This is a genomic window from Pseudophaeobacter sp. EL27 (assembly GCF_900313025.1).
GTDB lineage: Bacteria > Pseudomonadota > Alphaproteobacteria > Rhodobacterales > Rhodobacteraceae > Pseudophaeobacter.
In genome coordinates, this window is record NZ_OMPQ01000013.1 from 113,889 (window position 1) to 229,231 (window position 115,343).

Consider the following 115,343-nt stretch of genomic DNA (forward strand, 5'->3'; position numbering starts at 1 on the left):
AACAGGGCGATGCGATCGCCGGGCTCAACCCCCTGGGCCTGCAACCAACCGGCCAGTGCCGCCGCCTTTTGATGAAACCCCAGATAATCCGCGATCAACTCCTGCCCCAGATAGAGCGCCGGACGCGCGCCATCAGATTGCGCCTGCCGATGCAGCCATTGCGCGATATTCATCGCCTGATCTCCTCCTGAATTGCGGGCTCTTTTACTCCCTCCCCGGAGTGTTGCGACAAAGAGCCTGTCAAAAACACCCTTCCATGGTGCAGCTTTCCCTTCAATTCCGCAAAAATACCCGGTTAATAGGAGCCATGAGCGATTTAGCCTTTGACCATGCCCCCGTGGGCCTCGCCGTTTTGGAAAACCGTGTGATCAAGCGGTGCAATCTGCAGTTTGCAGCCACTTTCGGCGGCACACCTGCGGATCACGCCGATGTGCTGATTGCCGAGCTCTACCCCAGCCAGGAAGATTACCATCGTATCGGCGAAGTGCTGCAACAGGACGAAGGCGCCAAATCCGGCCTTTACAATGATGAACGCATTATGCGTCGCCAATCAGGCGAATTGTTCTGGTGCCGGGTACGGGGGCGCTCCATCAGCCCCGAGGACCCATTTCGCACTGGCGTCTGGTCCTTTGCCGATATTTCAGAGGACCGCCCCGTCGTTGGTCTCACCCCGCGTGAGCGCGAGGTGGCGATCCTGACTTGCAAGGGGCTCTCAGCCAAGGAAATCGGGCTGAAGCTGGATTTGTCCTATCGCACGATTGAAACGCATCGCGCCCATCTTTTGCAAAAATTCAACGCCCGCAAACTGCCCGAACTGGTGGCCAAGCTGAGCGGCATGCCGCTTTAACCGTTAGATATTGGCGAAAACTTTGGTGCAGAGATTGCGAATCCCGCCAAGCCCGCCCATTTTATGCCCCAGATCGACAGCGCTTTCCTTGTGGTAAAGCTTCCCCTATAAGCGCTTCTAATTTCATGGCTGCCTATCTGGCAGACCAGTTGCAGACCTGTCGGAACCGGCTGAGGACACAATGACAAATAAAACGCACGAAGCAGATGTGGCATTCATCAAGGCCTTGGCCGAATTGCTGCGGGACAACGACCTGACCGAACTGGAGGTCAAGCGCGACTATAGCGAAGACGACAGCCTGAATGTGCGCGTCTCGCGTCAGGCCGTCGTGGCCGCGGCCGCCCCCGTTCAAGTGGCTGCCCCCGTGGCCGCCGCCGCACCTGCGGCAGCTCCTGCCCCTGCCGCCGCAGCGGCCCCTGCAGAAGATCCTGCCAGCCACCCCGGCGCTGTAACCTCGCCCATGGTCGGCACCGTCTACCTGCAGGCAGAGCCCGGCACCCCCGCCTTTATCAAGATCGGTGATCAGGTCAATGAGGGCGACACCCTGCTGATCGTCGAAGCGATGAAGACCATGAACCACATCCCGGCGCCAAAATCCGGTACCGTCAAGCGCATCCTGGTTGAAGATGGCGCCGCCGTCGAATTCGGATCTCCGCTGGCCATCATCGAGTAAGGGCAGCCCATGTTTGACAAGATCCTGATTGCCAACCGCGGAGAGATCGCGCTGCGCGTGATCCGGGCCTGCCGCGAGATGGGCATCAAATCGGTTGCGGTGCATTCCACCGCAGATGCCGATGCAATGCATGTGCGTATGGCCGATGAATCCGTTTGCATTGGCCCCCCTTCGGGCGCGCAAAGCTACCTGTCGATCCCGGCCATTATCTCGGCCTGTGAAATCACCGGTGCCCAAGCGGTGCATCCCGGCTATGGCTTTTTGTCCGAGAACGCCAACTTTGTGCAGATCATCGAAGACCACGGGCTGACCTTTATCGGCCCCTCGGCGCAAGATATCCGCACCATGGGCGACAAGATCACCGCCAAGGACACCGCGCAGAAACTGGGTATCCCGGTTGTGCCCGGCTCTGAGGGCGGCGTTCCCGATGTGGAAAGCGCCCGCAAAGCTGCTGCCGACATGGGATACCCTGTGATCATCAAAGCCACCGCCGGTGGTGGTGGGCGCGGTATGAAGGTGGCCACCTCGGCTGCTGATATTGACGTGGCTTTCTCCACCGCCCGCTCGGAAGCAAAAGCCGCCTTTGGCAATGACGAAGTCTATATGGAGAAATACCTCCAGAAGCCGCGTCACATCGAAGTGCAGGTCTTTGGCGATGGCAAGGGCAATGGCGTGCATCTGGCGGAACGCGACTGCTCGCTGCAGCGCCGCCACCAGAAGGTGTTTGAAGAGGCCCCCGGCCCCTGCATCACCCCCGAAGAGCGCGCCCGGATCGGCAAGATCTGTGCCGATGCCGTTGGCGCCATGTCCTATTCCGGCGCCGGTACCGTTGAATTCCTCTATGAGGATGGCGAGTTCTATTTCATCGAGATGAACACCCGCCTTCAGGTGGAACATCCGGTGACCGAAGCGATTTTTGGTGTCGATCTGGTCCGTGAACAAATCCGCGTCGCCGCTGGCCTGCCGCTGTCCTTCACTCAGGACGATCTGCAGATCAACGGACACTCGATCGAGGTGCGGATCAACGCTGAAAAGCTGCCGAACTTTGCCCCCTGCCCCGGCAAGATCACCGCCTACCACGCCCCTGGTGGGCTGGGCGTGCGGATGGATTCTGCACTGTATGATGGCTATTCGATCCCGCCCTATTACGACAGCCTCATTGGCAAGCTGATCGTACATGGCCGCGATCGCCCCGAGGCACTGGCGCGTCTCAGCCGCGCCCTGGGCGAGCTGATCGTCGACGGCATCGATACCACTGTACCGCTGTTCCATGCCCTGTTGGCCGAGCCTGACGTACAGTCCGGCGACTATGGGATACACTGGCTGGAGCGCTGGCTGGAAGAAAACCTCGGGGGCTGATCCCCGATAGAACTGGGGCGCTCTGCAACAGAGCGCCCCTTTTTACATTGATCACACGCCTTTCATGCCGCCTTTCCCTCCCTCGTTGTTCAGGCAAATTGATGACCCTCACTCCGGATCTTTTGCTGCATGCCTATTCCATCGGTGTTTTTCCGATGGCCGAGCACCGCGAAGATGATGAGATCTTTTGGGTCGACCCCAAACAGCGCGGCATCTTTCCGATTGATCAGTTCCATATCTCCCGCTCCCTGGCCAAAACCATTCGCCGAAGCGCCTATGTGATTTCGGTAAACCGCGCCTTTGCCGAAGTGGTTCAAGCCTGCGCCGACCGCGAAGAGACCTGGATCAATGGTGAGATTTTTGACCGTTACCTCGATCTGCACGCTATGGGACATGCCCATTCGCTAGAGGTCTGGGATCAGGATCGGCTGGTGGGGGGCGTTTATGGCGTCTCTCTGGGGGGCGGCTTTTTTGGCGAGAGCATGTTTTCGCGCCAGCGCGATACGTCCAAAATTGCTCTGGCCTATCTGATGGATCGGCTGCGCCAAGCCGGGTTTCACCTCTGCGATACTCAGTTCCTGACCCCACATCTTGCCTCCCTAGGGGCGGTAGAGATCAGCCGCGCGGCCTATAAGGCGCGGTTGCACGCAGCGCTGGAGGTTGAGGCGGATTTTGACGCGCCTCAGTTGCCTTCGCCTGCACTGCTGTTGCAGCGAATGACCCAGACATCGTAACGGGCGTGATCCAGCGCCGAAAGCGCCGGGCTAGAGGCAATCATCCAGCCGTCAAAAAACACTTCGCCGTTCAGCGGATCCCGAATGGTGAGATAGGCATAGGCATCGCCGGTCGGGTTGGCTGCCGGATAGCGGCATTCGGTCAAGGTGACGATCAGACCATAAATCTCGGCGCTGCCACCGATCTGGACTTCGACATCGGTATTGTGGCCGTTGACCTTATCCAAGCCCCGCAAAACAGCCGAAACACCGCGCTCCGCCGGTTCCTGCGCTGCAACCGGCGCCCCCAGGGTAAGCGCGGTCGCCAAACCAAGGGAGAGCCCGCGAAACAGGCCAGACATGCCAGCGACAGAAATCACGAGTCGCCCCCGCTGCCCGAGACAAATTTCACCAGCAGCGAAATCAGGCTGACCGCGCCCTGCGTGTCTAGCACTTCATCGCCGGGTTCAAAGTTGAAGGGGGAACCACCTGGCATCACCTCGACAAAATTGCCGCCCAGCAACCCTTCCGAGGAAATGATCACCGAGCTGTCATCCGGCACCTCGATCCCCTCCAGAACCGAGAAACTGGTATCCGCCCGGAAGGTCTCTGCGTTCAGCTCGACCCCGGTGACAGTGCCGATCTTCACCCCAGCCAGGCGGACATCCGTGCCCACACCAACCCCTTCGAGCGAGCGGAAAGAGGCCGTGAGCTCATAACCGCTGCTGCCTGTGGACAGCCCCGCGACCTGGCCTGCATAGACCGCGAACCCAATGGCCGCAGCCAAAACCAGCCCGCCTGTCAGAACTTCTGTTGTGTTTTGCGACATCGCGTCTCTGCCTAGATCAATGGGTCTAAAAAGGGAAAGGACCAAAGAGCCATCTCGCTCTTGGGTCCATTAATATATATACGATCGGCCCTGGGGAGAGGCCTATTCCGGCACCCAGGCCTCATAGTCGCTCCGCGGCGCCGGGCTGCCCCCGCTGCGGATCGAGCCTGCAGGCGCATAGGCCTTCAGCGTGCCCGTCAGGTTTTCCTGATGCGGCTTTTCCCACTCCTTGTGGACCAGCGGCTTTTTGCTGGGCAGCTCATCAAAGGTGCGGTGCAGCCAGCCATGCCAATCCGCACTAATGCGCGAGGCTTCGACTTCGCCGTTAAAGATCACCCAACGACGGCTGTCATCGGCGTTGTGGTAAAACACATTGCCCTGATCATCCTCTCCCACCTTGATCCCTTTGCGGGCGGTGAAGATCTGAGTATTCAGCGTCTGACCATTCCACCAGGTCACAGCGCGCAAAAGAGTGTTCAGGATTCCCATGAATGCCTCCGAAGATTTCCCTATCCGTATGACGTAAATTCCTGCCAAGGTCCAGTGGCTTGCAGCGGCATCCACTGGCCTTGGCAGGTTTTGGCAAGACTAACCGGAGAGCCTTAAGTTTCAGTAGCCTCGGTCAGCTGTTCACAAAAGGTCAACCGGTTGCCAAAGGGATCGGTCAGCGTGATCTGCAGCCCCCAGGGCACGGTTTCAATACCCGGGTTCAGACTGGGGTAATCCTTGGCCTGCAGCTCGGCATGGAAAGCTTTCACTTGTTGCATCGGAATGAAACACCGCCCACCGGGGGTGGCATCTCCGTGATGCTCGCTCACATGCAGCAAGCAGCTGGAGCGTGAGATCTGCTGATAAAGTGGTAGATGAGCCGCATGCCGGTGCTCCCAATCAACGCGAAAGCCCAGGTAGTCGATGTAAAAGGCCTGCGCCTTGTCGCTATCAAAGCTACGGATGATCGGGATCGCCGGGCTGATCGGAATGGCCGGATCCGGTGAAGACCCAGAGGATCTTGCCGTGATCTGAGCCGCCAGCACATTCCAGTCCGGCAGATCAAATTGTCGCGCCACCAGTTCCAGCACCTGTGAATGAGAAAGCTTCAGCCCCTGCTCTGCCAAAGAGCTCCGCAGAGTTTTTGCCATGGCCTTGGCATCGGTAAAATTGCGCATTGCGCCTGTCCTTTTGCAACGGGAGAACCAGCTGTCAGCGCGCGCGTTACCTCAAGATCTCCCTGCATGGAAAGACGAAGTGCTTGGAAAGATTGATATGTTCACCCTGTCAGAAACGACTGCGCGCGGCAGGCCATATCAGCCTGCCGCCTTTCTAGCCCCAAAACATCAAAAGGACAATCTGGTAGTCGACTAAATCAGGTGGTTTTAGGCGCCAAAGCGGTCACTTCAATCTCGATACGATACTTGGGATCGATCAACCCGGTCTCAATCATGGTCGCCGCAGGTGGGTTGGCACCAAAGACCTCTGCCAGCATCGGCCAGCAGGCCTCAAACTCATGGCGATCCGGCAGGTAATAGGTCACCCGCACCACTTCTGCAAAACCACTCCCACCCTCTTGCAGCGCCTTACCAATGATCTCCAGAGCCGAGCGGCACTGGCTGACCACATCCTCGCCCTGCCCCACGGTACCGGCCACATGCACAAAACCGCCCGCGACCACGGCACGGCAATAGCCAACTTTCTTTTCAAACTCGCCGCCCGACGAAATACGCGTGATCCTGGCCATTAGTGATCCTTTTCATTTGGCCCCAAATATCCTGGGGGTGAGGGCCCAGCGGGCCCGAGGGGGCAAAGCCCCCCTCCTCTTCTGATAAACAAAAAATGGCCGATGTCGCAAGACATCGGCCACTCCCAAAAGGTACTTTTAAACCTTTAACTCAGAGACTTAACTCGCCGAAGCAGGCTCTTTTTCCGCATCTGTGTGGATCATCAGGGGCTGTGCATCAGAGGTCACCGCCTCCTCATTGACCACCACTTTGGTTACGCTTTCCATTCCCGGCAGCTCAAACATGGTTTCCAAGAGCAGATCCTCAAGGATGGAACGCAGACCACGGGCACCGGTTTTCCGCTCAATCGCCCGCTTGGCAATCGCGCTCAGCGCCTCATCGGTAAAGTCCAACTCGGTCTCTTCCAGCTCAAACAGGCGCTGATACTGTTTCACCAGCGCGTTCTTGGGCTTGGTGAGAATGGTCACCAGGGCATCTTCGTCCAGATCTTCCAGCGTTGCCAGAACCGGCAGACGGCCAACAAATTCCGGGATCAGACCAAATTTCAGCAGATCTTCAGGCTCCAGCTCCTGGAAGATCTCCCCAACACCGCGGTCATCATTGTTGCGCACATCAGCCCCAAAGCCCATAGCAGAGCCCTTGCCGCGCTGTGCGATGATGCGATCCAGACCGGCAAAGGCGCCACCACAGATGAACAGGATGTTGGTGGTATCCACCTGCAGGAATTCCTGCTGCGGATGCTTGCGACCGCCCTGAGGCGGGACCGAAGCAACCGTGCCTTCCATCAGTTTCAGCAGCGCCTGCTGCACGCCCTCGCCCGAAACGTCACGGGTAATCGAGGGGTTTTCCGATTTACGGGTGATCTTGTCGACTTCGTCAATATAGACGATGCCACGCTGCGCGCGCTCGACATTGTATTCCGAGGCCTGAAGCAGTTTCAGGATGATGTTCTCGACATCCTCGCCCACATAACCAGCCTCGGTCAATGTGGTGGCATCGGCCATGGTAAAGGGCACGTCCAGGATCCGCGCCAGGGTCTGGGCCAGCAGGGTCTTACCACAGCCAGTGGGACCAATCAGCAGGATATTGGATTTTGCCAGTTCGATGTCATTACCGGCCTTCTGCGCATGGTTCAGACGCTTGTAGTGGTTGTGCACCGCCACAGACAGAACCTTCTTCGCCATGGCCTGACCAATCACATAGTCATCCAGAACTTCGCAGATATCTTTGGGGCTGGGCACACCATCGGTTGCCTTCAGGCCGCTGGCCTTGGTTTCTTCACGGATAATATCCATGCAAAGCTCAACGCATTCGTCACAGATGAACACGGTGGGGCCCGCAATCAGTTTACGTACCTCATGTTGGCTTTTGCCACAAAAGCTGCAGTAAAGCGTGTTCTTGCTGTCGCCACTCGAATTCGTCGCCATGGTCTACCTTTCAGTCCGCTCGCAGGGCCGGTTTCTCCGGGCGCCGCGCCTATCAGTCAGCTTATGACAGCCCATCGGCGGCCACAATGTCAAAATATGTGCCCCGCTAATACCGGGGCACATGTTGTCTCTAAAAGGCGAGCCTTAGCTCTCCTCGTCGTCACCCTTGGCGCGGTTCTCAACGATCTCATCAATCAGACCAAAGGCTTTGGCCTCTTCAGGATCCATAAAGTTGTCGCGCTCCAGCGCCGCTTCTACCTTTTCCAGCTCCTGGCCGGTGTGCTTGACGTAGATTTCGTTCAAGCGACGCTTGAGTTTCAGCGTCTCTTCGGCGTGGATCATGATGTCGGTGGCCTGGCCCTGGAAGCCACCAGAAGGCTGGTGCACCATGACGCGGGAATTGGGCAGCGAGAAGCGCATGCCTTTTTCACCAGCGGTCAGCAGCAAAGAGCCCATCGAGGCCGCCTGGCCGATAACCAGGGTTGATACCTTGGGTTTGATGTACTGCATGGTGTCGTAAATCGACAGACCAGAGGTCACAACGCCACCGGGGGAGTTGATATACATCGAGATTTCTTTTGAAGGATTCTCGGCCTCAAGGTGCAGAAGCTGTGCCACGATCAGCGAGGACATGCCGTCATGCACCGGACCGTTGAGGAAGATAATCCGCTCCTTCAGCAGGCGGGAAAAGATATCATAGGCCCGCTCACCCCGGCTGGTCTGTTCGACCACCATGGGCACGAGGGTATTCATATAAGTTTCTCTGGGATCAATCATGCGAACCTGCCTGCGTTGTGTTATGTCCGGTACCATACCAGACAGAGTATTACCTGAGTCTTAGTATCGCCCTCTTGGGCCTGCAAGAGGTGGCATTTGTTTTTACCGCTCTGTTCCCCCTCCGCCCCCAAGGAATTGCCATCTGTGACACAGGTGTCGCAAAACATCCGAACGCTGTCGTTATTTCAGGGCTATTTGCCGCGCAGGCACAGTAAACGCACTATAGAAAAGGTCAAAGACGCGGCCGTGCCATGATGTCGCAAATCGCATCCTGTCGATAGTTTACCACTACAGCCAGCTTCTTGCCTCAGCGGATTCTCCCCGCGCTTTGCAACAGGACACAGCCATGACAGATGATAATTTTGTTCAAAAAGGTGCATCTGCCACCCTGGCGGTTCCGCATTCAGGTGCGCCACAGGATTTTTACTTCCACTTGCTGCCCAAAGCCACGATGCTGCCAGTGGCCGCAGCAATCGAACCCCTGCGCATTGCCAATCAGGTCACCAACTCAAAACTCTATCGCTGGTTCATTCTGACAGAGGACGGCGAACCGATCCGTTGCTCCAACGGAATGATGATCACCCCGGACATGGCGCTGCAGCCGATGCCTGCGGATGCCCTGGGGTTTGTCTGCGCCGGGGTTGAACCGCAATCCACTGCGGGGGATGCCACCTTGAACTGGCTGCGCCGCGAAAGCCGCTTTGGTCGCTCGATAGGTGGGATCTGTACCGGCGCCTTTGCCCTGGCCCAGGCCGGATTGATCCGCGATCAGGCCTTTACGCTGCACTGGGAAAACCAACCTGGTTTTCAGGAGAGCTATCCTGACCTTGCGCCCTCGGCCAATAGTTTTGAGATCAGCGGAACCTTGATGACCTGTGGCGGTGGCAATGCCGCGACCGATCTGATGCTCAACCTGATCGAAGCACGTCATGGCAAACAACTGGCAATCATCGTGGCCGATATGTGCCTGCATGTGCGCTCCGGTGGACAGGCCACACCGCAGAAATCCAACTATGCGGTGGCCATCGGCAGCCGCAACCAGCGGCTGTTGAATGCCTTGCAACTGATGCAATCCGCCATCGAGGACCCGCTCTCGATAGGAGAGTTGTGTGAGCAGCTCGATATCTCGCGGCGCCAGTTGGAGCGCCTGTTCTCGCGCTATCTGGATCAAAGCCCGATGCATGTCTATTTTGACATGCGTCTTGCCCATGCCTTTGCCCTGATGAATGAAACCGCGATGAGCGTTACCGAAATCGCCCTCGCCTCCGGTTTCAACAGCTCGACGCATTTCTCACGCCAGTTCAAACGAAAATTTGGGGCTTCGCCGCATTTTTTCCGCAAAGGTTGGAACTAGAGACAGCGCTTAGCAGGAATGGAAAAGGCCGCAGTAGCGCCCACTGCGGCCTTTTCCTATTCAAATCAGGTCAATTGCCATCGCGGATGGAGGCAGACACCTCGCTTATGCGGCAGCCTCATGGTTCGCCTGTGACGCTGCTGGTACCGGGAGAGCCTCTTCCGACATCTCGGTCTCTGCCACCTCTGACATAGCAGCGTCACCGGTCCCAGCCGGGATCAGCCCCAGCATCTTGCACAGGGGGAAACGTCGCGCTGCAAAGGCTGTTGCGCGGGCCTGCAAAACCGCAAGGTTTTCTTCATCTAGTTCCAGCACGCGCCCTTCATGGTTCAGACGCTGCCCCTGCGCTGACAGGATGCTCCAGACCAGAGAAGCCCATTCCATGGGGTCCTCCTTGCCTTCGCTATAGGCCAAAAGGAACAACTGCTCAAAGCGATCCAGCTCCACCCCGCCGCCAGTGACTGGCGAGGCCAGGAAGCGCAGCGTCTCGCTGTCTTCAGCCCGTTTGCAAACCGCCAGATTAAAGGCCTGACAGCCCGCCAGGCGACCCTCTGCGCCTTCCAATGGCAGACAGGGTGACAGAGTGCCCGAGCCGACAAGGATCGTCAGCAAGCGGGAGATCTCCGCCCAGGTCATCTGGCCAAAGGCGCCCTGATCCAAAAGGCTGCGCACAGTGGCTGGCCCCGACCTAAGAGCCTGAAGAATTGGGCCGTATTGCGCCTGATCCAGTGCAATCTCCCCCTGTCGCCAGGACAGCTTTATAGGTCCACCGCCAAAGCGTTTCACCAGTGCAAGTGGGGTTTCGAACCAGGCCCCAATGGCCCCGCGTTCGGTATGGCGGCGACCGCCCTTTACAAACAGATCCGAGCGAAACTGCTCATTTACCAGAACATCCCGCAGGCTTTCACGCCGCACCGGATCGCTTTCACCGTCAAGCACTGCAATTTGCTCAGCGGTCAGGCAAATGTCATCGACATGGTCCATCACGCAGGTCGGCCCCAGAAAGTTCAACTTGGCCTCTGACAGCCCCCCTGCGAGATCAGCAAAATGAAACGGTGTCCAGTCAGCGTTGAACATTTCATGCGCAAGATAGTTTGCTGACATCTTCCCGGTGTTCTTCAGCCCTGCACTGGCCATGGGGTTTGATTTGAAATACTGCGCCCCCGCCCCTTCCAGGGTCTTGGCGAAATTCAAGGCTTCACCGATCCGCTCTTCCAGAGGCCCGGCGCCCTGTGCGGCGCGGTCCAGCAGAATGCGCCGCAATGGCATCATCGAGGCCCAGGCAGACAGGGAGTTATAGCTGACATAGACCATGCCGCCAGATTTCAATCGTCGGCTGATAAAATCAATGATCAGCTGCTGGTTTTCCTCTGAAACCCAGCTCATCACCCCGTGCAATGCAATCACGTCGAACTGCTTGGGGAGGCTGTCTTCTTCCTCAAAATCTGCAAAGGAACGTTCATAGAAGTGGACGTTGTTCAGATCTGCCTCTGCGGCCAGATCGCGGGCACCGGCAATATGTGCCGGGTTAAAATCCATTGCATGAAAATCAATATGCGGATTGGCTGCCGCCAGTACGTTCGCCGTGAATCCCTGCCCGCAGCCCAGCTCGCAATAGGTCAAACCTGGCTGTGCCAGCCCATGCTTTTGCCCCTTTGAAGTTGCAGCCAGAGCCATAGCTGTGGGCGTCATGTCATGGAAAAAGTCATGAGTATAATCAATTTCGGCCACGTAGCCGGAAGTCCAGTCACTCATAGTTTACCTCTTGGTCTGTCTAGAAATATGACGCGTTGGGACAAACTGTCTAAAATTGGTGATGAAGTGGTTAAGGTCACGCTATTTCGATTCAATTTTGTTGGCCGCCACAGGCCCCGCGGCTGGGAGGCATCCCCTCGGGGTGCGCTGGACTAGCCCAGGCATCAGCCAGAGCCACAGTTTTTTGACCGGTAACCAGAGCCTGTGTCAGCACCCTCCTAGGTCTTGCGCCGATCAATATAAACCACCTATGATTGCGATTCTTTCTAACCACACTACAAAGATGCGGTGTCGGTCACAGGGATACTCATCAATTTTTGGCCACTAATTCGGGGATGTAAATGTTTAGCTATTTCACAAACTCGCCACGCAAAAACTCCAACCTGCAGATGCTCTACCAGTTTCGCGACACCCTGCAGGCCAATCTCTTATCCGTGCCCGCAGATGATGCCGTAATCTCTCCCACCATGGCAGCCCTGCGCAACAAGACGCAGCAGATTCTCGATGCAGCGACCTTTACCTGGGCTGCGGCCTATCAAGCCGAAAAGATGTTGGCCCATATTCGGCCCAAAGAATCTTTGACCATAGAAATCACCAAACAGATTTCTGCCCTGGCAAAACTCGACCTCAAAGCCGCAGATCTGTTTAGCGAGGAACTAAAGGCGCTTACAGGCCAGGCGCGCCCCAAAAAGGGCGCGCAATCTGACCCCGCAGTGCCCCCCGCAAAAGCTTCTACTCCAGAGACACAGCCTGAGCAGCCAGCCCCAAAACCCAACGAGAAAGAAGCGCCCCCTAAAAACAAACAAACCATCCCAGCAAAATCCAAGCCCCTACAGGCAGACGCCGCCACGGCTGGTGCCGCAGTTGAGACACCTAGTCAGAACGACTCTGAGGAAAGCCCTGACATCTTGGCCCTGCGTCACCTGCTGGAACGGGTGCTCAACGATGTGCACTGGAAGTATTCGCAACGCTATTACATCCGGCTCATTGTTGATCGCTATTCTATGTTTGTGTTCTTTACAGGCGCCTTCCTGGCACTCCTGTTCTTTGGCACCCTGCTACTCATTGGCTACATGGACAAAGGCACGCCCGATGTCCTGAACTGGTCTTTTTCAGGCTTTTTCCTCGTCGTTGTGGCAGGGCTGCTGGGCGCGAGTTTCAGCGTGTTGAATCGTGATCGGTCGGTGATCGAGGGGAAGTCGATTGAGGAAACAATGCTGCAAACCGGATTTGCCAATGTCTTTTTGCGCATTGGCATCGGTGGGATCAGCGCCGCGATTTTATACTTCTTCTTTAATGCCGGATTGCTCACCGGAACACTCTTGCCCAATCTGGAGACCATCGGCTTTACCCCCCTTTCCAACACCGACACCAATACCAAACCACTCGGCATTTTGGTGCCCAATGCGGATCTCAGCAAACTTCTGGTCTGGAGTTTTATTGCCGGCTTCTTTCAGCAGTTTGTTCCCAATGCACTCGACCGGGTCAAACAGGGTCAGGAAAAGCCGGAACCAGGCAAAGGGTCTGAAATAGAGAAGAACTAAACCACCATCAGGGCGTTCAGAACAAAAAGGGGCGGATCAATTCCGCCCCCTTTGCCATCTCTCAAACCAGGTGAAGCTCAGTCAAAGCTTCTGAGATAGGCGATAACGGCTTCGATATCGCGTTCCTTGCGCAGGCCGGCAAAGGACATCTTGGTGCCCTTCATGAACTTGCGAGGCTTGGCCAGGAATGCCGCCAGGGCCTCTTCATTCCAGACCAGACCGTCTTCGCCAGCGGCCAGCATCGGTTTGGAGTATTTAAACCCCTCGACCTCGCCTGCACTTGCGCCAAAGATGCCATTCAGGATCGGGCCTGTGCTGTTCTTGGCGCCCTCACCAACCTTGTGGCAGGCCTTGCACTTCTTGAACACCTTCGCACCCTTAGCGACCAATTCCGGATCCAGCGCCACTTCTTCGACCACGGGTTCTGCTGCCGCTTCAACCACGGCCTCTTCTGCGGTGGGCGCTTCGACTGCGGCCTCTTGAACCACGGCTTCGCTGGTCTCTTCTTCTGGCGTCACATCGAGCACCCGCGCCCGCATGGTGATTTCCACGCTGTCCTTACAATCGGACATGCAGGGCGCGGCCTTCCAGAAATGCGCCTCGCTTTGCAGTCGGTCATCCACAAAGAACCCTTCGGCATTGGGCAGCTCGACATCGGCAAATGTCTCGTTTGAGAGCACAAAATCATCATCCACCAGATCGTTGGAGTAGAGGATATAGGCCACGATGGCATAGACCTCATCCGCTTCCAGCGTCTGCGCCGCGCCAAAGGGCATCGAACGGTTCACATAGTCCCAGGTGGTGGACAGATAGGGCCAGTAGGAACCCACCGTTTTCAACGGATCCTCATGATCCAGCGTGCCCTGCCCGCCGGCCAGTTTTGGCCAATTGTCGACGCCCTCGGCAAAGTCCCCGTGGCAAACGGCACATTTCTCGGCAAAGACTTCTTCGCCGGTCAGCGCATCACCAGATCCAACCGGCAGACCGGTGCCATCAGGGGAGACATCAATATCCCAGGCGGCAATCTCTTCCGGCAGAGCGGGACGGCCAAGGCCGTATTCCCCTGCAGTTGCGGCAGAGGCTGCAACGATGAAAGAGGCCGCCCAAGCCATACCCCGTCCGGCCGCAAGGCCGGGCAGCGCCCGTCCGCCCCCCTGGGCGGGCGCTTCGCTTTCCGCCCGCGGCCGGGAGCCGCCCTCATTGTTGCCCATCAAGACTTCAAGAAACTTCGACATTTTCTGCCTCCCCATCTGCCTTGACCCACCAGGTCTGGATGGCGTTGTTGTGATAGATCGAATTGAGACCGCGCACCGCGCGCAGCTCTGTCTTGGTCGGCTGCACATAGCCGGAGCTGTCGCGCGCCCGGCTTTGCAGCAGCATTTCCGAGCCGTCCCAATTGGTATCGAGGTAAAAGCGCGTCAGCGCCTTGTCAGTGCCTGGCGCACCCAGACGCGCCTGGGTCCAGGTCTTGCCACCATCAATCGACACATCGACGCCAGTGATCGCACCGCGACCGGACCAGGCGAGCCCGGTGATTACCAAGGGGCCCTTGCCATGGGTGATCGGCGCCTGCGGGCTGGGGCTAGTGACAACGGATTTGGCATCCATCTCCCAGGTCCATTTCCGGGCCGAGCCATCTTCCATGGTGTCGGTATATTTTGAGGTCTCCTCGCGGCTTTCCACCGGGCCATCCATGACCTCGATGCGGCGCAGCCACTTGATCCACATATTGCCTTCCCAGCCGGGCACAACCAGTCGCACCGGATATCCGTGCTCCTTGCGCAGGGCCTCGCCATTGGCCTTAAAGGCCACCAGCACATCGTCCAGCGCCTTTTCCAGCGGGATGGAACGCCCGTTCGAGGAAGCATCTGCGCCCTCGACATAGACCCATTTGTCCTTGAAATCACCCGCTGCCGCCAAGCCCGCTTCTTCCAGCAGGGTGCGCAGCGACACACCGGAATATTCCATATTGTGGATCATGCCATGGGTAAACTGCGCGCCATTGAGCTGTGCGCCCGCCCATTCCATGCCGGAGTTGGCAGCACATTCGCAGAAATACACCCTATTCTCGCGCGGGAAACGCTCCAGATCGGCATAGGAGAACACCAAAGGTGTATCGACCAGGCCATTGATCATCAGGCGGTAGTCCTGCTTGGTCAGCTCGATGGCGCCGGAGTGGTGACGCTCAAAGGCGCAGCCCTGCGGGGTGATGGTGCCGTCGAGCGCGTGAATGGGCGTGAAGTTGATCGAGGAAATCGTATCCGCCGTCAGCCATTCCACATTGCGGCGCACCACGTCCTGTTCAAACTGGATTGGCATACCGTAAGGCGCGGCATCAACGCCGTCACCCAATCCGCTGGCCCAGTCCTGCACCTCGGTGATCAGGGGGTCCGGTGTTGCGGCCTGTGCTGCCTGGCTCGTGCCAACGGCGGCGGCCCCTACTCCGGTTGCCGCCGCACCGGCCAGAAACTGGCGGCGTGAGGGGGCAAAATCATCTGCTTTATCGCTCATCTCTTGTCTCCTTACATCGACAAATTCATCATTGTGAATTCATCAGCGCAAAAAATTTTGATCATCAAACGCCTTGCCAAAAGGATCTATGGCAAGGCGTCGGGGCGGGCCTTAGGCGCCGACCACGTTGACCGATGTGTTGGGGGTGACGGAAACCGTTCCCTGTTTGCGAATGTGGTCCTCGACCACATCCCAGATCATTGGGCCTTCGGTGCCCTCGTTGACGCTGGCCCAGCCAGAAACCACATAAGATTTGCTGGCGTCGATTTTCTCACCGGTTTTCAGCAGGGTCATTTCACTGATGCGTTCGCCCTGTGGCTTGGTGATATCAATCCGGTAGCCCATGCCACCAATGCGGACCATATCGCCGCCCTGCTGGTAATAGGGATCGGGGTTAAAGATGTTATCGGCCACATCCTCCAGAATCACCTTGATGAATTCACCCGTCATTTCTGAACGATAAGCAGCGCCGTAGCTCATCGAAGTGACGTTCCAGATGTCTTCGCGGGTGATGTCATCGCCTGGGTTCAGTGAGGGCCCCCAGCGCACGCCCGGCGACATGGCAATATCGGCCTCGCGCTCGCTCAGCAGCGCGTCACAGATCAGATCATCCCAGGTGCCGTTGAAGTTGCCACGACGATAGAGCAGCGAGTCGGTCTTGCCGATCACCTCGGACAGTTGATCCGCATAGGGCGCGCGCTGCTCGTCGATCAGTTTCGAGATCACCGGGTCGGGCGCAATCACATCCGAGAAGATCGGGATCAGCTTGTGGCGAATGCCCATCATCTGGCCGTCGCGCACATCCAGGTCAACGCGGCTGACAAATTTACCGTTGGATCCCGAGGCGATGATATGGGTTTTGCCCACCAAAACCGGCTCGGGCAGCGCGTCATGGGTATGGCCGGACAGGATCACATCAATGCCGGTGACCACACCGGCCATTTTCTTGTCGACGTCAAAGCCATTGTGACTCAGCACCACAACCACATCGGCACCGGCGGCGCGGACCTCATCGACCATTTCCTGCATGTGCTCGTCTCGAATACCAAAGGAGTACTCCGGGAACATCCAGCCAGGATTGGCGATGGGCATATAGGGGAAGGCCTGACCGATCACCGCCACCTTGGCACCACCTCGGTCAAAGAATTTGTAGGGTTTGAACAGTTCGGCGGGCTCATCCCACTCGCTGTCAAAGATGTTCTGGCCAAGGGCAGCAAAGGGCAGGCCCTCGACAATCTCGTTGACGCGATCAGAACCCAGGGTGAACTCCCAGTGGAAGGTCATCGCATCGGGTTTCAGCGCGTTCATTACATTGACCATGTCCTGACCAGCGGTCTGGTGGCAGGTGTAGGAGCCATGCCAGGTGTCGCCGCCATCCAGCAGCAGCGCATCGGGGCGATCCGCACGGATGGCATTGATCACGGTGGCAACGCGGTCCATGCCCCCGACCCGGCCATAGCCCTGCGCTAATGAGGAGAAATCATCATGGGTCAATGCATAGGCAGAGGGGCTGCCATCGGCGATGCCATAGGCCTTGCGGAAGTCCGCGCCAGTGACATGCGGCACATGCCCCTTGTTGCCACCAACGCCCAGGTTGACCGAAGGTTCGCGGAAATAGATCGGTTTCAGCTGCGCGTGAATATCAGTGATATGGATCAGGCTGATATTGCCAAAGGTGTCAAACTGCAGCAGCTGGTCCTGAGTCAGGCTCTGCTGCGCGGCCAGACGACCCCAGTTGCCAAAGCCAGAAGCGCCAACCAGAGCGGAGGCGGCCATCGATACCTGCAAAAAATCACGGCGCGAGATCATATCTATCTGTCATCCTGTGCGATCATAGCCAGCAAACATGATTCACATTCGCATCTATGAATTCGTTTAAAGCGAAACACCCCGCGCCAGCAAGGACGCGGGGTGTTGGTGTGTTTAGTTACGGACCGAGGGGCCTTCGACGGCCAGGCCGTTGCCGCGCGAGGCGACATAAAGCTCAAGTGCGACAAAATCGGACGAGCCGGGCTTGTAGGTCTCGGCGCGGGTGTCCCGCACGCAGCCTTTAAAGCGGGCATGCACGTTGTTGAGCTTGGCGTTTTTCAGACGGTAGGTTGGGAAACCGTTGATCTGGCCCTGGCTCAGGTGATCCGCGCGGATCATCAGCCCATAGCTGTCCTCGTGGCAATTGGCGCAGGAGAGTTCCAGCTGACCGGTGCGGGCATAGTACATTTCCTTGCCCTGCTCCCAGACCGACTGAACGGGACCGTCGATAGCCACATTGACCGGCATGCCACGCGATTGCACCGAGATCAGCGCTTCCATCGCAGTCATGTCACCGCCAGTGTATTTCCAGGCCTTGGCGCCCATCTGGTTTTCGCGGCAGTCATTGACCTGCATCGCCAATGTGCGAACTTCGCCAGCTGTCTCGTTCCACTTTGGATAGACCGCGCGAACGCCCGCCATGCTCTCCTCCACGTCATCATGGCAGGAAGCACAGGATTTGCCCTCGGAGCCGTCAGCGGTTTCCCAGGCGTCCATCGCCTTGTCGACAAAAACCATGGCGGGGTTTTCAAAATCATCCATCTGCAGAGCCTGGGTCTCATCCGAGCGGAAGTGCCAGCCCGACATCACCTCATCCATGACATCGGATAGATGCGCAGGAGCGGCGGTCTTGGTCACCAGGGTTTCTTCTTCGTTGAGTACCAGCGTGTCATCATCCGCATCCGCATAGGCGGAGAGCGGCAGGCTCAGTGCGACAGCAATGGCGGTAAGCGCCTTATAGTTCATTCCTTGTCCTCCCTTGGGTATCCACCCGGGCCACAGATGTGGCCAGGGTGCCGTGCCTTTGAGATCCGGAAGGGATCAGGCCATAGCGACCGATTTGGTCGCGTCGTAGACCGACCCATCATCGTCGTACCAGGTGAATTTGAAATCACCGGCTTCGGGCACGATGGCCTCGAACTGGAAATAGGGGTTGGTCGAAACCGCGGGTTCGATGGTGATGTCTGTCACCAGCTGACCGTTGAATTCGCAGGTAAAGCGATTGATGATCGAGCGCGGGATGATATTGCCCTCTTTATCCTTGCGCTGGCCGCTTTCCATCTGGTGGCTGATCAGGGTCTTGATGGTGATCGCCTCACCAGGGGTTGCCTTCTTGGGGACTTTGACGCGGGGTTTTACACCGGATGCCATGTCTTAAACTCCTTCGTATTCAGGCCGTATTGCAGGCCGTAATCGGGTATCAGCGGGGCTGAATGGATCAGCCGCCGCAACCGCCGATGGTCACTTTCACAGCTGCGCTTGCCTTGGCAAAGCTGCCGTCGGCCAGCTTGGCGATGGCTACCACATCCTGGGTGCCTGCAAGGCGGATCCGGGTGGAGGCAGACTGACTGCCAGCCAGCGGGCCAAAGTTGAAGGTTGCAACACCGGGGGTTGGGTTGCCGGTGGCCAGAACCATGATCGCGGTGGCGCCAGGCGCATCGACCGAGATTGGCACGGTATTGCCGTTTTCAGCAATCTCGGGCGCAGTCAGTTCAATTCCGGTGTCGGCCATGTCGGCACCACCAGTAAACTCGGCAATCCGATCATCAACGATGCTGGCACTGACGCGCAGTGGCAGGACCGTCATCACAGCAGCACCCAGGGCCAAGCCCAGGGTCTCACGGCGTGAGAACTCCATCATATGTCTCCTTTGACGTTTCATAAAGCGGCAGGGCGAGCGCCCTCGCTTTACTCTTCTTTTAGGGTCGCAATAAATGCGATCACATCTTCAATTTCCTGGGCCGACAGGATTGGTGTCAGCGCCTCGGTGGGGGCTTTACCAGTATAGGCGGCACCTGGACGAATAAAGCCTTCAACCTTGTAGAATGCAGGCATCATGGTGCCCTCAAAGGTCATCTTGGCATTGGTCATCAACCCGCGCAGCTCTGCCTCGGTCCAGCGATCCCCGGCGCCATCCAGCGAAGGGCCGATTTCACCGTGAAACGGCACATCTGCCAGGGCTGTCACCTGGTGACAGGCAACACAGTTGCCCAGCGATTTGGTGCCCGCGATAACGGCACCGCTTGCCGCATCGCCCGGCTGTCCGGTCAAGGAGGCTGCTACGGCGCCATCCTCGTTATACTGCACATCCTTAGGCGCGACCTCCGCCGCCAGGGTTACACTCCCGGTCAGGCACAGGGCCAGTGTCAGAGATAGTCTCTTCATGATTCCTCCCGTTGGCTGCCACTCGCCTCCTAGCGAGCTTAGCTGTTGTATACCGTAGGGCACCCGGCCTCGGAAACGCAACAACAAATTCAATAGTGTGAATTATTATATTTGTTCGTTTGCGCTCAATCCGCCGACCCATTGTTGCGCTCCGATATACGGCGCGCGTGGTAGCGTTGAAAATCTTCCCCGTTGTCAAGAAGATACCGCTTCTCTGTCACCCAGGTGAACATGTCAATCGTGGTTCCACCACCAAAGGCGCCGGGCATGATGGCGACTGATGCCTGCGCCGCCGTCTGCCCCTCGGCCACCTCTTCCGGCAGAAACAGAATCGTCGGGGTGAACATCACGCCCCATTTGCGCGCCATGTCTTTTTCCGACAGGGTCGCACCGTCAAAATCGGTGACTTCGACATCACCATAGAGGTTCATCTGCACCACAAAGTAGTGCTCTTCAATATATCCGCCAATTTCCGGACGCGGGAAAATCTCGGTGTGCATCTTGGTGCAATAGATGCAGCCGCGCTGTTCAAAAAACAGCACCAGACGTTTGCCCTCGGCATTGGCCTCTTCCAGATCTTCCCGCAGATCCTTGAAAGTCTCGCGCATCCAGGGTGTTTTATGCAGCCCGTCATCGCCCAGCTCAACGGCGGCAACATCCGAGGCTATCAGCGGCAGTGCCATGGTCAGGGCTGCCAGTTTCATCATCCAATGCTTCATCTATTCCCCTCCGGTTTTACATTAGTAACCACTCGCTACAATTCGGCCCCAAGCGGCAAAGCAGGATCACCCCAATGTCGCAAAGCCGGGCATCCAGCGGATCATCAGATCCGCAATCCAGCGCACCCCGCCGGTGACAATCAGCAGGGCAAACAGGATCAGCATGGCCCCCATAATCTTTTCCACCCAGTGAAACACCGCCCGGTGCCGCGCCACCCAGGCCAGAAACGGCTTTGCAAACAGCGCTGCCACCACAAAGGGCGCCGTCATCGCCGCGCCATAGACAAAGAGCAGCGCTCCGCCACGCCAGACCTCTCCCAGCCCCGAGGCCACCATCAGGATGGAGGCCAGAGCCGGGCCAACACAGGGGGTCCAGCCAAAGCCAAAGGCCAGCCCCATCAGATAGGCGCCCGCCAGACTTGATGGGTCCGCAGAACTCTCCACCCGTGCCTCACGGTACAGCAAAGGGATGCGGATCACGCCGAGAAAATGCAGGCCAAAGACCACCAGGATCAAAGCCGCGACATATGCGAGGATATCCATATACTGACCGAAGAGCTGCCCCAGCGCCGTCGCCCCCATGCCCATCAGCATGAAGACCGAGGTCACCCCAGCGGCAAAACACAGGGCTGCCAGAACCATACGACGCTGCGCTCCGGGCGCGATCTCACCGTCACTGCGCAGTTCCGCCATCGACAGACCACCCAGGTAGGACAGGTAAAAAGGTACCATTGGCAGGATGCAGGGGGTGAAAAAGCTCAGCAATCCGGCAAAAGCCGCCCCAAGGTATGAAATTTCCAGCATCACGGTTTTATGATCCTCCGAGCCACGGGCTCTGTTGGCGTAACACTTGTGTTATTCACATATTCAAATTATGTTGTATCAAGCCGCAATTTGCGGAAGCCGTCAACGGTTGAGGTCATGAATAGTCAAGGTTCACCTTTTGTAACGCGCCGCCTCTTTACAGCTGCGGCCCTGTCGATGGCTGCCGCGCTGTCTTTTGCCGCTGCCCTGCCCGCGCAAGCCGGTGAAGCCCTGGCTGCGGCCCCTGTGGGGCCTGAGCTGATCATGGTAGAGCAGGCAGGCTGTGAATGGTGCAAACGCTGGAACGACGAAATCGGACCAATCTACCCAAAGACGCGCGAGGGAGAATTTGCCCCCCTGCGCCGGGTAGATCTGCGGGCCATTCCCGATGACATAACGGTCCAACGTCGGGTGAGTTTCACCCCAACCTTCTTGATTGTACAAGACGGTCATGAGATGGCCCGTCTCGAAGGATACCCGGGGGAGGATTTTTTCTGGCCCCTGATCGCCAAACTGATGAGCAAGCATCTGGGGTTCCTGCCCGAAGGGGCTTAACAGCTTCAGAGCGCGCCGATACGATACTGTAAAACCGGGGGCCCGGCGCCAGCGCGCGCCGCCACCACAGGAGACAAGACAATGGCACTACCGCAATTCTCGGCCGATATGGCCCCGGAAGAGCTGGACAACATGGTGGACAATGCCACCACCGCCTCAAATTTTCTCAAGGCGATCAGCCATGAGGGGCGGTTGATGATCCTGTGCCATCTGGTCACCGGTGAGAAATCGGTAACCGAGCTCGAAGATCTGCTGTCGGCGCGCCAGGCGGCGGTGTCGCAGCAGCTGTCGCGGTTGCGGCTCGAGGGGCTGGTGGTGCCGCGCCGGGATGGCAAGGCGATCTATTACCGTCTGGCCGATGACCGTCCGCGCCGTATCCTCGAAGTGGTTTATGATCTCTTCTGCGCCGACAAGGCCGACTAGCCGCCAAAGACCTGATCCCCCCCAACCACCTGAAGCAGACGCCCAGCGCGCTGTTCAGGATGCAAAAACTCATTGCATTCAGGCATCCATTGACGCTTCACTGAGGAGATTGAGGCATCACCTGCCCCCCTGCTGCAGAGGCCAGAGACGGGTCACTGCAGCTGCATCGCTGGAGGCAAGGCTCAATAGCTTGACCCAGGAGGAGAGTTAGCCCATGTTTGATCTGTTCAGCGATCACCAACTGGTCACAGCTATTGGTCTTTTGGGTGGCATCCTGCTGGGGCTGGCGGCCCGATTGGGGCGGTTCTGCACCCTGGGCGCCATCGAAGACCTGCTCTATGGCGGCTCCTCCCATCGGATGCGTATGTGGGGTCTGGCCATTGGGACCGCAGTCATCGGTAGTTTCTCCCTCATCGGGTTGGGGCTGTTTGATGCCTCCCAGTCCTTCTACCTCTCGGTGCGCTGGATGCCCCTGGCCTCGATTGTGGGCGGGGTGATGTTTGGCTATGGCATGGCGCTGAGTGGCAATTGCGGATTTGGCGCCATTGCGCGGCTGGGCGGCGGTGATCTGCGCAGTTTCGTGATCGTTCTGGTGATGGGGATCTCCACCTATGTGGTGCTCACAGGCCCTCTGGCTCCGCTGCGTAACTTATTGTTCGAACAGCAGGATGTCACCAGAGAGGTGCCCCCGGGACTGGCGCATCACCTGGCTGCGCTGACCCATCTGCCGCTGGCCGGCATTGGTATTTTCACCGGGATCATTCTGGTGAGTGTCAGCCTATGGGATGTGGAGTTCCGCCGCGATCACAAGAGCCTATTCTGGTCTGTTGTCGTCGGCCTGGCAGTGGTCTCCGGCTGGGCGGGCACTGCCTATATCAACGCCCAGGGATTTGAGGCGCTGCCGGTTGTCTCGCATTCCTTTTCCGCCCCCTTGGGCGAAACCATCCTCTGGACCATGACCGGCAGCCTGCGCCCTCTTTCCTTTGCGGTGGGCTCCATCACCGGTGTCTGGCTGGGGGCCTTTATCGGATCACTGATCAAGGGGCATTTTCGCTGGGAAGCCTGCGACGATCCGCGCGAGCTGCGGCGTCAAATCTTTGGTGCTTCCATCATGGGCGCAGGCGCCGTCATCGCCATGGGCTGCACCGTGGGGCAAGGGCTCAGCGCCTTCTCCCTGCTCTCGCTCTCGGCCCCCGTCACCTTCTTGGCGATTTTTGCCGGGGCCGCCCTGGGGCTACGCCAGCTGATCGAAGGGTTTCGCAGCGCTGCCTAGACCTCAGCCCCCTGTTCGACACCTGGCCTATCGGTCTGTGACATTTCAAGGAATGCGTCATCTCCCCTAACCTGGCTGTTACAAATCCCCTTCATATCACCAGACACCTAACCGCACCCTCCTGCGCAGACCGTTTTGACAAAAGAGCCCGCCATGGACCACAAGCACATCACCGATGATCCTGAAATTGGCAACAAGGCCGAAGCCTATGAGGCCTTTGACGATATCCCAACCAACCCCAACCTGGAGGCCACCATCGGCGATGTGATCAATGCCCGCTATGGCCGCCGCGACCTGCTGCGCGGCATGTTGGGTGTTTCGGCTGCGGCCTCTCTGTTTGGCAGCTCGGCTCTGATCGCCCCCCAACGCGCCCTGGCCGCAGATGCGCGCAACAGCCGTTACCGCTTTGATGAGCTGACCCAAGGCAATGATCAGACCCATCACATCGCAGCGGGCTATGACGCCGAGGTGCTGCTGCGCTGGGGCGATCCGATCACCGCAGATGCGCCAGAGTTCGACGTGATGAACCAAAGCGCCGCAGCACAGCTGCAGCAGTTTGGCTATAACAACGACTATGTCGGCTTTACCCCCCTCAACGAGCAGGGCACCCGTGGTCTGCTCTGTGTGAACCACGAATACACCAACGAAGAAGTCATGTTCCCCGGCCTTGGGCGTCAGGACAAACAGGGCTTTGCAGGTATGACCAAAGAGCTGATCGATATCGAGATGGCCGCCCATGGTGGCACTGTGGTTGAGATCGCCCGTGATGCCGCGGGTAAATGGTCGCTAGTACGCAACAGCGCCTATAACCGCCGCATTACCCCCTTGCACACGGAGATGATCATTGATGGTCCCGCCGCAGGTCACAAACGCATGCAGACCAAGACGGATGCCACCGGCAAAGCCGTCATTGGTACGCTGAACAACTGCGCCGGTGGCATGACCCCCTGGGGCACCTGGCTGATGGCCGAAGAGAATTTCCACGGCTATTTCTGGACCGATAACCGCGACAGCAACGGCAAAGCGGATCTCTCCGCCCATGCCGATACCGCCAGTAAAAAACGCTATGGTATTCCCAGTGGCTGGTATGCCTGGGGGCAGTACTATGACCGTTTCAACATCGACAAAGACCCAAACGAGTCCAACCGCTTTGGCTGGGTGGTAGAGGTCGACCCCCGCAGCCCAAATTCAAAACCAGTCAAACATACCGCCCTTGGTCGGTTCCGCCATGAGGGCTGTGAGACCACGATTTCAACCACAGGCAAGCTCGTGGTCTATATGGGCGATGATAACCGCTTTGATTATCAGTACAAATATGTCTCCAATGGCACTGTGTCCCGCAGCGGGGGCGCCAATAGCGAGCTGCTGAGTGACGGCACCCTCTATGTTGCCCGCTTTGACGCGGATGGCACAGTGCACTGGCTGCCCTTGGTTCATGGTGAAGGACCTTTGACCGCAGAGAACGGCTTTGCCAGCCAGGCGGATGTGCTGATCGATACCCGGCTAGCCGCAGATGCGCTTGGCGCCACGCCGATGGATCGTCCCGAAGATGCCCAGCCGCGGGGCGATGGCACCGCATATATCATGCTGACCAATAACACCCGGCGCAAAACCGATCAGATCAATGCTGCCAATCCCCGCGCCAAAAACGCCTTTGGCCATATCATTGAAATCAAGGAAGAGGCGGGTGATCATGCGGCCACATCCGGCACTTGGTCTATCCTGGTGAGCTGTGGTGACCCAGATTTGGCCGAGGTCGGCGCCCAATGGAACCCACAAACCAGCGAGAGCGGCTGGTTCAGCTCCCCCGACAACTGCGCCTTTGACGCCCAGGGCCGCCTGTGGATCGCGACCGATCAGGGCAGAAAATGGGGCAAGACCGGGAAATCTGACGGGCTCTATGCGCTGGAAACCGAAGGGGATTTGCGCGGCCACTCCAAATTGTTCTTCCGTTGCCCCGTCGGCGCTGAGCTTTGCGGCCCCTACTTTACCGAGGATAGCGAGACGCTGTTCCTGGCGGTACAGCATCCGGGCACGGATGGCACCAAATCCCTCAAAGGGTTTGCGCGCGCCTCGACCTTTGAAGATCCGGCAACCCGCTGGCCGGATTTTGATCCCAAAATGCCGCCGCGCCCCTCCGTGCTGGTGGTCACCAAGACCGGTGGCGGCAAGATCGCGTTCTGATCGGATGGCCGGTAACCAGATCAGGATTTGGTACAATAAGACACAGGCTCGCCTTCCCCCCCCCGGCCAGAGCCGTCTGCCCTTAGCGCCCCTATCGCTATGTCACCACACTGAGACTTCACAGCAACGTGAACCGGGATCAATCCGATCCTTGCTAAAATTCCATCAGTCCTTGCACAAAGGAGTCCCAATATGCGCGCCCTGTTCCACGCACGCCCAGCCTCTCTTCGGATCCTGAAACAATCGCCGCGCTCTTTGGCGCGGGTCGGTCTTTTATCAATTTCCCAGGCGGTCCTGCTCGCCCTGGTCCTGACCAGCCCCCTCCTGTCTGCTTCCGCCCAGGCGGAAGAGCTGAGCAAACGTGATGGCTGGGTGATTTTTGAAAGCAGCAAACCCTATGAAACATTGCTGCAAGATCTGCGCGCAGCCGTAAAGGCAGAGGGGCTTGTTGTGGTCACCCAGGCGGGCCCGACCAAGGCCGCGGCCGCCCGTGGTATTACCATTCCCGGCAACCGGGTGGTCGGTGTCTTCAACAATGACTACGCGGTGCGCGTCCTGGCCCTCTCAACCGCCGCGATGATCGAGGCCCCTATCCGCTTCTATGTTACCGAAGTAGACGCCGCGCACACTCATCTCGCCTATAAACGCCCCAGTTTTGTTTTCTCCCCCTATATCAATGAAGGCGGCAGCCAGTTGGTGCGGATCTCTGCCGAGCTGGATCGCCGTTTTGCAGCCATTGCAGAGGTTGCCCTGCACTAACCTCTGCACCAGTGGTGCCCTCTCGCACAGCCAGGCTGGTGTCTCTGCTCTCTGTCCCAACAGGTCACCGTGAAGCCACAGTCTCTCACGCCCTGTCACAGAGCCGTGATACGGCTTGCACCCTGTTCCATAACCCGCGAATTCTAGCCTCCAGAAACAGTTGGATATCGAACACATGACACAGACCCTTCGCGCCGCCGACGTCCTGGCCCGCCGCCTCTATGAGGCTGGCTGCCGCCATGCCTTTGGCATGCCCGGCGGCGAGGTGCTGACCCTGGTGGATGCGCTGGTCAAGGCGGGCATTCGTTTTCACCTGGCCAAACATGAAAACGCTGCCGGGTTTATGGGCGAAGGTGCGCACCACAGCGACGGCGCCCCGGTGATCCTGGTGGCCACGCTGGGGCCGGGTGCGCTCAACGGCGTCAATGTGGTCGCCAACGCGCATCAGGACCGGGTGCCGATGCTGGTTCTCACCGGCTGCGTTGATGCCGCCGAGGAGCAAAGCTACACCCATCAGGTGCTGGACCACCGCGCTGTGTTCTCGCCGATCACCAAGGCCACGTTTCGGCTCGACGCCGAGGCCCCAGATCTGATCGCCGACAAGGCCGTGGCCATCGCCACCCAGCCCCGCAATGGCCCGGTGCATATTGACGTGCCGATCTCAGTGGCAGATGCCTCGGCAAGGGATCGTGGATCTCGCCGCGCGCCTGCCGCGCTGACCCAGCCAGACAATGCCACACTGGCGCAGGCGCATTCCTGGCTTTCCGAAGCCCAGCGCCCAATTGCCGTCATCGGCCTCGACGCTCTGCAGGAAGAGGCCGCCCCCGAGATCAAAAGCTTCCTCGAGCAGCACCAGATCCCCTTTGTCACCACCTATAAGGCCAAGGGTATTCTGCCGGAACTCCACCCGCTCTGTCTTGGCGCCGCCGGATTATCCCCGCTGGCAGACAAACATCTGCTGCCCCTGGTGCAACAATCCGATCTGATCCTCGCCCTTGGCTATGACCCTATCGAGATGCGCCCCGGCTGGCGCAATATCTGGGATCCAACCCGGCAGCGGATGATCGACATAACTCCTGAGGCCAATAGCCATTACATGCATCAGGCCAGCCTGGCGCTGATCACCTCGCTGAAGCCAACGCTCGAGGCTCTGGCCCCCTCAGCAGAGACCGCAGAGCTGCCCAAATGGACCTGCGGCGCCTTGAAAAAAGCGCAAAATGCTCTGACCGCCGCCTTTCCCACCACGGATGACTGGGGGCCGGCCGGGGTGATTGCCCAATGCAGTGCCAGCCTGCCCGCCAATACTCTCGCCACGGCCGACAGCGGAGCGCATCGCATTTTGCTCAGCCAGATGTGGACCTGCCAAGAGCCCCGTCAGCTGATCCAGTCCTCCGGTCTGTGCACCATGGGCTGTGCTGTGCCCATGGCCATTGGACGCAAACTGGCCGAACCCGACCGCCCGGTGGTGAGCTTTTCCGGTGATGCCGGCTTTTTGATGGTTGCAGGCGATCTGGCCACCGCCGTCGAACTCGGCGTCGCGCCAATTTTTGTGGTCTTTGTCGACGCCAGCCTAGCCCTGATTGAGCTGAAACAGCGTGGCCGCCAGATGGCCAATGCCGGGGTTGATCTGGGCCGCCATGACTTTGCAGCCATTGGCCGCGCCTTTGGTGGCAATGGCGTAACGGTGCGTAACCGCGCTGAGCTGGACAAAGCCCTGCAAGAGGCCTTGGCCTCTGATCGGTTCACTGTCATTGCTGCCGAGATTGAACCCGGAGGATATGATGGACGCATCTAACGCATTGCCCAAGGGCTGGACCGCCGCTGACAGTCTCGGCCATGGCGCGCTCAAAGGCGTCAAGGTTCTGGATCTTTCCCGCATTCTGGCAGGCCCTACCTGTACCCAGTTGCTGGGCGACCTTGGCGCGACTGTGGTCAAGGTGGAAAACCCCAAGACCGGTGGCGATGATACCCGCCAATGGGGGCCTCCCTATGTCACGGATGCCAATGGCGAACAGTCTGATCTATCCGCCTATTTCATGGCCGCCAACCGCAACAAACGCTCCATCGCACTGGATATTGCCAGTCCCGAAGGTCAGGCCCAGATCCGTAGGCTTGCAGCAGAGGCCGATATTCTGGTGGAGAACTTCAAACCCGGCGGACTGGCCAAATACGGGCTGGACTATGCCAGCCTGCGCGCCGAGTTTCCGCAACTGATTTATTGCTCTATCTCCGGCTACGGTCAGACCGGCCCCAACAGCTCCAAACCCGGCTATGATCTGATGGCCCAGGGCTATGGTGGCATCATGTCCCTGACTGGCGAGCCCGAGGGTCAGCCGGTAAAGGCCGGGGTTGGCATCGCCGATGTGATGTGCGGCATGTATGCCACCATCGGCATTCTCGCCGCACTGCAACACAAGCAGAACACCGGCGAAGGTCAACAGATTGATCTGGCCCTGGTGGATGCCCAGGTGGCCTGGTTGATCAACGAGGGGGTCGCCTATCTCAATACCGGCAAAGTGCCCCAGCGGCGCGGTAATGAGCATCCCAGCATCGTGCCCTATGGTCTTTATGAGACTTCGGATGCTCATGTGATCCTGGCGGTGGGCAATGACAGCCAGTTCCGCCGCTTCATGGAATTCCTTGGCCTGGAGGGGCTGGCAGAGGATCCACGTTTTGCCACCAATCCGGCCCGGCTTGAATTCCGTGCGGCGCTGAATGACATTCTGATCCCGGCGCTCAAACGTTTTACCATGGATGTGGTCATCGCCGGCATGGAGGCCCGCAAAGTACCTGCCGGGCCGGTGCAGAGCCTGGACCGGGTCTTTGCCTCCGATCAAGTTGCAGCCCGCGACATGGCGATTGAAATGCAGTCGGGCGCCGGACCGGTGCAGCTGCTGGGCAACCCCTTGAACTTTTCCCGCACTCCAGTGACCTATCGCCATGCGCCCCCCCAATGTGGCAGCGCAACAGAAGAGATTCTTCAGGCCGAAGATCCTTTTGCCGAGATCTGACACCCTACGAGCGTAGATCCCTCACTTCAGCCTCACCCTGCCGCCCAGGCCGGCCAGGCGAATGTTACAAAACCCAGCAAGCATCCGCTCCCCCGGCGGGTGCTTGCTTGGTTTTACCTCCACAAATCCTTAAAGACGCAAAAATCCGCCTGAAATGGCGGGGAAATTCACTTCTTACCCCCAATCAACACACATCCATTCACCAAAACGCGAGCGACGTCGCGCGGGCCACTTGGCTGGTTTAATCTTTGGAGAACAACAGTGATTTTGAGAACATAGGCAGAGATTGGACCCCCAATGACGCAAGACATATTTGGACAAGACACCAGCCTCAGCTGCGCCGCCGCCCAGACAAGCTGGGATTCGGTGCAGATGGGGGTGCTGGCCCATGCTGCTGCCACCGCAGATCACCTGGGCGCCGTTCTTGCCGCTGCCCCTGACTTTGCCCTGGCCCAGGCCATCAAGGGGCTCTCGGTGCTGATGCTGGGCCGCTCCGAACTTCTGCCCATGGCACAAGACGCGCTCCGGGCCGCAAAGCTGGGTTATGAGGCGGCGCTGCCGCGTGAACGTAAATATGTCGACGCCCTTGAGGCCTGGCTGGCGGGGCGTCCCTCGCGTGCTGTGGTGCTGATGGAGCAGGTGCTGGATGTTGATCCCTGTGATGCCCTGGCGATGAAGCTCAGCCATGGTATCCGTTTCATCCTTGGCGATTGTACCGGTATGCGCGCCTCTGTCGAGCGGGTGATGCCCGCCTATGCCCCGGATCACGCAGCCCGCGGCTATCTTTTGGGCTGTCATTCCTTTGCGCTGGAGGAAACCGGATCCTACGAGAAAGCAGGAATTGCCGGACGTCAGGCCCTGTGGATGGCGCCAGATGATGCCTGGGGATTGCATGCTGTGGCCCATGTGCACGACATGACAGGCGATGCCGCCGCAGGCCTCAGCTGGCTGGAGGGGCGTGAAGCAGCCTGGGCCCATTGCAACAATTTCCGCTATCACGTCTGGTGGCATAAGGCCTTGATGCATCTGGATCTGGGCCAGATCGATCAGGCCTTGATGCTTTATGATACCGAGGTGCGCAAAGACAAAACCGACGACTACCGCGATATTTCCAATGCCACCTCGCTGCTGATGCGGCTGGAGCTGGAAGGCGTCGCCGTCGGCAATCGTTGGGAGGAGCTGTCTGAGCTCTGCGCCAATCGCACCGAAGATGGCAGTCTGATCTTTGCCGATCTGCACTATCTGCTGGCTCTGTCCGGACGCAACCGCCAAGCGGAAACCCAGCAGCTGGTCCGCCGCATTCACACCGATGCCCGGACACGAGACACCGAAGCCCAGGAGCGCATGGCGACACCGGGCTGCGATGCCGCCAATGGGCTGGAGGCCTTTGGCGATGGCAACTATGCCCAGGCCTTTACCCACCTGTCCCGCGCCCGTGGCACCATGCAGCTGGCCGGGGGCAGCCATGCCCAGCGCGATGTCTTTGAACGCATGACAATTGATGCGGGGCTGCGCGCCGGGGAATTTGACGCGGTCGAGGTCATTCTGGACGATCGCCGCGCCAAACGCGCCGGCGGCGAAGACAATTATGCCCTGGCGCGTCGGCAACTCATCGCCGCTGGTCGAGACGGGCTTGACGTCCAGAGTATGCCAGCAGAATAAGCCACAAATTCAATGGGGTGCGCACCCCGCTCTGCGCATCCATCGTACCTGTTCAAGATAGATCTGTAAGGATAAACCACCCATGGCGGAAGTTTCGCCCTTTCCATCCCAAAAACAAGATCCGGGGCCAGCGGCCAACCGGACGGTTTCTCCTGGTGACATGGACCACATCAAAGCCGCAGCCCCGCGGGTGCGCGACCCCCGGCTCGATTTCTACCGGGGCATCGCCATGTTCATCATTCTGGTGGCGCATATCCCGGGCAATCGCTGGACCGGCTGGATCCCGGCGCGCTTTGGCTTTTCAGATGCGACCGAGATCTTTGTCTTCTGCTCCGGCATGGCCTCGGCGATTGCCTTTGGCGGATCCTACGCAAAACAGGGCTGGGCCCTGGGCTCGGCGCGGGTGGTATTTCGTTGCTGGCAGGTATTCTGGGCCCATATCGGGCTGTTCTTCTTTGTCGCCATGACCATGGCGGCGCTGGACACCTATGGTGCCTTTGACAAGACCTATATCAACTCACTGAACCTGCAGCATTTCTTCAACAATCCAGCGCCCAATCTGGTGGGGCTGTTCACCCTGACCTATGTGCCGAACTATTTTGACATCCTGCCGATGTATCTGGTGGTGCTGGCCCTGATGCCGCTGATGATGGGCGTTGAACGCATAGGTGTCTGGGCCGTGGCGCTCACCTCCGGGCTGATCTGGCTTGCCGCCAATCCCTATCTGATCGGGCTTGGCCCTGATGGCGCCTCGCTGCCGGCTGAGCCCTGGTCCGAACGGGAGTGGTTCTTCAACCCCTTTGGTTGGCAATTGCTGTTCTTTACTGGCTTTGCCTTCATGAAGGGCTGGCTGCCCAGGCCACCAGTCTCGGTCACTCTGGCGATCCTGGCTGCTGCCTTTCTGATTCTTTCGGCGCCCTTTGGCTCCTGGAAGGTCTATCTCTGGGTCAAGGCCGCCAGCCCTGATCTGGCCGAGGCAATCCGCCCGGTTTGGAAACTGACCGATGAGTGGCGCGAAAAGAGTGATTTTGGCCTGCTGCGCTATGCCCATTTCCTGTCTCTGGCCTATCTAGCTTGGCTGATTGCCGGGACCGGCGGCAAACGCCTGATCGCCTCGGGCCATTCGCTGGGCGCCCGCATCTGGGCAAAGCTGCTCACGATTATCACCAAGGTCGGCCAGCAAAGCCTTGCGGTCTTTGTGTTTTCCATGGCGCTGGCCCGGCTGATCGGCTTTACTCTGGACCAGACAGAGCGCGGTATCGCGATCACCGCCCTGGCCAATCTGGTAGGGTTTGCCCTGATCATCGGTTGTGCCTATGGCGCGGGCTGGTTCAAATCCCACCCCTGGAGGGCCAAACGATGAACCGCCGTGCCTTCCTCACTGCTGCACTCTCCTCCACGATGCTCAGCAGCTTGCCCGCCTTTGCAACCGATGCCGTGAAACCCGAGCCCTTTAGCCACGATCAAGTGGTGGCGCGCGCGCGGGCTTTGGCCGCCGAAGACTACGTCCCGCGTACAGAAGTACCACAGGACTGGCTCGATCTGTCTTATGATCAGTACAAGGCCCATCGGTTCCGCACCAAGGATGCGATCTGGTCCAAGAGTGACAGCAGCTACAATGTCGATCTGTTCTTGCCGGGGCTATACTTCCGCCATACGGTACAGGTGAACACCGTGCAGGCAGGCATGACGCGACCCTTTGGCTTTGACATGTCGCTGTTTGATCGTGGTGAGATTGCACCGCCGCTCAGCACCACAGGCGCGCTTGGCTATAGCGGTTTGCGGTTGCGTACCCAGCTGGACCAGCCCGGCAAAAAGACCGAGTTCTGCGTCTTTCAGGGTGCCAGCTATTTCCGTGCCATTGGGGTTGGTCAGGCCTATGGCCTGTCTGCCCGCGGCCTGGCATTGAAGACTGGCGACCCCATGGGGGAGGAATTCCCCGACTTTATCGAATTCTGGCTGGAGGCCCCCGGCCCCGAGCAACGCAGCATGGTGGTGCATGCGCTGATGGATTCGCCCTCCGTCACCGGCGCCTATCGCTTTACTGTCACCCCCGGTGCCACCACGGTGATGGATGTCGAGGCACGCCTTTTCCCGCGCGAGGATCTGGACCATGCCGGTCTGGCGCCACTCACCTCGATGTTCCTGTTTGACCGCACCAACCGCAATCGCTTTGATGATTTCCGCCCCAATGTACACGACAGTGACGGGCTATTGATCAAGAACGGCAACGGAGAGGTGCTCTGGCGTCCCCTGGCCAACCCCACCCATCTACAAATCTCCTCCTTTATGGATGAAAACCCCCGTGGTTTTGGCCTGATGCAGCGATCGCGCGCTTTGCAGGATTTCGAAGACTTTGAGGCCAATTACCACCGCCGCCCCAGTCTCTGGGTTGAGCCGCGTGGCGATTGGGGCAAAGGCGCCGTGACCCTGGTGGAAATCCCGGCAGATAAAGAGATCTACGACAATATCGTCGCCTATTGGCGCCCTCGTGACAGCGTCCCTGCCGGATCAGAGCTGCCGCTCTCCTATCGGCTCAGCTGGGGCACGGACCCGCAGATGGATCTGGCGCGGGTGATAGATACTGCCGCTGGCGCCCGCATCTTTGGTGAGCCGGGCCGTTTGATGACCGTGGATTTTGAAGCCCATCCCCTGCTGGAAGGCGATCCTGAGGATTTTGAAGTGCATCTCTCCTCGCCCCATGTGGAGACCAGCGAGGGTGTGTTGCAACGCAACCCTGCCACCGGGGGCTTGCGGCTGGCCTTCAGCTTTGCCCCCAATGCCGAAAACCATGTGGAACTGCGCCTGCAGCTGCGCCGGGATGGCCAAGCAGCCAGCGAAGTCTGGCTCTATCGGTGGACCGCATGACGGATCAGGTTTTGACCACTCCCCCCTTGGCTGCTGAGCCTCTGATGCCACCCTTGCAGCCACTGGCGATGCCAGAGCAGGATTTCACCGCGCCTTTTCGCGATGAAAATGCACCCGAGTTTGAGCCACCGCAGCATCTGGCCCTCTGGCGGTTGCTGGCCTTCTCGCCTGCGATGCTGGCCACTGCTGCGCTCACCTGGGTGATGCAGGGCTGGTTTGCCAAAGGCGGCTTTATGGCGCTGGAGCTGGTCTTGCTGGCGCTGATTGCCTTCAACTTCTTCTGGATCTGCTTTTCAGTTTCTACCGTGCTCTTGGGGCTGTTTTCGCTGTCCAAACGCGACCGCAGCCGCCCCGGTGGCAAGCCAGCTGCGATGCGGGTCGCTCTGCTGGTGCCTGTCTATAACGAGACCCCCTGGTATGTGCTGGGCAATGTGCAATCGATGCTGGAAGAGCTGCAGCAACGCGGCGGGCAGCATAGCTATGATATGTTTGTGCTCTCCGATACCCGCGATGAGGCCCTTGCCGAACAGGAACGTCTCAGCATTGAGGCCCTGCGCGCTGACCTGCCTGCGGGCATGGCGCTCTATTATCGTCGTCGCGCTGAGAACACCCATCGAAAGGTGGGCAATATCAGCGACTGGCTGCGCCGCTGGGGAGCTGGATATGAGGCCATGCTGGTTCTGGATGCCGACAGCCTGATGACCGGGCGGGCCGTTGCGCGGCTGAGCGATGCCCTGTCGCGGGATCCCAGTGCAGGTCTGATCCAGAGCTTCCCGCAACTCATTGGGGCGCAATCCATCTTTGGCCGCATGCAGCAGTTTGCCAATGGCGTCTATGGCCTGGCCCTGGCCGAGGGCCTGGCGCGCTGGACCGGGCATGAGGGCAACTACTGGGGCCATAATGCCATCATGCGCACCCAGGCTTTTGCCGCCTGTGCCGGGCTGCCGCTGCTGCGCTCGCGACTGACGGGTCGTGACAAGCTGATCATGAGCCATGATTTTGTCGAGGCAGGCCTGCTGCGCCGCGCCGGATGGCGGGTGCGGTTTCTGCCGCGTCTTGGCGGCTCTTTTGAAGAAACCCCACCGACTTTGATTGATCATATCCTGCGCGATCGGCGCTGGTGTCAGGGCAATCTGCAACATCTGAAGCTGCTGGGGGCCCGCGGCTTTTTTGCCATCTCGCGCTTTCACCTGCTGCATGGGGCCATTGGCTATCTGATGGCGCCGATCTGGTTTGCCCTTCTGGTGATCTGGGCGCTGATTGGCCGTGGCGAAGAAAGCTCGGTGATCCATTATTTCAGCGCCGCCAACCCCTCGCGTCCCTCTTGGCCCGATATGTCGGAACCGCGCCATGTGCTGGTAATCTTGCTGATCTACGCCATGTTGCTGGCCCCCAAGCTGCTGGCGGTCCTGGCGTTGGCAGTCACCAATGGGCGATTGTCGGACTATGGCGGCCCCGCCCGTTTTGCCGCTTCCGTGGTGGTCGAGATCCTGCTGGCGGTGCTCTATGCGCCGATCCTTATGGTGCAGCAGATGATTGCAGTGTTCCGCACCACCTTTGGCCTGCAACGTGGCTGGTCCCCCCAGGCCCGTGAGGGCGGGCGCTATGGGCTGGGCACATTGCTCAGCTGCCACGCGCTTGAAACCCTCAGCGGTCTGGCGCTCTGGGGCGGTATTGTCGGCGGGTTGGTCTCACTCTGGCTGGTGCCGATTGCCCTGTCTTTGGTGCTGGCGGTGCCACTCTCAGCGCTGTCAGGTCGACGCGCTGGCAACTCCAAAACCGGCTGGATGGCCACCCCTGTGGTCACATCGGAACCGGCGATAACCCAGGCCGCCGGGCGCTACCGCGCGCAGCTGAAACGGTACCTGGATGGCGCCAGTCGGCATCCCGCAGAATAACACAGACCTGCCTGCAACCTCTGCGAACGGGCACTTCGGTCAAAATCAAGCGCAACCGCATCCACCGCCCCATGGGCGGCGGATGCCCGGCCCAAGGCTTTGCCTCTCATCTCGCGATGAGAGGCAAAGGCGCGGGAGCCTCCCCCTCTTTGTCTTAAACCAAACGCCTGCGTCAGCCCGCACCCCGCAGGGGTGTTTCAAACCAGTCCAGCACAGTGCCGGGCCACCAGTCCGGAACCCGATGGCCTTCCGGGAACAAAAGAAACTCGATATCCGCACCGGGACCGCAGTCCCAGCGCCGCCGCAAGACATCACCCTGCTGCCAGCGTCTGTCCGGTGCGTATTCTTCGCAGTGATTGGTGTCGCGCCACAGCTCCAGCCCGGCAAAGATATCGCCCTGCTGAAACCTTCCCCCGCCCAGAAAGCGCCCCTCAAGCGGCACCACTGAGTCAGCCCAGCCATGACTGTGAAACAGCCGGATCTCTCCCGCGCAGCCAGCGGGTTGCGGCCGCCAGAACCCGCCGGCAATGGGCGCATATCCGGCAAAGGCATCCGGGGCAGCGCAGGCCAGATAATTGACCATAAAGCCCCCGGCAGAAAACCCCGCCAGGATCATCGCCTTGCGGTCCAGATCAAAACGGCTTGCTGCGTCCTCTGCCACGCCTTGCAAAAAAGCCACCTCATCACGCCCTTCCCAGCCGGGGAAAAAGTTCCAGGATCGCGGGCCGTCGCGCCGGGGCAAGGCATCTGGTGCGATCACCGCATAGCCCCGCGCCGTCAACCCATGGACCAGGCGGCGATTGTTCAACGATCCGGCGCCAGAACCGCCATAGCCATGCAAAAACACCACGGCGGGCATGGTCTCTCCCGCGCCCGATGTTCCCTCTGCCCCACCCGGCAGCGCAATATGATAGCTGCCTTGCGCCACCTCGCAGGCCCCGCTGATGTCAGCACCACAGCCAGCCTCGGCGCGACCTGCCCAGCCCAAACCAGCCACCGCCAGCACCGCGAGGGAAAGCGCCGTCGTCCGCGCCCTTAGCCCTGCCATCGTGCCACCGGCAGATTTCCAGCCAACCAGCCAGGACCGCTGGCGGATCCCAGCATGCCCTCTGGCACATCGATAATCAGACTATGGCCTGCGCCAGCCAGCACCCGTGTCATCCGCGCCGAGCGCACGCCCCGGGCGCAGATCAGGGCAACGGGCGCTGCAAGATCCCCGGCTACCGCCGCATTCAGCGCCTGCAAGAAATCTTTGCGCCGCATGTCGATTGCAATCGCCCCCACCGGTAGGCCGGTCTGGCGCCACTCCAGAGGGGTACGAATATCAATCAGAGTGATCTCTCCGGCCTGCGCCGCAGCAAAGGCTCTAGCAGGTGTCAGCCGTTGATGATCATGGGCCACAGGCTGGCTGCGCCACCAATATACCCCCAGCCCCATCGCCAAGCCAGCGCCGCCCAGCCCCAGCAGCAGCTGCCGTCGTGTCACCCCGGCGGCTCTTTCTGGCGTAGAGACGGGTCCCTGCATTTGTTGATTTTGTGCCATATCGCCCTGCGGTTTTCTGATGGTTTGCATGTTCTGCCTCTCATGTACCACAAAAGGCCTGCGCGCTTTTAACAGCTTTTGTCATTGCTTTCAGCTTTGGCAGCCCCCCGCCCAATCAACTTCTCGTCAGCGATGAACGCGGCCCACCAAAGCCTGCAGTCATTCCCGCGCGCTGCAAAAAGATACACAAGGGCTCAAAAATCTCTCGACCGGGCTACAAAAACCCCTTCTGCAGGCCTAGATGCCAGCTTGAGCGGCGACAAAACCTCACTCTTGAGACACTTACGGGGTCGCGGGGCTGGAACAGTTGCAAAAAATTGCCTAAGCCTTTGCCTAGTGCCTAAAGCCCAGCCAGGAGAACTGCACGTGTCCCTGTTTTTGATTGCGGCCCTGCCCTTTCTCGGAGCGGTGTTTCCCGCTCTGCTTATTCGTGCCGGGCGCAATGCCTCGGCCTCTGCCGCAGGTCTGACTACATTTCTTGCCTTTGTTGGCCTGATGCTCCACGCGCCAGCGGTGTTCCGCGGTGAGGTGATCCAAGTGGGCGTCGATTGGCTGCCTGCCCTTGGCCTCAATGCCAATTTCTTTCTGGATGGCCTGGGCTTTCTCTTTGCCTCGATGATCCTTGGCATTGGTCTGTTGATCATTCTCTATGCCCGGTTCTACCTGTCGCGCGAAGATCCCATGGGTCAGTTCTACACCTATCTGCTGCTGTTTCAGGGCGCCATGGTCGGCATCGTTCTGTCTGACAACATCCTGCTTTTGCTGGTGTTCTGGGAGCTGACCTCGCTGTCCTCCTTCCTGCTGATCGGCTATTGGAAGCACCTGCCCGAGGGGCGCCAGGGCGCGCGCATGGCATTGGCGGTGACCGGATCCGGCGGCTTGGCGATGATTGGTGGCATGATGATCCTGGGCCATATCGTGGGTTCTTATGATCTGAGCGTGATCCTGCAAAACAAGGATCTGATCCAGGCCTCGCCGCTCTATCTGCCTGCGCTGATCCTGATCCTCTTGGGCTGTTTCACCAAATCGGCGCAGTTCCCGTTTCACTTCTGGCTGCCCCATGCCATGGCGGCGCCAACACCGGTTTCGGCCTATCTGCACTCGGCCACCATGGTGAAGGCAGGTCTGTTCCTGATGGCGCGGCTCTGGCCGGTGCTGGCGGGCACGCCGGAGTGGTTCTATATCGTCGCCAGTACCGGGCTGGTGACCATGCTGCTGGGGGCAGTAATTGCCCTGTTCAAGGATGATTTAAAGGCGCTTTTGGCCTTTTCCACCGTCTCGCACCTCGGCCTGATCACCATGCTTTTGGGCTTTGGCACCAAGATCGCCGCGGTGACGGCGGTGTTCCACATCATCAACCACGCCACCTTTAAGGCGGCGCTGTTTATGTCCGCCGGCATTGTCGATCACGAGGCCCATACCCGCGATATCAATCGTCTGGGCGGCCTGCGCCATCTGATGCCGGTGACGGCGACCATCGCCATTGTGGCGGCGCTGTCGATGGCGGGTATTCCGCCCTTTAACGGCTTCCTCTCCAAGGAGATGATGCTGGAGGAGACCGTGCATACCTTCTGGGGCGGCTCCCACTATCTGGTGCCAGGTCTGGCGCTGGTGGCGGCGCTTTTCTCGGCCGCTTATTCCTTCCGGTTCATCGGCCATGTGTTCCTGGGCCGGACCCGCGATGATTACCCGGCGCAGCCCCATGACCCTGGGTTTGGCATGTGGGCTGGTCCCGCCCTGCTGGTCACAATGGTGGTGCTGATCGGGCTGTTTTCAGCCAAGCTGGCAGGGCCAATGGTCGCCGTTGCTGCAGGCGCGGTGATTGGGGACGCTGAGCTACCCTATTATTCGCTGAAGCTTTGGCATGGACTGACGCCTGCGCTTTATATGTCCGGCGCAGCTGTCATTGGCGGCTTGATTCTGGTGAAACTGCACGCACCACTGATGAAGGCCTGGAACGCAGCACCACGGCCCGAGGCCAAGCAGATCTTTGATGCCTTGCTGCGTGGGCTGACCAAGCTGTCGCAGCTGATCACCGACGGGCTGCACAACGGTGCCATCACCCGCTACGCCTTTGTGATGATGCTGTTTATTATCGGCATCAGCTATTACGCCTATGCCACTGGCACCATCACTGCCCCCACCCGCGCAGCCCAGGCGGTAAGCCCGATCATCTTGATTGGCTGGTTCTGCCTGATCGTCGCCACCCTGGCTGTTGTTGCGCGCCATCGCCAGCGGCAACTGTCGCTGGTACTGATCGGCGTGGTTGGCCTGGTTGTTTCGCTGGGCTTCAACTACCTCTCGGCCCCGGACCTGGCGCTGACGCAGCTCTCGGTCGAGGTGGTGACCATGATCCTGTTGCTCTTGGCGCTGAATTTCATGCCCAAGGACAGCCCCATCGAAGCGCCCATGTGGGTGCGGTTGCGCGATGGCGGTATTGCCGTCATTGGTGGCTTGGGGGCGGCGGCGCTAATCTATGCGCTGATGCTGCGGGACTTTGCCTTGCCCAGCATTTCCGAGTTCCATCTGGCCAATTCCTACAAAGGCGGCGGCGGCACCAATGTGGTCAATGTGATCCTGGTGGATTTCCGTGGCTATGACACCTTTGGCGAGATCATCGTGCTCGGCATTGCGGCGCTAGTAATCTATGCCCTGACCGAAGCGGTTCTGGGCTCGCGGGTGCGCGCCTATCTGCTCAACCGAAAACCCGATATGCCTCAGGCCGGGGATGCCCATCCAATGATGATGGTTGTGGCAACAAGGGTAATGATGCCGCTGGCCCTGATGGTGGCCGCCTATATCTTCTTCCGTGGCCATAACCTGCCCGGCGGCGGCTTTATTGCCGGGTTAATCGCGGCCATCGCTCTGTTGATGCAGTACATGGCCTCCGGCTTCAGCTGGGCCTCCGAGCGCCAACGCATGTATTATCATGGCACTATTGGATCCGGCGTGCTGATTGCGGCGGCTACGGGACTGGGCTCCTGGTTCAGTGGCTCTCCCTTCCTGACCAGCGCCTTTGGCTATCTGCATTGGGCGCCGCTGAAAGAGTTCGAATGGGCCACAGCAGCACTGTTTGATCTCGGTGTTTTCCTCGCCGTGGTCGGCGCGGTGCTCTTGGCCCTGGAAAGCCTGGCGCGGTTTGCCTGGCAGCCGGGCATTTCATCCGAGCACGCGATGGATATCAACCCAGCCCGCGATGATGCGGCAGAGGCAGACGCGGCAAAGGGCGAGGCATGAGCATGGATTTTCTGAACATCGAATTTCTGGTGGCCTCAGCCGTAGGTCTGCTGACTGCGGCAGGGATCTACCTGATTCTGCGGCGGCGCACCTTTCCGGTGATCCTGGGTCTGTCGCTGCTGACCTATGGGGTGAACATATTCCTGTTTGCTACGGGTCGGTTGATGGTCAATGCGCCGCCGATTTTGAACAAATACGCCGAGGTGCCCTATACCGACCCGCTGCCGCAGGCGCTGGTGCTGACGGCAATCGTAATCTCCTTTGGCATGACGGCGGTGGTGGTGATGATCGCCCTGGCCGCCTATCTCTCGGCGCGCGACGACAAGATTGATATGCCCCATCATCCCGAAGACGAAGGGGAAGACGCATGAACCATTTCCTGATTGCCCCGGTGGTTCTGCCGGCGCTGGTGGCGCCTTTCATCATCATGGTGGTGCGCCACCATATGGATCTGACGCGGATTTTCTCGCTGGCCAGCACGGTGCTGCTGGTGGCGATCTCGCTGGTGCTGGCAGCACAGGCCTCCACCGGTGAAGTGCAGGTCTATCAGCTGGGCAACTGGTCGGCACCCTTTGGCATCGTGCTGGTGCTGGACCGGCTCTCGGCCCTGATGGTCCTGCTGACCTCGGTGTTGGCGCTGGTGATCAATCTCTATGTGATTGGATCAGGCTGGGACAAACGCGGCGCCAATTTCCACGCGCTGTTTCAGTTTCAGCTAATGGGGATCATTGGCGCTTTCCTCACAGGAGACGCCTTTAACCTCTTTGTTTTCTTTGAGGTTCTGCTGATCGCTTCCTACGGCTTGATGATCCATTCCGGCGGCACACGGCGGTTTCAGGCGGGCGTGCAATATGTGGTCTACAACCTCCTGGGTTCGACCCTGTTCCTCTTTGCACTGGGCACGCTCTACTCGGTAACGGGGACGCTCAACATGGCGGATCTGGCGGTCCGCGTGGCTGAAATCCCCGCCGAGGACACCGCCCTGTTGCGGGTTGGCGCGGTGATGCTCTTGCTGGTTTTTGCCATCAAGGCGGCTGTCATTCCGCTGCATTTCTGGCTGCCCGCGTCTTATGCCAATGCGCCGCTACCGGTCGCGGCGCTCTTTGCCATCATGACCAAGGTCGGGGCCTATGCCATCCTGCGCATGTACACGCTGGTCTTTGGCCCGGATGTCACCATCACCGAAGGGCTGGCCGGAGCCTGGCTGATGCCCGCTGCGCTGATCACCCTGATGATCGGCGCCATTGGGGTGCTGGGCTCCTACCGCGTCGGGCGGCTGGTGGCCTTTGGCGCCATCGCCTCGATGGGGACATTGCTCACATCAATCGCGCTCTTCACCCCCGAAGGCGTGGCGGCGGCGCTCTATTACACCATCCATTCCACCCTGGCAGCGGCCTTCCTGTTTCTGGTGGTTGATCTGGTCTGCGAGCGTCAGGGGATCGAGATCGTCGCCAAGAGGCTGATGCCACAAAGCGGGTTGATTGCGGTTCTGTTCTTTACCGGTGCCATCGCCGTGGCGGGCATGCCGCCGCTGTCGGGCTTTCTGGGCAAACTGCTGGTGCTGGATGCGGCCCGCAGCCATGATCTGGTCTGGTGGATCTGGGGCACCATTCTCATTGGCTCGCTGGTCACAATCCTCGGCATGGCCCGGGCTGGCAGCCTGCTGTTCTGGAAGAGCCATAGCATCACTGACGCCCCCGATGCGGACACCCTCGAGCCCTATGAGGAAGAGGCCAACGAACAGGACGAGGAGGTGCAAAGCCAGCGCCCCGCCGCCCTGCTCTTTGTCGCCTGTTTTGCCCTGCTGAGCGGGTTGATCCTGCTGACCATCTTTGCCGGCCCCGCCAGCCATTATGCCGAGGCCACTGCCGCGCAGCTTTTTGAGCCTGAGATCTATATCAAGGCCGTGCTTGGAAAGGTCACCCCATGAGACTGCTAAGGCGGCTGCTGCCGCATCCGATCCTGACACTGTTGCTGACGCTCACCTGGGTTTTGCTCACCAGCACATGGACGCTGAACTCGCTGGTCTTTGGCTTTCTTCTGGGCCTGCTGATCCCCTTTCTGACCCAGCCCTATTGGCCGCAGCAGATGCGGCTGAAAAAACCGCTGAAGATCATCGAATATATCCTCATCGTGCTCTACGATATTGTAGTCGCCAATCTGGTTGTCGCCCGCATCGTGGTGTTCAAATCCAACGCCAAGCGCCAGCCTGCCTGGGTGGCGGTACCGCTGGATCTGCTGACACCTGAAGCCATCACCGTACTCGCTGGCACCATTACCATGACACCGGGAACCGTATCGGCGGATGTCTCAGCCGAGGGGCACGCGCTTTTGGTACATTGTCTGGATGCCCCAGACCCGGGTGCGGTGCGTGATGAGATCAAACAGCGGTACGAGCGCCGCCTGAAGGAGATTTTCGAATGATTATGACCTATGCCACGCTCTTTGCCTTTGTCTGCTTTGCCCTGGCCTTGCTGATGAACCTGTGGAAGATCATCTCAGCCGCTGAAATCGCCGACCGGATTCTGGCGCTGGATTCCATGTTTATCAATGCCCTGGCGCTGATGGTGCTCTATGGTATCTCCTTGGGCAGCGAGGTCTATTTCGAGGCCTCCCTGATCATCGCCATGCTGGGCTTTGTCTCTACCGTGGCCTATGCGCGCTTTATCCTGCGCGGTAACATTATCGAGTGATGAGAGGGGGATCGCATGATTTTTGAATATCTGATCGCAGGCTTTCTGGTCATGGCTGGCATCTTTGGCTTTGTTGGCTCCTTTGGCCTGATCAAGCTCAATGATCCCATGTCGCGCCTGCATGCGCCGACCAAGGCCACGACCTTAGGCGTTGGCGGCGTGTTGCTGGCCTCGATGCTGCATGGGGTGGTGGTCGAGGGGCATCTGTCGCTGCACGAGCTGATGATCACCCTGTTTTTGTTTCTCACAGCGCCGGTCACGGCACTGTTTATTGCCAAGGTGCATATTCACCGGCATGAGACAAAGGAAAGCCTGCCAAAGGCTGGCGAAGACAGCATCTGGGCGACCCATGATGTGGCTGAGGCAGATCCCGCAGCAGAGGACCAACAAAGCTGAGCCGCTGCTGCGACGGATTTTGCCTGAAGCAGATCGTGGTTCGCTCCGGTCTGTTTGGATCTGGCCCTTGTTCTGGCTCAAGGCGTCAGCCCCCCGCTGGCCCTAAACAGGCCATTGATTGACTGACAAAAAGGCACCAGCCCCATGCATAGCGCTCCTCTCCCGGCAACCAAGGATGTGGTTCTGATTGGCGGCGGCCATGCCCATGCGCTGCTGCTGCTCAAATGGGGAATGCGTCCGCTCCCCGGCGCCCGGCTCACCGTTATCAACCCGGGCCCGACAGCGCCCTATTCGGGCATGTTACCCGGCTTTGTCGCCGGCCATTACCAGCGCGATGATCTGGATATTGATCTGGTAAAGCTGGCGCGCTTTGCCGGGGCGCGGGTCATTCTGGGCGCAGCCGATGGGCTGAATCCTCTGGCCAAGTTGGTGCATGTACAAGGCCGCCCCCCAATCGCCTATGACCTAGCCTCGATTGATGTGGGCATCACCTCCGAAATGCCGGATCTGCCCGGCTTTGGCGACCATGGCGTCCCGGCCAAGCCATTGGGTGCCTTTGCCCAGTCCTGGGAACAGTTTCGCCAGGGCAGCGGAGCTGCGAACATTGCCGTCATCGGCGGCGGCGTTGCCGGGGCGGAGCTGGTGCTGGCCATGGCCCATGCCCTGTCTCAACGTGGTCGGCTCGGACAGGCCACCCTGATCGACAGTGGCCCGGTGCTGGGACAGGCCAGCCCCGAGGTCGCCAAACGCCTGCGCCGCGCCTTCACCGAACTGCGGGTTTCTGTGGTAGAAAACACCGCAGTGAAGCGGGTCGCGCCCGACGCGGTTCATCTTGCGGATGGCCGCATTGTTTTGTCGGATTTCACCACCGGGGCCGCCGGTGCCCGCCCGCACGGTTGGGTCGCGGGCTGTGGGCTGGAAATGCATCAGGGCTTTGTCACCGTGGGTGAGACCCTGCAAAGCTCTGACCCGGATGTCTTTGCGGTGGGCGACTGCGCCCATCTTGGGTTTTCGCCCCGTCCCAAGGCAGGGGTCTATGCGGTACGCCAAGCACCGATCCTCTATCACAACCTGCGCGCTCGGCTGACACAGGATCCCCTGCGCAGTTACAAGCCGCAAAAGGACTACCTGAAACTGATCTCCATGGGGGCCAAGGAGGCCCTTGGGGATCGCTTTGGGCTGCAATTCTCAGGGCCTTTGGTTTGGAGCTGGAAGGACCGGATTGATCAGAATTTCATGGAGCAATTCCGCCAGCTTCCCAAAATGGAACAGCCGAAGCTACCGCCCGAACATACTCATGATCTGCCCGCGATACTGGGCGAAAAACCCATGTGTGGTGGCTGTGGTGCCAAGGCCGGGCGGGGCGCCTTACGTGCGGCGCTGACCTCTCTTGCACCGATACAGCGCCGGGATGTGACAACCCTGCCCGGCGATGACGCGGCACTGATACAGACCGGCGGTGTTCAGCAGGTGATCTCGACGGATCATTTGCGTGCTTCGGTTCTGGACCCGGTGATGATGGCCCGCATTGCTGCGGTACATGCCTTGGGCGATATCTGGGCCATGGGTGCCCAGCCGCAGGTCGCCACCGCCAATCTGATCCTGCCGCGCCTGTCGCCTGCCCTGCAAGAGCGTAGCTTGAGCGAAATCATGGCCGCCGCTGGCGCAGTCTTTCAGGCGGCTGGGGCTGATATTGTTGGCGGTCATACCTCGATCGGGGATGAACTGTCGATTGGGTTCACCGTCACCGGGCTGTGTCTTAGCCCCCCTGTGACCCTCTCCGGGGCGCAGCCCGGCGATGTGCTGATCCTGACCAAGCCCATTGGGTCAGGCGTGATTATGGCGGCTGAAATGTCCGGTGATGCCCGTGGCAATTGGGTCGCTGCGGCGCTAAAACAGATGTGCCAGCCTCAGGGTGAGGCTTCGCGCATTCTATCCGGTGCGCATGCAATGACCGATGTCACCGGCTTTGGTCTGGCCGGACATCTCCTTGGTATTTGTGAGGCCTCCGACCTTGCCGGCTCGATCGATCTGTCAGAACTGCCCCTGATGCAGGGGGCGCTCTCACTGAGCGCAGGCGGTATCCGTTCCAGCCTGTTTGAAGAAAACCGCGCCCTTGCGCCGTACCTGCCGCGCGGGCCAGAGGCCGATCTGTTGTTTGATCCGCAAACCGCTGGCGGGCTCCTGGCTGCCGTAAACCCTGCTGAGGCCGATGGCCTCTTGGATCAGCTCCGCACCGCAGGCTACGATGCGGCACGCATTGGCGGCTTCACCGCTGGCGCAGCCGGGCTGAGCCTCAGCTAGGCAGTGTCGCCGCTGCGCCGGAGTTACCGGGTCTGCAGCAGATCACAGATCTGCTGCGCCACGCGGTCCAGATCGACCTCGGCCATCTGCCCCAGATCCAGATCAGCGATTGAGGCCGCTCCATTGATGCGCCGGGATTTCTGATAGGCCGGATCATAGTGATCCTGCATCAGCGCCAGGGTCAGCGCCGCTTTGTCACCGTCCGCAATCAGATCGAACCAGTGGTCGATCACCGCATTGGCGCGATGCCCACGCAGATACCCCAGTTTCTCGCGCAGCATATCGCCGTCCGACAGGATATCGTCATAGGCCTGTGTCAGATAGCGGCAGCGCGCCTCTGCCGACGCCTGCACCTCGACCCGGGGCGCCTGCTTCATCGCCCGCCACAGACTGGGAGGAATGATCCGCTCTCCAACCTTGCTTGACTCGGCCTCCACCAGAACAGGGCGGGCGGGGTCCATCTGCAACAGAGCCTGCGCCAGCGCACTCTCAAAGCCCTTTTGACTGGGCTGCGGCTGCGCCATGCCTCCCAAGAGCGAGCCCCGGTGATTGGCCAGCCCTTCCAGATCAAGCACCTGTCCGCCCAGGCCACGTACCCGCTGCAACAGCTCGGTTTTGGCGCTGCCGGTGTAGCCATCCAATGCGATCAGGCGGAACGGCAGTTCTTGATCATAGAGATAGGAATAGACCAGGCGGCGGTAGCTTTGATAGCCGCCCTCAACCAGACCTGCCCGCCAGCCAATCTGGCTCAACATCCAGGAAAAACTGCCCGAGCGCTGGCCGCCGCGCCAGCAATAGACCAAGGGGCGCCAGCCGCCCTCATGGTGGCTGAGGCTGGTCTCGATAGTGTTGGCGGCATTGCGAAACACCAGCGCCGCGCCCAGTTTGCGGGCCTTGAAAGGGCTGTCCTGCACATAGATGGTGCCAACCTCGGCCCGCTCGGCATTGCTCAGCACCGGCAGATTGATGGCCCCCGGAATATGGTCTTCGGCAAATTCGGCGGGGCTGCGCACGTCAATGACCGTGTCATAGCCATGGGCCATCATGTCTTGCAGTGTTTCATAGCGATTGGGCATGGATCTGACTTACCGCGCGCGCAAGCTGAATAAAAGTGGCATTTCGGCAGCGACGAGTGGCAGCGCTTTCCCAGCAACTCAGGCAGATCAGATCAAGCGAGGCTCATCACTGCCTGGCAATTCTTCTGTCGGCTCATCCGCCAAGGTGTCATCAAAGAAAGGCTCAATCAGCTCTGGCCCCGCCGCGCGATTGCTGTTCACCTCCGGCGCGACACGGTGCATGTGCAATTGATCTTCGGGACCGGGCTGCATCAGGCTTGCCGCCCCCTTGCCCGCCTCGCCGAGCCAAAGAGGCCAGTCCTGTGGCTGCAGCACCAGCGGCATCCTGTGGTGGATCGCCGACAGGGTCTGATTGGCCCCCGTCGTGACAATGGCGCAGGTTTTCTGCGCATCCGGCCCCCAGCTCTGCCAGATCCCCGCGAGGGCCAGTGGCGCATCATCGGCAGAATGAATATACCAGGGCAGACGCCTGCCTTCGGCATCCTTGGTCCATTCGTAAAACCCAGTGGCCGGGATCAGGCAGCGCCGCTGGCGGCAGGCCTGCGCAAAGGCGGGTTTCTTGGCAATGGTTTCCGCGCGCGCATTGATGAGCAATGGCCCTGAGGTTTCGCTGTCATACCAATGCGGCAGAAAGCCCCAACGCATTGAGACCAATTGGCGTGCCTCGCCTGAGGCAGCGATCACATGTACCCGGTTGGTTGGGCAGATATTATAGTTGGGTAGGTTCGGCAGATCATTTGCCGGGCTGGCGGCAAAAATCTGTGCCATGGCGTCATTTGGCAGGGTCAGGGCTAGGCGTCCACACATAGGATCAGGCTAGCGGGTTTGGCAGGCAACAACCAGCCCCCTGCCATGGGCGAGAGCTCTGGCAGATTGGGTTACTTTTTGTGGGATTGGCGCGCCATTTCGATGCGGACTTCCATCATCGACATTTCTTTCAGAATATCCCGGCGGCGGCTCCGATCCCCTGTTTCCTGTAGCTCTGCCCGCAGATGCGACAGCTCTCGCGCCAAAGCCACAAACTCGGGCACGGCCCCGGCATCGCGCAGCATCCGGTGAAACACGGTGCCTTCCGGGTCTGCAATCTGGGGCAGCGGTTTTCCGACCCCCGGCAAATCGTCAAAAGCCCCCTCTTCTTCAGCGGCGGCAATACGGGCATTTATCAAGGCAGCAAGCGGGTGATCCATGGGCACCATTGTGCCACTGCCACGCCCAAAGAAAAAGCCCCACCACTGCGGGCGGGGCCAAAAGGTTTTAGTCATCTGTTTCGCGCGCGAAACAACAGGCAGGCCGCCTATTTGCGGCTGATCCGCCCGTCCACATAGGGGCTGTAGGGTTGGTTCTTGGCCAGGAATTCGGCGGTCACATCCGCCAGATCGGGGCCAAAATCATAGGCGTTTTTGTCGTCGCCGGCAAAGATCTTGTAGCCATCGCCACCGTTGCGCACATAGTTGTTGGTGACAACACCATAGGTCTTGGCCGGGTCGATCATGACCCAGGCATCGCCCTCCCGTACCTGCACATCGCTGACACGCCCCTCATTTGGCGCGACCGAGATGTCAAAGGCAAACTTCAGCCCAGCTACCTGCGGAAAACGGCCCTTGCCATCCTCTACCTGGCTCACCCCGTTTTCCAGGGCTGCGACGACATCTGCACCAGAGGCCTCAAAGGTGGACAGCGTGTTCTGGAAGGGCAGCACTGTCAGCACCTCGCCCATGGTGACCTCGCCTGCATCAATAGAGGCCCGCAACCCGCCACCGTTCTGGATGGCGATGGAAACCCCCTGATCCTTGACCCGGTCCAGCATGGCATCCGCCACCAGATTGCCCATCTGGCACTCTCCGGCCCGGCAGATATCACGCGCGCCCTCTACCGCGTCGGACGTGGCAGCAACAACCCGCAGCTTCATCTCCTCGATGGGGGCGCCCATTTCAGCAACCCGCGCTGCCACCGCCGCATCCGGCGTTACAGTGGCATCCAGCAGGATCGGGTCACCACTGGCGGCAGTCACATTGCCCGCATCGTCAAATGTGACGGTAAGTTCGCCGAGGTATTTGCTATAGGCATAGGCCTGCACCACAGGCACCGCGCCAACCATCATCGGATAGGCTCCAGCCGCCTTTTCATCCGTGTTGGACAGCAGCGTATGGGAGTGCCCACCAACCACCACGTCAATGCCCGGGACCGCCTCGGCGATCTTGAGGTCATGCGGCAAGCCGACATGGGTCAAGGCGATGATCTTGGTCACACCTTCGGCCTGCAAGGCGGCGACATCGGCCTTTAGGCCTTCGATTTCATCCTGGAAGACCACGTTTGGACCCGGCGAAGAAGTCTCGACGGTGTCGGTGGCCAGGGCCGAGATAATGCCGATCTTTGCGCCGCCAACCTCCAGCACCACGTGGTTGCCCACATGCCCCTTCAAGATGTTAGAGGCAGAGAGATCCAGATTGCCGGAGATCACCGGGAAGTCCACGGCATCAATAAAGTCGCGCAGGCCCTGGGGCCCATCGTCAAATTCGTGATTGCCCACCGCCATGACGTCATAGCCGATAGCCTGCATGAACTCGGCCTCGGCAGCGCCTTTGTAGGTGGTGTAAAACAAAGACCCCTGGAAGGGATCGCCCGCATCCAGCAGCACCACATTCTGCCCCGATAGCGCAGCGCGGCGCGCATCAACTGCGGCTTTGACCCGCGCCACACCGCCAAAACACTTGCCCTCTGCCTCGCCCTCAGCGTCGCAGGTCGAGTCGTATTTGTTGATCGATTCAATGCGGCTGTGAATGTCATTGGTGTGCAGGATCGTCAGCTTGTAGTCAGCCGTGGCAATACCAGCCGTCAGCCCCAGAGCCGCAACTGAAGTCAGGAAACGCGTCATCATCTTAATCACTCCCTTATTATCTTTGCTTTGCCTGCAATGGTGCGAGCAAAGCCACTGTCAGTCAAAGGGGAAAAACAACCCAACCGGGTTCCCTGGGGGCATTTGCCGCCGAAACCTTGGTAGTTGCAGCAGAAAACCGCGCGGCGTTTCCCTGCATGCGGCCGGGTTCGGTTGTTTCATCTCATGCTTCGGGCTTGATTCCCAACCGGCAAAGGGGCATCAGAACGCCCATGCTGATCTATAAAATCTTTCGCGCCGATGAATGGTCGGCCCTCCAGTCCCAAGGCGAAACCCTTGGCGCGCCCATCGACCTGAGCGATGGTTTTATTCACTTCTCAACAGCCCCGCAGGCGGCCGAGACCGCAGCCAAGCATTTTGCCGGTATCGACGGGCTGTTTTTGCTGGCGCTGGAGGCTGAGGCCCTGGGCGATGCGCTGAAATGGGAGGTCTCCCGCGGCGGTGCGGACTTCCCGCATCTCTATCGCAAGATGCAGATCTCGGATGTACTATGGGCTAAGCCCTTGCCGCTGGTCGACGGCACTCACCAGTTCCCAGAGGAAATGGTATGAGCGGCCATATTGATCCAGACCGCGATCAGTTCACGGCGTTCAAATCGTTGCAGCGCGGCCATCCGATCGAGATGCTCAACCTGGTGCGTTTCAACCGCGAGGCCAGCTATCCGGCGGGGCATGCGCTGGCAGATGCCGGGCTGAGCGGCGCCCAAGCCTATAAGAACTACGGGGCTGAATCCGGCCCGATCTTTGCCGCGCTTGGCGGCAAAATCATCTGGCGGGGCGGCTTTGAGACCACTTTGATTGGCCCCACGGACGAGGCCTGGGATGAGGTCTTTGTCGCCCGCTACCCGGATGCCCATGCCTTTTTGTCGATGGTAACCAATCCCGACTACCAAAAGGCCGTGGTACACCGGCAGGCCGCCGTGGCCACCTCGCGGTTGATCCGCACAAAACCCAGCGATACCGGAGCAACATTCGGATGAAACTGACCGAAAAACTGGCGCTGAAGGCGCTGCACAAAGTCGACCCCGAAGTGGCCCATGGGCTTTCGATCAAGGCGCTGACTTCGGGTCTGGCGCCAACACCCGGCCCGGTGACCTCGCCACGGCTGGCGTGCGAAATTGCCGGCATTGCCCTGCCCAACCCGGTTGGTCTGGCGGCGGGCTTTGACAAAAACGCCGAGGCGCTGCACCCGCTGTCGCAGGCGGGCTTTGGCTTTATCGAGGTGGGCGCTGCAACGCCGCGCCCACAGCCCGGCAACCCAAAACCCCGCCTGTTCCGGTTGAGCGAAGACAAGGCCGCAATCAACCGTTTTGGTTTTAACAATGAGGGCATGGAGGTCATCGCCTCCCGGCTCGCCAAACGTCCCAAGGATGCGGTCATCGGGTTGAACCTTGGCGCCAATAAGGACAGCGACGACCGCGCGGCGGATTTTGCCCGCGTGCTGGCCCATTGTGGCGCTTACTTAGATTTTGCCACCGTCAATGTCTCCTCGCCCAATACCGAAAAGCTGCGGGATCTGCAGGGCAAGGCGGCGCTCTCGGCGCTGCTGAATGGCGTCATCGAAACCCGTGATGGTCTTTCAAAACGCGTGCCGGTTTTCCTGAAGATTGCGCCGGATCTGGATCGGGCCGGCATTGAAGATATCGCTGCCGTGGCGCTGGAAACCGGCATTGATGCGGTGATTGCAACCAATACCACCCTGTCGCGTGAGGGGCTGCAAAGCGCCCATCGCGATGAGGCGGGCGGCCTGTCTGGCGCGCCACTGTTTGAGAAATCCACACGGGTTTTGGCGCAGCTCTCCGAGCTGTTGGACGGTAAAGTGCCACTGGTCGGCGTTGGGGGAATTTCCACTGCGGAACAGGCCTATGCCAAGATCTGCGCCGGGGCTTCGGCAGTGCAGCTTTACACCGCCATGGTCTATCAGGGCCTGTCGCTTGGGGCTGAGATCGCGCAGGAGCTGGACGGCTTGCTGGCCCGCGACGGTTTTGACACGGTTGCGGCTGCGGTTGGCTCAAAACGCGGAGATTGGCTATGATCACCTATTGGCACAATCCGCGCTGCTCCAAATCCCGCGCCGGGCTGGCGCTGTTTGAAGAAAAGGGCGTCACGCCGGAGGTGCGGCTCTATCTGCAAGACGCCCCCAGCCTGGAGGAGCTGCAAACCGTCCAAGCCGCCCTTGGCCTGCCCATGATCCAGATGATGCGCACCGGCGAAAAGATCTTTAAAGAGCTCGGTCTACAAAAAGACAGCCTTGAGGCGGATCTGCTGACGGCGATGGTGGAGCATCCCATCCTGATCGAACGCCCCATCGCCATCAAAGGCGACAGGGCCGTGATTGGTCGCCCAACCGAGGCGCTTGCAGCGCTGCTTTAACAGCGAAACTAGCGCGCTACCCCGGCTTCCAGCCGTGGGTAGCGCAGCCCCAGGGTCACGCCGCGCGCCACATTCAGCACGATCAGGGCCACCCAGAGCCCATGATTGCCCATGAGCGGCACCAGGGCAAAAAGTGCCAGCACATAAATCGCCACCGATTGCAGCATCGCCATCCGCATATCGCGGGTCCAGGTGGCACCAATATAGATGCCGTCATACATATAGCTGGCCAATGAGATGATCGGCAGGGCTGCCGCCCAGATCAGATAGCTGCGGGCCTCCAGCCTGACCTCGGGTGATTTGGCCATCAGATCAATCAGGTAGGGGCCGCCCAGGGCAAAACCTGCGGCCAATAACACAGCACAGCCCAGACCCCATTGCGCGGATATCCACGCGGCGCGGCGCAGGTTCGCCCGGTTCTTGGCGCCGATCGCTGCGCCCACCAGCGCCTCTGCCGAAAAGGCAAAGCCATCCAGTGCAAAGGCGGTGATCTCGACAAATTGCAGCAGCACCTGATTGGCCGCCAGGGTCACATCGCCGAACTTGGCGCCGATAAACAGGAAGGTGGTGAAGGAGCCTGTCAGCAGCACCGAGCGCACCATGATGTCGCCATTGACCTGCGCCATACGGCGAATGCGCACCGGATCAAAAACCCGTGGCCAATCACACCACTGCCTGCCCGCAAAGGCGGCGCGACACAACCAGAGCCCCAGCAGCACGCCGCTCCATTCGGCAATCAGGGTGGCAATGGCAACGCCCTCGACGCCCCAGCCTAGGCCCAGCACAAACCACAGATCCAGAATGATGTTGAGTCCATTCATCCAGATCTGCAGCACAAAGACCCCGCGGGTGTTTTCCACCGCGATCAGCCAGCCCGTCACCGCATAAAGCGCAATGGTGGCAGGCGCCCCCCAGATCCGGATCTGCAGATAGCTTCGCGCCAGGGTTTCCACCTCGGCGCTGGTGGGGGCCAATTGAAAAGCGCCCCAGAACAACAGCCCCTGCAACAGGATAAACGTGACGCCCGCAGCCGCAGCCAACAGGACGCCGCGCATCAGCAATGCGCCGGTTTCAGCCACGTCCCCGGCGCCGCGTGCCTGCGCCACCAGCCCGGTGGTGCCCATGCGCAGAAAGCCAAAGATGAAATAGATCGTCGCCAGGATCACCGCACCGATACCAACGGCGCCAATGGGCGCAGCGGTGCCCATCTGCCCCACGACGCCGGTATCCACCGCGCCCAAGATCGGCACTGTCGCATTGGACAGCACAATCGGCACAGCGATCTTGAGCACCCGCGCATGGGTGATCTCTGCCTGCATCTCGGCCATGGGCGCGTCTCTTTCTGTTTCCCCCTGCCCCCCTAAGGGTCCAAAGGGTCAGGGATTAGGCTGGCTCAGCTCTTGTCGTCATCCTGCGGCATCAGGAAATGGCCTGACCCTTGGGCAAAAAGCTTATCCTTGTGATCCTGCCAGGCCTCGACATGGACCGATGCATAGCGGCGCCCGGCGCGGCTGATGGTGGCGCGGGCATAGGCATCGCGCGGCAGGCCGGAACGCAGGTAATCAACGGTAAAGTCGATGGTCTTGGGCTGACGTGGCAGGATGCCCTTGGCCATTTCCTCCGGGTCCAGCGCACCGCTCTCAATGCGTTCCCACAGATGCGACCAGTTCAGCGAGATCATTGCGGTGATCTCCAGAAAGGCTGCTGTCACGCCGCCATGGATGGCAGGCAGAAAAGGATTGCCAATGTGTTTTTCGCTGAAATTCAGCTGCGCGGTCAGCTCATCGCCGCGCCGGTCAAAGGTGACATTCAAGAATTGGATGTAAGGCACCGAATCGAGCAGCGCATTCAGCGCCGCATCACGGCGCTGTTTCACCACCTGTATATGTTCTGGACGGGGACGGCTCAAAATCCATTCTCCACTGTAAAGGCGCCAGAGGCCGTAGCCACGGGCCGGTCGGTATCATCATCCATCGCAACCGCACGCACAAAGGCGACATTGCGGGTGATGTGATGGCAGGTGGCGCGGGTGGTGATGGTCTGGCCCGGGGTGGCCGCGCGCATGTAATCAATCCGCAGATCAATTGTCGCGGTCCCGCCGGGGGCATCCGGGTGACACATCACAGCCGCGCCGCAGCAGGTATCCATCAAGGCAGAGACCGCCCCGCCGGCAACAACGCCGCTTTTCGGATCCCCCACGAGCTTCTTGTCGTAAGGCATTGAAATACGGGCGACCCCATCGCCGATATCTTCCAGTACCAGTCCCAGCTCATTGGCATGGGGAATGGCCTGAATGAACTGGCGGGCGAGTTTTGTCTTATCTGCCATATGGCTGTGTCCTGTTGTGGCTTGGGCCTATTTGTGGCCCCGCCCGGAACAAAGAGCAAGCCCACAACACGCTGGGTGGTTGCACTGGCCAATTCAAGTGCATAGGTTGCGCGCGAGGGAGATGATGGATGACCGAAGCAAGATTGTCATTCAAGGAAATGTGCGCAGCGTTCGACGTGACGCCGCGAACCTTGCGTTACTATGAGTATATCGAGCTGCTGAAACCAGATCGCGAAGGTCGATCCCGGTTTTACGGCGCCCGGGAACGGGCACGGATGAAGCTGATTCTGCGCGGTCGCAGATTCGGTTTTCAGCTGGAAGAAATCCGGCAATGGCTGTTGATATATGAAAACGAGGGCAACCAAGCCCAGATGCAGGCCTTTATCGAGATGGCCGATCGTCAGATGGGAGAGCTGCAGCAGCAGCGCGAACAGCTGGACGAAGCACTGGACGAACTGGGCAGCCTGCGCGCAACAACACAGAGCCTTTTGAAGTAGACAGCAAACTACCAAATTGACATTTACATTGGCCCATCCCGCCTGCGCGGGGTGGGCCATTTCATTTCCGCCCTGCACCCGTCCCCCCGTCCTGGTGCAGATGCCAAAGCCCGCGAGATTTTAACAAGGACCCCGCGTCAAAAGGGGTGACAGCTACGTCACTTCAAAAAGTGACGCCGCGTTCAGCTTACGTAAACGTCAAGATACTGTTGTAAATCTCTCCAGACCGTCCCAGCTTGGGTTCACAACCTGAACACTGCTGATCCATGGCCGACAAAGAGTGACGACGATGACAGAAATGACAGAAGAAGAGACAAGATCGATCCGCGAAATGTGTGATGCCTTTGGCGTCACCCCCCGCACCCTGCGCTTTTACGAGGCAAAGGAGCTGTTGTTTCCGCAACGCGACGGCCAGAAACGCCTGTTCACCAAACGCGACGCGGCCCGGCTCAAGCTGATCCTGCGCGGCAAACGCTTTGGTTTCAGTCTGGAGGAGATCCGTCAGCTGCTTGATCTCTATCACATCGGGGATCAGCAGGTCACACAGCTGTCACGGACTTATGAGATCGCTTGTGACCGTTTGGATGACATGATCAGACAACGGGACGAGCTGAACGAAGCCATCGAAGAGCTTCAGGACCAGTTGAAATGGGGCGAAAAAGTCATTGCCTCAATGAAACTGGAACAAAAGGCCGCCGAATAGCGCCCTCCCCGCTTTACCGCGGCCTCCTAGGCAGCGGACCAACCTAGTACAGTATTCTCTACCAACGAGGACCCCGATGCCAGTTTATACAGCCCCCACCAAAGACGCCCAGTTCATCCTGCATGACGTATTGAAAGTCTCGGAGGCCGCCACCCCAGGTTACGGCGATCTGGAGCGTGACTTTACCGCTGCGATCCTGGAAGAGGCCGGCAAGATCAGCTCTGAGGTACTGCACCCGCTGAACGTGGTTGGCGATCAGGAAGGCTGCAAACTGGAAAACGGTGTGGTCTCGACCCCAACCGGTTTCAAGGCGGCTTTTGAGCAGGTCAAGGAAGGCGGCTGGACCGGGCTGGACATGCCCGAGCAATACGGTGGTCAGAACATGCCCTACGTGCTGGGCACCGCCGTCGGCGAGATGTTCTCCTCGGCCAACCAGGCCTTTGTGATGTACCAGGGCCTGACCCATGGCGCCGCAGCGGCGATCCTGGCCCATGGCACCGACCAGCAGAAAGACACCTATCTGCCCAAGATGGTCTCTTGCGAGTGGACCGGCACCATGAACCTGACCGAGCCCCATTGTGGCACCGATCTGGGCCTGATGCGCACCAAGGCAGAGCCCCAGGATGACGGCTCTTACAAGGTGTCCGGCCAGAAGATCTTTATCTCGGCCGGTGATCACGACATGTCCGACAATGTGATCCACCTGGTACTGGCAAAAATCCCCGGTGGTCCTGATGGCATCAAAGGTGTGTCGCTGTTCATCGTGCCCAAATTTGTGGTCAAGGAAGATGGCACCCCCGGCGCGCGCAATGGCGTCTCGGTCGGCAATATCGAGAAAAAAATGGGCATCCACGGAAACTCCACCTGTGTGATGAACTACGACGAGGCCACCGGCTATCTGCTGGGCGATGCTCACAAAGGCATGCGCGCCATGTTCACCATGATGAATGAGGCCCGTCTGGGTGTCGGCATGCAGGGCGTGTCCCAGGCCGAAGCCGCCTATCAGAATGCGGTTGAATACGCCAAGGACCGGCTGCAGGGCCGCGACGTGACCGGTGCGAAAAACCCCGATGGCCCCGCCGATCCGCTGATCGTGCATCCTGATATTCGCCGCTCGCTGATGGATCAGAAAAGCTTTGTCGAGGGCGGTCGCGCCTTCCTGCTTTGGGGCTCCACAATGATCGACCAGGCCCATCGCGACGGCAACAAAGACGCCGATGGCCTGATCTCGCTGCTGACCCCGGTGATCAAGGGCTTCCTTTCGGATGAAGGCTACGACATGACCGTCAAGGCCCAGCAGGTCTTTGGCGGCCACGGCTATATCGAAGAACACGGCATGAGCCAGTACACCCGCGATGCCCGTATTGCTCAGATCTATGAGGGCGCCAACGGTGTTCAGGCGCTGGACCTGGTGGGGCGTAAGCTGGCGGTTGATGGTGGCAAACACCTGATGGGCTTCTTTGAGCTGGTGAAGAGCTTCTGCAAAGACAACGCCGAACTGAATGAAGACTACGCCAAGAGCTACATTGAGCCCCTGAAAGCAGCCTCCAAGGATCTTCAGGCGGCCTCAATGTACTTCATGCAGAACGGTATGAAAAATCCTAACAACGCCCTGTCCGGCTCTTATGATTTCATGCATATGTTTGGCCATGTCTGCCTGGGCCTGATGTGGGCGCAGATGGGCAAAGCCGCGATTGAGGCGCTTGACGCTGGGGCCTCTGACGCGGCGTTCTATGAGACAAAGATTGCCACCGGCCGGTACTATATGGCGCGAAGGCTGCCCGCCACCAAACTGCATCTGGCCCGGATCGAGACCGGCGCCGATACCGTCATGGCTCTGGATGCGGCAAGCTTCTGATCCATAGTAAAATACCGGGCCTCCCCTGTGCACATTCAGGGGGTGCCCGATCCGGTCCGGGGCTTTGACCAACCATCTGTAAGGAGCCTCCATGCCAAAACGTTTTCGCCTCACCCGCCGCTTTCCCGTCGCCATGACAGAGGATGGCTTTCGCAGGCTGAAACGCTTTGCCTCCGAGGCCGGATTGGACGAAGGCGAAGCCCTGTCATTCCTGTTCGAGAATTTCGACAGCGTGACGGACCAAGAAAATCTCGGCCACCGGCTGCGCCTGTTCAACAGCGCGCTGGAGGACCGCAAAAGATAAGGGCTCGGCGCAAAATGCGCCACAACGAGCCAGTGGGAGAGACAAGTTGACCGAGACGCGTTCCGCCTGGATGACTGACGAGCACCAGATGCTTGCTGATATGACGGCGCAGTTCATCACCAATGAATGGGTGCCCAAATATGACACTTGGCGCAAACAGGGCATGATGGATCGCGAGACCTGGAACCAAGCCGGTGAACTGGGCCTGCTCTGCCCCTCCATCCCGGAAGAATACGGTGGCGTTGGCGGTGATTTTGGCCATGAAGCCGCGATCCTAATCGAGGGCAGCCGGGCGAACCTGGCCAGTTGGGGGCACGGCATTCACTCCGGCATCGTGGCCCATTACATCCTGGAATACGGCACCGAAGAGCAAAAGAAACGCTGGCTGCCCAAGATGATCTCAGGCGAGCTGGTTGGCGCCCTGGCAATGACCGAACCCTCCACCGGTTCGGATGTGCAGCGGATCAAGACCAAGGCCATCCGCGACGGCAATGCTTATCGTCTCTCTGGGCAAAAGACCTTCATCACCAATGGCCAGCACGCCAATCTGATCCTGGTTGCAGCCAAGACGGACCCCAGCCTCGGCTCCAAAGGTGTCTCGCTGGTGGCACTGGAAACAGAAGGAGCGACAGGCTTCGCGCGTGGGCGCAACCTGGAAAAGGTCGGCATGCATGCGGCGGATACATCCGAGCTGTTCTTTGACAATGTCGAGATCCCGCCGGAAAACATTCTAGGCCAGGAAGAAGGCAAGGGTTTCTATCAGATGATGCAGCAATTGCCGCAGGAACGTCTGATCATCGCCTGTGGCGCCGTCGGAGCCATGGAAGGCGCAGTCGCCCGCACCATAGCATATTGTAAAGAGCGGGAAGCTTTTGGCGCCCCCCTGACCCAGTTCCAGAACACCCGCTTCAAACTGGTGGAATGCCTGACCAAAACCAAGGTCGCCCGTGCCTTCTTAGATGAATGTATGGTGGAACATCTGAAAGGTGAGCTGACCGTCGAGAAGGCAGCGATGGCTAAATACTGGATCACTGACACCCAGGGCGAAGTCCTGGACGACTGCCTGCAAATGCATGGTGGCTATGGCTTCATGCAGGAATATGCGGTCGCGGAAATGTGGACTGACGCCCGCGTGCAGCGGATCTATGGTGGGACCAATGAGATCATGAAAGAATTGATTGGACGGTCACTGTGACCCAGCCCCCCAGATCACAAATGGCAAACTCAGGATGCCTCCGGCGGGAATATTTGAAGAAAGATGATATCGGAAATGCGTCCCCGCCCCCAAGCCTTCGCCAAATGGGCAGGGACGACATCACCTTTCGCGGTCATCGGCTTTCCAGCCTGTACCGCCACAGAAACATAGCACATACTCAACCTAAAAGTGCTAAATCCCCATCATCTTTCCACAAATATTCCACGGGGGTTTGGGGGTGTGAAACCCCCAATGCGCAGCAACAGCAAGGGAGCAGAACTTGACCATAAAATTGCATTGTTTTGGCGAGTCAGGCCATTCCTACAAGGCGGCGCTGGCGCTACAGCTCTCCGGCCTGGACTGGGAACCCGTCTTTGTCGATTTTTTTGCCGGGCAGCACCGCGGCGACAACTACCGGGATTTGAATATCATGGCCGAAGCGCCGGTTTTGGTGGACCGCGAAATTCGCTTGTCTCAATCCGGGGTTATTCAGCAGTACATCACCGATAAGACTGGGAAGTTTGGTGGCGCGCCTGAAGACAAATACGAGGTTCTGCGCTGGGTGCTGTGGGACAACCACAAACTCTCCAGTCAGGTGGGCATGACCCGATTTTTGATGAATTTCCTGTCCGAAGACAAACGCCCGCAGGAGGTGATCGGCTTTATGCAAGGCCGCCTGAAGGCCGCCTTTGCCACATTGGAAAACCAACTTAAGAGCCGCAACTGGTTGGTGGGCGACAATATGACCAACGCCGACCTCACCTGCTGTGGCTACCTGTTTTACGACGAGCCCTTTGGCTTTGAACGCAAAGACTACCCCAATATCGACGCTTGGCTGGCGCGCATCAGCGCAACGCCCGGTTGGAAACACCCCTATGACCTAATGCCCGGCAATCCGTCGGACCGCGCTTGAGGAGACACTCATGACCGAAGCTTATATCTATGACGCCATTCGCACCCCGCGTGGCAAGGGCCGCAAGGATGGCTCTTTGCACGAGGTCACATCTGTGCGCCTGTCAGCCTTGACACTGAACGCGTTGAAAGACCGCAACAATCTCGAAGGCCATGCCGTTGAGGATGTGATCTGGGGCAATGTCACCCAAGTGATGGAACAGGGCGGCTGCCTGGCGCGTTCTGCTGTGTTGGCCTCTGATCTGGACCAGAGCATTCCTGGCCTCGCCATCAACCGGTTCTGTGCCTCCGGTATGGAAGCGGTGAACCTGGCTGCCAACCAGGTAAAGGGCGGCGCGGGCCAGGCCTATATCGCCGGTGGTGTCGAGATGATGGGTCGCGTTGCCATGGGTTCGGACGGCGCTGCTATCGCGGTTGATCCCTCACTGGCGATGGATACCTATTTTGTGCCCCAGGGTATCTCGGCGGATATTATCGCGACTGAATATGGTTTCACCCGCGAGCAGGCCGATGCCCTGGCGGTGGAAAGTCAGCGCCGCGCCAAGGCGGCCTGGGACGACAACCGCTTTGCCAAATCGGTGATCACCGTGCGCGACCAGAACGGCATCGCCATTCTGGATCACGATGAATACATGCGCCCCGGCACCGATATGCAGTCGCTTGGTGGGCTCAATGCCTCCTTCCAGATGATGGGTGAGCAGATGCCTGGTTTCGACAAGGTGGCGATGCTGAAATACCCGCATCTGGAGCGGATCAACCACATCCACCACGCAGGCAACTCCTCGGGCATCGTAGATGGTGCCGCGGCTGTGTTGATCGGCAACAAAGAATTTGGCGAGCAATATGGGCTGAAGCCTCGTGCGCGCATCAAGGCCACCGCCAAGATCGGTACCGACCCCACCATCATGCTGACCGGTCCGGTGCCTGTGACCCAGAAGATCCTGGCCGACAACGGTATGGTGATTTCCGATCTGGATCTGTTCGAAGTCAACGAGGCCTTTGCCTCTGTTGTCATGCGCTTCCAGCAGGCTTTTGATGTGGACCCTGCTGTGATCAACCCCAATGGCGGCTCCATCGCCATGGGCCACCCGCTAGGCGCCACTGGTGCGATGATCATCGGCACCCTGCTGGATGAGCTGGAGCGTCAGGACAAAGAGATGGGTCTGGCCACGCTTTGCATTGCCTCTGGTATGGGTGCCGCCACCATCATCGAGCGCGTCTGATGCCCAAGCTGGATCTGGCACAAATCCCCTTTCAGGGGGGCTCCAGCTACCCTAGCAAACTGGCCGAGGCAACTGCGGGTCGTTTTGTGCAGCGCATTGGCGACGCCAGCGGCTTGACCCAATCGGGCATCAATATCGTACGGATTGAGCCCGGTGGGCTGTCGTCACTGCGCCACTACCACATGCAACAGGATGAATTCCTGGTGATGCTGAGCGGTGCGCTGACCCTGATCGACGACGATGGCGAACACGAGATGCTGCCCGGTGATTGCGCCAGTTTCCCAGCCGGTGAGGCCAATGGTCATCACCTGAAGAACAATACCGCGGCGCCGGCCACCTTCCTGGTGGTGGGCACCCGGACCCCGACAGAGACCGCTTACTACAGCGACATGGACATGAAGGTAGAGATGGACGCAACAGGCGCCAGCTTTACCCGCAAAGACGGCAGCCCGCTGACGGCTGACCAAATCGGAGACGAGACATGAGTGAGTTTACGCTTTCCAAGGACGCAGATGGCGTCGCAACAATCACCTGGGATGTGCCCGGCAAAACCATGAACGTGATGTCCTTTGACGGGCTCGGCCAGCTAGAGACCTGCATTGATCAGGCCCTAGCGGATGACGAGATCAAAGGCGTGGTGATCACCTCTGGCAAAGAAGGCTCTTTTGCTGGCGGCATGGACCTGAACCTGCTGGCGGTGATGAAGGAAGAGGCCGGCGACGAGCCTGCCCGGGGCCTGTTTGAAGGCACCATGAAAATGCACGCCCTGCTGCGCAAGATCGAGCTGGCCGGCATGGATCTGAAAACCAAAAAAGGCGGCAAGCCGATTGCTACTGCCCTGCCCGGCACCGCCGCTGGCATCGGTATGGAGCTGCCGCTGTCGACCCATCGGATTTTTGCAGCCGAGAACCCAAAGGCAAAATATGGCCTGCCGGAAATCATGGTTGGCATCTTCCCCGGTGCGGGCGGCACCACCCGCATGGTGCGCAAGGTTGGCGCCATTGCCGCAGCACCACTCCTGCTGGAAGGCAAGATGCTGGACGTGAAAAAGGCCAAGGGTGCCGGCTATGTTGACGAGATCGCCGCTGATCCCGTTGCCGCCGCCAAGGACTGGGTGCTGAATGCATCGGGCGCTGATCTGGTGAAACCCTGGGATGCCAAGGGCTACAAGATGCCCGGTGGCGCCCCCTATCACCCTGCCGGATTCATGAACTTTGTTGGCGCCTCTGCCATGGTGCATGGCAAGACCCAGGGCGCCTTCCCGGCGGCCAAGGCACTGCTGAGTGCCGTCTATGAGGGCGCGCTTGTGGACTTTGACACCGCGCTCAAGATCGAGGCCCGCTGGTTTACCTCCGTTCTGATGAACCCTTCGTCCGGTGCGATGATCCGCTCCTTGTTCATCAACAAGGAAGCGCTGGAAAAAGGCGCGGTGCGTCCCAAGGATATTCCCGATCAGCGCGTCCAGAAACTCGGCGTGCTGGGGGCTGGCATGATGGGCGCTGGCATCGCGCTGGTCTCGGCCCAGGCCGGTATGGAGGTGGTTCTGATCGACCGCGACCAAGAAGCCGCAGACAAGGGTAAGGCCTATACTGAGAGCTACCTCGACAAGGGGATGAAGCGCGGCAAGGTCACGGCTGAAAAGAAAGAGGCGATGCTGTCCCGCATCACCGCCACGCCTGATTTGGATGCGCTGAAAGGCTGCGATCTGATCATCGAGGCGGTATTCGAGGATCCGGCAGTCAAAGCCGAGATGACCAAGAAGGTTGAAGCGGTGATCCCCGAAGATTGCATCTTTGCCTCCAACACCTCGACCCTGCCGATCACCGGTCTGGCCGAGGCCTCCTCACGTCCCGAACAGTTCATCGGCATCCACTTCTTCTCGCCGGTTGAGAAGATGTTCCTGGTGGAAATCATCAAGGGCAAGGAAACTGGCCCCCGTGCCGTGGCCAAGGCCCTGGACTATGTGCGCCAGATCAAGAAGACGCCCATCGTCGTCAATGACGCGCGCTTCTTCTATGCCAACCGCTGCATCATTCCTTACGTGAATGAGGGCGCACGGATGATCACCGAAGGTGTCTCGCCCGTGCTGATCGACAATGCGGCGCGTCAGCTTGGTTTCCCTGTTGGCCCCATTCAGCTGACGGATGAGACCTCGATTGATCTCGGCGCCAAGATCGCCCGCGCCACCAAGGCCGCCATGGGCAATGAATACCCCGAGAGCCCAGCGGATGACATGATCTTCTGGATGGAAGATCTGGGTCGTCTGGGTCGCAAATCCAACGCCGGCTTCTTTGACTATGACGAAAAGGGCAAGCGCACGGGTTACTGGAAAGGCATGCAGGACAAATACCCGCTGCTGGAGGATCAGCCTGACCTTATCGAGGTGCAGGAACGTCTGATGTTTGCTCAGGTGCTTGAGGCCGTTCGGGCGCTGGAAGAAGGCGTGCTGGAAGACATCCGCGAAGGCGATGTGGGCGCGGTTCTGGCCTGGGGCTTTGCCCCATGGTCCGGCGGCCCGCTCAGCTGGCTCGACATCATCGGCACGCCCTACGCGGCCGAGCGTTGTGATCAGCTGACCGCAGCCTACGGCGAACGTTTTGCCTGCCCGGATCTGCTGCGCGAGATGGCTGCCAAGGGCCAGACCTTCTACGGTCGCTTCAACCCGGACGAAGCCTCAGCGGCGTAAGGCCTGCAACCGGTCTGGCAAAATTAAGTCCGCCTCCCAAGTATTTGGGAGGTGGTTTTTTTATGAGGGCACTCGGCACCTGTCAGGCAAGTGTGTCTCCACTTAAGGCAGTGAAACGGCGAAGCATTGCGGCGAATTGATCGACCTCTTGCTCTCCCCAACGGTCATTGAACAGGTAGCCTGCTCTCTTGGAGAAGGTCGCGAGTGCTTGTGAGAGCTTCTCTCGCCCGGCATCGGTCGCCACAACGAAAATCAATCTGGCATCCCGCTCGTCGACCTCTCGACCAATCAGGCCAATCTTCTCCATCGGCACAGCCATACGGGTAATCGTAGAAGCGCTGACATACATCCGCTTTGCAAGGTCAACACGGGACAAACGGTTCGCGGGCGCGCGCTCCAGATGAAGCATCAACAAAAACTCGTTCACGGAAATACCGTGAACGGATGAAAGCTCACCTGAGAGACCCGCTCGAAAGCCATCAGCGACTTGAAGCAGGCGGAGAACATTAGGGGTATATTGATCTGTCATGTCGGTTTTATATTGCAATATAATTGCATGTGCAAGTATATCGAACTCCAAAACTTGATAGACAGGACCAAAGCATGATTCTTGAAACTTCTTTTTCAATCGCAGGTATCGTTGCTATGGTAGGTTGGGTGCTACTGTTGGTTTCACCACTCATGCCAAAATGGTCTGACCTGATTGCTGGCGTGATGCTTCCAAGCCTTCTTTCACTGGGATATGTCATACTTCTCGTCTTTCCCGCAGCCGAGAGTGGCGGCGGTTTTGGGACGCTTGCAGAGGTGATGGAACTCTTCTCCTATGAGCAGGCTGCACTCGCCGCCTGGGTTCACTTTCTGGCCTTTGATTTGGTCATTGGCGCATGGGCTTGCCGCAAGGCGCGCTCGGACGGCATGGCTTTCTGGTTTGTCGCACCCTGCTTGCCAGTGATCTTTCTGTTTGGGCCAGCTGGGTTCCTGCTATTCCTAGCAATCCGTGCAACCCGCAGTTTCATGGTAAAGGCACAGGCATAAGTACAGGCAAACGAACAAAACGCTCTTTCATGCATTTACCCCCTTCGGCGTTCAGAACAGGCTGTTAGGTTTCGTTCGACATGCTGACGTTCAACTGCTGCAAACAGTTGAAACCTGAAAAGGAAAAGCTGCCCAAAGCGAGCAGGCTTTGGGCAGCTTTGCAACAGGCCATCGATTCCGCTCTAGATCACAAGACCAAAGCCTACATCTGAAAGGCGCCTGAAGGCATCATTGGCAGAGCGCTGCCCATCATCATGGTCTCAGAGGTGGTCATTGCCTCGATCAACTCGCAGGCCTCCTCGATGGGCAGGACCTTGTAGATATCTTCTTGCAAATCCACCCCAATGGTCAGCAGATCACGCGGCGCCGGGCAATAGCCCAGCAGGCCCGCCTCAAGATAGATGACTTCGTCCTGCTCAAAGCGCGGGGTGATCAGTTGCAGCTCATTGTCCGGATGCAGGCGGCAGATGCCCCGGTAGCCATCCAGCGTCGAGGCAGGCACCACGGCAAAGGGATCGCCCTGGTGGTCCTCGATAAGATCGCTCTCCATCAGCACCCCCTGATCCGGCATCAGCCACATGGGCACCCGGTTGTTCAACGCGTCGCGGGGGATATGCATGGGGCAGCGCGTTGGGTCGATCTCACCGGCCTCAAGATGCACGGTTTCGCGTACCATCTCGACAACGGTCTGCATGCCATGATCAAAGGTCAGCACCTTGTCCCCGGCACAGAGCGCCTCGACCGGGCGCCAGCCCATATTGGAGGCCACATGGGTGCCGGACAAAAAGCCGCCCTGCCCGACCGATACCGGCGGAACCGACAGGTCTGCACCAAAGCTCAGGCGTTTTTGAAACCAATCCAGCATTTCGATCTCTCCTCTGCGGCGGCACCTGCATCCCAATGGGCTGTGGCGCTGCTATCCTTGTCTGGGCTCAGGCAGGTTGGAGAGAATCTTTGCGGTGATCTCACCCGGCTGCGCGGCCCCTTTGATCCAAGGCTAGGTCGAAATCGTTAAAAGAATATTCAAATCGCGTTATTTCTTCGTGGCAGGCCCGGGCAAGTGCCGCCTGCGTCTCGGCGTCATAGTACCCACGCCAGTCCCGCTGCCGGTTTGAGACATTCTCGCGCGACAAATCCAGCTCAAATCCGAGGTGGTCAAACAGCGGCGCAGCATCGGTAGAGAAATGCTCCAGCCGGATATAGAGCTGGCATTGCTCTGCCCCATCGGCATGACGCATATAGCTGGACTCGCTGTTGGTCTCAAAGCTGCCTAGGGTGTCTGGGTGCAGAATAAAATCACGAAACTCCAGCGACTTGGACAGATGCACCGCTGGGTGATCAAAGCCCTGCTGCCGCAGCCAGTGATAATAGCTCACCGCCCGGTCCCAGGGGTTGCGCACCAGAGTAAAGGTGAACAGCGCGCGCAGTTCATCCTCGGGGATCAGCCCAGAGAGGTCCGCCAGAGTGGAGTGTTTCCACAAGCGGCCTGCGGTTTTTATGCCCTGTAAACGGCGGCGGCGGTTCTTGGCCTTTGGGGTGTCCCCCAGCATCATATCGTCACGCTTGGCCCGCGCCTCCAGCGCCAGCGCCAGCGCGGTGCCGCCGGTTTTGGGGATATGTATGAACAGATATTTACGGCCGCGCGACAGGATCATGGCCCAAGGCTACGCCATCAGAAGGCAGAAGAAAACGCCTACAAAAGAGCGATAGGATGGATAGACCAGACAGTTATCCGCGCGTCGAGGCGTCCTTGTCTTCGTCAGGTCCGACGTTGAGAAGAACCCAAAAACCAAAGACCAAGGCTCCCGAAGCCGCTATAGAAAGAAGGGAATAGTTCCCCAAAAGGACCAAGACTGCTTCGGGGACATCATAGTGGCCGTCGGCGACAGATTGAATAGTGGCCCATAAGCGCATCATCACGAAGATCAAAAAAACGGTAGCGCAGACGACAGCGGGCTTTGCATAGTCCGAGTTCCATTTACTAAAAGGAAGCGAAAACAAAAAGGCAGCGAACGCGAAGATCACCACATTAACCGTCGTCGTTCCTAAAAACTCTGCCCAATTGAAGTATACCATTAGAAACTCTTCCCTTTCGAAAATAGGAGGACAAATTCTCCCTTGGCTCGGGCCATTGAAGACTCACCACTTGTAGAAGAAATGGGTCGACAACCGCAACCCAGGGACTTTTTCAAGTGATGGAAACTGCAAGGAGTATGCCAAGGCCCGAACACTGAAAAAATTTGAGTTAAACTCAGAAGTCCTAGATTTCTGGGGCCCTCAACAAAATTTCGAAAGTAAAATCCGACTTTTCAGTATGATGACCCATGGGAAAATTGGGCTGAAATCGAACATTAGCCGCACTTCTATAGCACTCGCTGTCATGCCCCTTTGGAAGAGCGCAACGCCAAGGTGGACCCTGCCAGAACGATCAGGTCAATGCCCAGCATCTGCGCCAGATTCAACTCCTGCCCATAGACCATCCAAGCAATGGCAGGGCCAACCAGAAGCACCGAATATTCAAACACCGCCACAAAGATTGCCGCGCCCCGTGGGGGCGGTTCGGGCGCTGCCAAAGCGGCGCTTTGGCAAATCGCGCAACACTTGATTATTGAGATCAATGAGGGTTTGCTAAGCGAACGAAACCACCCTGCCCGGCTCCATGAAATTACTATGCTATATTCCTAGAATTCTTGTTGAGAACTTATCATGACAGAAATCTCTTTTACCGTTTTCAGTCTTGGCGCTGCACTTACAGACACTCTTGAAGCTTGGGTTTTGGCCTTAATGGGCCTTGTCCTGGGAATTGATTTGGTTCTCGGCATTCGTCGCAAAGCTTTTTTGCACTTGGGTTTTATTCAGGCTTTCGGGTTAACTGGTAGCTATCTTTGGGCCTCATGGATGGCGCAGCAGCAAGATATTTCTGGCCCCTATGCGTGGTCGCTTGTAGTCGGTTTATGGTTCATCTTGGCCGCTGTTTTTCATCTCGGTTTGGTCGCCATCAGGTTGACTGCAATGCGTCAAAGACCTTAGTCGACGAACTACTTGAGATCCAAGCGCCCCACCGCTGCGCCCCAAGCGGCCCGTCCGACGCAGTATCTCACGCCCCTTTGGAAGAGCGCAACGCCAAGGTGGACCCTGCCAGTACGATCAGGCCAATGCCCAGCATCTGCGCCAGATTCAGCACCTGCCCATAGACCATCCAGGCAATGGCAGGCCCCACCAGCAGCACTGAGTATTCAAACACCGCCACAAAGGAGGCCTCGCCCAGCTGATAGGCCTTGGTGATCAAGAACACTCCGCCCACCGCGGCAAAGCCCTGCAAAAGGATCAAATGCGACATCTCCCATAGCGGCCAAACCCAGCCGCGGGTGACAAATCCATCCGCGCCCTGCCCCACCGGCAGCGGCCAGATCTCAACACCGACCAGCAGCAGGCCTCCGATCAATCCCTGCGCCAGAAGATAGATGAACAGCATCGAAACCGTGCTTTCTTCCTTGCACATGGTGCCCGTCACGATAGAGCCCAGTGCGTAAAAGAACCCACCCGCAACCGGCAGCAGGATCATCCAGTCAAAGGCCGTGACATCCGGCTGCAGTACAAAAAGCACCCCGACAAAGCCACCAATCACCGCCGCGATCCGCACCATGCCGATGCGCATTTTCATGAACAATACCGAGACCACAACGATGATAATCGGCGAGGTAAACAGCCCCGCCAGCGCCTGAGCAATGGGCATCAGCGCCACTGCCGAGAAGTAGAAGACCATCGAGGTCGCCACCAGCAGGGCTCGCAGCGTGACTGCGCCAAAGCGACGCGGCATCATGCTGCCAAAGCCCATTTTTGACATCACCCAGAGGATCGGCAGCGCCACCAGGGTGCGCAACAGATAGAACTGCCCCAGCCCGATTGTCTCGGCCATCAAGGGCACTGCGTTGTCGGTGACACCAATGATAGCCATGGCCGCCAGCATCGCCTGTGCTGCCGAAGTTTGATTGCCCGCGTGGGACTGGAGGGATGCGACTTGTTTCATAGCTCTTTCATTGCCCGCAACTTTCATCATTATCTGTCCTCAAACCGACATACCGACAGAATCATGGGAGGAAAGCTGATGGGATGGATGGCTGATGAAACAGGCCTGGAGAAGACCGCAGCAAACTATGTGCCGCTGACACCGTTGTCGCACCTGCGCCGGGCGGCACATGTCTTTGGTGATATTCCGGCTGTGATCTATGGAAATCACCGCAAAACCTACGCCGCCTATTATGACCGCTGTACCCGGCTGGCCTCGGCGCTGGCGGGCATGGGGGTAAAACCCGGCGATGTGGTGGCCACCCTCATTCCCAATCTGCCGGCCCAGGCTGAGGCCCATTTTGGCGTGCCTGCCTGTGGCGCGGTGCTCAATACCATCAACACCCGGCTCGATACCGACACGGTCGCCTATATCTTTGACCATGGCGGCGCCAAGGTGGTGATGGTGGATACCGAGTTCCTGCCGCTGGCCGAAGCCGCCGTCGCACAGATCCAAGGCAAGGCCCCGCTGCTGATCGAGGTGCCGGATCCCCAGGCCGGGTTCGAGGCCACCGGCCGTCATCCGACCTATGAGGATGTTCTGGGCAATGCCGAACATGATTTTGAATGGATCATGCCGCAGGACGAATGGGAAAGCCTGGCGCTGAACTATACCTCCGGCACCACTGGTCGCCCCAAGGGTGTGGTCTATCACCATCGCGGTGCTTACCTGATGACCATGGGCACGGTGATCTCCTGGCGCATGGTGATGAACCCGGTCTATCTGGCCATCGTGCCGCTGTTTCACTGCAATGGCTGGAACCACACCTGGATGATGCCGGTGCTGGGCGGCACGCTGGTCTGCTGCCGCAATGTGACGCCAAAGGCGATTTATGACGCCATTGGCGATCATGGCGTCACCCATTTTGGCGGCGCTCCCATCGTGCTGAACCTGCTGGTCAACGCCAAGGAGGAAGAGCGCCGCGCCTTTGACCACACGGTTGAGGTCTTTACCGCCGGCGCGCCCCCTGCCCCGGCCACCTTGCAAAAGATCGAAACACTGGGCTTCCACGTCACCCAGGTCTATGGCCTGACCGAAACCTATGGCCATGTCACCGAATGTCTGTGGAAAGGCGACAAATGGGATGATCTGGACCATCAGGGCCGTGCCGCTATCAAGGCACGTCAGGGCGTTGCCTTCCCGATGATGGACCATATCACCGTGCTCGACGATGAGATGAAGCAGATCCCCAAGAACGGCGCGGATCAGGGCGAGATCGTGATGCGCGGCAACTCGGTGATGAAGGGCTATCTGAAGAACCCCGAAGCCACCGCCGAGGCCTTTGAGGGCGGCTACTTCCACTCCGGCGATATCGCGGTGCAGCACCCTGATGGCTATATCCAGATTGCCGACCGCGCCAAGGACATCATCATTTCGGGGGGCGAGAATATCTCCTCGGTTGAGGTCGAAGGTGTGTTGATGGGACACCCGGCGGTGAATCTGGCAGCAGTGGTGGCTAAGCCCGACGACAAATGGGGCGAAGTGCCCTGCGCCTTTGTCGAGTTGAAAGAGGGCGAAGAGGTTGACGAGGCTGGGCTGATCGCCTTTGCCCGCAAAACCATCGCGGGCTTCAAGGCGCCCAAACGGGTGGTTTTCCAGGAACTTCCCAAGACCTCTACTGGGAAAATCCAGAAGTTCGAGCTGCGCGAGATCGCCAAAACTCTGTAAAGCCCATTTTGACTGCTCATCTGGCGGGTCTCAGACCAGATGATGGGCAAAAATCACAGCCTGGGGCGGCATTTGGCAGTCAAAGCCATTTGCCGCCCGGGCCAGCCCCATGCTAGGCTTGCTGCAAGGAAAACAGGCAGGACAGGCAGGCAGAATGACCGTTTTGAGGGAATTCGAACGACTTGAGGCCGCGGGCCTTTGGCGCGCGAGCCCGGACGCCCAGCGTCGCGACGTGATCATCTCGGTTGGCGATGCCACTCTCACCATCACAGATTTGCAGGACAGGGTGTTGGCGCATTGGTCTCTGGCCGCAGTGGAACGGGCCAATCCCGGCGTCTTTCCGGCGCTGTTTCATCCCGATGGCGACCCCGGTGAACAGCTGGAAATTCCCCAGGATGAGGAAACCATGCTGGAGGCCATTGAGAAGGTGCGCCACGCCATCGAGCGCGCCCGCCCGCATCCGGGACGCCTACGGGTGGTGAGCATCCTTGGCAGCCTGTCTTTGGTGGCCCTGCTGGTGCTGTTCGGGCTGCCTGGACTGATGCAGAGCCACGCGGTCAAAGTGGTCCCCGAGATCAAGAGCAAGGCCATCGGGCAGGCTCTGCTAGGCCGGATCGAACGGGTCTCGGGACAGGCCTGCGCCACCCCCGAGGCCACTCCGATCCTCGCCAAACTGGCGCAGCGCAGCGATGTACGGCACCTGGTCATCATGCGCTCTGGCGTTGCTGGTAGCCTGCATCTGCCGGGTGGCATCGTGCTGCTGAACCGCAGCCTGGTTGAGGACTATGAAGATCCGGCGGTTGCTGCCGGGGCAATCCTGGCCGAGCGCGCCCGTGCGGAGCTGCGCGACCCGCTGGCTGAACTGTTGGAGGCCGGGGGGGTCCTCGCCTCCTTCCGACTGCTCACCACGGGTGAGCTGACCCGTGAAACCCTGGATCGTTACTCGGAAACCGTATTGGCAGCGCCCCGCCCCGCGCTGCCGGATGATCTGTTGTTGGCGGAGTTCGCCCGCGCCGCCATCCCGTCCACCCCCTATGCCTATGCGCTGGATGTGACCGGAGAGACCACTATTGGCCTGATCGAAGCCGATCCAATGGCGGGTCGGGCGCTGGAGCCGGTATTGAATGATCGTGACTGGGTGCAACTGCAAAACATCTGCGGGTAACGCCCGCCGCCAGAATACTGCGAGACGCACTTGGTCTAAAGCAGGGTTTACTGGGCAGTTTCTAACTGGTTGAATTCACTGACAACAGCCCGCATGCACCATAGCGCCCAGACCATCACTCTTGGGTCGGGCTCTGAGGCGCCGCATCAACCTGCCCAAAGAGGTGGCCGGGCCTGTTTTCCGGAAAACGCTTAGCGGCTGATACGAGCGCCGCGATAGCCTGCGGCCTGCACTTTTCCAAGCGCCTGTGCCGCTGCATCCTGCGTGCCAAAAGGCCCGGCCAGAACCACCTTATAGGGCTTGCCATTGCGCGAGACAGAGCCGAGACGCACCGGCACACCGGTTGCGGCCAGGCCGCGCGCAGCCTGCTGCGCCTCTGCCTGATCTGCAAAAGTTGCGGCGCGGATATACCGCGACTGCGTTGGGGCTGCTGTGGTTTCCAAAGTTGCCCCGGGCGCAGATCGGCTCGACAGGCGCAGCGCCAGCCCGTTGGCCTGAGCGGTCCCCTGGAATTGGTCCTGGCGGGTGTTTCTGGCGGTCACGATCTGACGATCCAAGGGCAGGTCACGCAGGCGGCGCGGCGTGCCATTGCTCCAAATTTCTGCCATCTGCGCATCACCCCGTTCGGTGCGCACTCCCCGCATTGGGTTCATCCGGTCGTCACCCCGCTCAACCAGAACATAGCCTGCGGGCACCTCGGTCTGGCTGGTCAGGATCGCCGAACGCAGATCCCGCTCGGCCCGGCGCGGGTTCAGACGATCATCCGTCCAAACGGGTTTATACCCTGCCGGGGTGGCGAGATCCTGGCTGTGGCGCTGTTGTTGGTAGACATGCACCGGCAGCACCCGCGTATTGGGGGTCAGCCGCAGCGAAGATTGCCGACCAGTGCCGCTGCCATAGCTCACAGGTGATTTGGTCTGAGGACCACAACGCACACCGCTATGATTGCTATATTGTTGACTGATGGCTGAGGCCCCGGAGCAACCGCCCTGAGCCGCCCCGGTTGGCGCGTTGGTTGCGGCGCGGAGCTGTGGAGCCGGCGCCGCCGGAACGGGCTGAATGCGCACAGGCGCCGCAGCGGTCCTGGGCGCTGGTTTAGGCGCTGGGGTCACCCGTGCTGTGGTGGTTTGTGGCGTCCGCCGCACCCGCGTCGTGGTCACCACGGTTGGAGAGGCTGCCGCTGCTGCCGCCCTACGTGGGGACTCCGGGGTTGCTGTGCTGGCAGCAGGGCGGGCGCGTGCCGCAGGGGCTGCGGCTGCTGGCGCCGCGGCACTTCCATTGAGGGTGATCTGCTCAGGTGGCGCGCTTTGTGTGGGGCGAGCGGTGGTGCCAGCAACCGCCGTAGGTTTGTAGCCACAGAGCTGTTTGCGGTTGCGTGCAACCCGCGGCACCCAGTTCACATTGCCATCAATACCGGCCCGGATATAGACGCAGCCACGGCTATCGACGAACTGTTTACCCTTGTACGAGGCTGGCGGAAACTGAGCTGGGGGGCTGACCGACCGCAGGCTTTGCGCCTGAAGTGCCGAGGTTTGAACCGAAACAGCGGCAGAACTCGCTATGATGGCAAGCGCGACAATTCTTGTTAGTTTCATACCTAGGCCCCACAATATATGGGGGTAGGATGCCTCAATTTGACAACTGAGTAAAGCCGCCTGTGGCAACAATATGGCGGCAATCAGGCAAATAGTTGCGCGATTGCCGCCTTTAGGTAACCAGCCGGAAAGGCAGCTCTATTTAGTGCCGAACATCCGGTCGCCAGCATCGCCAAGACCCGGCATGATGTAGCCTTTTTCGTTCAGTTCGCGATCCAGAGACGCGGTCACGATCTGCACATCCGGGTGGGCTTCCTTCATGCGGGCAACCCCTTCGGGGGCGGCCAGCAGGCAGAGGAAGCGGATATTGGTCGCGCCCGCCTCTTTCAGCAGATCAATCGCCGCCGCCGAGGAGTTGCCAGTGGCCAGCATTGGGTCCACCGCAATGACCATACGATCCGCCAGCTCTTTCGGAGCTTTGAAGTAATACTGCACGGGCTGCAGGGTTTCCTCATCCCGGTAGAGGCCAACAAAGCCAACACGGGCGGAAGGCACCAGATCCAGCACCCCATCCAACATGCCGTTGCCCGCGCGCAGGATCGAGACTAGTGCCAGTTTCTTGCCGGCCAGAATGGGCGAGTCCATGGTTTCCATCGGTGTCTCGATGGTCTTTTGCGTCACCGGCAGCTCGCGGGTGATCTCATAGGCCAGCAGCTGAGTAATCTCATGCAGCAGTCGGCGGAACTCGGAGGTCGAGGTGCCCTTGTCGCGCATCAGCGTGAGCTTGTGCTGTACCAGTGGGTGATCAACAACGGTCAGATGTTCGCTCATTTGGGCTCTCTCCTACTATGAATTCCAACATGCTTGGCGGCGGGTTTATGCCTGCTGCCCCTGTCAGGGCAAGCGGGATTTGATCTTTCGGTCAAAGAAAACTGCGACCAGGCCCCTGCGCCGCAACATTCAGATGCGCCGCAACCGAGGCCGCAACATCGACAAAGGCGCGCTGGCCGATACAGCCCGTGCCACAGCCCGCGACCAGAACCGGCACCTGTTCGCGGGTATGATCGGTGCCCGGCCAGCTGGGATCATTGCCGTGATCCGCTGTCAGCACCAACATATCGCCGGGGCGCAGGCGCGGCAGCAGTTTGCCAAGTTCCGCATCAAACCACTCCAGTGCCCGAGCATAGCCTGCGATGTCGCGGCGATGGCCATAAAGGCTGTCGAACTCGACAAAATTGGCAAATGTCAGACTGCCCTCTTCAGCAGTCTCAATCGCCTGCGCCAGATGCTGCATCAGCTGCGCATCGGTGCCCTTTTGCAGGCTATCAATACCGGACATGGTGAAGATATCGCCAATCTTACCAATGGCATGCACGCCTTGCCCCGCGTCCTGCACCCAATTGGTCAGCACGGATGCCGGGGGTTCGATGGCAAAATCGCGCCGGTTTGTGGTGCGGGTAAAGCCCTCTTCAGGTGAGCCAGTAAAGGGGCGCGCGATCACCCGTCCGACCTTCAACTCATGCAGGCGGGGCGCCACCGCACGACAGAGGTCCAGCAAGCGCTCCAGGCCAAAGCTCTCTTCATGGGCGGCGATCTGGAATACGCTATCCGCTGAAGTATAGCAGATTGGCTCTCCGCTCTGCATATGGGCGGCGCCATGTTCGGCAATGATCTGCGTGCCCGAGGCATGACAATTGCCCAAAATCCCCGGCGTGCCCGCCGCAGCGGCTACAAAATCGCTCAGATCCGTCGGAAAGGCCGGATCGGTATCGGGGAAATAGCACCAATCCCAGGGCACCGGCAGCCCCGCCAGCTCCCAGTGGCCCGATGGCGTATCCTTGCCCTGGCTGACCTCGGCTGCGCAGCCCCAGAGCCCGGTTGGTTCGGCGTCAAACCCCGGCAGCGGCACGGTGGAGGCCAGCCGCGTCGCCGCCCCCAGCCCCAAAGCCTCAAGATTGGGCAGGTGAAGTGGCCCTGAGCGCCCCTCTTCTGCCCGCCCTGCGGCGCAGTCCTGGGCGATATGGGCCAGGGTATTGGCGCCCAGATCCGGCAGATCGCCGTTGTAAAACCCGGAAGCATCCGGCGCGCCGCCAATGCCGACAGAATCCATCACCACCAGAAAGGCGCGCGCCATCAGCCAATCCTCTCATGGATCAAGGGCAGCTCCGCTGGCGCGGTATCTGCAAGGGTCAGGGCCTCCAGCAAAGCCGCCTCCGTTTCCAGCGCGGCGCTTTCGCGGGCCGCGTGAACGCAGGCCAGCGTCTCCCCTGCCTCGACCCACTGGCCCAGACGGACCAGATCCGACAGGCCCACGGCGGGATCAACCTGATCGCCTTCGACCATGCGCCCGCCCCCCAGATGCACCACTGCAAGGCCCAGCGCCTCGCCTTCCATGGCAGTGACATAGCCCGCGCGCGGCGCCGTGACCTCGTGGATCACCGGTGCCACAGGCAGATAGCGGGTCCAGTGGCTGGCAAAATCGGCAGGCCCGCCTTGGGCGGCAACCATGCGGCCAAAGCGGCTGGCGACCCGCCCGCTGAGCAGCGCCTCACGGATCAGGCGACTGCCCTCGCCCTCATCCTTGGCCAGCCCGGCCTGAGCCAGCAATACGCCTGACAAAGCGGCGGTAATCTCGATCAGCGGACAGATCTCACCGGCGGTCAGCGCCTGCATTACCTCAGCCACCTCCAGCCCATTGCCCAGCGCGCTGGCGATGGGCTGGTTCATATCGGTGATCAGCGCCGTGGTCTTGCACCCGGCCGCATTGGCGGTCTCCACCAAAGAGCGGGCTAAGGCGCGGGCCTCTTCAAGGGTTTTCATGAAAGCCCCGGAGCCAATTTTGACGTCCATCACCAGCGCCTCTGGGCTGGCGGCGAGCTTTTTCGACAGAATAGATGCGGTGATCAGATCCAGGCTCTCGACCGTCGCGGTGACGTCACGAATGGCATAGAGCCGCTTGTCCGCTGGGGCGATACGGCCCGTGGCGCCAACAATGGCACAGCCAACCTCGGCAGTGATCTTATGCAGACGCTGCTCTGAAATCTGAGTGGAAACGCCAGGAATGGCCTCCATCTTGTCCAGGGTGCCGCCGGTATGGCCCAGCCCGCGGCCAGAGATCATCGGCACATAGACGCCGCATTCCGCCAGCGCCGGTGCCAGCAGCAGCGAGACACAATCGCCAACGCCTCCAGTGGAGTGTTTGTCCATCACCGGTCCCGGCAGGTCCCAGTGCAACACATCACCGCTGTCGCGCATCGCCAGGGTCAGCGCGCGCCGTCCGGTCTGGTCCAGCCCCTGCAGGCAGACCGCCATGGCAAAGGCTCCCGCCTGGGCATCGCTGACCTCGCCGCTGGCGATCCCTTGGGCAAACCAGCTCAGCTCTGTCTCGCCGGGTTGTTCTCCACGGCGCAGGGTGGCAATGATTGCGCGTGCATCCATGAGTTAGCTCCGCACCATATGGCCGGCATCAAAGGCCCCGGGCAAAAGATCGCCAATGGTGGTCTCCTGCTCCACCCCCTCAAGGGTGCCCATAGTGACCTTCACATCACCAGCGCCAAATTCCTTGAGCTTTTGACGGCACCCGCCACAGGGCGGCACCGGCGCGGGGCTGTCGGCGACCACATAGACCTCTGCGAGTTCCCGCTCACCGGCGGCAACCATAGCAGCAATGGCACCGGCCTCGGCACAGGTGCCTTCGGGATAGGCGACATTTTCGACATTGCACCCTACATAGACATTGCCCGCAGGGGTGCGCAGCGCCGCGCCAACCAGGAAGTTGGAATAAGGCGCATGGGCGTTTTTACGCACGGCGAGGGCAGCATCTTTCAGGCTCATCGGGGCCTCCCATATTTTTTGATCAACTGGTCAGAAGGTCGCAGAATAGGGGAAATCCACCAGAAAGGTGAAGCCCTTCTTTGCGCCGCCACCGCACAAAGAAGGGCCGACGTCAAAAAGGACCAAGTTACCCCTCTGCAAGGCTTGTCTTGAACACGCCAGGAAGGCTCACCTCGAGCAATTCCAGATCGGCGCTGGCATCGCTGAGCCGGGTTTTCATTCCCGGCGGGATCACAAAGGCATCGCCCTCTTCCAGTGGATAGGGATCGCGCCCCTCGCCCTCCAGCGTCACCGCGCCATTCATTACAAAGGTAAAGTGGATATCACTGTCATGGCTGGCCCAGACCGGATCCAGATCACCTGCGGCAGGGCGCACCACCTGCACCCCGGCAACACCCTTGGTGTTCTTGGCAATTGTCGTGTCGCGGGCGTCAAACCCTGGCAGGCGGAACGGTGCCCAACTGGCGCCCTTTGCCCTGTTGTAGACAAAGCGCTGCCCCTGCCATTCGCGCTCTGGGCGCAGATGTGGCGTTGGCAGGGTCATCTCGTGGTCGATCTCGGTCACATGTTCGGCCGGCACGCCAATCTCGATCACCTGAACATTGTCGCTGGCCTCCAGCACCCTATGGCGGATCTCGGGCGGTTGGATAAAACAATCCCCGGCAGTGAGGCGCATCTTTTCGCCCTGATCCTCATAGACCACATCAACCCAGCCATGGATGCAAAAGATCAGCTGAAAGCCAACCCGGTGAAAATGAACCATATCCGGCACCGGCCCCCCGTCGGGGATGCGAATATGGCTGGCAATGATCGACCCACCCAGCCGGTCCGGCACCAGATCGCGGTAATGCATACCCGCACGACCAATGATCCAGGGGGCCTGGTCCTTGAGGCGGCGCACCACAAAGCTGTGCACGGTTTCAGGCATCACCAGCGGCGGGTGGCGCTCTTCGATCTCGACTCTGGTGCCGTTTGGCGCGGTCAGAACCCGCTGACCATCGGCAAAACCATCGGGGTTGTCACATAAAATGCGCAGCGTTCCGGGCGCCTCGGTCGCTGCCTTATCGATCCGCAACCGCAACCCATACCCGGAAAACACCCCTACTGAGGGATCATCCGCCGGGTAGATCATATCCATCTTCATACCCAAAACCTTGGTAAAAAACGGAATATCATCACGCAACTCCTGCGTGGGCAGGCGCATCTCGGCTACAATATCGCTCATGTCATTCTCCCTTTTGCCCTGCCGCTCTGGTCATCGCAGGTTGTTTTTTCGCACAGTGCGGTGAAGTTTCCCATTGCGCAAGAGAGTGCAGATCACGTTAGGTTAGGAAAAGCCTGTTCACCTGACGTCAAAAATGGTTTAACGTTAAACTATACCTTTTTGGAGCCCCTCATGTCTGACACCCCTTCGTTACGCGACGCGGCCCTGCGTTACCACGAATTCCCCCGCCCGGGGAAACTGGAGATCCGCGCCACCAAGCCAATGGCCAATGGCCGCGATCTGGCGCGCGCCTATTCGCCGGGCGTCGCCGAGGCCTGTCTGGAGATCAAGGCGGATGCCGAGAATGCGGCGCGCTATACTGCGCGGGGCAATCTGGTGGCGGTTGTCAGCAATGGCTCTGCCGTGCTGGGGCTTGGCAATATCGGCGCGCTGGCCTCCAAACCGGTGATGGAGGGCAAGGCGGTTCTGTTCAAGAACTTTGCCGGCATTGATTGCTTTGACATCGAAGTCAACGAGAGCGACCCGGAAAAGCTGGCTGATATCGTCTGTGCGCTGGAGCCCAGCTTTGGCGCCATCAACCTGGAAGACATCAAGGCACCGGATTGTTTCATCGTGGAAAAACTCTGCCGTGAACGGATGGGGATCCCAGTCTTTCACGACGACCAGCATGGCACCGCCATCGTGGTTGGCGCCGCCGCCCGAAACGCGCTACATGTGGCAGGCAAGAGCTTTGAAGAGATCAAGATCGTCTCAACCGGCGGTGGGGCTGCCGGCATTGCCTGTCTCAACATGCTGGTGAAGCTAGGGGTAAAGCGGGAGAATATCTGGCTTTGCGACATTCACGGGCTGGTTTACGCGGGCCGCGTTGAGGACATGAACCCGGAGAAAGCCGCCTTTGCCCAGGCCTCCGATCTGCGCAGCCTTGAGGATGTGATCGAAGGTGCCGACATGTTCCTCGGCCTCTCTGGCCCCAATGTGCTGAAGCCTGAAATGGTCGCCAAGATGACCAAGCAGCCGATCGTCTTTGCTCTGGCCAACCCCAACCCAGAGATCATGCCAGAGGCCGCCCGCGAAGTTGCTCCGGATGCGATTATCGCCACCGGGCGCAGTGATTTCCCCAACCAAGTCAACAACGTGTTGTGCTTTCCCTTCATCTTCCGCGGGGCGCTGGATGTCGGAGCCTCCGAGATCAACGACGAGATGCAGATCGCCTGCGTCGAAGGTATTGCCGAACTGGCCCGTGCCACCACCAGCGCCGAGGCTGCTGCCGCCTACAAGGGCGAGCAGCTGACTTTTGGCGCCGATTATCTGATCCCCAAACCCTTTGATCCCCGTCTGGTGGCCGTGGTTTCATCGGCCGTAGCAGAGGCCGCCATGAAAAGCGGTGTTGCCGCCCGCCCGATCGAGGATCTGGAGGCCTATAAGCAAAAGCTGAACCAGACCGTCTTTAAATCTGCCCTGCTGATGCGCCCGGTCTTTGAGGCCGCCCGCGCCGCCGCCCGCCGCATTGTTTTTGCTGAGGGCGAGGACGAGCGGGTGCTGCGCGCCGCGCAGGAAATTCTCGAGGAAACCACCGAGACCCCCATTCTGATTGGCCGCCCCGAGGTGATCGAGGCGCGTTGTGAAAAACTGGGATTGCGGATCCGCCCCGGCAGTGACTTCCAAATCGTCAACCCAGAGCATGACCCACGCTATTACGACTACTGGACCAGCTATCATCAACTGATGCAGCGTCAGGGCGTGACCCCCGATCTGGCCAAGGCGATAATGCGCACCAATACCACCGCCATTGGCGCCATCATGGTGCATCACGGCGAGGCCGACAGCCTGATCTGCGGCACCTTTGGCGAATATCGCTGGCATCTGAACTACGTGAACCAGGTACTTGGCGGCAATGGATTGGAACCACACGGGGCACTGTCGATGATGATCCTCGAAGATGGCCCCCTGTTCATCGCCGATACCCAGGTGCGGATTGAACCCACGCCGGAACAGATTGCCCAGACGGTCATGGGCGCCGCCCGCCATGTGCGCCGCTTTGGTATCGAGCCAAAGATCGCACTCTGTTCGCAGTCTCAGTTTGGTAATATCGCCTGTGACACCGGCAGCCGCCTGCGCGCCGCAATCGAAATCCTCGATGCCAATCACTGCGATTTCACCTATGAGGGCGAAATGAACATCGACACCGCCCTGGATGCCGAGTTGCGCGGGCGTATTTTCCCCAATTCCCGCCTGCAGGGCGCCGCCAATGTCCTGGTCTTTGCCCATGCTGATGCCGCCTCTGGGGTGCGAAACATCCTGAAGATGCGCTCTGACGGTCTGGAGGTCGGCCCCATCCTGATGGGCATGGGCAACCGCGCCCATATCGTCAGCCCCTCGATCACCGCACGCGGCCTGCTGAACATGGCGGCAATTGCCGGCACCCCCGTCGCACAATATGGGTAGCCGCAGGGCAACTGGGCTGGCTCTGGAGGGGACGTAGGCGCCCCCTGCCCTTCCCGCGCCGACCTTCATCAATCCGCAGGCGATTAACCCGGAAAGACCCAGCACACGCCCATGCCACGATCTGCAAAAACCGCTGTTTTGACCGCCCATGGCCAGCCCTCCGCTCCGGAGGGACAGGAAAAAGCACTGGCACGCCTGGCACAACAGGTCTCGGACCTGCTGCCCGGTTGGGAGATCCGCTCGGCCACACTGTCCAGTCCCGGTCGCCTCGAACAGGTCATGCAGGACGGCGCTCTCGTCTACCCCTTCTTTATGGCCAGCGGTTGGTTCACCTCGCAGGTGCTTCCCAAACGGTTGCAGGGGTTTCGCTACGATCAGCTCCCCGCCTTTGGCCTGGACCCGGCCTTGCCACTATTCACCGCAGATCTCCTAAAACAGGCCTTCCAGCCTCAACCCTCCTCACGGGTTGACAAACCAGCCCTGTTGCTCGCCGCCCACGGCTCAGCCCGCGGGCCAAATGCGGCCGAAGCCACCGAGCGCTTCGCTCAGGTCCTGCGCCCCCTGCTGCCCGACCAAGATGTTGTCACCGGCTATATCGAACAAGCGCCCCGGATTGCAGATGCCGCACAAAAGCTGCCCACAGGCAGTCTCTGTCTGCCGTTCTTTGCCCAGTCAGGGAACCACGTGACATCAGATCTCCCTTCGGCCCTGCGAGAGGCCGATTTCACTGGGGAAACTCTGCCAACCCTCGGCAGTCAGAGGGGTATTGCCAGGCTCATCTCTCAGGCGCTGCTGCAGGCCGCCCTCGCGCGCAACGCCCCTCCCTCTCCCGGTTAAGGAGGAAGGTCAAAGTAATTGCTCAGTCTGCAACGCCTGAAGCATTGGGCAAAAATTTTCAGAATTCTCGATCATTTTGACCCTTGCGGACCAGTCAAAACCCAAACAAAAGATGCCACAGACTGTTTGGCAGGACACCACGTGCCACAGCGAAGGTCCGAAGGCGAGTTGGCGGAGTGGTGACGTAGCGGATTGCAAATCCGAGTTCAACCCCTCGAATTTACAGCCGAATTTATGTGCTCAAGCCCTTGGACAAATCGGGAACCAAACGTGAAAGTGTGGTTAAACTCACCCGCATGTCACCCTTCTTTCTCACATCAATTTGAGGGGTGATTTTTACTCCAAAACTACCCTGCTAGTTCCAGGTGTTTTTAGTTTTAGTAGTGCTACGATAGGCCCACTCGACCCAAAATCTCAAAGGCACGGCAACCAATTGAGGGGGGCTTTCAAAAACTTGCCGAGCATTGTTGCCGGACTTTTCACGATGCACCCGACCTAGGAAAAAGCGTTCAAGCCGCCGCTTCATTTAGACGGCTGGCGTGTTCGCTTGTTCACGCAGAGCAAACTTCTGGATCTTGCCGGTTGATGTCCGAGGGATTGGGGCGAAGACGAAACGGCTCGGCACTTTGTAATGGGCAAGATGCTCGCGGCACCAAGTTTGCAACTCAGGTGCATCCGCCGTTTGGCCTGCCGCAAGTTCGACAAAGGCGCAGGGTGTTTCGCCCCATTTCTCATGTGACATGGCCACAACTGCAACGACTTCGACAGCGGGGTGGCGATAGAGCGCTTCTTCGACTTCGATGGAAGAGATGTTCTCTCCTCCGGAAATGATCACATCTTTTGAGCGGTCCTTGAGCTGGATATAGCCATCAGGGTGGATCACGCCCAAGTCGCCTGAGTGGAACCAGCCCCCCGCAAAGGCTTTCTCGGTGGCGATCGGGTTACGGAAGTACCCTTTCATCACGACGTTGCCGCGGAACATGACTTCGCCCATGGTTTGGCCGTCGCGTGGAACCGGCATCATTGTATCCGAGTCAAGAACGTCGAGGTTTTCCAGCGGCAGGTAGCGCACACCTTGGCGCGACTTGAGAGCGGCTTGCTTAGCTGGCGGCAGATCAGACCAGCTGTCATGCCAGTCGTTGACGACAGCGGGGCCGTAGGTTTCTGTCAGCCCATAAAGGTGTGTCACGTCAAAGCCCGCAGTTTTCATGTCAGCAAGAAGCTTTTCGGGCGGCGGCGCGGCGGCTGTGAAAAACTGGACGGTTTTGTTGAGTGTGCGCTTGACCTCGTTAGGGGCGGAGATCATCAGGGACATCACGATGGGTGCGCCGCACAGATGTGTTACGCCCTCATCAGCCAGAGCGTTCCAGATCGGCTCGGCGCGGACATGGCGCAGGCAAACATGTGTTCCGATGATGGCAGAGAGTGTCCAAGGGAAACACCAGCCGTTGCAATGGAACATCGGCAAGGTCCACAAGTAGACCGCGTGTTTTTGCATCGAGACGGTAAGCGCGTTGCCCTGTGCCAAAAGATATGCGCCGCGATGGTGCGAGACGACGCCCTTGGGATCACCCGTGGTGCCCGAGGTGTAGTTGACCGAGATCGCATCCCATTCATCAAGCGGCATGAGCCAGTTGAACGCGGCATCCCCCTGAGAAAGGAAGGCCTCGTAGTCTGTGGCCTCGGGCTGTTTCAGAACAGTGCCGTCAAACTCGGGGTCGTCATACTGGATCAGCACGGGGCGCACCGTGGCCAAGGCCAGCGCCTCTTGCATCAGCGGCATGAACTCGCGATCAACGATCACCAGTTTGCTCATCGCGTGGTCGAGTTGAAAGGCGATAATCGCCGCATCAAGGCGTGTGTTGATCGAGTGAAGCACAGCGCCGCACATCGGTACGCCGTAATGGCACTCAAGCATCGCGGGCGTGTTTGCGAGCATGACCGAGACTGTGTCTCCGCGCCCCAGGTTTTGTTCCGAGAGCGCATGTGCGAGCTGCCGGGAGCGCGCGTAGAACTCGGCATATGTGCGCTTTAGCGCGCCGTGGCTGATGGCCGTGTGTTCGGGGAAGACGCTGGCGGCCCGCTCAAGGAACGTTAGCGGTGTGAGCGGCTGGTGGTTGGCTTCGGTGCGCTCCAGGCCCTTATTGTAAGGATTTTCCATGTTCTCTCTCACTTGTCTTGCCAGAGGGGTGCGCGTTTATCGATGAACGCGCCGATGCCTTCTTCGGCGTCGCGGGCCAGCATGTTGTCGACCATTACGCCAGAGGCGTAAGTGTAAGCGTCAGCCAAGGGCATCCCTCGCTGTGCGTAGAAGGCCTGTTTGCCTGTGGCCAGTGTCATGCTTGATTTTGAGGCAAGCTTGGCTGCCATCTCCTGGGTCGCGGTTTGCAGCTGGTCAGCGGGCACAACGCGGTTGATCAGGCCGATCTCGGCGGCGCGCAGAGCTGACGTCATGTCGCCCGTCAACAGCATTTCCATCGCGTGTTTGTTGGCTACGTTGCGCGAGAGGGCAACCATCGGCGTGGAACAGAACAGACCGATGTGCACGCCTGGTGTGCTGAACTGTGCACTGTCGGCGGCGATGGCGAGATCGCAGCTGGCGACCAGCTGACAGCCCGCCGCCGTAGCCACGCCTGTGACCTCGGCGATCACTGGCTTGTCGCAGGTTACGATGGCTTGCATGACACCCGAGCACATCTCCATGACCGAAGCAAAATAGGCCTTGCCGCCATCAGCGGCGGTGCGGCCTGCTGTCATTTCCTTTAGATCATGCCCCGCGCAAAACGCAGGACCATTGGCCGCGAGGATGATGACGCGAACCGAGGGATCACATCCCACCTCTTTGAATGCGCCTCCAAGAGTGGCAAGCATTGCCTCAGAGAGCGCATTGCGGCGCCCGACATCATTGAGCGTCAGCCGCAGAATGCCGGTTTCATCAAGATCACGGAGTAAAATATCGGTCATAGCTCGGTCCTTTCTCAGAGGATGTTGATCTCGACACTGTCGGCGAGAGTGTTGGCGATAAAGCAGTAACGGTGCGCACGATCCTGCATTTCGGCCAAGTCTTCGTCGGAAACAGAGAACCCAGTGTCAAAGCGCACAACAGGGTGCAGGTCGATGCGGGTGACAGACATCTGACCTTTTGGGTTTTTGCCCAGATGCGCTTCGGCGTAGTCGTGATAGCTCGCGACCGGCCAGCCCGATTTGGCGGCGAGCGCAAGGAACGTCATCATGTGGCAGCTTGACAGCGCCGATCCGAGTGCCTGTTCGGGGTTCGTATTGCACGGGTCTCCGCCCCAATCGGGGGCGGAATCCACCTGAACATCGTAGGTGTTGTTGAACCGCACGGTGTGCTCGTTAGAATAGGCTCCGGTTTTGAACTCGGTCGCGGTGCGCTGCCAATGCAGCTCGATGGCGAGATCGGACATGTGTTTGCTTCCTTTCAGGCGCCGCTCACGAGGCCGCGATTTGTTTTTTGGGGTCATGGAACGGGCGTTCGACAATGGTGGCGCGTCGCGGTCCCAAGCCCGTCATCACGTCAAACTGGGTTCCGATGTCCGAGGCCTCGATTGAAACCAGAGCCAGTGCGATGTTCTTGACCAGGCGGGGGGAGTAGACGGCTGACGTCACATTGCCAATCTCGACGCCGTCTTTTGTGGCGACCCAAAACGTCGTGTTCGGGCGTTTAAGTGGCGCGCCATTGATAACAACACCGACCTGTTTACGTGACACGCCCGCGTCTTTGATTTTGCGCAGGGCTTCTTTGCCGATGAAGTCGGCTTTGATGTCGAGGTTAACCAGTCGGTCAAGGCCCAGCTCGTAGGGGTTGGTCTGGATATTGGCATCGGCGTGATAGGACAGCATACCACCTTCGATCCGACGGATGGTCGAGGTGTGGCCAGCTTGAATGCCAAATCGCTCACCCGCTGTCATGATCTTCTCCCACAGCTCGTCGCCGCGCGTACTGTCACGCAAGTACAGCTCATATCCCAGCTCGCTTGACCAGCCTGTACGCGAGACGATGAGGGGAATGCCGTCAAGGTCATATTCGCGAAACCAGTAGTACTTGAGGTCGGCGATATCATCCCCAAGCAGCGCTTTCATGATGTCGCCAGAGCGTGGCCCTTGAAGTTGAAGCGGCGAGACATCAGGCTCATGAATAGCGACATCCAGACCCGCGTGAATGGCAACGCCCTGCGCCCAGAGCAAAATGTCGCTGTCGGCCAGAGAAATCCAAAAGTGGTTTTCGGCCAAGCGAAGCAGAATAGGATCGTTCAGAATCCCGCCATCGGCATTGGTGATCAGGATGTATTTGCACTGACCGACAGCCATCTTTGAAAGGTCACGGCAGGTCAGCAGTTGCATGAATTGAGCCGCGTCCGGACCCGTGATTTCAACCTGGCGCTCGACCGCAACATCACAGAGGATCGCGCTGTGCACAAGGTTCCAGAAGTTCTGGACCGGGTCACCAAAGTCGCGCGGGATATACATGTGGTTGTAAACGGAAAAACCTGTCGCGCCCCAGCGAACAGTCGCGTCAAAATACGGAGACTTGCGGATTTGTGTGCCGAAGCCAAAGTCGTCAGTTTGTGTCATGTGGTTTCCCTCTCATGCCTGCAACCAAGGGCTGCGGCGATATTGAACTGGAGGGATTTGTAGCGCCGAGATTGCGCCGAGATGGACTAAAACTGAGAGGGCAATCAGACCGATCAGACCATTGTCAGCGTTTGGCCGGACCGTTTGGTCGGCTGAGGCTAGTTTGCGGGGTTGGTGGCCAGCTTTGCCAGATTCGGGTGTGCGGATTTCACCTGCCGCGTCACTATGTAGGTCATGTAACGTTCCACCCCTAGCTCAGCAGATAAAAGAGTTTCCATCAGGATCTGAAAGGCGGCCAACGTTGGCGTGTGTATCTTCAGGACATAGTCCATGCCGCCGCCTGTTGCGATACACTCGGTGATCTCATCGACCTCGGCGATATAGGACTCAAAGCGGTCAAAGTCAGATTTCCGATGCTGGGTGAGCGCCAGGGTCACCACGACCTGTGTAAAGCTTCCGATGCGGCTCAACACGATATCAGCATGATACCCACGTATGAAGCCCGCCGCTTTGAGCTTGTCCAGCCTTACCCAGCACGGCGTAGGTGACAGGTTTACAATCTCGGCAAGTTTGGTCTTGCTGATCTGGCCGTTCTGTTGGATCGCACTGAGAATGCGAAGGTCGGTTGCATCAAGGCTGAACTTGCTCATCCGTTCAATCTTTCGCTCTATTGAAACATGACTGCGCCCAACACAACTCGGTGGCAACCCACTACCTCTGAACAGATATCAGGTGCTTTTCCTGATGGGCCGATCACAAAAGGTTCGCTTTTGCAGTTGCGACACAACTTGCTACCGAAGCGGCGGATGCCCGCTTTCCTGCCGAAGTACGTCGAAAAGGGGCAGTGCATTGGTCAAATTGGGCTCACAGCCGCCGTTCTCAGCACCAGCACACCAGATTGGCACTGTGGACGGAGATCAAGGTCTGCTGAGCGGACACAGCTGCCGTTGATTTCGGACTTTCCACCGTCCGCTTTGAAGCAGCAACGCTTATGAAGCCTATATCGTGAATGGTCTTAGCAAGCAGACGATTGCATCGATTCCACCCATGGCATCCCATCTGCACTGAAGCATGATATAATGAAATCGAGACAGGGTTTCTTCTTCATCGAAGTATTCAAGTTGAGGGAATTATTCGAGGTCGGGTCGGCTAAATAACTCGCCCTGCCTTGCACCGAATGTACCTGAGTCATCGGAATGCGTGCATGTCCAGTTGTCGCGATCAAAGACTGTACAATCATCGTAGTCATTAACGTACCCCCCTGTTCGACTGACCACACCTTCTTGTTGAACCCGGTATTCTGTCACTGCTTTTGGGACTAGCCTAGGCCGCCCTCCATTGGGATCGTAATCCACCACTTCAGTGGCAGTATAAGCTATAAAAATCTCGCGATCAAACCTCAGTTCGAAGAACGCAAAGACGAGCCAAGCGACAACAAATAAACCGAAAACCTTCTCATGTTGTTCTTGTAAAAGTTACCGTTCATGCGCCCTTCCGCAAAGTTCAGATCCAGCCCAAAGTCGGCCTGGCGTCAAAATTATGCGCTGTGAAAGCAGATCGATGAGATAGCATAGGGCAATACTGTTTGAAGCCAACTCTATTTATCTTTAGCCAGTCGTATCGCTTGAACCATACACATGCCGTGAAATGTACCTTGTCCGTCTGCGAGCATGGCTAGGTTTGCGCGTTTCTCAGAGTTCGCAGACGCAAGGTCCTTCTGCCCTTTAGCCGAGAGCCTATCAACCATGCACTCGGCTAAGAAAACGTTCTGCTTCGGCGTCATGTCCTTCCTAGATAGAAATTCGACATAGTTTTCCACAGCGCCCTGCTCGACTGAACCAGCACTGACCGGCAGGGAATTCAGAAAGAGGAAGCTTACTAGTGTAAAGAAACGCATTAAGTATGAACCTTCATTTATGGTCTGTGCAGAACCAGATTACTAAAACTCTGCACGACGCAGTAATCGACCCTTCGGGCTCACAGCTGCCGTTCGCCGCGCAAGCATACCAAACTGACACTGAGACCGGAGATCAAGGTCGGCTTAGCGGACTTAACAGACATCCACTGCGCGTAAGTAAATGTCTGGTTTGGGAAACCGTTCAACAAACGGTCGTTTTTGGAATAGGCATGTTAAGGCCGAAAGTTTGTCGGCCTACTGCCTTGCTCACACGGTTTTTGTACTAGCTTGCTTTTGCCTAACCTTTACCTGAGCAGGAAAGACAAATCCTAGTCCAGCCAAGGCTCCAAAGGCTGTAAGAGCGAGCCCTTGGTATGTGAAGACAACATAGTTTCTCTCGCCTTCTTGCATGAGGTCAGAGATACCTAAAGTAGCAACTAGTGCGTTAGCATTTATGCTCTCTGAGAGAACATACAGAGGCAGTAATAACACAAGTGATTTACCCGATATTCTTAATGCCCGTTTATATGGCATAGGCTCTTCAGTGGTCTTCATATACGTTGATATTAAGGGGAAGGCGGCCAACAAAATTATGGTTGGATGAGCTTTGAATACCAGCTCTAAAAAGTTGCCATAACCAATTTTTGGGAGGAAAAATACAGCAAGTGCGATAAGCAACCAAAGCGATACAGCTATCCCTACAAATACTATTAGTATCTTCGAATCTTTCACATTTCACCCTTTTTATCTTAAGAACCACCAACGGCGGCGTGATTGTTCGGGTGCCCCTAAAAGCGCTGTTACTTGTTACCTCTAAGCGCCTATGTCTGAGCAGCCTTTGTTCTCTGTGTAAGTCAGTGTTGCAGGGATGAAAACCCTTTCAACAAACGCTCGTTTTTGACACATCCGCCAAACACCCCGATTTCCGCTGTCAAAAACCCCTTCCAAAACCTAAGTGGTTCTGGAACGTTTTTGGTAGATCAGTGATGGCAGACACTCACGACGTTGCAGTATTTTGGCACTCTGGGCTCACTGCCGACATTGAGGGCAAAAAGCCGCTTTTGACAGCTTGAATGTCCGGTTCTGGGAAGTCGAGGCGCGATTTGTGCATGTGCGGCAACGAGAGCCAACCTCGCTTCGCATCGGTTACTTTGGGCTGACAGCGGTCATCCGCAACCTTGCATGGATCCGCGCTAACCTCGCAGACCGCCAACAACGGCAGCTATGCGCAGAAAGCGAAGTTTGCAAAGTCGTGGTCAGCGGGTCACCTTGAAGCCGTGACGGCCAAAATCGGCCTTTGGCCAGTCGGTCAAGATACTGCGGTCGCAGCCCGCATTGCCCACATTCGCTGCAACAGCGAAATCGCGAGTTTCACCAACGTGAATTGTGCGGGACAAAACGACCATTGGCGTGCACCAGCGAATGACCGCTAACTCTCATGTCCTGAGATCGAGATTCGTTCAAAATCGAAATGGTTAACAACTCCCTACATCGTCAGACCTCTAGCCTCGGCAAGACCATCACTATCAGTCATTGAACAGCAAACGCTGGCCAAAGTGCGCGGTTGTTCATAGGGCCAGGGCGTTCCTCGATGCATTGTGGCACGCTGATCCCAGACTAATACATCGCCAACCTGCCAAGTGTGGGAATAGAGGACCCGGCAATATGCGCGGCTTGTCCGTGAATGGGTGAATTCGATCGGGCTCGATCCCACATCTTTCGGAACCCATTCTATGAGACGGACTAAGGTTGCACACGTTTATCGCAAGACGGGCAACCTCCGTGCTGTTCGACTGTTACTCGACCATACGAAGATGGATAGCACCGTTCGATACCTCGGTGTCGAACTTGAAGATGCCTTGGCGATCTCAGAATCCATTGAAATCTAGAGCCATGGGCCGTCTTCACTGACGGCCCATGGCTGACATTAATGAGTTGCTCTTTTCTGCAATGCAGCGCTAAAGCGAGACGTTGTCCAACAATTCGGATCTCTCGAGCCCTTGTTTTTCACGATTAAGCGCAACATTTCCACGTTTCAGGACGACGAAATTGTCCCCTAGACCGTAAGCAAATTCAAAGAATTGTTCGACCAATATGATCGCCATGCCTCCCTGATCTCGCAGGTATCTGATCACGTCGCCGATCTGCTTAATGATATTGGGTTGAATGCCTTCCGTGGGTTCATCCAACAAAAGAAGTTTCGGCTTGGTCACCAAGGCGCGGGCGATCGCCAATTGCTGTTGTTGGCCTCCTGATAGATCTCCACCGCGTCTGTTGCGCATGTCTTGCAACACAGGGAAAAGTTCGAAAATCTCGTCTGAAACCAAGCGTTCGCTTTGATCAAGACAGGCGAAACCCGTTTCCAAATTTTCACGCACGGTCATCAAAGGAAAGACATCGCGGCCCTGAGGCACATAGCCGACGCCCATTCTGGCAAGTGTGTAAGGTTTGGCATTCAAAGGAACGTTTTGCTGATCCAACGTCACCAACCCGCTGGACCGAGGAAGTGTGCCAGAGATTGCTTTCAGCAGGCTGGTTTTGCCAACCCCGTTTGACCCCATCAGGCAAGTGACCTTGCCGACCTTTGCGGTCAAGGAAACGTCGTAAAGAATTTGGGAGTGTCCATAGTGCAGGGACAGGTTTTCAACATTCAGCATTTTCTATCGTCCCAGATAAACGTCAATGACTTCAGGATTTTGCGTGACGTGATCGATAGATCCTTCCGCCAGAACAGAGCCTTCGTGCAGCACTGTCACTTTGCAGTTTAATCGGCGCACGAACTCCATATCGTGTTCCACCACAACCACGGCGCGGGTTTTGGCTGCCTCGACCAGAATTTCGGTGGTTTTTCCACGCTCTGATACTGTCATCCCGGCGGCAGGTTCATCCACCAGCAGCAGGCGAGGATCTTGGGCCAGCAACATGCCTATTTCGAGCCATTGCTTTTGGCCATGGCTTAGTTCACCTGCGTTGCGTGTCAATTGTTCAGTCAGGTTGATTTCCGCAGCCAGCGCCTCGATCCGCGCGGCACCTTCGGTGGATTTGCGGTAAAGCAGAACCTCAAAAGGTCCGCGTGGATTTTTCAAGGCCATGGCTAGGTTTTCACGCACGGTTTGATTTTCAAACACGGTGGGTTTTTGGAATTTCCGTCCAATGCCTTCACGCGCAATCATGCTTTCGGATTTACCGATCAGGTTGATGGATTTTTCACCCCATAAAACGTGTCCTTCATCCGGTGTGGTTTTGCCGGTGATGATATCCATGAAGGTTGTTTTGCCAGCACCGTTCGGGCCAATGATGGCGCGCATTTCTGGCTCAGCAATCTGAAAGGCGAGGTTATTGATGGCTTTAAAGCCGTCAAAGGATACCGAGACGCCTGACAGTTCTAGAAGCGTGCTCATGAGGCATTCCTTTTCAGTTTTTCAAAGATCATGCCAATGCCGCCGGGGAAGAAGAGAGTGACCGCCACAAAGGAGACACCAAGCAAGACAAGCCACCATTCGGTCCATTGAATGGTGTAGAAACCAAGGTTGATATTCGGGGCTCCACCACCGGTGAACCAGCTGGACAAAAGCGAGACAAAGGCGGTGCCAATGACCGCGCCATACAGCCGACCGCGCCCGCCGATTGCGACCCAGACAGCCAGATAGATCGAGGCGATTGGGGCAACTTCGGCTGGATTGATGATACCGGCTTGCGGATAATAAAGCGCACCCGCGATACCCGCCACAACCGCAGTCAGAGTAAAGATAAAGAGCTTATAGCTTTCAACGTGATAACCCAGAAACCTAACACGCGCTTCACCATCGCGAATGGCGCGGATCACGCTGCCCATTTTACCGCTCAAAACGCGGGCGAAGAGGACATAGCCCAGCCCCAGCGCCACAGCAGAGGCCCAGAAGAAGGCCATGGAAATGACAGACTGCGGTATGGCTTCAAAGCCCGGGATGTTTTGTAAGCCAGACAACCCGTTGTTGCCGCGCAGACCACTGTCATTTTGAAAGAGATAAAGCGCCAGGGCGAGTGTCATGGCCTGGGTCAGGATCGACAAGTACACGCCAGTGACGCGGGACCGGAAGGCCAGCCAGCCAAAGACCAGCGCCAGAAGGCCGGGTACCAGCACCACGAGCAGAAGCTGTAATGCCAAGCTATGTGAGAAAGCCCAGATCATAGGAAACTCGGTGGATCCCACCACGCCAAAGATCTGAGTGGCGATGGCGTCGTTGATCTCGGTTGGTGTTGGTGGAATGGTCCGTTCTGCCAAGTTCTGCGTCACGATGGCTTCTGTACGCGCATACATCAGCCACATGCCGACGGCATAGCCACCAATGCCAAAGAAGGCAAAGTGGCCGAGAGACAAGATCCCGCAATAGCCCCAGACCACATCCATGGCGATGGCGATCAGACACAGGCAAAGCACCTTGCCGAGGGTCTTCACAAAAGAAGTCGAGATCACTCCGGCGCCCGTTGCTTCTGCCAGAACAGTGACACCAAGGGTGAATAGTCCAAGGCAGGCGAGGAACCAAAGAACGGATGGGTTTTCAGCAAAGAAGCTCTTACGCATCGGATCAATCTCCCGCCGCGCGGCCTTTGAGGGCGATGATACCCTTTGGCCGGAATTGAATGAACAGGATGATGAAGAGGATCATATAGGTTTGTGCCGCTAAGGTGTTGGATGGGTTGAGCCACTCCACACCCTTCTGGAAAGTGCCGATCATTGCGGCACCCGCCAGCGTGCCCCAGACATTGCCGACGCCGCCCACAACAACTGTCATGAAGGACTGAACGATGTAGTCAGAGCCCATTTCAGAGGTCACCTTGGCAAAGAGGCCAATGGCCACCCCAGCAATACCGGCGATGCCAGACCCGAGTCCAAAGGTCATCATTTTGATCTTATCAGGGTTAATGCCCATAGAGGCTGCCATGCGCGGGTTCTGCGTCACGGCGCGCACCTCAAGACCCAAGCGGGTTTTCTTGAGGATGAACAGAAGCAATCCAAGGAATAGCAAGGCCAGGACAAAGATCGCGATGCGGATATAGCTGATCTGCACAACGTCATTGATGATCCACGCGCCATCGAGCCAGCCCGGAGAGGTCAGCGGACGCGCTTGCGTGCCAAAGATGTTCTTCGCCAGTTGTTGTAGGGCGATGGAAATTCCAAATGTCGCCAACAGCGTTTCTAGCGGTCGGTTGTAGAGCCAGCGAATGACCAATCGCTCCATTGCGACACCTGCTGCGAAGGTCACGATGAAGGCCAGCGGCAAAGCAACGATCAAAGACGCGGTGTAATTCGGCACGAACTGTTGCACCACATAGCCGGTGTACGCGCCCATCATGATGAATTCGCCATGAGCCATGTTGATAACGCCCATGACACCAAAGGTGATTGCCAAGCCAACCGCCGCAAGGAAGTAGATCGAGGCCAGAGAAACCGCATCTAGGCTGAGATCAAAGAATTGGTTCACGCCCACACGGGTTTGCACTGAGGATTGGGCTTTCACGGCAGCGTCTGTCACGGCGCGATCTTGCTCTAAGAAAACGTTGTGAATTTGGTACCTGTTCAACGCGGCGTCGATAGAAGCGTCTGTGGCGCGTTCAGGCACGAGACCTTCTGTGACCAATGCATCGTAGACAGTGTTGCGTTTCGTCAGGTCATTGAGTTGCGCAATAGGAATCCCCGCGATTTTACCGCCTTCGACATGGTCTTCTAATGCAAGCCGCAGCTCGTTGTCAGACAGAACAGGCGGCAAGCCTTTCTCGGAGACCAACAGGTCATAAGCCTCACTCCGAGAGATGTCTTTTCCAACAACAAACGTCGCAGCCAGATTGGCCTTTGTTGCGCCTTCTGTGACTTCAAATTTGGTTGCGAGGATTTGCGAGAGGATCGCCCGCCCATCAACACTCAAATCATCTGCGATTTTTTCAATAGATGCGATACGGTCTTCGCTATTCGCGCCAAACCTTGCGTTGAGATAATTGGCCAGTTTTTCTTTGCGAGCCTTCAGATTGGCGTCAGGTTCGTTGTCAATCGATCCCATCAACGGAGCCAACATACTGCCTGCCATATTGCGCGCGATTGCGTCCACCGCGCCGGTACGCCGTGTCAAATCAGGATCACTTAATTGGAATTGCACCAGGGCAGAGGCGATTTCTTTACGTACCCCACCGTTGGGTTTGATTTGTTGCGCGGTCTTCGGATCGACGGTGGCGACGACGTCCTTGGCATCGATATCCGTCAACACCAGACCATCAGTCGACTTTACACCGTAGAAGAACAGCCCATCGTCTTTACGGCTATACACCTCTTTCGCCTGCCAGTTTTCAAGAAACTCCGGAACATTCGAAAGCCCCGATGCAACCAATGCAGCAAGCGCAGGGCCAACGGTTTTACGCGATGGTTTTGCAATGGATTTCTGATGGTCCTGCAGCAGGCTTTGAAGCTCTTGCGCGTGCGCCGTCGGTGGCAAGCACATCAGTGCCAGCACCATGATGAATATGCGGATCATAGGGAAAGTCGCCGTTTAATGTGGGGCCAAGGCGAAACGTCGCCTTGGCAGATCGTTACAGAAGCAGATTAGTAGTTAGATTTGATCTGAACGCAGGAGCTGGTTTCGGTGTTGTACATACCGCAGCCCAGTTCTTTCCAGTCGGACTTCAGAACAGCAGATGCTGGCAGGAAATCAGTCCAAGCATCGCCCGGAACCTCAGTGGTCTTGGAGATGATATCGAACTGACCATCTGCTTGGATTTCGCCAATCAGAACCGGTTTCGCCAGGTGGTGGTTTGGCAGCATAACCGCTGTACCACCTGTTAGGTTCGGGAACTCTTGACCGTACATCGCTGTGCGCACTGCATCGACGTCCGCAGTACCGGCTTCTTCAACCGCATTTACCCACATGTTGAACCCGATAAAGTGAGCTTCCATTGGGTCGTTGGTCACACGCTCTTCACCTGCAAAGGCTTTCCATGCATCGATGAATTCCGCGTTCACATCAGATTCTGCAGACTGGAAGTAGTTCCAAGCCGCGAGGTGACCCTCAAGGTTGGCGGTGTCCAGACCGGATAGCTCTTCTTCACCTACAGAGAAGGCAACCACTGGGATATCATCCGCAGAAATACCGGCTGCAGCCAGTTCCTTGTAGAAGCCGATGTTTGCATCGCCATTGATGGTCGAGATCACACCAACGGATTTACCGTCTTCACCAAGGGCCACAACGTCAGCAACGATCGTCGCCCAGTCAGAGTGACCAAACGGAGTGTAATTCACAAAGATATCGTCTTTCGCGATGCCATTGTCTTGCAGGTATTGTTCCAGAATGTTGTTGGTAGTCCGTGGGTACACATAGTCTGTGCCCAGCAGAGCGAACTTTTCAACGCCTAGCTCTTCTAGGAAGTAATCTACTGCAGGGATCGCCTGTTGGTTCGGCGCGGCACCTGTGTAGAACACGTTCTTGGAGGACTCTTCGCCTTCGTATTGAACAGGGTAGAACAACAAGCCATTCAGTTCTTCAAGAACTGGCAGGGCAGATTTACGGGACACGGATGTCCAAGACCCAAAGATAACGTCTACTTTGGACACAGTCAGCAGCTCGCGTGCTTTTTCTGCAAACAGCGGCCAGTCAGACGCTGGGTCCACAACCACAGCTTCAAGGTCACAGCCCAGAACGCCACCCTTGGCGTTTTGTTGATCCACCAGCATCAGCATGGTGTCTTTCAACGTGGTTTCAGAGATTGCCATGGTGCCAGACAGCGAGTGCAGAACGCCGACCTTAACAGTACAGTCAGCAGCCATCGCCGCAGAACCAGCAATCGTCAGAGCGGCAGCGCTGGTTAAGGTTTTTGCGAATTTCATCATATTAACTCCTCGCGGAGCGCCCGCCGCATTGCGCGAAAGCGCGCAAACGCGTAGCAAGGTCTCCGCAACGTTTGTTGCATTTCGTGTGGCGGTCTCTCCGAGGTCCAATCGATTGGCCGTCACACTCCCAGTATCCCCAAACGAGCATGAAGCCCGAGATCAGGTGGTCTTATGAAGGTCGCTGAATTGGCTTGCTTCAACTTTTCAGGCCAAAACGTTGTTCCTTTTGAGGGTGGTGTTTAATTTTTTATCAAAATTACCCGCACTCGCCCAATTTTCTGGCATTCACGCATGCTGCAATGCCGAATTTTCACGCGAAGTGGTCACTTCCTGACATATTTGACCAAGGATGCAGCAGAACTGTTTTGGGAATCACACCATAATCACTGCTGCCACATATAAAGCCGAGACTGCGATCGGACCCGTGCCACGTACAAAGGGCGCATTAACGCTTTCTTCAAAGTTCGTGGAAGGTCGCAGCCGTATTGACCGTTTTCGAACCTCGGGCGCGATGAAGGCGTTGTTCCCACGCGCCGAAGATCTGCAGGCCATTCTGATTAATACGTCTGGTGGCCTCACGGGGGGCGATCAGATCGACATCGTGGCCAGTGCCCGTGCTGGCAGTTCGTTGACGTTAACGACCCAAGCAGCAGAGCGTGCCTATCGTGCTCAAGATGGCCGCGCTCGGATGACAACTGACCTGCAGATTGAAACGGATGCGCAGATAAATTGGCTCCCACAAGAAATGATCCTGTTTGAAGGATCGGCTTTGGATCGTGGGCTGACCGTGGATCTTGCAGAAGGCGCGGGCTTTTTGATGGTCGAACCGATCATCTTTGGACGCACTGCCATGGGGGAAACCCTAACTGAGGTTTCGTTCAAAGATCGCGTCCGAGTGAACCGCAGTGGCCATGCGCTGTACTGGGACGGACTCGATCTAAACGGCGATACAATGAAACATCTTGCACGGCGGGCAATCGCTGGCGGGGCAAGGGCCATGGTGAGCCTTGTCTATGTCGCCCCAGATGCAGAGGCGCACTTAGATGCCATCCGACGCTATCTGCCTGACACAGGAGGGGCGAGCCTTCTAGCCCCGGATCTTTTGACACTTCGCATGGTCGCCGCTGACAACTTTGAGCTGCGTCGCGCCCTCATTCCTATTCTAGAGCGGTTGACCAAAGACCAGCTCCCAACCTCTTGGAGACTTTGACCCATGAACCTGACCCCGAGAGAAAAAGACAAGCTGATGGTGGCCATGGCCGCTGAAGTTGCCCGCAAACGTCTGGCGCGCGGCGTTAAGCTTAATCATCCTGAAGCGATTGCCCTAATCACCGACGCCGTTGTTGAAGGTGCGCGCGATGGGCGATCCGTTTCAGACATGATGCAGGCGGGGGCTGAAGTCGTCAGCCGTGACCAATGCATGGCTGGCATCGCCGACATGATCCACGAGGTGCAAGTCGAAGCAACCTTCCCAGATGGCACCAAGCTTGTCACCGTCCATAACCCAATTCGCTAAGGAGATATCTCATGAAATCCGTTGTAAAATTTGCATCCGTACTGCTGCTGACCGCAACGCCATCTTTGGCGCATGAAGGCCTTCATATGCACCCACATGGTTCCGGAAACTGGATCGCTGGGGCCGCGTTGATCGGCACGTGTTTAATTATCGCTGCCGCCAACCATTTGATCCGCAAACCTGCGAAGCAGCGGTCATGATCCCGGGAGAGGTATTTGCTGCCCAAGGCGAGTTGGTTCTGAACGAAGGGCCTGAGGCGATCACATTGATGGTTGCCAACACCGGCGATCGCCCCGTGCAGGTCGGCAGCCACTACCATTTTGCTGAGACAAATCCAGGTTTGGAGTTCGACCGTGTCGCTGCATACGGCATGCGTCTGGACATCGCCGCTGGGACCGCTGTGCGTTTTGAACCAGGCCAACGCCGCGAAGTACAACTGATCCCAATTTCCGGCGCTCGCAAAGTCTTTGGGTTTAATCAAAAAGTTATGGGGGCGCTCTAATGCCAGCAACCATCAAACGATCCGATTATGCGGCAATGTTTGGACCAACAGTGGGTGACAAGGTCCGCTTGGCAGACACTGATTTGATCATCGAAGTCGAACGCGACCTGACCGGCCCTTACGGGGAAGAAGTGAAATTTGGTGGCGGGAAAGTCATCCGAGATGGCATGGGCCAAGCTCAGACCACGCGTGCAGAAGGGGCCGTTGATACCGTCATCACCAATGCGCTGATCGTGGATCATACCGGCGTTTTTAAAGCTGACATCGGGCTGCGCGACGGGCGCATTCACAAGATCGGTAAAGCTGGCAACCCAGACACGCAACCGGGAGTGAATATCATCGTTGGCCCCGGCACCGAAGCCATTGCTGGCGAAGGTCGCATTCTGACAGCCGGTGGTTTTGACAGCCACATCCACTTCATTTGTCCACAGCAGATCGAAGACGCATTGCACTCGGGTCTTACCACCATGCTGGGCGGAGGCACCGGGCCAGCGCATGGCACTTTGGCCACCACCTGTACCCCCGGTGCTTGGCACATTGGCCGCATGATGCAGGCGGCAGATGCCTTCCCGATGAACCTGGCCTTTGCGGGCAAAGGCAACGCTTCGCTGCCCGCCGCTTTGGAAGAACAGATTAAGGCCGGCGCCTGCGCGATGAAGCTGCATGAAGACTGGGGCACCACGCCTGCGGCGATTGACTGCTGTCTCTCTGTTGCAGACGCCATGGATGTGCAGGTGATGATCCATACGGACACGTTGAACGAGTCTGGTTTTGTGGAAAACACAGTCGCTGCCATGAAGGGCCGCACCATTCACGCCTTCCACACCGAAGGGGCTGGTGGTGGTCACGCGCCAGACATCATCAAAATCTGCGGCGAAGAACATGTATTGCCGTCGTCAACAAACCCAACGCGTCCCTTCACGGTCAACACTATTGAAGAGCATTTGGACATGTTGATGGTTTGCCACCACTTGGACAAATCAATCCCAGAGGACGTGGCCTTTGCAGAAAGCCGTATCCGGCGCGAAACCATCGCGGCTGAGGATATCCTGCATGACATGGGCGCGTTTTCGATCATCGCGTCAGACAGCCAAGCCATGGGCCGCGTTGGCGAGGTGCTGATCCGCACCTGGCAAACCGCTGATAAAATGAAGAAACAGCGTGGGCGTTTGGCAGAGGAGACGGGAGACAATGATAACTTCCGTGTTCGCCGCTATGTTGCGAAATACACGATCAATCCGGCCATTGCGCATGGGCTGAGCCAGGAAATTGGCTCTGTCGAGGAAGGCAAACGCGCGGATCTGGTATTGTGGGACCCTGCCTTCTTTGGCGTAAAGCCAGAGATGGTCTTGCTGGGCGGAACCATTGCCATGGCACAGATGGGGGATCCGAACGCGTCCATTCCGACGCCTCAGCCGGTTTATTCTCGTCCGATGTTTGGCGCTTATGGTCGTTCTTTGGAAAATTCTGCTGTGACCTTTGTGTCCGAAGCCGCACAGGCCGAGGGCATAGGTGACGCGCTGGGCCTTGCAAAATCAACGCTTGCTGTGAGCAACACGCGCAACATTGGCAAGTCCGATCTAAAGCTGAACACCGCCACCCCAAAGGTCGAAGTGAACCCCGAAACCTATGAAGTCCGCGCAGACGGCGAATTGCTGACCTGCCAGCCGGCGACAGAGCTGCCGATGGCGCAGCGCTACTTTTTATACTGAGGTTTATGATCATGTTGCCACTGGCTCAATCCCTGCACCGGCATTCCCATGCAGATCACTTTGATACAGTCACCCTGTCTTATGGCGGGCGGTTTTTGCGACGCAAGCGTTTGGAAACGGACGGTGGGACATCCTTTGTCATTGATCTTGAGAAAACAGAGTCTTTGGATCAGGGTGATGCCTTGGAACTGTCAGATGGTCGTTTGATTGAAGTGCGTGCCGCATCAGAAGAGGTATTGGTTGTTACTGGAAATAACCTGCCGCGTCTGGCGTGGCACATCGGCAATCGCCACACGCCGTGTCAGATTGAGGCCAGTCGGCTATTGATCCAAAATGATCCGGTGATCAAGCACATGCTCGCGCATCTCGGTGCTCAGGTGGCCGAGGCGGTGGAGCCCTTTACGCCAGAAGGCGGGGCTTATGGGCATGGTCGGACCCATTCGCATGAACACGGCCATTCCGCACATGATCATTCCCATGTTGAGTAACGCAAAGCTCCTAACATTAACGCAATGGCTGTCACCAGCGTTTCCTCTCGGGTCATTTGCCTATTCGCATGGATTAGAGCAGGCGATCCACAGTGGTTGGATTGCCGGGCCTTCTGATCTGCAAGACTGGCTTGAGGTTATTCTGCGACACGGATCTGCACATTCTGACGCTGTTTGGATTCGTTTGGCGCATGACGCTGAAACCGCAGCAGAGATCGAACAGATGAACACTCAATGTCGCGCCTATGCAGCGTCGTTTGAACGTCTGCGGGAAGCGGAACGGCAAGGGCAGGCCTTTGCGCGCGTGGTGTCCGAAGTCTGGTCGCTCACGTTACCCGCCTTGCAACTCCCTATCGCGCTGGGCCGGGCGGCGCGTTTGTCTGAACTGCCGATAGACCTGGTTGTCACCCTCTACCTGCAGGCCTTTCTGGGCAATCTCGTTTCAGCAGCTCAGCGATTGATGCCCTTGGGGCAGACGGATGCACAGGCCATTCTGTCGCGCCTGAATATGGATTACATTGAGATCTCGGCGCAGACTGTGCAGCAAGGCTTGGACGATATCTCTTCCAGCGCTTTTCTCTCTGACATCGCGGCCATGCGCCACGAAACGCTTCAACCAAGGATATTTCAATCATGACCCAAATGAATGGCCCGCTGCGTGTTGGGATTGGCGGCCCGGTTGGCGCAGGCAAAACCACTTTGACCGCGCGTCTGTCTGAGGCATTGAAGGATCAGCATTCGATTGGTGTGATCACCAATGACATTTACACGCAGGAAGATGCAGAGGCGTTGATGCGCATGCAAATTCTGCCGCAAGATCGAATTATCGGTGTGGAAACAGGCGGTTGCCCTCACACGGCCATCCGCGAGGATGCATCGATTAACCTTGCAGCGGTGGCTGAGATGCAGGAGCGCCACTCGGATATCGAGATAATTCTTATTGAAAGCGGCGGTGACAACCTCTCTGCGACCTTCAGCCCGGAACTCGCCGATCTGACGATCTATGTAATTGACGTGGCTGCAGGAGAAGAAATTCCTCGGAAGGGCGGGCCAGCGCTCACGCGGTCAGATATTCTGGTGATTAACAAGATCGATCTGGCCCCGCATGTGGGCGCATCTTTAGAGGTCATGCAAACAGATGCCAAAACGACGCGCGAGCAGCGCCCATTTGTCTTTGCAAACCTTAAGCAGGGCGAGGGCGTTGAGGATATCCTTTCTCATTTGAAGAACATCTCCGGGTTGGTCTAGGAGCATGTGCAACTCTTTATAAACTCTTAAGCGCTGATGCCGGACTTATTCAGGCGATTTGCCGATCCAGAAAAACTATATTAACAAGATCGACTTCAATCTTTGTCTCGCTTCAACGATGTCAAATTTGGACATTTTGTACCAAAAATCCGCATCGCAGAGAACGTCCGGTTTCCGCCCAACTTAGACAGACGTTTGGATTGCCCCGGATACTGAGCGAATGTCTAGTTTGGGCTAGAAGAAGAATTCTAGGTCAGGACGTTCACCTCCAGTGAGATGTCCCCCCCCTTAAAATTTGCGCGCGAAAAAATCTGATTACCCACGCCGGTTTCAGCTTGAAAGGTTCCAGACTTTCAAAGCCCCCCTCCCAGGTGCGTGCGCTTCTCGGCCCGCTGTTTCTTGCTGTTGTACTATTTCCGACTGGGGCGCCTCGAGCGCCGCTTTGCCTCCGATGGGATCAACAGCCTTAGCGTGGATTCGATTGAGAGAGAGCCTTGGCCGCCCAAACTGATAGAGATCTTTCGGAACGCATACCCTTTTCAAACGCGCGAACGCATGTTGTTCGAACTGATGCTTGGGACCGGCCAACGGATCGGAGACTGTCTTGAAATGCACTGGTCCCATCTGGTCGGGTCTGACATCTGGGTAAAGCAAAACAAGACCAAGAAAAGCCTTTTGATCCCCGTCACCAGGGAGCTATCAGAGGCCTTAAGCGTCCACCGAGCGATTTGGGATGCAGCCGAAACGGATCACAAGGGGTTGTTCATCCTTCAAAAGGACATGACCAAAACAAAGCAGCCCGGCCCCTGGGCCTATCGTGGCGCTGCAGAGGCTAAGCGAGAAGCCCGAAAACAGGTCGGCGCCCAGAAATTCGACAACCATGCTATTCGCTATACAGCAGCAACCGAACTACTCAGAGCGGGCTGTAGCGATGAACAAATTGCCGCCGTAACTGGTCAAAGTATCAAGATGGTTCAACACTATACGCGCGCTGAAAGACAGAAACTGAGAGCAAGGACTGCACAGGCAAAAAGAGCCACTTTGGGGGTTGCGCACACCCGCGAAGAAAATTAAAACGTGCGACAGACAGTGTGGCAGGACACCACCCGCCACGGTTAAGTCTTTGAAAAGGCGAGTTGGCGGAGTGGTGACGCAGCGGATTGCAAATCCGCGTACACCGGTTCGATTCCGGTACTCGCCTCCATTTAAAACAGTCACTTAGACAAAAGTTGACCGCCGCCCCTGTAGGCGTCCAAACATTCTGTTTTTGTTCTGTTCCGATTTGAGAGACACAAGAACATGCCAGTTCGCAGGCACTGGTAAGTCTTACTAGACCTGTTTGGTAGCTAAATGAGCAGGTGTTTTGCCCTACCCCGTGAAAAAAGCCACAATGCTAAATTCCATCGGCCTACCCGGCCTTTCCCTAATCATCTCCCTAATCATCGTGATAGTGATCGTAATTGTTATCGTTCGATGACTCAAATGTTTGTAAGCGGCCCCAAGTGACTTCAAGCACTGGCAGCGCAATAATTTACTCTTGGATAACTTGGCCTTGAATGGCTCGGTTTACAGCTGGCTTACACGACCGTCTGAAAAACACTCACTGCGTGACATCAGAAACTTGTTCACATAGCTTGGCACAATGAGCAGTGAAGAATGGTCAGATCTGGAAAACGACGCTATCGTAGCGGACTATTTCTCTATGCTTTCTGATGAGTTAGCAGGCAACAGATACAACAAGGCTGCCCACAACCGCGCCTTACAAAAGCTGGTCGGTCGATCCAAGGGTTCAATCGAGTTCAAGCATCAGAACATCTCTGCCGTGCTCAAGGGGCTGGGTGAAACTTGGATCAATGGCTACAAAGGGGAAGTCTGGCCCTCACGCGATTTGCGCTACAAAGCCGAAGCCATCGACAAAGATCTGGGCATTGCCCTGCGCCTCTGATGAGGGCAGGTTCTGCGCAACCTTGATGCCTTGGGCGGTACTAACCCTCTGATCATCTTCCAGCAGGCTTTCCACTTTGGTGCGCGTGACAAGTTCTACGCCATCACTATGGCAACAGCCAAGCTGGGCGCCGGTTCAAATTCAATATTGTCTTTCACCGTACAAGCCCGCATCCTGAAATGGCCCATTGTAATGGTCACAAGTGCTGAGCTCGTTTCGGATAAAATTGTTAGATCGGGTGATCAAAAGATGAAAACCACAAATTGGCGCAACCGCTTTTGCAGGGCCACTGACGCAAGCACCGAACAAGTCCTGACTGTGATCATGGGGGCCATGTTCGGCATGGTGGTAACGCTGATCATCGCAACTGTGCAGCATCAGGTCGTCTTGCCCATCGTGCAATATGTCATACCGTCGCTGATCGGCCTGGGTTTTGGCGGTCTTGCGGGGGGATTTTGGGCTTATCGCCGCGACAAGACTCGTGAACTTGCGGAACACGAGCAGTTGCTGGAGGTCGGCGTCGAAGCGCTGCCTTTGGGCTTTGCTTTTTACGACGCTAACGGCCAGTTGACGCGGTTCAACCAACGATATCGCGCCATGCTGCCCACCAGCGTGCATTTGGTTCGCAAGGGGCTGCCTTTTGAAACACTCATTCGAAATTCCGCCGAAACCGTGGCACCAGCCAGCGGATTTCCGGATGTGCACAGCTACCTGACAGAACGGCTGGACGCGCCGGGCAAACACCAGAAGGTCTGGACGCACCGGCAAAGCACAGGTCGTTGGGTCACAATGACCGAACATCCGGCCAGCAATGGCGGGTTCATTTCGATCATAGTTGATATCACGGAACAGAAAGAGGCCGAACAGGCGCAGCAGGAAGGTGCGGATCGCTATCGTGAGCTGTTCCAGAATTCACCGGTGCCTTTTCACGAAGAGGACTGGAGCGCAGTTTATGCGATCCTGAAAGGGCTGGGCATCGACGGCGACGCCACAGCGTTACAGGCCCATGTGGATGCGCATCCGGAGATCGCTCTGCAGCTCTATGATGCGACCAAAATCCGCAATGCCTCCGACGCCATGCTCAAGCTTTATGGTTCCGCCTCAATGGCCGAATTCGAAGCCGAAATGCGGGGCTGTGATGCGGAACCTGAAGAACTGGCTGGGTGCATTGGCGGGATGATCGCCTTGTTTTGCGGAGAACGCGAAACCCAATACGAGGCCAAAGACACCACGCATGATGGTGTCCTAATCCAAACGCGGGTTCGGTTTATTTTGCCAAAAGCCTCCAGGGACAATTGGCAGCAGGTACTGGTTTCGGTGGATGACATCACGGAATGGAAGGCTGCCGAGGCCCAGTTTCAAAAGGCCCAACGGTTGGATGCCATTGGCAAGTTGACCGGCGGCTTTGCCCATGATTTCAATAACCTTCTGGCCATCATCATGGGCAATTTGGAACTGCTGCGCGACGATGTGCGCGAGACCGCACAACTGCGGCTGATTGACGCCAGCCTTGGGGCAACCAGCCGCGGCGCGGACCTGATCAAGAACATGCTCTCCTTCGCGCGCAAGGCGCGATTGGAACCCCAGATGGTCGATCTGAACACACTGGTCAAAGAGATGGAAGACTGGGCGGGACGCGCCCTCCCCGCCACGATCAAGCTCGAGACCAGGCTGGCTGTGGGGTTGAAACAGGTGCGTGCGGATCCGACATCAACCGAAAGCGCACTTTTGAACCTGCTGTTGAATGCGCGTGATGCCATGGTGGATGGCGGGACCTTGACAATCGAAACCAAAAACACCTGTCTTGACCCGGATCAGTGCGACGAGACCTTCCCAGAGCTGGAGCCAGGAAACTATGTCGTGCTCACCGTCACGGACACCGGCACTGGGATCTCGCCCGACAATCTGTCGCATATATTTGACCCCTTTTTCACCACCAAGCCCCCAGGGGCGGGATCCGGCCTGGGGCTGTCGATGATCGATGGGTTCATGCGCCAATCCGGCGGCACGCTGCGGGTCAGCTCGGAGCCGGGCAACGGAGCAACGTTCAAACTGTTTTTCAAAGCGCCCAAGATGCGGGCAGAGGCCGTGCGCACCACCAGCCCATCCCAAGATCTGCCCGCAATGACGCAACACCGTGTGTTGGTGGTCGAAGACGAACCAGAGGTGCGCAATGTGGTTGCTGCAATGCTGCAGCGGGCCGGCTGTGAGGTAACAACGGCGGCGACGGGCGACGCCGCGCTCGAGCTGTTTGAGGCAGATCCCCGGTTTGACCTTCTGGTGACGGATGTTGTGATGCCCGGAACCTTGCAAGGGCCCGCCCTTGGCGTTGCACTCCGCAAACAGGTGCCGGACCTAAAAATCATATTCATGTCCGGATATGCAGACGAAACCGCCTTTCCCGCCGATCTGCGTGAACAGGGCGACCCCTGCCTTGCTAAACCAATTGAACGCCAGGACCTGCTGCGCGCGTTGGTAAAATAGCTCCCCCTAGGTCCGGACAAACCGGTATCTTTACTGGGACCACACAGACAGGCAGTCTCATATAGAAGCGCCACTGCCCCAGACCTATCAACGCGGGGAATACCCCTGCCCTCGTGGGCAATATGCTCATCCCCACAAACAAATACGTCATCAGGGATCACGAAGGTCTTCTTTTCACTCGGTGACCCCAATTCTGCTGTCGCGGCATTGACCATCTTGGGCTCATAGCTGCCCTGCGGCGTTGCAGCCCCAAGCTGGAGGCTATCACGCATCGCACAAGACCTTGATCAGGCTTTGTTGCGCAAATGGGTTAAGAGGATTCACGCCGTGAATCCAGCATGATAGCTGGAGGCCATGAGCAGTTGGACACCTACGAAGTACAAGACCACGAACTGGTCGACCTACAACACGGCATTGAAGCGTCGTGGATCGCTGGCAAGCACGGAGGTTCGAAACGGCGTATCTGGCGCAAGATACACATTCACTGCCCGGCAGGGTCATGCATTGCATGATCCCGAGAGGGGGATCGACGAGGAAACATTGGAGGTTCGAGCCGTCGAGGTCACGACCAGAAATGTGGGAGATGCGCCCATGCTACCAGACCTGCTGGATCAAATCCCGCCCGACCACAAGCTCGGATCAGTCACGGTGGGGGGGGCCTATGACACCCGCAAATGCCACGAGGCGATTGCCGTAGGTGGTGCTGACGCCATCATACCACCGCGCAAAAACGCCAAGCCCTGGAAGCCGACGAGCGCTGGTGCCATCGCCAGAAACGAAGCTGTGCGCGCATCAAAGTACCTGGGCTGGGCGCTGTGTCGAAAATTGACCGGATACCACCGCCGAAGCCGCGTCGAAACGACCCTCTCGGGATCACGCTACGCATAACCCTGCCGGGCAGCGGATGCATTGTGTGAAACGTCTCGGTCAATCGCTCATGGCAAGGGACTTCGAAATGCAGGTTGCGGAGATCAAAATCCGCATCATTCGACCATTGTCCTCGGACCAATGGCGGAAAAGGTCTCATTCCTCAACCGTTACACGGCAATCGGCATACCTGTCACAGAGCCCTAGGATAAGTCCGCCCAGGGTAAGGGGAAGTCTGGTCCTCACGCGGTTTGCGCTACAAAGCCCCTTTGCACCCCCAGCCCCTGAATCCCGAATTCCATAGGGTCCCCGGGTTTGAGATAGACCTCCTGGCGTTGCCCTATGCCAACGCCAGGAGGTATCTCGGTTTAGATCACATCGCCAGGCTGCAGGTTCATGAACTGCGATAGAGGCGAGATGAAAGTGGTCACTGTCAAAATGCAACGTCCGGGTGGAGTCGGTCTGATGGCGACGCCCGTTCACCTCGAAGTACATATCCAGATCCTGTGGATTGGGCAACTTGTCGCCTGTGACCAGCCAGGGGCCGATAGGCCAAATGTATCCCAGGATTTACTTTTGACCCGCTGCCCAGAGCAGTGGATCTGAAAACCCCTCTCTGGCAGGTCATTCACCACGCAATAGCCCGCGACATGATCCAGGACCTCCTCGACCAGAGGCACGCTGACAGGATCAAATGCCCGCACGCCTGCAACTGACTGTTGCTGCGCACATCGCCAGTGATGTCCCCGACCGCCCTAGATAGATCACGGATCATGCCATCTACATCCAGAAGACCTGGTTTTCACCTCCCTGCGGGTCAAAGCGGGAAAGTCTAATGTCGTGTATCTCCTAGAGGTTCAGCTGATCCTGTCACTATCGGTGGCATTTGTCAGACCAGTGGTAAAGGTTCCGTCATGACAGACAAGAGGCAAAGCGGGCTCTGCGATCTCTTGCACGCCGCCAGTCTGCGCCATCGGTTTGCGAAGCGTAAATAGAGCTTTCGATCAATCACTACCCTGCCCGGCTGGGTTGAAAACGATCTTCCAGCCTGCCCCTTTTTTGACCGAGCCATACCCGGCTATCTGAAAACCCATTCTTCACCAGAAACCTATACCCACCACCTGCTTCCACGGTCACACCGAATCAACGGATGGGATTTTGGAGCCATTGCGCTTCCACCCTTGGTGGTTTTGCCAAATATGGCCAACCCGGTCATTTTTTCTAAAAATTCGCCTTCAAAAAAGAGCAAAAATCGCTCGCCGACCACAGGTTCGTAATACGCTCTTAAAGTATCACAACGATATTGCCACTGGAAACGCGCGAGAAGTCTAGAAATTTACAGTAAGTCAAAACGTAGGTGTATCCTGATGACTCTCCGGTTTCAAATTCTGGCTCTGATAGCCATACCCCTGATGGCCCTAATGGGGCTAGGTGGCCTCATAGGGGTCAAGGATTGGCAGAGGTTAGACAATGCCCAGACCACTCAAGCCTCGGTTGAGACTTCCCTGAAGCTTATCACACTCATTCATCACCTTCAGGTGGAACGCGGCCAATCAGCCGCCTTTCTGGCCTCTGGTGGGAAAAACATGGCGCAGGACCTGCCCCAGACCCGCGTCATGGTGGATCAGGCCCTGGCGGCGATCACTGCCGACAACGCAACAGCACTGGCTGAGCTGACGAATTTGCAAGACACCCGCTCTAAAGTTACCAGTCAAAGCTTGGCACTCCCAGATATGGCGCGGTTCTATACTGGCATCATCACCAAGGGGCTCACGCTGGTCAGCAATCAACTGATCGAACAACAAAACACCACCCTCGCCCAGCTTGGTGGCGGCCTCTCCGCGCTCTCCTATGCCAAAGAATCCGCAGGCCTGCAGCGTGCGGCAGGGGCAGCTGGCATCGGCAAGGGTGGGTTTTCCCTTCCTCTCTATCAGAATTTCCTTGCGATGGGCGCCAATGAAACCCGCCTGTTGGCTCTGGCTGACCTCTCATTGAACAGGCTCGTTCCCGGGCTCGACCTGGAGAGCAAGCTACAAGAGACCGGCATAGAGACCATTCGTCAACAGATCGCCCTGGCCGGTCCCATGGGCGATTTGCCTGCCCTCAGCGCGCCAGATTGGTTCCAGCTTGCCACCAGCTGGATCAGCGTTTTGCGCGGGGCAGAAGACCAGATTGCCGCGAGAATGACCGTGATCGCACAGCTTGAAGCCACCAGTGCCTCTCGGTCGTTGATTGTTACCGCAATTGGCGTGGCAATTGCTCTGCTCTCCAGTGCCCTGATGGGTCTTGGCTTGATCCTGACCTTCACCAAGCAATTTGGCGCGCTGCAACGAGATTTGGGGCGATTGTCACGCAAGGAGTTTGACTTCCAACCCTCTAATCTGGAACGCAAAAACGAAGTCGGAGAGTTAAGTCGCGCAATGGAAGTGACCCGCGTGGCCCTGCTGGAAGCAGAGCAGAAGCTGGCCGAAATCGAAGCAAGCAGAGTGGCCGAACGGGGGGCGGTTGTTGGAATCCTGGAGCAACACCTGGGTCAGCTGGCAGACCGCGATCTGGATTGTGAAATCTCCGAGGCCTTTCCTGACGAATATGAAAGCCTGCGCGCCAGCTTCAATTCGACACTGGTGACCCTCAAAGACACTATTTCACAGGTGATCACGGCAACGGGCAGTATCGCCAACGGCGCCTCAGAAATCAGCCAGGCGGCTGATGATCTGTCAACCCGGACAGAAAGCCAGGCTGCAACACTGGAAGAAACCGCTGCCGCGCTGGAACAGCTGACAGCCGCAGTCAAATCTGCTGCGGATGGGGCCAAAAATGTCGAGGGCGCGATGACGGGTGCCCGGTCTGAGGCCGAAACCAGCGGCAAAGTGGTCCAGAACGCCGTTTCTGCCATGACCGAAATTGAACAGTCTTCCAGCCAGATTTCACAGATCATCGGCGTCATCGACGATATCGCCTTTCAGACCAACCTGCTGGCGCTGAATGCCGGTGTCGAGGCCGCAAGAGCAGGCGAATCCGGGCGTGGCTTTGCCGTTGTCGCCTCCGAAGTGAGAGGCCTGGCACAGCGCTCGGCAGATGCTGCGACCGAAATCAAAGCTCTGATCCAGGACAGCTCAAACCAAGTAGAGCGGGGCGTAAATCTGGTCGGCAAAGCTGGCGAAGCGCTTGGCAGTATCACTGACCGTGTCAATGAGATTTCCAAACTGGTGACAACCATTGCCTCCAGCGCAGAAGAGCAGGCAACTGGGTTGGGTGAAATCAACACCGGGGTGATCCAGCTGGATAGGGTAACCCAGCAAAACGCCGCCATGGTTGAAGAAGCGACCGCCGCAGGACACCTGCTGCACTCTGATGCTGACAAGATGGCCAAACTTGTTGCCCGTTTCTCTCTCTCAGGGGCCACCGCCACGCCCCGGGTAGAGGCTCTCCAGCCGCGCCCTAAACAAGGCAAACCAGCACAAGCAAATGTAGAGACTGAAGCCCCCGATGCGCCCCTGCTCAAAACCGGGAGTGATACCTGGCAGGATTTTTAATCCCAGACCCATGCTCCGTTGTTGCTCCGGTAGTGCCCGGACAACACCGGATAGGTCTGACACAGCCAAGACATCAACCAAAACAAAAGTGCCGCAGCCTGATGGCTGCGGCTTTTATTGCCAGCGTCGTGAATCCGTGTTTAGTCCGACGGTAACTTTGATGATCTAGCCTGCGCCGCGACACGCGAAGTAATGTGGCGCAGACCATAAGGTATTCACAAAAGTGAACGGCCAAACCAGCAAACTCAAAGGCGGGCATATTGCATATCCGCCCCAACAAGTATACCATCGCATACAACCAGCTTGTTCCGACTCGCCAGACCTATTCTGACACCCGTCGTTCAAGCTCACGTGCAACACTAAATCGGCGGGAAAACCATGACCTTGTACACTGACTACCTAGCAGAGATTGAAACGCGTAAAGAGCAGGGCCTGCACCCCAAGCCCATCGACGGGGCTGACCTGGTTGCCGAGCTGATCGCGCAGATCAAGGATGCAGGCAATGCAAACCGCGAGGCTTCGCTTAACTTCTTCATCTATAACACCCTGCCCGGCACCACCAGCGCCGCGGGTGTAAAGGCCAAGTTCCTGAAAGAGATCATTCTGGGTCAAGCCGAGGTTGCCGAAATCACCCCAACCTTTGCCTTTGAGCTGCTGTCCCACATGAAGGGCGGCCCCTCCGTCGAGGTTCTGCTGGATCTGGCATTGGGTGACAATGCAGATACTGCCGCGCAGGCCGCCGAAGTGCTAAAAACCCAGGTCTTCCTCTATGAGGCAGACACTGACCGTCTGGCAGCTGCCCTTGCCGATGGCAATGCCATGGCCAAGGGTATTCTGGAAAGCTATGCACAGGCTGAATTCTTCACCAAGCTTCCCGAAGTTCAAGAAGAAATCAAGGTTGTGACCTATATCGCCGGGATCGGCGACATCTCGACTGACCTTCTGTCGCCCGGTGCCGAGGCGCACTCGCGCGCGGACCGCGAATTGCACGGCCAGTGCATGATCACCCCCGAGGCCCAGGCGGAAATCCAGGATCTGCAAAAACAGCACCCCGATGCACGTGTCATGCTGATTGCGGAAAAAGGCACCATGGGTGTGGGCTCCAGCCGGATGTCCGGCGTCAACAACGTGGCGCTCTGGACCGGCAAGAAAGCCTCGCCCTATGTGCCTTTCATCAACATCGCCCCCGTTGTGGCCGGCACCAACGGCATTTCGCCGATCTTCCTGACCACCGTTGGCGTGACCGGCGGCATCGGCATTGATCTGGACAACTGGGTCAAGAAATTGGACGCCGACGGCAACGTCATGGAAGACGAGGATGGCGAAGCGATCCTGGAAGAGGCCTATTCCGTGGCCACCGGCACCGTGCTGACCATCAACTCCAAAACCAAAACCCTGCATGATGCGACTGGCAAAGAGCTGAAAAGCGTCGCCGCCGCCTTCACCCCGCAGAAGGTGGAATTCATGAAGGCCGGTGGCTCCTACGCCGTGGTCTTTGGCAAAAAGCTGCAGACATTTGCCGCCGAAGCCCTGGGTCAGGAACTGAAATCAGCCTATGCCCCCTCCAAGGAAATCACCGCCGAGGGTCAGGGTCTGACCGCTGTTGAAAAGATCTTCAACCGCAACGCTTTGGGCACCACACCGGGCGCCACCCTGCATGCCGGTTCCGACGTGCGCGTCAAGGTCAACGTGGTCGGTTCGCAGGACACCACCGGCCCAATGACGGCGCAGGAACTGGAAGCCATGGCGGCAACCGTGATCTCGCCCTCCGTCGACATAGGCTATCAGTCTGGCTGTCACACCGCATCTGTGTGGGACAAAAAGGCTCAGGCCAATATCCCCAAGCTGATGAAATTCATGAATGACTTTGGCCTGATCACTGCGCGTGACCCCAAGGACCAGTATCACGCGATGACCGACGTGATCCACAAGGTGCTGAACGACATCACCGTGGATGACTGGGACGTCATCATCGGTGGCGACAGCCACACCCGCATGTCCAAAGGCGTCGCCTTTGGCGCCGACTCCGGTACCGTTGCCCTGGCCCTGGCCACTGGTGAAGCCTCCATGCCGATCCCTGAATCGGTCAAGGTGACCTTCAAGGGCGAAATGGCCCAGCACCTTGATTTCCGCGACGTAGTCCATGCCACCCAGGCGCAGATGCTGGATCAGCACGGCGATAACGTCTTCCAGGGCCGCATCATCGAAGTGCATATCGGCACCCTGCTGGCCGATCAGGCCTTTACCTTCACCGACTGGACCGCCGAGATGAAGGCCAAGGCCTCGATCTGTATCTCCAATGACGAGACCCTGATCGGCTCGCTGGAGCTGGCCAAGGGCCGTATCCAGATCATGATCGACAAGGGCATGGACAATGCAGCCAAGCTCTTGCAGGGGCTGGTCGACAAGGCAGACGCCCGTATTGCCGACATCAAATCAGGGGCTAACCCTGCCTTGACGCCAGATGAGGGCGCCAAGTATTTTGCCGAGGTTGTTGTCGATCTGGGCGCCATCGACGAGCCGATGATCGCTGACCCGGATGTAAACAACGACGACGTCTCCAAGCGCTATACCCACGACACCATCCGCCCCATCACCTACTATGGCGGCGACAAGCACGTCGATCTGGGCTTTGTTGGTTCCTGTATGGTGCACAAGGGCGATATGAAAATTGTCGCCCAGATGCTCAAAAACCTTGAAAAGGCTATGGGCAAGGTTGAGTTCAAAGCACCTTTGGTGGTTGCCGCCCCGACCTACAACATCATCGACGAGCTGAAAGAAGAAGGCGATTGGGAGATCCTGGAGCGCTATTCCGGCTTCACCTTTGACGATCTGTTCCCCAAAACCCAGGCCCGCACCGAGTATGAGAACATTCTCTATCTCGAACGCCCTGGTTGTAACCTCTGTATGGGGAACCAGGAAAAGGCTGCCAAAGGGGATACCGTTTTGGCGACCTCGACCCGCCTGTTCCAGGGCCGCGTCGTGGGCGACACCGCTGAGAAGAAGGGTGAATCGCTGCTGGCTTCGACCCCGGTTGTTGTTCTCTCCGCCATTCTGGGCCGCACGCCTACGATGGAGGAATACAAAGCCGCAGTGGAAGGCATCGACCTGACCAAGTTTGCACCACCGCTGGCCATTCCAGCCGGGACAAAATCGGCACATTTCTAATAGGCTGAAGAAACACATCAGTTGAGGTAAGGGGCGCAATGAAATCATTGCGCCCCTTGCTGTTTCAACTGAGATCACCTGAGACCAGACAGGCTGTGCAGATTGGAAACCCCTCTAAGAATGAGAGCCTGCATTTCCCTCATTGATCAGGGAAGCGCTAGTGCTAGGAGCTGCGGTCTTTGATATTGATCCTGGCCTTGACCAAAGCGGCCAAAAGATCCGCACGCTGGACCGGTTTCATCAGACGGATATCTTCCGGCCGCAAACCATTGCCGTGAACTGTTGCCTCGCTGGCATAACCCGACATGAAGATGACAGGCAAATCCGGCCATTTCAAACGCAGTTCCTTGGCCAGATTGGTACCCTGTAACTTTCCAGGCATGACGATATCGGTCAACAACAGATCAAAGGTGGGATCCGCTACGAAGGTGGCATAGGCCTCATCTCCAGAGGCCGTTGCGGTGACCAGATAACCTGCGCGCTCCAGGATGGAGACCAGGATATTGCGTACCTCTTCTTCGTCTTCCGCAAGCAAAAGCCTGCGACCGGCCCCGTCCTGATCAAGTCTTGCGGAGTGGGGTTTTGTTGGCTGGTCTGGCTGAGCCGCAGCAGCCGGGAAGTACAGCTTGAATGTCGTACCCTCGCCAACTTCCGAATAAACCTGAACCGTGCCGCCCGACTGACGCATAAACCCAAGCGTCATCGACAGGCCAAGCCCCGATCCGACGCCCGGCGGTTTGGTGGTGAAGAAGGGTTCAAAAATGGAAGCCAGGGTTTCCTTGTCCATTCCTGATCCGGTGTCACTCACCGCCAGCATCACGTAGCGCCCCGGAACGAGCTCCTCCTCCCGCGTGTCGATATAATCCTCATCAATCCGCAGGTTTGCAGTCTCGATTGTCAGACTTCCGTTCCCATCCATCGCATCACGCGCGTTAAGGGTCAGGTTAAGCAGCGCACTTTCCAGCGAAGATCTGTCTGCGTCGATCGCCCAGAGGCCCGCAAGTAGTGAGGTCTCAACCCGCACACTTTTGGGCAGGGTCCGGCCAATCCAGTTTTTTGCCTCGCGCACCACGTCATTGAGGTTCAGTTTCACTGGCGTGAGTGGTGCTTTACGGGCAAAGGCAAGCATGTTCTTGGTGAGATCCGCCCCCCGCAACGAAGCGGTGATTGCGGTATCAATCAGGTCCTTTTGCTTTTCGGGCTCTTCTCCCTCCCGCAGCAGCTCCAAGTTGCCCAGGATTACCGCCAGCAGATTGTTGAAATCATGCGCAACACCCCCGGTCAGCTGGCCAATGCTTTCGAACTTCTGCGCCCGGCGCGCAATCTCCCGCTCCTGATGCATCTGTTCCTGCACTTGGACTTGCTGGGTCGCATCCAGCTGCACCGCGCGCAACAAGGTCTGACCATCCTCTTCGACAGAAAAACTACCATGAAAATCCAGCCACCGGGTTGAGCCATCCCGCGCCGTGATCTTATAGCGATGGGCAAAGGGCCGTCCGATCTTGCGTTGGCGATTGATGAGCTCCATGAAGCTTTCGATATCGTCCTGGTCATGCATTTCGGACAGAAAACCGGGGTTCTCGTAAAACTCCTGGTCGGTAACGCCCCAAATTTCCTGA

Annotated in this window: 108 protein-coding genes, 1 tRNA gene and 4 pseudogenes (2 of these 113 cut by a window edge); 59 read left to right on the forward strand and 54 right to left on the reverse strand. The window is 58.0% G+C overall.

Annotated features, from left to right (window positions below; genetic code table 11):
* Window positions 1-173, reverse strand: the beginning of a protein-coding gene (locus ED661_RS15685; protein WP_122074871.1) for a class I adenylate-forming enzyme family protein. The gene continues 1,327 nt to the left of window position 1, outside the view; the window shows 173 of its 1,500 coding nt (coding positions 1-173); its start codon is at window positions 171-173; its stop codon lies off the left edge, out of view.
* A 134-nt stretch (window positions 174-307) separates the two neighbouring features.
* Here ED661_RS15685 and ED661_RS15690 point away from each other — a divergent pair, with 134 nt between their 5' ends.
* From ED661_RS15690 to aat, 4 genes are all read left to right on the forward strand, one after another.
* Window positions 308-847, forward strand: coding sequence for a LuxR C-terminal-related transcriptional regulator (locus tag ED661_RS15690; protein WP_122074872.1), 540 nt, complete (start codon window positions 308-310; stop codon window positions 845-847).
* A gap of 181 nt (window positions 848-1,028) precedes the next feature.
* A complete protein-coding gene (gene accB / locus ED661_RS15695; RefSeq protein ID WP_122074873.1) occupies window positions 1,029-1,520 on the forward strand; it encodes an acetyl-CoA carboxylase biotin carboxyl carrier protein in 492 nt (163 codons plus the stop codon).
* A gap of 9 nt (window positions 1,521-1,529) precedes the next feature.
* Window positions 1,530-2,879, forward strand: coding sequence for an acetyl-CoA carboxylase biotin carboxylase subunit (gene accC / locus ED661_RS15700; RefSeq protein WP_122074874.1), 1,350 nt, complete (start codon window positions 1,530-1,532; stop codon window positions 2,877-2,879).
* Window positions 2,880-2,980: 101 nt separating this feature from the next.
* Complete coding sequence (gene aat / locus ED661_RS15705; protein ID WP_122074875.1) at window positions 2,981-3,613, forward strand: leucyl/phenylalanyl-tRNA--protein transferase; 633 nt, start codon at window positions 2,981-2,983, stop codon at window positions 3,611-3,613.
* Here the strand turns inward: aat and ED661_RS15710 are convergent.
* From ED661_RS15710 to ED661_RS15740, 7 genes are all read right to left on the reverse strand, one after another.
* Window positions 3,562-3,954, reverse strand: coding sequence for a DUF2155 domain-containing protein (locus tag ED661_RS15710; RefSeq protein ID WP_122075454.1), 393 nt, complete (start codon window positions 3,952-3,954; stop codon window positions 3,562-3,564). The genes aat and ED661_RS15710 overlap by 52 nt on opposite strands.
* 14 nt (window positions 3,955-3,968) lie before the next feature.
* A complete protein-coding gene (mlaD, locus tag ED661_RS15715; protein WP_122074876.1) occupies window positions 3,969-4,421 on the reverse strand; it encodes an outer membrane lipid asymmetry maintenance protein MlaD in 453 nt (150 codons plus the stop codon).
* A 102-nt stretch (window positions 4,422-4,523) separates the two neighbouring features.
* Entirely contained in the window at window positions 4,524-4,910 is a 387-nt protein-coding gene (locus ED661_RS15720; protein WP_122074877.1) for an NADH:ubiquinone oxidoreductase subunit NDUFA12, read from the reverse strand.
* 113 nt (window positions 4,911-5,023) lie between these two features.
* Complete coding sequence (locus tag ED661_RS15725) at window positions 5,024-5,587, reverse strand: VOC family protein (RefSeq protein WP_122074878.1); 564 nt, start codon at window positions 5,585-5,587, stop codon at window positions 5,024-5,026.
* A 197-nt stretch (window positions 5,588-5,784) separates the two neighbouring features.
* A complete protein-coding gene (locus ED661_RS15730) occupies window positions 5,785-6,156 on the reverse strand; it encodes a RidA family protein (RefSeq protein WP_122074879.1) in 372 nt (123 codons plus the stop codon).
* Between the two features lie 159 nt (window positions 6,157-6,315).
* Entirely contained in the window at window positions 6,316-7,584 is a 1,269-nt protein-coding gene (gene clpX / locus ED661_RS15735; protein ID WP_009808661.1) for an ATP-dependent Clp protease ATP-binding subunit ClpX, read from the reverse strand.
* A gap of 144 nt (window positions 7,585-7,728) precedes the next feature.
* Window positions 7,729-8,361, reverse strand: a complete 633-nt coding sequence (locus ED661_RS15740) for an ATP-dependent Clp protease proteolytic subunit (RefSeq protein ID WP_122074880.1) — start codon at window positions 8,359-8,361, stop codon at window positions 7,729-7,731.
* 346 nt (window positions 8,362-8,707) lie between these two features.
* On the opposite strand from ED661_RS15740, the gene ED661_RS15745 reads away from it, so the two are divergent.
* Entirely contained in the window at window positions 8,708-9,715 is a 1,008-nt protein-coding gene (locus tag ED661_RS15745) for a GlxA family transcriptional regulator (RefSeq protein ID WP_122074882.1), read from the forward strand.
* 105 nt (window positions 9,716-9,820) lie between these two features.
* Here the strand turns inward: ED661_RS15745 and ED661_RS15750 are convergent, their stop codons facing one another.
* Entirely contained in the window at window positions 9,821-11,470 is a 1,650-nt protein-coding gene (locus ED661_RS15750; protein ID WP_122074884.1) for a class I SAM-dependent methyltransferase, read from the reverse strand.
* 341 nt (window positions 11,471-11,811) lie between these two features.
* On the opposite strand from ED661_RS15750, the gene ED661_RS15755 reads away from it, so the two are divergent.
* A complete protein-coding gene (locus tag ED661_RS15755; protein ID WP_122074886.1) occupies window positions 11,812-13,014 on the forward strand; it encodes a hypothetical protein in 1,203 nt (400 codons plus the stop codon).
* A gap of 77 nt (window positions 13,015-13,091) precedes the next feature.
* Here ED661_RS15755 and ED661_RS15760 read toward each other — a convergent pair whose 3' ends face one another.
* The 9 genes from ED661_RS15760 to ED661_RS15800 form a co-directional block, all read right to left on the reverse strand.
* On the reverse strand, window positions 13,092-14,126 hold the full coding sequence (locus ED661_RS15760; protein ID WP_122075456.1) for a c-type cytochrome: 1,035 nt from the start codon (window positions 14,124-14,126) through the stop codon (window positions 13,092-13,094).
* A 106-nt stretch (window positions 14,127-14,232) separates the two neighbouring features.
* Entirely contained in the window at window positions 14,233-15,525 is a 1,293-nt protein-coding gene (gene soxC, locus ED661_RS15765; protein WP_122074888.1) for a sulfite dehydrogenase, read from the reverse strand.
* Between the two features lie 111 nt (window positions 15,526-15,636).
* Window positions 15,637-17,334, reverse strand: a complete 1,698-nt coding sequence (soxB, locus tag ED661_RS15770) for a thiosulfohydrolase SoxB (protein WP_122074890.1) — start codon at window positions 17,332-17,334, stop codon at window positions 15,637-15,639.
* Window positions 17,335-17,448: 114 nt separating this feature from the next.
* Window positions 17,449-18,300, reverse strand: a complete 852-nt coding sequence (gene soxA / locus ED661_RS15775; protein WP_122074892.1) for a sulfur oxidation c-type cytochrome SoxA — start codon at window positions 18,298-18,300, stop codon at window positions 17,449-17,451.
* Window positions 18,301-18,375: 75 nt separating this feature from the next.
* Window positions 18,376-18,705, reverse strand: a complete 330-nt coding sequence (gene soxZ / locus ED661_RS15780) for a thiosulfate oxidation carrier complex protein SoxZ (protein WP_122074894.1) — start codon at window positions 18,703-18,705, stop codon at window positions 18,376-18,378.
* A gap of 67 nt (window positions 18,706-18,772) precedes the next feature.
* Window positions 18,773-19,192, reverse strand: a complete 420-nt coding sequence (gene soxY / locus ED661_RS15785) for a thiosulfate oxidation carrier protein SoxY (protein WP_054462692.1) — start codon at window positions 19,190-19,192, stop codon at window positions 18,773-18,775.
* A 50-nt stretch (window positions 19,193-19,242) separates the two neighbouring features.
* Window positions 19,243-19,719, reverse strand: a complete 477-nt coding sequence (gene soxX / locus ED661_RS15790) for a sulfur oxidation c-type cytochrome SoxX (protein ID WP_122074896.1) — start codon at window positions 19,717-19,719, stop codon at window positions 19,243-19,245.
* Window positions 19,720-19,844: 125 nt separating this feature from the next.
* Window positions 19,845-20,438, reverse strand: coding sequence for a thioredoxin family protein (locus ED661_RS15795; protein WP_174214190.1), 594 nt, complete (start codon window positions 20,436-20,438; stop codon window positions 19,845-19,847).
* Window positions 20,439-20,504: 66 nt separating this feature from the next.
* Window positions 20,505-21,242: a cytochrome c biogenesis CcdA family protein gene (locus tag ED661_RS15800; RefSeq protein WP_122074898.1), complete on the reverse strand. Its 738-nt coding sequence runs from the start codon at window positions 21,240-21,242 to the stop codon at window positions 20,505-20,507.
* A gap of 177 nt (window positions 21,243-21,419) precedes the next feature.
* Here ED661_RS15800 and ED661_RS15805 point away from each other — a divergent pair, with 177 nt between their 5' ends.
* From ED661_RS15805 to mdoH, 11 genes are all read left to right on the forward strand, one after another.
* Window positions 21,420-21,797: a hypothetical protein gene (locus ED661_RS15805; RefSeq protein WP_371412456.1), complete on the forward strand. Its 378-nt coding sequence runs from the start codon at window positions 21,420-21,422 to the stop codon at window positions 21,795-21,797.
* Between the two features lie 81 nt (window positions 21,798-21,878).
* A complete protein-coding gene (locus tag ED661_RS15810) occupies window positions 21,879-22,220 on the forward strand; it encodes a helix-turn-helix transcriptional regulator (protein WP_122074902.1) in 342 nt (113 codons plus the stop codon).
* A gap of 214 nt (window positions 22,221-22,434) precedes the next feature.
* A complete protein-coding gene (locus ED661_RS15815) occupies window positions 22,435-23,493 on the forward strand; it encodes a YeeE/YedE family protein (RefSeq protein WP_122074904.1) in 1,059 nt (352 codons plus the stop codon).
* A gap of 153 nt (window positions 23,494-23,646) precedes the next feature.
* Window positions 23,647-25,677, forward strand: coding sequence for a PhoX family phosphatase (locus ED661_RS15820; RefSeq protein WP_122074906.1), 2,031 nt, complete (start codon window positions 23,647-23,649; stop codon window positions 25,675-25,677).
* A 192-nt stretch (window positions 25,678-25,869) separates the two neighbouring features.
* Entirely contained in the window at window positions 25,870-26,436 is a 567-nt protein-coding gene (locus ED661_RS15825; protein WP_122074908.1) for a DUF302 domain-containing protein, read from the forward strand.
* A 175-nt stretch (window positions 26,437-26,611) separates the two neighbouring features.
* On the forward strand, window positions 26,612-28,231 hold the full coding sequence (locus ED661_RS15830) for a thiamine pyrophosphate-binding protein (protein ID WP_122075460.1): 1,620 nt from the start codon (window positions 26,612-26,614) through the stop codon (window positions 28,229-28,231).
* Complete coding sequence (locus ED661_RS15835; RefSeq protein WP_122074910.1) at window positions 28,218-29,447, forward strand: CaiB/BaiF CoA-transferase family protein; 1,230 nt, start codon at window positions 28,218-28,220, stop codon at window positions 29,445-29,447. Before ED661_RS15830 ends, ED661_RS15835 begins: the two co-directional genes overlap by 14 nt.
* 297 nt (window positions 29,448-29,744) lie before the next feature.
* Window positions 29,745-31,109, forward strand: a complete 1,365-nt coding sequence (locus ED661_RS15840; RefSeq protein ID WP_122074912.1) for a tetratricopeptide repeat protein — start codon at window positions 29,745-29,747, stop codon at window positions 31,107-31,109.
* 82 nt (window positions 31,110-31,191) lie between these two features.
* Window positions 31,192-32,472 carry an OpgC family protein gene (locus ED661_RS15845; RefSeq protein ID WP_122074914.1) on the forward strand — a complete coding sequence of 427 codons (1,281 nt, stop codon included), beginning with the start codon at window positions 31,192-31,194 and terminating at the stop codon, window positions 32,470-32,472.
* Window positions 32,469-33,977 (forward strand): glucan biosynthesis protein, encoded by a 1,509-nt coding sequence (locus tag ED661_RS15850; protein ID WP_122074916.1) that lies wholly within the window; start codon window positions 32,469-32,471, stop codon window positions 33,975-33,977. Before ED661_RS15845 ends, ED661_RS15850 begins: the two co-directional genes overlap by 4 nt.
* Window positions 33,978-34,021: 44 nt before the next feature.
* A complete protein-coding gene (gene mdoH, locus ED661_RS15855; RefSeq protein WP_122075462.1) occupies window positions 34,022-35,875 on the forward strand; it encodes a glucans biosynthesis glucosyltransferase MdoH in 1,854 nt (617 codons plus the stop codon).
* Window positions 35,876-36,047: 172 nt separating this feature from the next.
* Here the strand turns inward: mdoH and ED661_RS15860 are convergent, their stop codons facing one another.
* On the reverse strand, window positions 36,048-36,923 hold the full coding sequence (locus ED661_RS15860; RefSeq protein WP_122074918.1) for a PHB depolymerase family esterase: 876 nt from the start codon (window positions 36,921-36,923) through the stop codon (window positions 36,048-36,050).
* On the reverse strand, window positions 36,911-37,417 hold the full coding sequence (locus tag ED661_RS15865) for a rhodanese-like domain-containing protein (RefSeq protein ID WP_122075464.1): 507 nt from the start codon (window positions 37,415-37,417) through the stop codon (window positions 36,911-36,913). The genes ED661_RS15860 and ED661_RS15865 overlap by 13 nt, the downstream gene beginning before the upstream one ends.
* 366 nt (window positions 37,418-37,783) lie before the next feature.
* Here ED661_RS15865 and ED661_RS15870 point away from each other — a divergent pair, with 366 nt between their 5' ends.
* From ED661_RS15870 to selD, 7 genes are all read left to right on the forward strand, one after another.
* Entirely contained in the window at window positions 37,784-40,654 is a 2,871-nt protein-coding gene (locus ED661_RS15870) for a monovalent cation/H+ antiporter subunit A (RefSeq protein WP_122074920.1), read from the forward strand.
* Window positions 40,655-40,671: 17 nt separating this feature from the next.
* Window positions 40,672-41,025 carry a Na+/H+ antiporter subunit C gene (locus tag ED661_RS15875; protein WP_027239900.1) on the forward strand — a complete coding sequence of 118 codons (354 nt, stop codon included), beginning with the start codon at window positions 40,672-40,674 and terminating at the stop codon, window positions 41,023-41,025.
* Entirely contained in the window at window positions 41,022-42,584 is a 1,563-nt protein-coding gene (locus tag ED661_RS15880; RefSeq protein WP_122074922.1) for a monovalent cation/H+ antiporter subunit D, read from the forward strand. The genes ED661_RS15875 and ED661_RS15880 overlap by 4 nt, the downstream gene beginning before the upstream one ends.
* Complete coding sequence (locus ED661_RS15885; RefSeq protein WP_122074924.1) at window positions 42,581-43,078, forward strand: Na+/H+ antiporter subunit E; 498 nt, start codon at window positions 42,581-42,583, stop codon at window positions 43,076-43,078. The genes ED661_RS15880 and ED661_RS15885 overlap by 4 nt, the downstream gene beginning before the upstream one ends.
* Window positions 43,075-43,347, forward strand: a complete 273-nt coding sequence (locus ED661_RS15890) for a K+/H+ antiporter subunit F (RefSeq protein WP_162930149.1) — start codon at window positions 43,075-43,077, stop codon at window positions 43,345-43,347. Before ED661_RS15885 ends, ED661_RS15890 begins: the two co-directional genes overlap by 4 nt.
* 15 nt (window positions 43,348-43,362) lie before the next feature.
* Window positions 43,363-43,743, forward strand: coding sequence for a Na+/H+ antiporter subunit G (locus ED661_RS15895; RefSeq protein WP_122074926.1), 381 nt, complete (start codon window positions 43,363-43,365; stop codon window positions 43,741-43,743).
* 144 nt (window positions 43,744-43,887) lie between these two features.
* The gene (selD, locus tag ED661_RS15900; RefSeq protein WP_122074928.1) at window positions 43,888-46,047 is read left to right on the forward strand and encodes a selenide, water dikinase SelD; all 2,160 of its coding nucleotides are present in this window, start codon (window positions 43,888-43,890) and stop codon (window positions 46,045-46,047) included.
* Between the two features lie 23 nt (window positions 46,048-46,070).
* On the opposite strand, the gene mnmH is transcribed toward selD, so the two are convergent.
* The 4 genes from mnmH to ED661_RS15920 form a co-directional block, all read right to left on the reverse strand.
* Window positions 46,071-47,123, reverse strand: a complete 1,053-nt coding sequence (mnmH, locus tag ED661_RS15905; protein ID WP_122074930.1) for a tRNA 2-selenouridine(34) synthase MnmH — start codon at window positions 47,121-47,123, stop codon at window positions 46,071-46,073.
* Window positions 47,124-47,210: 87 nt separating this feature from the next.
* Window positions 47,211-47,930 carry an SOS response-associated peptidase gene (locus tag ED661_RS15910; protein ID WP_122074932.1) on the reverse strand — a complete coding sequence of 240 codons (720 nt, stop codon included), beginning with the start codon at window positions 47,928-47,930 and terminating at the stop codon, window positions 47,211-47,213.
* A gap of 71 nt (window positions 47,931-48,001) precedes the next feature.
* Complete coding sequence (locus ED661_RS15915) at window positions 48,002-48,310, reverse strand: DUF1992 domain-containing protein (RefSeq protein WP_122075468.1); 309 nt, start codon at window positions 48,308-48,310, stop codon at window positions 48,002-48,004.
* Window positions 48,311-48,417: 107 nt separating this feature from the next.
* Entirely contained in the window at window positions 48,418-50,001 is a 1,584-nt protein-coding gene (locus ED661_RS15920; RefSeq protein WP_122074934.1) for a bifunctional UDP-sugar hydrolase/5'-nucleotidase, read from the reverse strand.
* A 230-nt stretch (window positions 50,002-50,231) separates the two neighbouring features.
* On the opposite strand from ED661_RS15920, the gene ED661_RS15925 reads away from it, so the two are divergent.
* Genes ED661_RS15925 through arsC form a run of 4 tightly spaced genes read left to right on the forward strand, consistent with a single transcriptional unit; the run spans window position 50,232 to window position 52,391 of the window.
* On the forward strand, window positions 50,232-50,570 hold the full coding sequence (locus ED661_RS15925; protein WP_122074936.1) for a DUF952 domain-containing protein: 339 nt from the start codon (window positions 50,232-50,234) through the stop codon (window positions 50,568-50,570).
* Window positions 50,567-50,998 carry a DUF1330 domain-containing protein gene (locus tag ED661_RS15930; protein WP_122074938.1) on the forward strand — a complete coding sequence of 144 codons (432 nt, stop codon included), beginning with the start codon at window positions 50,567-50,569 and terminating at the stop codon, window positions 50,996-50,998. The genes ED661_RS15925 and ED661_RS15930 overlap by 4 nt, the downstream gene beginning before the upstream one ends.
* Window positions 50,995-52,053: a quinone-dependent dihydroorotate dehydrogenase gene (locus ED661_RS15935; RefSeq protein ID WP_122074940.1), complete on the forward strand. Its 1,059-nt coding sequence runs from the start codon at window positions 50,995-50,997 to the stop codon at window positions 52,051-52,053. The genes ED661_RS15930 and ED661_RS15935 overlap by 4 nt, the downstream gene beginning before the upstream one ends.
* Window positions 52,050-52,391, forward strand: a complete 342-nt coding sequence (gene arsC / locus ED661_RS15940; protein WP_122074942.1) for an arsenate reductase (glutaredoxin) — start codon at window positions 52,050-52,052, stop codon at window positions 52,389-52,391. Before ED661_RS15935 ends, arsC begins: the two co-directional genes overlap by 4 nt.
* Window positions 52,392-52,399: 8 nt before the next feature.
* Here arsC and ED661_RS15945 read toward each other — a convergent pair whose 3' ends face one another.
* From ED661_RS15945 to ED661_RS15955, 3 genes are all read right to left on the reverse strand, one after another.
* A complete protein-coding gene (locus tag ED661_RS15945) occupies window positions 52,400-53,719 on the reverse strand; it encodes an MATE family efflux transporter (protein ID WP_122074944.1) in 1,320 nt (439 codons plus the stop codon).
* Between the two features lie 65 nt (window positions 53,720-53,784).
* Window positions 53,785-54,300 (reverse strand): PaaI family thioesterase, encoded by a 516-nt coding sequence (locus ED661_RS15950; RefSeq protein WP_054462666.1) that lies wholly within the window; start codon window positions 54,298-54,300, stop codon window positions 53,785-53,787.
* Entirely contained in the window at window positions 54,297-54,719 is a 423-nt protein-coding gene (locus tag ED661_RS15955) for a PaaI family thioesterase (RefSeq protein WP_122074946.1), read from the reverse strand. The genes ED661_RS15950 and ED661_RS15955 overlap by 4 nt, the downstream gene beginning before the upstream one ends.
* A gap of 128 nt (window positions 54,720-54,847) precedes the next feature.
* Here ED661_RS15955 and ED661_RS15960 point away from each other — a divergent pair, with 128 nt between their 5' ends.
* The 9 genes from ED661_RS15960 to ED661_RS16000 all read left to right on the forward strand — a co-directional run bounded on the left by ED661_RS15960 (window position 54,848) and on the right by ED661_RS16000 (window position 64,097).
* Window positions 54,848-55,216, forward strand: coding sequence for a MerR family DNA-binding transcriptional regulator (locus tag ED661_RS15960; RefSeq protein WP_027239887.1), 369 nt, complete (start codon window positions 54,848-54,850; stop codon window positions 55,214-55,216).
* A 298-nt stretch (window positions 55,217-55,514) separates the two neighbouring features.
* On the forward strand, window positions 55,515-55,919 hold the full coding sequence (locus tag ED661_RS15965) for a MerR family DNA-binding transcriptional regulator (protein ID WP_122075470.1): 405 nt from the start codon (window positions 55,515-55,517) through the stop codon (window positions 55,917-55,919).
* Window positions 55,920-55,995: 76 nt separating this feature from the next.
* Entirely contained in the window at window positions 55,996-57,777 is a 1,782-nt protein-coding gene (locus ED661_RS15970) for an acyl-CoA dehydrogenase C-terminal domain-containing protein (protein WP_122074948.1), read from the forward strand.
* A 91-nt stretch (window positions 57,778-57,868) separates the two neighbouring features.
* Window positions 57,869-58,081: a hypothetical protein gene (locus ED661_RS15975; protein WP_122074950.1), complete on the forward strand. Its 213-nt coding sequence runs from the start codon at window positions 57,869-57,871 to the stop codon at window positions 58,079-58,081.
* 70 nt (window positions 58,082-58,151) lie between these two features.
* Entirely contained in the window at window positions 58,152-59,276 is a 1,125-nt protein-coding gene (locus ED661_RS15980) for an acyl-CoA dehydrogenase family protein (RefSeq protein WP_122075471.1), read from the forward strand.
* Between the two features lie 280 nt (window positions 59,277-59,556).
* Window positions 59,557-60,189 (forward strand): glutathione S-transferase family protein, encoded by a 633-nt coding sequence (locus tag ED661_RS15985; protein WP_122074952.1) that lies wholly within the window; start codon window positions 59,557-59,559, stop codon window positions 60,187-60,189.
* A 10-nt stretch (window positions 60,190-60,199) separates the two neighbouring features.
* Entirely contained in the window at window positions 60,200-61,411 is a 1,212-nt protein-coding gene (locus ED661_RS15990; protein WP_122074954.1) for an acetyl-CoA C-acetyltransferase, read from the forward strand.
* Entirely contained in the window at window positions 61,411-61,896 is a 486-nt protein-coding gene (locus ED661_RS15995; RefSeq protein ID WP_122074956.1) for a cupin domain-containing protein, read from the forward strand. The genes ED661_RS15990 and ED661_RS15995 overlap by 1 nt, the downstream gene beginning before the upstream one ends.
* Window positions 61,893-64,097 (forward strand): 3-hydroxyacyl-CoA dehydrogenase NAD-binding domain-containing protein, encoded by a 2,205-nt coding sequence (locus tag ED661_RS16000; RefSeq protein WP_122074958.1) that lies wholly within the window; start codon window positions 61,893-61,895, stop codon window positions 64,095-64,097. Before ED661_RS15995 ends, ED661_RS16000 begins: the two co-directional genes overlap by 4 nt.
* An 82-nt stretch (window positions 64,098-64,179) precedes the next feature.
* Here the strand turns inward: ED661_RS16000 and ED661_RS16005 are convergent, their stop codons facing one another.
* Window positions 64,180-64,725: a MarR family winged helix-turn-helix transcriptional regulator gene (locus tag ED661_RS16005; protein WP_216822458.1), complete on the reverse strand. Its 546-nt coding sequence runs from the start codon at window positions 64,723-64,725 to the stop codon at window positions 64,180-64,182.
* On the opposite strand from ED661_RS16005, the gene ED661_RS16010 reads away from it, so the two are divergent.
* A complete protein-coding gene (locus ED661_RS16010; protein WP_122074960.1) occupies window positions 64,701-65,132 on the forward strand; it encodes an ABA4-like family protein in 432 nt (143 codons plus the stop codon). The two genes, ED661_RS16005 and ED661_RS16010, sit on opposite strands and share 25 nt — an antisense overlap.
* Before the next feature lie 202 nt (window positions 65,133-65,334).
* Here the strand turns inward: ED661_RS16010 and ED661_RS16015 are convergent, their stop codons facing one another.
* From ED661_RS16015 to ED661_RS16030, 4 genes are all read right to left on the reverse strand, one after another.
* Window positions 65,335-65,997, reverse strand: coding sequence for a Hint domain-containing protein (locus ED661_RS16015; protein WP_122074962.1), 663 nt, complete (start codon window positions 65,995-65,997; stop codon window positions 65,335-65,337).
* Between the two features lie 100 nt (window positions 65,998-66,097).
* Window positions 66,098-66,787, reverse strand: a complete 690-nt coding sequence (locus tag ED661_RS16020; protein WP_122074964.1) for a sulfotransferase family 2 domain-containing protein — start codon at window positions 66,785-66,787, stop codon at window positions 66,098-66,100.
* A gap of 73 nt (window positions 66,788-66,860) precedes the next feature.
* Entirely contained in the window at window positions 66,861-67,208 is a 348-nt protein-coding gene (locus ED661_RS16025) for a hypothetical protein (RefSeq protein ID WP_122074966.1), read from the reverse strand.
* A 302-nt stretch (window positions 67,209-67,510) separates the two neighbouring features.
* Window positions 67,511-67,705 carry a hypothetical protein gene (locus tag ED661_RS16030; protein ID WP_254054860.1) on the reverse strand — a complete coding sequence of 65 codons (195 nt, stop codon included), beginning with the start codon at window positions 67,703-67,705 and terminating at the stop codon, window positions 67,511-67,513.
* 133 nt (window positions 67,706-67,838) lie between these two features.
* Between ED661_RS16030 and ED661_RS16035 the strand changes: the two genes are divergently transcribed.
* The gene (locus tag ED661_RS16035; protein WP_122074968.1) at window positions 67,839-68,162 is read left to right on the forward strand and encodes a hypothetical protein; all 324 of its coding nucleotides are present in this window, start codon (window positions 67,839-67,841) and stop codon (window positions 68,160-68,162) included.
* Window positions 68,163-68,229: 67 nt separating this feature from the next.
* Here ED661_RS16035 and ED661_RS16040 read toward each other — a convergent pair whose 3' ends face one another.
* Complete coding sequence (locus tag ED661_RS16040; protein ID WP_162930150.1) at window positions 68,230-69,162, reverse strand: DMT family transporter; 933 nt, start codon at window positions 69,160-69,162, stop codon at window positions 68,230-68,232.
* Between the two features lie 78 nt (window positions 69,163-69,240).
* Between ED661_RS16040 and ED661_RS16045 the strand changes: the two genes are divergently transcribed.
* Window positions 69,241-70,869 (forward strand): AMP-binding protein, encoded by a 1,629-nt coding sequence (locus tag ED661_RS16045; protein ID WP_122074970.1) that lies wholly within the window; start codon window positions 69,241-69,243, stop codon window positions 70,867-70,869.
* A gap of 154 nt (window positions 70,870-71,023) precedes the next feature.
* The gene (locus tag ED661_RS16050; protein ID WP_122074972.1) at window positions 71,024-72,034 is read left to right on the forward strand and encodes a hypothetical protein; all 1,011 of its coding nucleotides are present in this window, start codon (window positions 71,024-71,026) and stop codon (window positions 72,032-72,034) included.
* Between the two features lie 191 nt (window positions 72,035-72,225).
* Here the strand turns inward: ED661_RS16050 and ED661_RS16055 are convergent, their stop codons facing one another.
* The 6 genes from ED661_RS16055 to ED661_RS16080 form a co-directional block, all read right to left on the reverse strand.
* The gene (locus ED661_RS16055; RefSeq protein WP_122074974.1) at window positions 72,226-73,629 is read right to left on the reverse strand and encodes an SPOR domain-containing protein; all 1,404 of its coding nucleotides are present in this window, start codon (window positions 73,627-73,629) and stop codon (window positions 72,226-72,228) included.
* A 138-nt stretch (window positions 73,630-73,767) separates the two neighbouring features.
* The gene (upp, locus tag ED661_RS16060) at window positions 73,768-74,400 is read right to left on the reverse strand and encodes a uracil phosphoribosyltransferase (protein WP_122074976.1); all 633 of its coding nucleotides are present in this window, start codon (window positions 74,398-74,400) and stop codon (window positions 73,768-73,770) included.
* A gap of 91 nt (window positions 74,401-74,491) precedes the next feature.
* Window positions 74,492-75,703 carry a phosphopentomutase gene (locus ED661_RS16065; RefSeq protein ID WP_122074978.1) on the reverse strand — a complete coding sequence of 404 codons (1,212 nt, stop codon included), beginning with the start codon at window positions 75,701-75,703 and terminating at the stop codon, window positions 74,492-74,494.
* Complete coding sequence (locus ED661_RS16070; protein WP_122074980.1) at window positions 75,703-77,007, reverse strand: thymidine phosphorylase; 1,305 nt, start codon at window positions 77,005-77,007, stop codon at window positions 75,703-75,705. Before ED661_RS16070 ends, ED661_RS16065 begins: the two co-directional genes overlap by 1 nt.
* Before the next feature lie 3 nt (window positions 77,008-77,010).
* Window positions 77,011-77,403 carry a cytidine deaminase gene (locus ED661_RS16075; RefSeq protein ID WP_122074982.1) on the reverse strand — a complete coding sequence of 131 codons (393 nt, stop codon included), beginning with the start codon at window positions 77,401-77,403 and terminating at the stop codon, window positions 77,011-77,013.
* 127 nt (window positions 77,404-77,530) lie between these two features.
* Window positions 77,531-78,628 carry a cupin domain-containing protein gene (locus ED661_RS16080; protein WP_122074984.1) on the reverse strand — a complete coding sequence of 366 codons (1,098 nt, stop codon included), beginning with the start codon at window positions 78,626-78,628 and terminating at the stop codon, window positions 77,531-77,533.
* A gap of 171 nt (window positions 78,629-78,799) precedes the next feature.
* On the opposite strand from ED661_RS16080, the gene ED661_RS16085 reads away from it, so the two are divergent.
* Window positions 78,800-81,073, forward strand: coding sequence for an NADP-dependent malic enzyme (locus tag ED661_RS16085; protein WP_122074986.1), 2,274 nt, complete (start codon window positions 78,800-78,802; stop codon window positions 81,071-81,073).
* Window positions 81,074-81,184: 111 nt separating this feature from the next.
* Window positions 81,185-81,910: a CbiX/SirB N-terminal domain-containing protein gene (locus ED661_RS16090; protein ID WP_122074988.1), complete on the forward strand. Its 726-nt coding sequence runs from the start codon at window positions 81,185-81,187 to the stop codon at window positions 81,908-81,910.
* 526 nt (window positions 81,911-82,436) lie between these two features.
* Here the strand turns inward: ED661_RS16090 and ED661_RS16095 are convergent.
* The 8 genes from ED661_RS16095 to ED661_RS16130 form a co-directional block, all read right to left on the reverse strand.
* On the reverse strand, window positions 82,437-84,071 hold the full coding sequence (locus ED661_RS16095; protein ID WP_122074990.1) for an acyl-CoA synthetase: 1,635 nt from the start codon (window positions 84,069-84,071) through the stop codon (window positions 82,437-82,439).
* Window positions 84,072-84,079: 8 nt separating this feature from the next.
* Window positions 84,080-84,874 (reverse strand): enoyl-CoA hydratase, encoded by a 795-nt coding sequence (locus tag ED661_RS16100; RefSeq protein WP_122074992.1) that lies wholly within the window; start codon window positions 84,872-84,874, stop codon window positions 84,080-84,082.
* Window positions 84,875-84,888: 14 nt separating this feature from the next.
* On the reverse strand, window positions 84,889-85,338 hold the full coding sequence (locus tag ED661_RS16105) for an OsmC family protein (protein WP_122074994.1): 450 nt from the start codon (window positions 85,336-85,338) through the stop codon (window positions 84,889-84,891).
* Window positions 85,339-85,363: 25 nt separating this feature from the next.
* Window positions 85,364-86,506 (reverse strand): glycine cleavage T C-terminal barrel domain-containing protein, encoded by a 1,143-nt coding sequence (locus ED661_RS16110; RefSeq protein ID WP_122074995.1) that lies wholly within the window; start codon window positions 86,504-86,506, stop codon window positions 85,364-85,366.
* Between the two features lie 158 nt (window positions 86,507-86,664).
* Complete coding sequence (locus tag ED661_RS16115; RefSeq protein ID WP_122074997.1) at window positions 86,665-87,156, reverse strand: Lrp/AsnC family transcriptional regulator; 492 nt, start codon at window positions 87,154-87,156, stop codon at window positions 86,665-86,667.
* A 1,514-nt stretch (window positions 87,157-88,670) separates the two neighbouring features.
* Entirely contained in the window at window positions 88,671-89,135 is a 465-nt protein-coding gene (locus tag ED661_RS16125; protein WP_122075001.1) for a hypothetical protein, read from the reverse strand.
* Window positions 89,136-89,659: 524 nt separating this feature from the next.
* Entirely contained in the window at window positions 89,660-89,809 is a 150-nt protein-coding gene (locus tag ED661_RS21965) for a hypothetical protein (protein WP_162930151.1), read from the reverse strand.
* Between the two features lie 80 nt (window positions 89,810-89,889).
* Window positions 89,890-90,117: a TauD/TfdA family dioxygenase gene (locus ED661_RS16130; protein WP_254054861.1), complete on the reverse strand. Its 228-nt coding sequence runs from the start codon at window positions 90,115-90,117 to the stop codon at window positions 89,890-89,892.
* Between ED661_RS16130 and ED661_RS16135 the strand changes: the two are divergent.
* Window positions 90,059-90,292, forward strand: a pseudogene (locus ED661_RS16135) (tyrosine-type recombinase/integrase); the annotation flags it as partial. The gene ED661_RS16130 and the pseudogene ED661_RS16135 sit on opposite strands and share 59 nt — an antisense overlap.
* 69 nt (window positions 90,293-90,361) lie before the next feature.
* Here the strand turns inward: ED661_RS16135 and urtE are convergent.
* The 5 genes from urtE to urtA form a co-directional block, all read right to left on the reverse strand.
* Window positions 90,362-91,060 (reverse strand): urea ABC transporter ATP-binding subunit UrtE, encoded by a 699-nt coding sequence (gene urtE / locus ED661_RS16140; RefSeq protein WP_122075005.1) that lies wholly within the window; start codon window positions 91,058-91,060, stop codon window positions 90,362-90,364.
* A gap of 3 nt (window positions 91,061-91,063) precedes the next feature.
* A complete protein-coding gene (urtD, locus tag ED661_RS16145; protein ID WP_122075007.1) occupies window positions 91,064-91,804 on the reverse strand; it encodes an urea ABC transporter ATP-binding protein UrtD in 741 nt (246 codons plus the stop codon).
* Window positions 91,801-92,967, reverse strand: a complete 1,167-nt coding sequence (gene urtC, locus ED661_RS16150; RefSeq protein ID WP_122075009.1) for an urea ABC transporter permease subunit UrtC — start codon at window positions 92,965-92,967, stop codon at window positions 91,801-91,803. Before urtC ends, urtD begins: the two co-directional genes overlap by 4 nt.
* Window positions 92,968-92,971: 4 nt before the next feature.
* Window positions 92,972-94,909, reverse strand: a complete 1,938-nt coding sequence (gene urtB / locus ED661_RS16155) for an urea ABC transporter permease subunit UrtB (protein ID WP_122075011.1) — start codon at window positions 94,907-94,909, stop codon at window positions 92,972-92,974.
* A gap of 68 nt (window positions 94,910-94,977) precedes the next feature.
* Window positions 94,978-96,255 (reverse strand): urea ABC transporter substrate-binding protein, encoded by a 1,278-nt coding sequence (gene urtA / locus ED661_RS16160; protein ID WP_254054862.1) that lies wholly within the window; start codon window positions 96,253-96,255, stop codon window positions 94,978-94,980.
* A 427-nt stretch (window positions 96,256-96,682) separates the two neighbouring features.
* On the opposite strand from urtA, the gene ED661_RS16165 reads away from it, so the two are divergent.
* The 13 genes and pseudogenes from ED661_RS16165 to ED661_RS16225 form a co-directional block, all read left to right on the forward strand.
* A complete protein-coding gene (locus ED661_RS16165) occupies window positions 96,683-97,468 on the forward strand; it encodes an urease accessory protein UreD (RefSeq protein WP_254054863.1) in 786 nt (261 codons plus the stop codon).
* A gap of 3 nt (window positions 97,469-97,471) precedes the next feature.
* Window positions 97,472-97,774 (forward strand): urease subunit gamma, encoded by a 303-nt coding sequence (locus ED661_RS16170; RefSeq protein ID WP_122075017.1) that lies wholly within the window; start codon window positions 97,472-97,474, stop codon window positions 97,772-97,774.
* Between the two features lie 11 nt (window positions 97,775-97,785).
* A complete protein-coding gene (locus ED661_RS16175) occupies window positions 97,786-97,974 on the forward strand; it encodes a hypothetical protein (RefSeq protein WP_122075019.1) in 189 nt (62 codons plus the stop codon).
* Window positions 97,971-98,276, forward strand: a complete 306-nt coding sequence (locus ED661_RS16180; protein ID WP_122075021.1) for an urease subunit beta — start codon at window positions 97,971-97,973, stop codon at window positions 98,274-98,276. The genes ED661_RS16175 and ED661_RS16180 overlap by 4 nt, the downstream gene beginning before the upstream one ends.
* Window positions 98,276-99,988, forward strand: coding sequence for an urease subunit alpha (gene ureC / locus ED661_RS16185; protein WP_122075023.1), 1,713 nt, complete (start codon window positions 98,276-98,278; stop codon window positions 99,986-99,988). Before ED661_RS16180 ends, ureC begins: the two co-directional genes overlap by 1 nt.
* Before the next feature lie 5 nt (window positions 99,989-99,993).
* On the forward strand, window positions 99,994-100,476 hold the full coding sequence (locus ED661_RS16190) for an urease accessory protein UreE (RefSeq protein WP_122075025.1): 483 nt from the start codon (window positions 99,994-99,996) through the stop codon (window positions 100,474-100,476).
* Complete coding sequence (locus ED661_RS16195; protein ID WP_122075027.1) at window positions 100,466-101,113, forward strand: urease accessory protein UreF; 648 nt, start codon at window positions 100,466-100,468, stop codon at window positions 101,111-101,113. Before ED661_RS16190 ends, ED661_RS16195 begins: the two co-directional genes overlap by 11 nt.
* Complete coding sequence (gene ureG / locus ED661_RS16200; RefSeq protein WP_122075029.1) at window positions 101,110-101,724, forward strand: urease accessory protein UreG; 615 nt, start codon at window positions 101,110-101,112, stop codon at window positions 101,722-101,724. The genes ED661_RS16195 and ureG overlap by 4 nt, the downstream gene beginning before the upstream one ends.
* A 471-nt stretch (window positions 101,725-102,195) precedes the next feature.
* The gene (locus ED661_RS16205; RefSeq protein WP_162930152.1) at window positions 102,196-102,798 is read left to right on the forward strand and encodes a tyrosine-type recombinase/integrase; all 603 of its coding nucleotides are present in this window, start codon (window positions 102,196-102,198) and stop codon (window positions 102,796-102,798) included.
* A gap of 56 nt (window positions 102,799-102,854) precedes the next feature.
* Window positions 102,855-102,928, forward strand: a tRNA-Cys gene (locus tag ED661_RS16210).
* A gap of 438 nt (window positions 102,929-103,366) precedes the next feature.
* Window positions 103,367-103,588: pseudogene (locus tag ED661_RS16215) on the forward strand (hypothetical protein); the annotation flags it as partial.
* Window positions 103,589-103,918: 330 nt separating this feature from the next.
* Window positions 103,919-106,153 carry an ATP-binding protein gene (locus ED661_RS16220; RefSeq protein WP_162930153.1) on the forward strand — a complete coding sequence of 745 codons (2,235 nt, stop codon included), beginning with the start codon at window positions 103,919-103,921 and terminating at the stop codon, window positions 106,151-106,153.
* A 416-nt stretch (window positions 106,154-106,569) separates the two neighbouring features.
* A pseudogene (locus tag ED661_RS16225) lies at window positions 106,570-107,227 on the forward strand (transposase); the annotation flags it as partial.
* Here the strand turns inward: ED661_RS16225 and ED661_RS22425 are convergent.
* Window positions 107,177-107,724, reverse strand: a pseudogene (locus ED661_RS22425) (fumarylacetoacetate hydrolase family protein). The pseudogenes ED661_RS16225 and ED661_RS22425 sit on opposite strands and share 51 nt — an antisense overlap.
* Before the next feature lie 663 nt (window positions 107,725-108,387).
* Between ED661_RS22425 and ED661_RS16235 the strand changes: the two are divergent.
* Together ED661_RS16235 and ED661_RS16240 are read left to right on the forward strand one after the other, a co-directional pair.
* Window positions 108,388-110,556 carry a methyl-accepting chemotaxis protein gene (locus ED661_RS16235; protein ID WP_122075035.1) on the forward strand — a complete coding sequence of 723 codons (2,169 nt, stop codon included), beginning with the start codon at window positions 108,388-108,390 and terminating at the stop codon, window positions 110,554-110,556.
* Window positions 110,557-110,934: 378 nt separating this feature from the next.
* Window positions 110,935-113,724, forward strand: a complete 2,790-nt coding sequence (locus ED661_RS16240) for a bifunctional aconitate hydratase 2/2-methylisocitrate dehydratase (protein WP_122075037.1) — start codon at window positions 110,935-110,937, stop codon at window positions 113,722-113,724.
* A gap of 163 nt (window positions 113,725-113,887) precedes the next feature.
* On the opposite strand, the gene ED661_RS16245 is transcribed toward ED661_RS16240, so the two are convergent.
* Window positions 113,888-115,343, reverse strand: partial view of a PAS domain-containing protein gene (locus ED661_RS16245; protein ID WP_122075039.1) — the 3' portion only. It continues 1,130 nt past the right edge of the window; only the last 1,456 of its 2,586 coding nucleotides appear in the window; the start codon falls outside the window, past its right edge; its stop codon occupies window positions 113,888-113,890.

Bases quoted from the DNA above. Each gene is read 5' to 3' on its own strand.
- ED661_RS16240 (WP_122075037.1), top strand. From the start codon at position 110,935: ATGACCTTGTACACTGACTACCTAGCAGAGATTGAAACGCGTAAAGAG.
- ED661_RS15740 (WP_122074880.1), bottom strand. From the start codon at position 8,361: ATGATTGATCCCAGAGAAACTTATATGAATACCCTCGTGCCCATGGTG.
- ED661_RS15720 (WP_122074877.1), bottom strand. From the start codon at position 4,910: ATGGGAATCCTGAACACTCTTTTGCGCGCTGTGACCTGGTGGAATGGT.
- clpX (WP_009808661.1), bottom strand. From the start codon at position 7,584: ATGGCGACGAATTCGAGTGGCGACAGCAAGAACACGCTTTACTGCAGC.
- ED661_RS15980 (WP_122075471.1), top strand. From the start codon at position 58,152: ATGACTGACGAGCACCAGATGCTTGCTGATATGACGGCGCAGTTCATC.
- ED661_RS16010 (WP_122074960.1), top strand. From the start codon at position 64,701: ATGATTCTTGAAACTTCTTTTTCAATCGCAGGTATCGTTGCTATGGTA.
- ED661_RS21965 (WP_162930151.1), bottom strand. From the start codon at position 89,809: ATGGTCGTTTTGTCCCGCACAATTCACGTTGGTGAAACTCGCGATTTC.
- ED661_RS15965 (WP_122075470.1), top strand. From the start codon at position 55,515: ATGACAGAAGAAGAGACAAGATCGATCCGCGAAATGTGTGATGCCTTT.
- ED661_RS16020 (WP_122074964.1), bottom strand. From the start codon at position 66,787: ATGATCCTGTCGCGCGGCCGTAAATATCTGTTCATACATATCCCCAAA.
- ED661_RS16100 (WP_122074992.1), bottom strand. From the start codon at position 84,874: ATGACCGATATTTTACTCCGTGATCTTGATGAAACCGGCATTCTGCGG.
- ED661_RS16085 (WP_122074986.1), top strand. From the start codon at position 78,800: ATGTCTGACACCCCTTCGTTACGCGACGCGGCCCTGCGTTACCACGAA.
- ED661_RS15800 (WP_122074898.1), bottom strand. From the start codon at position 21,242: ATGCTGGAAATTTCATACCTTGGGGCGGCTTTTGCCGGATTGCTGAGC.
- mdoH (WP_122075462.1), top strand. From the start codon at position 34,022: ATGCCACCCTTGCAGCCACTGGCGATGCCAGAGCAGGATTTCACCGCG.
- ED661_RS16190 (WP_122075025.1), top strand. From the start codon at position 99,994: ATGATCATGTTGCCACTGGCTCAATCCCTGCACCGGCATTCCCATGCA.
- ED661_RS16095 (WP_122074990.1), bottom strand. From the start codon at position 84,071: ATGGAAAATCCTTACAATAAGGGCCTGGAGCGCACCGAAGCCAACCAC.
- ED661_RS16115 (WP_122074997.1), bottom strand. From the start codon at position 87,156: ATGAGCAAGTTCAGCCTTGATGCAACCGACCTTCGCATTCTCAGTGCG.
- ED661_RS15845 (WP_122074914.1), top strand. From the start codon at position 31,192: ATGGCGGAAGTTTCGCCCTTTCCATCCCAAAAACAAGATCCGGGGCCA.
- ED661_RS16175 (WP_122075019.1), top strand. From the start codon at position 97,786: ATGAAATCCGTTGTAAAATTTGCATCCGTACTGCTGCTGACCGCAACG.
- urtE (WP_122075005.1), bottom strand. From the start codon at position 91,060: ATGCTGAATGTTGAAAACCTGTCCCTGCACTATGGACACTCCCAAATT.
- soxZ (WP_122074894.1), bottom strand. From the start codon at position 18,705: ATGGCATCCGGTGTAAAACCCCGCGTCAAAGTCCCCAAGAAGGCAACC.
- ED661_RS15880 (WP_122074922.1), top strand. From the start codon at position 41,022: ATGAACCATTTCCTGATTGCCCCGGTGGTTCTGCCGGCGCTGGTGGCG.
- urtC (WP_122075009.1), bottom strand. From the start codon at position 92,967: ATGCGTAAGAGCTTCTTTGCTGAAAACCCATCCGTTCTTTGGTTCCTC.
- urtD (WP_122075007.1), bottom strand. From the start codon at position 91,804: ATGAGCACGCTTCTAGAACTGTCAGGCGTCTCGGTATCCTTTGACGGC.
- urtB (WP_122075011.1), bottom strand. From the start codon at position 94,909: ATGATCCGCATATTCATCATGGTGCTGGCACTGATGTGCTTGCCACCG.
- soxA (WP_122074892.1), bottom strand. From the start codon at position 18,300: ATGAACTATAAGGCGCTTACCGCCATTGCTGTCGCACTGAGCCTGCCG.
- ED661_RS15835 (WP_122074910.1), top strand. From the start codon at position 28,218: ATGGACGCATCTAACGCATTGCCCAAGGGCTGGACCGCCGCTGACAGT.
- aat (WP_122074875.1), top strand. From the start codon at position 2,981: ATGACCCTCACTCCGGATCTTTTGCTGCATGCCTATTCCATCGGTGTT.
- ED661_RS15910 (WP_122074932.1), bottom strand. From the start codon at position 47,930: ATGTGTGGACGCCTAGCCCTGACCCTGCCAAATGACGCCATGGCACAG.
- ED661_RS16065 (WP_122074978.1), bottom strand. From the start codon at position 75,703: ATGGCGCGCGCCTTTCTGGTGGTGATGGATTCTGTCGGCATTGGCGGC.
- ED661_RS15860 (WP_122074918.1), bottom strand. From the start codon at position 36,923: ATGGCAGGGCTAAGGGCGCGGACGACGGCGCTTTCCCTCGCGGTGCTG.
- ED661_RS15915 (WP_122075468.1), bottom strand. From the start codon at position 48,310: ATGGATCACCCGCTTGCTGCCTTGATAAATGCCCGTATTGCCGCCGCT.
- ED661_RS16220 (WP_162930153.1), top strand. From the start codon at position 103,919: ATGAAAACCACAAATTGGCGCAACCGCTTTTGCAGGGCCACTGACGCA.
- soxY (WP_054462692.1), bottom strand. From the start codon at position 19,192: ATGGAGTTCTCACGCCGTGAGACCCTGGGCTTGGCCCTGGGTGCTGCT.
- ED661_RS15750 (WP_122074884.1), bottom strand. From the start codon at position 11,470: ATGAGTGACTGGACTTCCGGCTACGTGGCCGAAATTGATTATACTCAT.
- ED661_RS15990 (WP_122074954.1), top strand. From the start codon at position 60,200: ATGACCGAAGCTTATATCTATGACGCCATTCGCACCCCGCGTGGCAAG.
- ED661_RS15815 (WP_122074904.1), top strand. From the start codon at position 22,435: ATGTTTGATCTGTTCAGCGATCACCAACTGGTCACAGCTATTGGTCTT.
- ED661_RS16025 (WP_122074966.1), bottom strand. From the start codon at position 67,208: ATGGTATACTTCAATTGGGCAGAGTTTTTAGGAACGACGACGGTTAAT.
- ED661_RS16090 (WP_122074988.1), top strand. From the start codon at position 81,185: ATGCCACGATCTGCAAAAACCGCTGTTTTGACCGCCCATGGCCAGCCC.
- ED661_RS15930 (WP_122074938.1), top strand. From the start codon at position 50,567: ATGAGCGGCCATATTGATCCAGACCGCGATCAGTTCACGGCGTTCAAA.
- ED661_RS15690 (WP_122074872.1), top strand. From the start codon at position 308: ATGAGCGATTTAGCCTTTGACCATGCCCCCGTGGGCCTCGCCGTTTTG.
- soxB (WP_122074890.1), bottom strand. From the start codon at position 17,334: ATGATCTCGCGCCGTGATTTTTTGCAGGTATCGATGGCCGCCTCCGCT.
- ED661_RS15745 (WP_122074882.1), top strand. From the start codon at position 8,708: ATGACAGATGATAATTTTGTTCAAAAAGGTGCATCTGCCACCCTGGCG.
- ED661_RS15725 (WP_122074878.1), bottom strand. From the start codon at position 5,587: ATGCGCAATTTTACCGATGCCAAGGCCATGGCAAAAACTCTGCGGAGC.
- ED661_RS15920 (WP_122074934.1), bottom strand. From the start codon at position 50,001: ATGATGACGCGTTTCCTGACTTCAGTTGCGGCTCTGGGGCTGACGGCT.
- ED661_RS15955 (WP_122074946.1), bottom strand. From the start codon at position 54,719: ATGGCAGATAAGACAAAACTCGCCCGCCAGTTCATTCAGGCCATTCCC.
- ED661_RS15755 (WP_122074886.1), top strand. From the start codon at position 11,812: ATGTTTAGCTATTTCACAAACTCGCCACGCAAAAACTCCAACCTGCAG.
- selD (WP_122074928.1), top strand. From the start codon at position 43,888: ATGCATAGCGCTCCTCTCCCGGCAACCAAGGATGTGGTTCTGATTGGC.
- ED661_RS15995 (WP_122074956.1), top strand. From the start codon at position 61,411: ATGCCCAAGCTGGATCTGGCACAAATCCCCTTTCAGGGGGGCTCCAGC.
- ED661_RS16045 (WP_122074970.1), top strand. From the start codon at position 69,241: ATGGGATGGATGGCTGATGAAACAGGCCTGGAGAAGACCGCAGCAAAC.
- ED661_RS15895 (WP_122074926.1), top strand. From the start codon at position 43,363: ATGATTTTTGAATATCTGATCGCAGGCTTTCTGGTCATGGCTGGCATC.
- ED661_RS16105 (WP_122074994.1), bottom strand. From the start codon at position 85,338: ATGTCCGATCTCGCCATCGAGCTGCATTGGCAGCGCACCGCGACCGAG.
- ED661_RS15820 (WP_122074906.1), top strand. From the start codon at position 23,647: ATGGACCACAAGCACATCACCGATGATCCTGAAATTGGCAACAAGGCC.
- ED661_RS15710 (WP_122075454.1), bottom strand. From the start codon at position 3,954: ATGTCTGGCCTGTTTCGCGGGCTCTCCCTTGGTTTGGCGACCGCGCTT.
- ED661_RS15925 (WP_122074936.1), top strand. From the start codon at position 50,232: ATGCTGATCTATAAAATCTTTCGCGCCGATGAATGGTCGGCCCTCCAG.
- ED661_RS16195 (WP_122075027.1), top strand. From the start codon at position 100,466: ATGTTGAGTAACGCAAAGCTCCTAACATTAACGCAATGGCTGTCACCA.
- ED661_RS15890 (WP_162930149.1), top strand. From the start codon at position 43,075: ATGATTATGACCTATGCCACGCTCTTTGCCTTTGTCTGCTTTGCCCTG.
- ED661_RS16235 (WP_122075035.1), top strand. From the start codon at position 108,388: ATGACTCTCCGGTTTCAAATTCTGGCTCTGATAGCCATACCCCTGATG.
- mnmH (WP_122074930.1), bottom strand. From the start codon at position 47,123: ATGCCCAATCGCTATGAAACACTGCAAGACATGATGGCCCATGGCTAT.
- ED661_RS15945 (WP_122074944.1), bottom strand. From the start codon at position 53,719: ATGGCCGAGATGCAGGCAGAGATCACCCATGCGCGGGTGCTCAAGATC.
- ED661_RS16040 (WP_162930150.1), bottom strand. From the start codon at position 69,162: ATGAAACAAGTCGCATCCCTCCAGTCCCACGCGGGCAATCAAACTTCG.
- ED661_RS15760 (WP_122075456.1), bottom strand. From the start codon at position 14,126: ATGGCTTGGGCGGCCTCTTTCATCGTTGCAGCCTCTGCCGCAACTGCA.
- accB (WP_122074873.1), top strand. From the start codon at position 1,029: ATGACAAATAAAACGCACGAAGCAGATGTGGCATTCATCAAGGCCTTG.
- accC (WP_122074874.1), top strand. From the start codon at position 1,530: ATGTTTGACAAGATCCTGATTGCCAACCGCGGAGAGATCGCGCTGCGC.
- ED661_RS15830 (WP_122075460.1), top strand. From the start codon at position 26,612: ATGACACAGACCCTTCGCGCCGCCGACGTCCTGGCCCGCCGCCTCTAT.
- mlaD (WP_122074876.1), bottom strand. From the start codon at position 4,421: ATGTCGCAAAACACAACAGAAGTTCTGACAGGCGGGCTGGTTTTGGCT.
- ED661_RS16035 (WP_122074968.1), top strand. From the start codon at position 67,839: ATGACAGAAATCTCTTTTACCGTTTTCAGTCTTGGCGCTGCACTTACA.
- urtA (WP_254054862.1), bottom strand. From the start codon at position 96,255: ATGAAATTCGCAAAAACCTTAACCAGCGCTGCCGCTCTGACGATTGCT.
- ED661_RS15850 (WP_122074916.1), top strand. From the start codon at position 32,469: ATGAACCGCCGTGCCTTCCTCACTGCTGCACTCTCCTCCACGATGCTC.
- ureC (WP_122075023.1), top strand. From the start codon at position 98,276: ATGCCAGCAACCATCAAACGATCCGATTATGCGGCAATGTTTGGACCA.
- ED661_RS15825 (WP_122074908.1), top strand. From the start codon at position 25,870: ATGCGCGCCCTGTTCCACGCACGCCCAGCCTCTCTTCGGATCCTGAAA.
- ED661_RS15970 (WP_122074948.1), top strand. From the start codon at position 55,996: ATGCCAGTTTATACAGCCCCCACCAAAGACGCCCAGTTCATCCTGCAT.
- ED661_RS16055 (WP_122074974.1), bottom strand. From the start codon at position 73,629: ATGAAACTAACAAGAATTGTCGCGCTTGCCATCATAGCGAGTTCTGCC.
- ED661_RS16180 (WP_122075021.1), top strand. From the start codon at position 97,971: ATGATCCCGGGAGAGGTATTTGCTGCCCAAGGCGAGTTGGTTCTGAAC.
- ED661_RS15795 (WP_174214190.1), bottom strand. From the start codon at position 20,438: ATGAAGCATTGGATGATGAAACTGGCAGCCCTGACCATGGCACTGCCG.
- ED661_RS15885 (WP_122074924.1), top strand. From the start codon at position 42,581: ATGAGACTGCTAAGGCGGCTGCTGCCGCATCCGATCCTGACACTGTTG.
- ED661_RS15730 (WP_122074879.1), bottom strand. From the start codon at position 6,156: ATGGCCAGGATCACGCGTATTTCGTCGGGCGGCGAGTTTGAAAAGAAA.
- ED661_RS16015 (WP_122074962.1), bottom strand. From the start codon at position 65,997: ATGCTGGATTGGTTTCAAAAACGCCTGAGCTTTGGTGCAGACCTGTCG.
- ED661_RS15840 (WP_122074912.1), top strand. From the start codon at position 29,745: ATGACGCAAGACATATTTGGACAAGACACCAGCCTCAGCTGCGCCGCC.
- ED661_RS16110 (WP_122074995.1), bottom strand. From the start codon at position 86,506: ATGACACAAACTGACGACTTTGGCTTCGGCACACAAATCCGCAAGTCT.
- ED661_RS15810 (WP_122074902.1), top strand. From the start codon at position 21,879: ATGGCACTACCGCAATTCTCGGCCGATATGGCCCCGGAAGAGCTGGAC.
- ED661_RS16070 (WP_122074980.1), bottom strand. From the start codon at position 77,007: ATGGATGCACGCGCAATCATTGCCACCCTGCGCCGTGGAGAACAACCC.
- ED661_RS15805 (WP_371412456.1), top strand. From the start codon at position 21,420: ATGGCTGCCGCGCTGTCTTTTGCCGCTGCCCTGCCCGCGCAAGCCGGT.
- soxX (WP_122074896.1), bottom strand. From the start codon at position 19,719: ATGAAGAGACTATCTCTGACACTGGCCCTGTGCCTGACCGGGAGTGTA.
- arsC (WP_122074942.1), top strand. From the start codon at position 52,050: ATGATCACCTATTGGCACAATCCGCGCTGCTCCAAATCCCGCGCCGGG.
- ED661_RS15935 (WP_122074940.1), top strand. From the start codon at position 50,995: ATGAAACTGACCGAAAAACTGGCGCTGAAGGCGCTGCACAAAGTCGAC.
- ED661_RS15960 (WP_027239887.1), top strand. From the start codon at position 54,848: ATGACCGAAGCAAGATTGTCATTCAAGGAAATGTGCGCAGCGTTCGAC.
- ED661_RS16075 (WP_122074982.1), bottom strand. From the start codon at position 77,403: ATGAGCCTGAAAGATGCTGCCCTCGCCGTGCGTAAAAACGCCCATGCG.
- ED661_RS16170 (WP_122075017.1), top strand. From the start codon at position 97,472: ATGAACCTGACCCCGAGAGAAAAAGACAAGCTGATGGTGGCCATGGCC.
- soxC (WP_122074888.1), bottom strand. From the start codon at position 15,525: ATGAGCGATAAAGCAGATGATTTTGCCCCCTCACGCCGCCAGTTTCTG.
- ED661_RS15865 (WP_122075464.1), bottom strand. From the start codon at position 37,417: ATGGCACAAAATCAACAAATGCAGGGACCCGTCTCTACGCCAGAAAGA.
- ureG (WP_122075029.1), top strand. From the start codon at position 101,110: ATGACCCAAATGAATGGCCCGCTGCGTGTTGGGATTGGCGGCCCGGTT.
- upp (WP_122074976.1), bottom strand. From the start codon at position 74,400: ATGAGCGAACATCTGACCGTTGTTGATCACCCACTGGTACAGCACAAG.
- ED661_RS16080 (WP_122074984.1), bottom strand. From the start codon at position 78,628: ATGAGCGATATTGTAGCCGAGATGCGCCTGCCCACGCAGGAGTTGCGT.
- ED661_RS16050 (WP_122074972.1), top strand. From the start codon at position 71,024: ATGACCGTTTTGAGGGAATTCGAACGACTTGAGGCCGCGGGCCTTTGG.
- ED661_RS16000 (WP_122074958.1), top strand. From the start codon at position 61,893: ATGAGTGAGTTTACGCTTTCCAAGGACGCAGATGGCGTCGCAACAATC.
- ED661_RS15975 (WP_122074950.1), top strand. From the start codon at position 57,869: ATGCCAAAACGTTTTCGCCTCACCCGCCGCTTTCCCGTCGCCATGACA.